Raw genomic sequence first — 113848 nt, 5'->3', positions numbered from 1 at the left:
GCCGGAACAAGCCGAGCGCCTGCGCCGCATGCTGATGGCGATGGTCGACGACGTGCGCGCCGTGCTGATCAAACTGGCGTTCCGCGTGCAGCACCTGCGCCTGCTGGTACGCGAGCCGGATGACAGCGCCCGAGCCCTCGCGCAGGAGACCCTGGACGTCATCGCGCCCCTGGCCAACCGCCTGGGCGTCGGCCAGCTCAAGTGGGAGATGGAAGACCTCGCCCTGCGCATCCTGGAACCAGATACCTATCGCGAGATCGCCAGAGGTCTGGAAGAAAACCGCACGGAAAGAGAGACCTATGTAGAGGCGTTTGCGCAGACTCTTAAGGACCGCCTGCGCGCCGAGGGCATCGAGGCACGGGTCTTCGGGCGGCCCAAGCACATCTACAGCATCTGGAAGAAGATGCAGCGCAAGCGCACCTCGCTGTCCGAGTTGTACGATCTGCGCGCCACCCGCGTGATCGTCGACCAGCTGGCCACCTGCTACACCGTACTTGGCATCGTGCACAACGACTGGCGCCACCTGCCCAGCGAATTCGACGACTACATCGCCAACCCCAAGGACAACGGCTACCAGTCACTGCACACGGCCGTGGTCGGGCCGGAGGGCAAGGTCGTGGAGGTGCAGATCCGCACCCGCGAGATGGACGACTTCGCCGAGCTGGGGGTCGCCGCCCACTGGCGCTACAAGGAGGGCGGGCGCGAAGACCAGGCCCTCAACCGCGCCATCAACAGCCTGCGCCAGCTGCTGGAGGCCGCCGACAACAACGACCAGAACCTGCTCGACGAGATCCAGAGCGAGCCCCTGCACCAGCGCGTGTTCGTGCTTACCCCTCAGGGTGAGGTACTGGACCTGTCCCTGGGCGCAACCCCGCTGGACTTCGCCTACGCCGTCCATACCGAGGTCGGCCACCGCTGCCGGGGCGCCAAGGTGGACGGGCACATCGTCCCGCTCACCTACAGGCTGAAGTCCGGCGAGCGCGTCGAAGTCCTGACCACTCGCGAGGGCGGCCCCAGCCGCGACTGGCTCAACCCCAATCTCGGCTACCTGAACACCGCCCGCGCCCGCTCCAAGGTCCGCACCTGGTTCCGCCAGCAGCACCAGGACGAACACCTGGCCACCGGCAAGCACCTGTTCGATCGCGAATGCCAGCGTCTCGGCTGCGGACAGGACCTCGACCGCGGCGCCCTCGCCGAGGCCATGAAGTACCAGACCTTCGACGAGCTGCTGGTCGCGCTGGGTGCCGGCGACATCACCACGGCCCAGATCGCCGGGCGCATCTCCCAGCAGATGCGCGAGACGCGGGGTCGAGAAAAGCCCGCCGCGCCGCCAGCGCCCCAGCGCCCGCGGCGCCATGACGGCGAGGCAAAAGAGGACGACATCAAGATCCGCGGCGTCGGCGGCCTGCTGACCACCCGGGCGGGCTGCTGCAACCCGCAGCCCGGAGACCCCATCATCGGCTTCATCACCCGCGGTGCCGGCGTCTCCGTCCACCGCAGCGACTGCGTGAACATCCTGCACCTGCCGGAGGAAAAGCGCGGCCGCCTGATCCCCGTCTCCTGGGGCGAAGAACCGGAACGCGAGGCCATCACCCTGGAGGTGGACGCCCATGACCGCCCCGGCCTGCTTGGCGAGGTCGGCAACGCCTTCTCCGAATGCGGCATCAACCTCCTGCGCGTGAACACCCAGACCAACCGCGAGGACCGCAGCGTGCGCATGGAACTGGAAGCCGAATACAGCGACCTCGGCGAACTCAGCAACCTCTTCGACCGCCTCCAGGCCCTCGGCAGCATCCAGACCGTCCGCCGCCTCCCACCCGCGGCCTCCACGTAGACATGTAGGAGCCCAGCCCTCTGGGCGATCCGGGCCTGTCCAGTGCCGCATCGCCGAGAGGGCTCGGCTCCTACAGGAGATACGGAACAGGCTTCTGCCCTAACCCTCGGAACGCCCCCGACCGGTGCGCATGGAATGTCGGCGGGTCGTCTCGTAGGCGCTGGTGCCCTTGCGACCGGATTTCAGTTCGCGGATCTGCTGCGCGACCTCGGTGCGGCGCTGGTCCAGCTCCTGCACCGAGCTTTCGTAGAAGCGGCCAAGCTCCTCGAGCGCGGCGCGCAGTGCCGCCCCGGAGTCATCGCGGAGTGGCACCGGTTCCGGGCCGAAGGCCCGTTCAACCAGGCTGCGCGCCTGCCGATCCAGCTCCTGGAGCTCTTCCCAGTCCTCTTCAGCCACCGCGCGCGCCATATGGGCGCGGATCGCCTCGACGGCATCCTCGAGCGTGGCTTCCGAACCGGCCCCACTGTTCGAAGTGGCGGGACCGCTCATGGGCAAAGGCCGGACTCAAAAACCGCGCAAAGAGCCATGCAAGGCCTTCCGCTAGCCTGCCCGGCGCTGTTCGGCCGGGATCTCGTCCCAGCCCGCCTTGATCTCGCGCAGCAGCTTGGCCACCTCGTCCAGCGCCGCCGGGTCGTTCTGCGCGTTGCCTTCCAGCAGCCGGCGGCTCATGTACTCGTACAAGGCATCCAGATTGCCGGACAGCTCGGGGTTGTGTTTGTGGTCCAGCACCGCCCGCAGGGACTCGACAATGTCGATCGCCTTGCCGATCTTCTCGCCCTTCAGGCCTACATTCCCCTGCTGCATCGCCCCCTTCGCCACCGCGATCCGCTCCAGCGCGCCCTCGAAGAGCATCTGGATCAGGCGGTACGGGTCCGCCACCTGGGCCTCGGCCAGCGCGCCCGACTGACGGTACTGGTTCACTCCGCGATTCATGCCCGGTCCGTACATGCGTTGGTCTCCGTTATCCGTTCGCCCAAGCGGGGCGACTATCGACGAGAATTGTTCTGGGCCAGCGGCATGTTCGCCAACTGCCCCATCAGAAAATCGCCCGTGCTCTGCATCTGCGCCACGGCGCTGTCCATGCGCGAGAACTGACCGACCAGCCGTTCTTCCATCCGCTCCAAACGTACTTCCAGATTCTCGCGCTGCTGGCCGATGCGTTCCAGATCGTTGCGCAGACCATCAGTACGCGCGTTGATCAGCCCCTCCGGCCCGATAAAGCCATCGGTGACTTCCTCCATGCGCCCGCCGATCTCGCGAACGACCTCGGTGACACGGTCAAAACCGTCTGTCTCCATCGCACGGTCGAAGCGCGCCCCGTCAAAGGACAGCGTGCCGTCGCGGTTGGACACAATCCCAAGCTCCGCGAGCGTCTGGGCGTTCGCGTCCGGCACCTGGGCAGGCTGGATCAGCGCGTTGCCCAGGCGGCTGCGAATGCCACGCACCGTGCTGTCGCCCGTCAGTACGGAGCCTTCCTCTGAATCCGGGTTGAAGGAGGTCAACTCGCGCGTCTGTCCCACCAGCGAGTTGTAAGACTCCACAAACCCCTGCAGGGCCTCGCGCAACTGGTCCTGGTCTTCGCTGACCGACACGGTCACCGGCGACTCGGAGGTCCCCCGCAGCTCGATGCTCAGCCCTTCGATCGTGTCATCCAGCGTATTCGTCGAATTGGTGACCGTAAGCCCGTTGATGACCGCTTCGGCATCCTGGGCGGCGCGCGTCTCCACCAGGTTCGTGCCGTCCAGGCGGGCAAGCCCACTGCCCGCCGGATCCTCGGTCGCGGTCACGCTGATGGTGTTGGCGGCACCCGTCTCGTTCGCGCTCAGCACCAGGCGCGCCCCGTTCCCGTCGTTGACGATCGAGGCCGTCACGCCCGCCTCGGAATCGTTGATGGCGTTGCGCAGGTCGCGGAGGGTATCGCCCTCTTCCACGTTGATGGTCACGGCATTGCCGCCACCGACCTGGATCTCGAGCTGCCCGGCCCCGACTTCCGCGTCGGCATCGGCAAAATCACCCGGCGCCGACGCCAGCGTCTGCGCCTGAGCCAGCTGGTTAACCTCCAGGCTGAAGTCACCATTTGCCGCCGTGCCATCGGAGGTCACACTGGCCACGCTGGAATCCGACACCGTCGCCGATTGCGAGAGTTCGAAGCCCGCCAGTTGGGAGAGGCTTCCACTAACCTGTTCCACACCATTGGTCAGCTTGCCAAACGCGGAGATCTGCGCCTCGATTCGACCTTCCCGGCGATCGAAACGCTGCTCCTTTGGGACTCGTTCAGCGTTGATCAGGTCCCCAACGATCTGATTCAGATCCAGCCCCGATCCAACACCCAATGAACTGATGGCCATGGTCTTTCTGCTCCTCGGTGTCCGACGTCTCGGACCCTTTGCACGTGCTATATGTCTCTTTACGACAGACTAGCCCAAAACTTGAGCCCGCCGCAGGAAAACCGCCTCAAAAAGGGCATGCCCCCCCAGACCTGCCGCCCCAAAGAAACCCCGTAATTGCGAGCAAAGCGAAGCAATCTCCAGAACCTGGCACCCACCCGCCACTCGAGCCGGCTACCAGCATACCCGAGCCCCCTCGATCATCCCGGAAACGGCAGAGCCGTTATCCGGGAGCTCCACCGCTCAGCGATAGCACGGCGGCCGGGGAATCCGATGCGTGGGAGCTCCCGGCTCTTCGCTGCGCTTCGGCCGGTATTACGACGAAGGGTTGGCCGGGATGGGGTCCGTAGCAGCTTCGATGGGCCATACAACGAAAAAAGCCGGACCCGCTGCCGGGCCCGGCTTAACTCAACATCACGCTTGCAGGTCTACGAAGCCCTCAGGCCTTGTCCGCCAGCCCCGTACCACCGAGCTCCTGCTCGGTCTGGAACTGTTCCACCAGGGCCAGTACAGCCTCCGGCGGAATCTGACGGATCACCTCTTCGCGTTCTCCGTCCATCACGGTAATCACCGTTCGGCCACTGCTTTCGTCCACACTGAACTCCAGCGCCCGCTTGGTGGATTGCAGGTAGGAATTGATCGACTCGACCACCTGATTGACCTCAGCCATGTCCATGGCCTCAATCGCCGGTCCGGCGGAACCGGGAGCCGTTGATTCCGAACGATTGTCCGCTCGAGCCACGGCCTCCGGTCGCACCTCGCCACGAACAAGACCCGCACCGGGACCCGGGACCTTGGCTCCCTCGCCCCCGCGCGGGTTCACTGCCACCAGCGGTGATGTGATATTGCCGATTCCATCACTCATATCGCTGTCCTCTTCAGAAGGGGAGGATGGCGCCCTCGCCATCCTCCCTCAACCAGAAGCCCGAGTGATCGAGCTTACTGCAGCAGGGCCAGCACGTTCTGCGGAACCGCGTTAGCCTGCGAGAGCACCGAGGTACCCGCCTGCTGCAGAACCTGGGCTCGGGTCAACTCGGCCGTCTCGGCCGCGAAGTCCGCATCCTGGATCCGCGAACGGGCGGCGGACAGGTTCTCCGAGGAAATTTCCAGGTTGTTGATGGTGTTCTCGAAGCGGATCTGAACCGCACCCAGCTCGGCTCGGAGACCGTTCACCTGCTGCAGGGCAAAGTCGAGAGTTTGAAGCGCACTCTGAGCATTGTCGAACGTCAGGACGTTCACCTCGCCCAGGACGCTGTTTTCCGGATCGATATCATCCAGACCCAAGTCGCCGTCTGCACCACCCTGCACGTTGATCGCACCATCAACCTCAGTGGACAGCTCAATGCCAGCCAGAAAGGTCTCATCAATTCCACCCAGGACGTCTGCGTCACCAGCCTCGGAAATCTCGATGGAAGACGAAGAACTCGTAAGCACTAGGCCGCCATCGTCAGCAGCTGTAACTCCTGTCTGTGCCGACACATCGTTGATTTTGGCAATGGTAGACGCAAGGTCATCACTGTCGTCCAGCGTTATATTGACGTTGTTAATCGTCAGAGTCGCAGTCTGGCCACCCGCAAGCTCATTATTGAACGTGAAGTCATCTGCAACTGTTTGCGAGGCAACGGAAGCAAACACTTCGCTATCGGCCGACACCGCATTGATGGCGTTGACGATATCCTGGGTCGTGCTGTTTTCGTCGATGTTACTGAGGTCGACTTCAGCGCCATTGATACTGAGGTCAGCCAGTGTTTCCAGATCCGAAGCAGCAATCGCACTCCCGACATCCGTCGCAGCCCCCAATTGCGAGGTGCGGGCATCAACGCCATCAACCGAGATCGTTTGTCCCTGGTTGGCGCCCACCTGGAAAGTCAAATCCGACAGCGTACCGTCCAGGATCTTCTGGCCGTTAAATTCCGTAGCATCCGCCACGCGACCAACTTCGGCGATCAGCTGCTGCACTTCGTTGTTCAGCGCCTGACGATCTTGGGCCGAGTTGGTGTCGTTGGAGGACTGCACGGCCAGCTCCCGGATACGCTGCAGCGCGTCGCCGATGGTGCCCAGCGCGCCTTCCGCGGTCTGCGAGAAGGAGATGCCGTCGTTGGCGTTACGCACGGCCTGATTCAGGCCGCGGATCTGGGTAGTAAAGCGCTCGGCAATCGCCAGACCGGCTGCGTCATCCTTGGCGCTGTTGATACGCAGGCCCGAGGACAGACGCTCCAGGCTCTGAGCCAACGCGCCCTGGGAATTGTTCAGGTTGCGCTGCGCGTTCAGGGAAAGAACGTTGGTGTTAATTACTTGGGACATGATCGCTCTCCTGTAGAGTCGTTCGTCACCGCCTCGGGCGGTTCTGGTGAACGGGCCGATCCCCGCTCTCAGATGCCTTAACGACCTTTCCCACAGAACCTTTAGCCCATCTTTGAAATTTTTTTCGCCGCGGGCGGCAAATCCTTGCCGCCCGCGGCGCATGCGCCCTCCAACCCGCCACACCACGCGCCACAGCCACGCCATCATCGGCACCCCATGCGCCGCCGTCACCCCCACCGGAGCGCACCCTTCATCGTCATCCCGGCCGGAGCGCAGCGGAGAGCCGGGATCTCCCCACGCCGGACCAGCCCCAACGTACGGCTAGCCCGTACCGTGGAGATTCCGGACAACCGCTGCGCGGTTTCCGGAATGATAATGCTGTGGCGTAGGAAGCGAGCCCTCTCGCCGATCGGGCCTGGCCACCGCTCGGCGTTTCAGAGGCTTTGTACACAGGCCCCGGAATTCAACCTTGGCTCCACACCACCCACGCAACGCGATAGCCCACCGCCGGTCCCGCTACTGTAGGAGCCCAGCCCCCTGGGCGATCGGGCCGGGCATCTGGCATTGATGAAGGGAAATCGCCCAGAGGGCTGGGCTCCTACAAGTGTTACCCCGACAACGGGGGCTCAGATCAGCCAGGTGGTACCGATGCGGTGCTCAGGCGTGGCGCCGGGGATCAGGTCCATCAGGAGCCAGCCGAAGATCAGGGTGATGAAGGCGCCGCTGAAGATGGTGGCCACGAACAGGCCGATGCGGTTGCCGCGGCGCAGGCCGACGATCTCGCGCAGGGACCAGTAGAGCAGCCACAGCGAGTACATGATCAGCAGCAGGCCGATGCCGTTGCCCCAGGGCCAGGGGAATGCGGCGACGACCTTGCCCACCCAGCCGGGCAGCAACCCGACCGTTACGGCCAGCATGGCCCGGTCCGGGTGCGAGTAGCCCTGGAACAGTTCGGTCAGGTAGTGCGCGGACCAGGCCATCCCCAGGACCCCGATGCTCATCGCCAGCGCGCTGTAGACGCCAAAGCCCCACGCCCCGGGCATTGCCTCGGGTGGCAGCCCGGTCGGCATGATCTGGTACAGCCACTGACTGGCGATCACGCTGACCAGCAGCACCGGCAACGCCAGGCCCAGGAACGTCTGCCACCAGGGCGGTGCCAGCTCGATCGCCCGCGCATCACGCACAACCGCCAGCGGGTTCACGAGCGCGCGCAGCGTCATGCGGGCCGGATTCAGTCTCACGGGAACGGTCATCACCAGAGTATGTGGCAATTACGTGACCGTTCGATGACAGGTTTTGCTAACTTCCGACATGCACCATCTGGTTCTGGACCGGGAGACGCATCATTGGCTCGCTTGACGATCCGTTTGCCTGACGAAAAGTACGAACGTCTGAAGGTTCTGGCGCGCGAACGCGGGACCAGCGTGAATCGCCTTGTGGACGGGATGGCCACGCTGATGATTGCCGAGCACGACGCGGAAACCCGTTTCCGGGCTCGTGCCTTGCGCGGGCAGGGTCGGGAGCAGGAAGGTCTGGCCCTGCTGGACAAGGCGATGGGAGGGCCCTCGCCGGATTAAGTTCTAATGGAGCCCGAGCGTCAGTACGAGGATGACCAGCACGGAGGTCTCCACCAGCTCCAGCGTGGCTCCGACGGTGTCGCCGGTGAAGCCGCCGAGCCAGCCCTTGAGGAGGTGGATGGCGCCCCACAGCAACAGGCCGACGGCGACCAGGGCCGGTATTACGCCCCAGAGACCGGAGACCAGCCCCAGTATCAGGCTCAGCAGGACCGTGGCACCCACCACGCCGATCGCGGCCCTGCGCGGCAGGTGTTGCGCCATCTCGGCTCCCAGCCCCACCGGGTTCACGTAGGGCGTGGTCAGAAACAGCACCGGAGGCACCACCCGCCCCAGCACGATTGCGAGCAGCAGGGCGATCCACGCGCCGGACTCCAGCACGGCCACCAGCGCCGTGCCTTTCAGCAGCAGCACCAGGATCAGCGCCGCGACCGCCATGGGCCCACAGGCGGGATCCTTCATGATCCCGCGCGCCCGCTCCGGATGGCGCTGACCCCCAACCCAGGCGTCCACGGTATCCGCCAGCCCGTCCAGGTGCAGCGCGCCGGTGAGCGCCACCCAGAACGTCAGCACCAATGCCGCGACCAGAAGCGTCGGGGCGCCGGGAATGGCGGACAGCGCGATGCCGACGATCACCACGATCAGACCCAGGATGAGCCCGACCAGTGGGTAGGTCAGTACGGAACGCCCCAGATCCTCGGGGCGCGGCTCCAGCGCGGGAGTCGGCAGACGGGTGAGGAACTGGATGGCCAGCCAGAGGGGCGTCATCACGGGGTTCATGCGACCCCTCCGTCATTCCTGCCGGTAGGAGGCCAGCCCCCTGGCCGATGGGGCGCTGGCATTTTCCCGATCGGCCAGAAGCGAGCCAATACCGAGTTCATACGGCCCCCTCCGTCACCCCTGCCTGTAGGAGGCCAGCCCCTGGCCGATGGGGCGCTGGCACGTTCCCGATCGGCCAGGGGGCTGGCCTCCTACATGTTTCGTACCCGATCACGCGGGCAGCGAAACGTCCGTCAGAGGCAGGCGCGGGCAGGGGCTTCGCGTGCAAGCACGCTCCCGCAGAACCGCACGCAAGTGCCCGGGCGCGGGTTGGCTCGGGGTCCTGTTGCAGTGCGGGATGGGTAATCATCAGTAGGCCTGCCATGGCTCGATAATATGCAGGGACGCGAGCGGGACGTCGATGCTCAGGAGTTTTTCCAGCGGCCAGCCCTCGTGCAGGGCACGGATCAGGCGGATGACCCCGCCGTGGGCGATCACGAGCACGCGCTCCCCTTCGTTGGGCGCCAGTTCATTCCAGCCGGCGACCACACGCTCGCGAAACGCTCGAAGCGACTCGCCATTGGGCGGCGCATGATTCAGTGGATCTTCCCAGAAGCGACCCAGGGCGTCGGCCTGCGTCTCCATCAGCGCTGCCGCCGTTCGGCCTTCCCAGTCGCCGAAGTCGAGTTCGGCCAGGCGTTCGTCCACGGCGAGTGGCACGCCTGCCTGCTCGGCGAACGCCTCGGCAGGCCCGAGGCATCGCATCAACGGCGAGCAGACGACGCGATCCCAGTCGGCGTCACGCGCGAGTGTCTCGCGCATTGCGTGCCAGCCTGCTGCCGTCAGCGGGACATCGCTGCCACGCCCACAAAACCCCTGGCCCGTCGTCTCGCCGTGCCGCAGCAGGCCGATACGTGTCGCGTCCGTGCTCAACTGCCCTCCCCGCTCACACCCGCCTCGGCGAAAGTCGCCATCCCCGAATGCAGCTCGCAGGCCAGGCGCAGCAGGGGCACGGCGGTGGCCGCCCCGCTCCCCTCGCCCAGGCGCATGCCGAGATCGAGCAGTGGCTCGGCCGCCAGCGCCTGCAGCAGTCGCTGGTGGCCCGGCTCCGCCGAACTGTGGGCGTAAAAGAACCACTCCGCGGTGCCCGGGCACAGGCGTTCCGCCACCAGCGCCGCCGAGGTGCTGATGAAGCCGTCCACCAGTACCGGCAACCCGATCTGTGCCGCGGCGATATAGGCGCCGGCCAGGCCCGCGATCTCGAAGCCACCCAGACAACGCAGGCTGCCCAGCGCATCGCCGCGCACATCGACGTGAGTGCTCAATGCCTGCTCGATCACCTCGGCCTTGTGGCGCACGCCATTGGCATCCAGACCCGTGCCGGGCCCGGCCAGATCGGCCGGCGGCAGGTCCAGCAATGAACAGGCAAGTGCGGCGGCCGCCGTGGTATTGCCGATGCCCATCTCGCCACCGATGAACAGTTGCGCCCCGCCCCTTCGGGCGCGCTCGGCGCACTGGCGGCCGGCGTTCAGCGCGCGCTCCAGCTGCGCCGGCATCATCGCCGGTTCGCGGGCCAGGTTGGCGGTGCCGGGACCCAGATTGAGTTGCTGCACGCCGCTGACGGCCGGTGGCTGAGCCACGGTACCCAGATTGATCACCTCGATGGACGCGCCCAGGTGCCGTGCCAGCACCGAGATTGCCGCGCCGCCGTTCGCGAAGTTCGCGACCATCTGCGCGGTCACCGCCTGGGGGAATCGCGAGATCCCTTCGGCGACCACGCCGTGGTCACCGGCGAACACCGCGATGTGCACCTGCTCCAGCGTCGGTTGGCCCACGCCCTGCATGGCGGCCAGGCGCTCGGCGATCGCCTCCAGCCGCCCGAGCGAACCCGGCGGCTTGGTCAGTTGGGCCTGCCGCTCGGCCGCTGCCTGGCGCGCCTCGGCGCTCAGGGGCGCCGGCGGCACCTGCAGCCAGTCACAGTCTTCGGTCACATGTTCTCCCTATTCGATCCGTCTTCGCGGGCAAGCCCGCTCCCACAAACAAACTCGCTCCCACAAAGGCATGTGCGGCAGCCCTGTGGGAGCGGGCTTGCCCGCGAATCCCCGCCATCCTGGCCACAGCAAAGCCCGCCCTGGATCACAGACGGTCACCCTTGAGCACATGCGGGAGACCGGCGACGGTGAGGACCACGCGGTCCATCTCGGGGGCCAGGCGCTGGTGCAGCCAGCCGGCCTCGTCGGCGAAGCGGCGGGACAGTTCATCCATGGGGGTAATGCCCATCCCCGTCTCGTTGGAGACGAAGACCAGCGTGCCCGGCAAGCACGGGATCGTCTCGATCAGGGCCTCGCGCTCGCGTTCGATCCAGGCCTCGTCCTCGGTGCACAGGAGCTGGGTCAGCCAAAGTGTCAGGCAATCGACCAGCAGGCACTGGCCCGGACCAGCGGCCTGTTCCAGTGCCCGGGCCAGTCCCGTGTCCGCCTCGACCAGGCCCCAGTCACCGGGGCGGTCGGCGCGATGACGCTCGATCCGGCGCGCCATCTCGGCATCGTCGGCCCGTGCCGTGGCGACATAGGTGACCCGCAGGCCGGATTCCGCCGCCAGGCGTTCGGCCAGCCGGCTCTTCCCGGAACGCACGCCGCCCAGGACCAGGGTCTTCATGCCACCGGCTCTCCCGATTCCGCCCGCAGCAGGGTCAGTACACGCTTCATGTCCAGGTGTTCCTCCAGGGTATCCGCCAGGCGTGCAAGACCGCGTTCGCGCGCCGCAGCCAGGTCTTCTCCCTGTCCCAAACCGGCCCGCATACCCGCCCAGTGCAGCAAGGCATCGGCGGCCTCCGAACGGTCGAATACGCCATGCACGTAGGTACCGGCCACCGTACCGTCCTCGCTGCACGCGCCATCCGGCCCGTGCGCCAGATGCAGCAGCGGCTGCTCCAGTCCGGGCCCGGTCGTGATGCCCGCATGAATCTCGTAGCCTTCCACGCCTGCCTCCCGGCCCAGCACACGATCCCCGTGAACACGCTCCAGACGCTTCTCGGGGGCCAGGCGGGTCTCGATATCGAGCCAGCCAAGCCCCGGCGTGGAACCGGTCCGGCCCTCGACGCCGTCGGGGTCGTGCACGGCGCGCCCCAGCATCTGAAAGCCCCCACAGATGCCCAGCACCTTGCCACCGTAGCGCACATGCCGTTGCAGCGCGGCCTCCCAGCCCTGATCGCGCAGCCAGACGAGGTCGTCGGGCACCGACTTGGAGCCCGGCAGGATCACCAGATCCGCCGGCTGCAAGGACTCGCCGGGGCCGACAAAACGCAGATCCACCGCCGGGTGCAGGCGCAGCGGGTCGAAATCGGTGTGGTTGGAGATGCGCGGCAGGGCCGGTACGACCACCTTCAGCGCATCCGTAGCCTTTTCCGGCACCGCCTCCCGCGGAAGGGCGTCCTCGGCATCGAGATACAACCCGTGCAGGTACGGAATCACGCCGAGCACCGGCTTGCCGGCCTCCTGTTCCAGCCAGTCCAGCCCCGGCTGCAGCAGGCTGATATCGCCGCGAAAGCGGTTAATGACGAAGCCCTGAACCCGCGCACGCTCGGTCTCGCTCAGAAGCGCCAGCGTGCCCACCAGATGCGCGAACACCCCGCCCCGGTCGATATCCGCGACCAGGATCACCGGACAGTCCACGGCCTCGGCGAAGCCCATGTTGGCGATATCGCCCGCGCGCAGGTTGATCTCCGCCGGCGAGCCCGCGCCTTCCACCAGCACGTGGTCGTACTGATCCGTCAGGCGCCCGTGCGACGCCAGCACTGCCTCGCGGGCCACGGGCTTGTAGTCGTGATAGGCCCGCGCATCCAGTTCCGCCGCGGGCCGCCCGTGGATGATCACCTGCGCGCCCTGGTCCGAGCTGGGCTTGAGCAGTACCGGATTCATGTCCGTATGCGGTTCCAGGCCGCAGGCGGCGGCCTGCAGGGCCTGGGCCCGGCCAATCTCGCCGCCATCGGCGGTCACGGCGCTGTTCAGCGCCATGTTCTGCGGCTTGAACGGCACCACCGACAGTCCACGGCGGTGCAGCACCCGCGCGAGCCCCGCGACCAGCACGCTCTTGCCGGCATCCGAGGTCGTCCCCTGCACCATCAGCGTCGTGCCCGTCATGCCCGCTGCAGCCCCGCTTCCAGACGCTGCCACTCGGCCGCGTCACCCGGCAGGCCAAACCGAAGACTCCCGGGCGCATCGAATCGACGCACCAGGATGCCCCGCCGGCCCAGATGGTCCTGCCAACCCGCGGGATCATCCACCCGGCACCACTGGAACAGCGCGGTGCCGCCGGTGGGCGCCAGCCCGTGCGCACGCAGCCGTTCCGCCAGGCGCTGGCCACGCGCCTGCAGCTGGCTCCGGGTCTCGGCCTGCCAGGCGCGGTCGGTCAGCGCCCGGGTAGCAACCCAGCGCGAAGGTCCGGCGAGGCCCCATGGACCCAGTCGGGCGGCCAGCTGCGCGCGCATCGCGTCGTCGGCGATCACGAACCCGACCCGTGCGCCCGCCAGTCCGAAGAACTTGCCGAGAGAACGCAGCACCACCAGGCCTTCGCGCGGTGCGTCCTGCGCGAGACTGGCCCCCGGCGTCACATCCATGAAGGCCTCGTCCACGACCAGCCAGCCACCACGCGCGGCCAGTTCCGCATGCCACGCCAGCAGTTCCGCACGTTCGAAGCACTGACCCGTCGGGTTATTCGGGTTGACCAGCACCAGCACGTCCAGATCGGGCAGCGCGGCGGCGATCGCCTCGCCACTCAGCGGGCGTACCGTGTGCCCGGCCTCGCGCCAGGCCCGGGCGTGCTCGTTGTAGCTGGGTTCGAGGATGCCGACGCGCGCCGTACCCGAGCGCAGCGCCGGCAACAACTGGATCGCCGCCTGCGAGCCCGCGACGGGCAAAGGCGCCGCGGTGCCGTAATAGTCAGCGGCCGCGGCCTCGAGCCCGTCCTCCGGTTCCGGCAGCCGCGCCCAGACCCACTGCGGGACCTCGCCCACGGGATAGCCATGCGGGTTGATGCCGGTGGAAAGATCCAGCCACTCGGTTGCCGGAATGCCGTAGCGCGCAGCCGCTTGGCGCACACCACCCCCATGCACCTGCACGAGCGCCTGGGGTTCGGGCATGGGAGCCGTTTTCGGATCAGAACAGGACAACGACAATCACCCCCACCACGATGAATGCCATCCAGATCGCCAGCGCCCGGTCCACCAGCGCCACCGCCTGGCGAATGCCCGCGGCATCGGCCAGGCGGCCCATGCCCAGGCGCGGGCGCCACTCGCGCTGGCCGCCATAGGGCGCCGGGCCGCCCAGCACCACGCCCAGCGCACCGGCCCCAGCGGCCATCACCGGCCCGGCATTCGGGCTCTTCCATCCGGCGGCCTGTTCACGCCAGCACTGCAATGCGTCCCGCCCGCGCCCCGCCAGGGCATAGGCCAGGGCCGTCAGACGCGCCGGGATCAGGTTCATGGCGTCATCCAGCCGCGCGGCCGCCCAGCCGAACGTGGCATACCGCTCGTTACGGTACCCCCACATCGCATCCAGGGTGTTGACCAGCCGGTAGGCCACCACGCCCGGTGCCCCGGCGACCAGGAACCAGAAGATCGTGGCAAACAGCGCATCGTTGCCGTTCTCCAGGACCGACTCGATGGTCGCCCCGCTCACCCCGCGCACGTCCAGGGCCTCCGTGTCCCGACTGACCAGCATCCCCACGCCCGTGCGGGCACCGTGCAAATCATCCGTCTCCAGGGCCCGCGCGACCACCTCGGCGTGTTCGTCCAGGCTGCGCCAGCCAATCGCCAGGGTCAGGATCGCCAGCGACAGCAACCAGCCCCAGGCCAGCGACGCCCCCAGAGCGGCCAGCGCCACCCATGGCAGGACCAACGCCGCGAGCAGCAACGCCCCGCGCAGGCGACTGGGCGCATGCCAGCGGGACTCGGCCCAGGCCGCCAGCCGACCAAACCCGGCCAGCGGATGGAATCGCCGCGGATCGCCGAACAAGCGATCCAGGATCAGGGCGCCCATCAGGATCAGGAAGGCGCTCATGCGCTGTCGGATCCGGTCCGATCGTCCGCCCCGTTTCCGGCGCCTGCCGCATCCGGGTCGGCTGCCAGCTCGCCGGGCACGCCCCAGCGATCCTGAAAGACCAGTTCTTCCAGGGGCCGCCGACGATCCCAGCCCGCGGTCTCCAGCATTGGCCGGTCGTAGAAACGCTCCACATGACCGAGGCACAGCACCGCGATCGGATAGCCGCCCTCCGGCATGTCCAGCTGCCGCGCCAGCCAGTCCGGATCGAACAGCGAGACCCAGCCCATGCCCAGCCCCTCCGCGCGGGCCGCCAGCCACAGGTTCTGAATCGCGCAGGCCGCCGAGCACAGGTCCATCTCCGGTAGCGTACGGCGCCCCAGCACATAGCGTTCGCGGCCGTCGGTCAGGGCCACCACCAGCAACTCCCCCGCCTCGCGGATCCCTTCCAGCTTCAGGCGGTGCACCTCCGCCGCGCGCTCCCCGCAGGCCTCGGCGGTGCGGGCCTGCTCGTCCGCGGCGTGGGCATGCAGGGCCTCGCGCAGGGCCGGGTCGGTTACCCGCAGGAAGCGCCAGGGCTGCATGTACCCGACGCTGGGCGCGCGGTGGGCGGCCTCCAGCAGCCGGCGCAGCGTAGCGCCATCCACCGGATCCGGGCGGAAATGGCGCATGTCGCGGCGTTCCCCGATCACGCGATAAACCGCCTCGCGCTCGGCCGAGGCGAACGCGTTCGGATGCTCTGCTGTCGATTTGGGGTCTGGGTTCGTCATGCGTTTCCGTCGGGGCGACGGCACGGCGAACCCACGAAGGAACGGGCACCGCAGATGGTGCCCGTGCCCTCGATCGTTGCCCGCCGCACGATCGCAGGATGCGTCATCACCAGGCCGGTCTCCGGGCTTGTGAGCGTCGGCGGCTGCCGATGCCACAGACGCCTTCCCGTGACCCGTGGGGGCACAGTGGCCAAGCCTGCGGTGTGGTTCGCCGCTCACTTACCGTTGCGGGGGCAGCGCCGGATTTGCACCGGCTTCCCGTTTCACCTGCGCATTGCAGGCACCTGATTCAAGCCGCGGTATGATACGCGTTCGGCGCGCCCCCGACCAATTTGGGCACCAAACCATCTTGCCCATGCTGCTATGATGAAACGCTTTTGCGGCTTGCGCGCACTACCGCAGACGTCCTCCATTCGACCTCGCAACAGCGCCACAACCACCGGATTTTTATGAATTTCAAGACCCTCGGACGCTCCTCCGCCCTGCTCGTCGCGACGTTGCTTTGCACCGCGCCGGCACTGGCCGACCCGGTCTCGGTGACCGACGATGACGGTCACGAGATCCGGCTGGAACAACCCGCCGAGCGTATCGTCAGCCTCGCCCCGCATATCACGGAGGTCCTGTTCGCCGTCGGGGCCGGCGACAAGCTGGTGGGCGCGACCCAGCACAGCGACTTCCCGCCGGAGGCGGAGATGCTTCCCCGGGTGGGCGGCTACAGCCGCATCGATATGGAGCGCGTCGTGCAGCTCGATCCGGACCTGGTCGTTGCCTGGCGCAGCGGAAACTCGCAATCCCAGATCGAACACCTGCGCGAGCTCGGCTTCCACGTCTACGTGTCGGAGCCCCGCAGCTTCGACGGTGTGTCCGCCAGCATGCGCCGCATGGCACAGCTCGCCGGCACCGAGACGCAGGGCGACGAGGCGGTGCGAAGCTTCGAGGAGGCGATCGACACCCTGCGCCAGGACTACGCCGAGCGCGACCCGGTACGCCTGTTCTATCAGGTGTGGGAACAGCCCCTGATGACGGTGAACGACGACCACCTGATCAGCGAGGCGATCCGCCTGTGCGGCGGGGTAAACGTATTCGGCCACCTGGATCGCCTGGTCCCGCGCATGGATCGCGAGGCGGTCATCGAGGCCGATCCGGAGGTCATCATTGGCGGCGGCATGGGCGAGGATCGCCCCGACTGGGTCATCGCCTGGACGCAATGGGAGGACATGACCGCGGTCCAGCGCGACAACCTGTTCTTCATCCCGCCGTCCCTTCTGCAGCGCCATACCCCGCGCATCGCCGAGGGCACCCGCCTGATGTGCGAGGAGCTCGAGCGGGCGCGCCTGCGCCGGGCGGACTGACCCCTCGTGACCCGCGCCTTCCTCCTTGCCGCCGCGGTCCTGCTGCCGGCGTCGCTGCTGGCGGTGCTGATCGCGCTGGCCTTCGGCAGTGTCGCGATCGCGCCCGGCGACCTGCTGGCGGTGATGCTCGGCGAGGGCAGCCGCCTGCACGACACGCTGGTGCTGGAGCTGCGCCTGCCGCGCGCCCTGGCGGCCTTTGCCGCAGGCGGGTTGCTGGGTCTGGCCGGCGCGCTGATGCAGGTGCTGCTGCGCAACCCGCTGGCCGATCCCTACGTGCTGGGCCTCTCCGGCGGCGCCTCCGTCGGCGCCCTGCTGGCGATGCTCGCCGGCCTGTCGATGTTTTCCGTCTCCCTGGCCGCGTTCGCCGGTGCCCTGCTGTCCACGGTGATCGTGTTCGGCCTGGCACACGGTACCGGCAGCTGGACCCCCACGCGCCTGCTTCTGACGGGCGTGGTGGTCGCGGCGGGCTGGGGCGCCATGATCAGTTTCCTGCTCGCAGTCAGCCCGACGGCCGAGCTACCGGGCATGCTGTACTGGCTGATGGGCGATGTGTCCCACGCGCGCAACCCCTATCCCGCCTGGATCCTGCTGGTGCTGGTCGTGTTCCTCGCCCTGCCGCTGGGCCGCACGCTGAACGTGCTCGCGCGCGGCCCGATGCAGGCCGCCGCACTCGGGGTGGCGGTGCGCCCGGTGGAATGGAGCATCTATGTCGCCGCCGCGCTGATCACCGCGACCGCGGTCATGCAGGTCGGCGCGGTCGGCTTTGTCGGGCTGATCGTGCCGCACATGCTGCGCCTGGTCTTCGGCAACGACCAGCGCGTGATCCTGCCGGCCTCCGCGCTGGGCGGCGGCATCCTGCTGACGCTGGCCGACACCCTCGCCCGCACCATGATCGCCCCGGAGCAGTTGCCGGTCGGCGTAATCACCGCGATGCTGGGGGTCCCCGTGTTCCTGTTCCTGCTGTACCGGAGCCGCTGATGGCACCCCGTCCACCCATCGCCCCCGCCCACAGCCGGCCGCATGAAGCCCCGGGCCTGGGCGCGCGCAGCGTCCACCAGAAGCCGGGCCCGGATACGCTGCTTGCCACCCACGACCTGGTGATCGACATCCCGGGGCGCGCACCCGGCGCCCCGCTGGAACTGACCGTCGACCCCGGCCAGTGCTGGGGCATCCTCGGCCCCAACGGCGCGGGCAAGAGCACGCTGCTGCAAACGCTCGCCGGCCTGCGGACCAAACGCGCCGGCACCATCGAGGTCCGGGGCCAGGCCATCAACCACCTGCCCCGCGCGGAACTGGCGCGGCGCATCGGCCTGGTCTTCCAGACCCACCACGACGGCTTCCCCGCGACGGTGCTGGAGACCGCGCTGATCGGTCGGCACCCCTACCTGCGCCCCTGGGACATCGAGACCTCCGAGGATTACGCCCGCGCCCGGGCCGCCCTGGCGGAGATGGACCTCTCCGGCCTGGAGCACCGCATGGTGGACACGCTCTCCGGGGGCGAGCGGCAGCGCCTGGCCATCGCCACCGTGCTGACCCAGGACCCCAGCCTGCTCCTGCTGGACGAGCCCACCAGTCAGCTGGACCTGCATCACCAGGTCGCCGTGCTGAACCGCGTGCAGGGCATCGTTGCCCAGGCGCACCGGGCCGCCGTACTGGTCCTGCACGACGTTAACCTGGCCGCGCGCTACTGCGACCATCTGCTCCTGCTGTTCCCCGACGGTCAGGCATGCTGGGGCCCGACCGCCACCATGCTGGTCCCCAGTGCCCTGGAACGCCTCTACAACCAGCGTCTGAGCGTGGGCGAGGTCGACGGCCTGCCCGTGTTCCTGCCGCGCAACGAGTGACCGCCATGGAATTCTTCCGCAATCTGCCCGCGACCCTGAATGCCGAAACCTTGCAGCGGCGGCTGAACGTCCCCGCCCTGCCCGCTCACAGTGATGCCATCGACACCCTGATCCTGGACGACGGTCCCGATGCCGGCGTGGTCTACTGCCTGTGGGGCGAATTCCGGGTACACCGCGAGGTCATCAACGGTGGCGTGCGCCTGTCCCTGCCCGACTGCCCCAACGGCCTGGCCTGGACGCTGACCACCGGCCACCCGCCCGACCCGCAGGCCGTCGTCCTGCACCTGACGATCAACCGTCAGGAACACGATCCCGATTTCATCGAGAGCCTGGAGGCGTTTGCCGATTCCTGGGATCTGTCCACCGTCTGACAGAAGGCCCCATGACGGGAAACGATGCAATTTTCTTTTCGTTTCATGGTCGGTATGGTGCAGACCTGTTGCGAAGGAGAACGCCATGAACCCGACACCGCCGGACAGCGTGAAGACCTCCCATCCCACCCAGGACGGGGCCGGGGTGAAGATTCGGCGCATCCATGATTTTGGTGGCGGGCTGGACCCCTTCCTGATGCTGGACGAGCTCAAGGCGAGCGCGCGCGAGGACTACATCGGCGGCTTTCCCGCCCACCCGCATCGCGGCTTCGAGACCCTGACCTACCTGGTCCATGGCGGCCTGACGCACGAGGACTCCATGGGCAATCAGGGCCGCGTGGAGGCCGGCGAGGCCCAGTGGATGAGCGCCGGCCGCGGCGTGATCCACTCCGAGATGCCCCTGCTCGACAGCGAAGGCCTGCACGGCTTCCAGCTGTGGGTAAACCTGCCCGCCCGGCGCAAGATGGACCCGCCGCGTTATCGCGACGTGCACGCCGACGCAATGCGCCACCTGCCGGAAGACGACGACCCGCTGCGCTTCAAGGCCATTGCCGGATCCTGGCAGACCAGTGCCGGGGATACCGAGGGCCCGCTGGCGCAGATTGGCGAAGGCGCCGCGATGGCCGACCTGACGCTGCCCGCCGGCTATCGCCTGTCGCTCGCCGTGCAGCTCGAGGACCGCGTGCTGGCCTACGTGTTCGACGGCGAGCTCATCGGCCTGCAGACCGGCCAGATGGGTGTGTGGAGCGGCCAGACCCAGATCCACTTGATCGCCCAGCAGGATGCCCGCGTGCTGCTGTTCAAGGGGCGGCCGCTGGGCGAACCGATCGCGCATTACGGCCCCTTCGTGATGAACACCTCCGACGAGATCGAACAGGCCATCAGCGACTACCAGTCCGGCCAGCTCGCCGCCGAACCGGCCAGCATGGACTGAGCCCCGGGCCCAATCCGGGCCTGGCAGGGGCTTCGCGGACAAGCCCGCTCCCACAGTGATCTGGGCCGCGCCGCCTGTCGAAGCCATCGCTCTACCTGCAACCCCCTGTGGGAGCCGCCTTGGCGGCGAAGCCCCCGCCCGCGTCGGCGAGGCCCCAGACCATCACCCGCTACGGCGTCGAGTCGCTGTCGTCCTCGCGCGCCCAGCCCATCGTGCGCTTCACGGCCTTCTTCCAGCCGCGGTAGTACTGTTCCCGCGTGGCCGCGTCCATCTGCGGCTCGAACACCCGGTCCAGCCCACCCTTCTGCGCCAACTCGTCACGGGTCCAGAAGCCGACCGCCAGTCCCGCGAGCCAGGCGGCCCCCAAGGCGGTGGACTCGGTCACCGCCGGGCGCTCGACCTGCACCCCGAGCATGTCGGCCTGAAACTGCATCATCACGTTGTTGGCCACGGCCCCGCCGTCGACCCGCAGGGCCTTCAGCCCGATCCCGGCGTCCCGCGCCATGGCATCGATCACATCGCGTGTCTGATAGGCCAGCGCATCCAGCGTGGCGCGGGTGATGTGCTCCTTGCGCGTTCCACGGGTCAGGCCGAAGATGGCGCCGCGCGCGTACATGTCCCAGTACGGCGCACCCAGCCCGGCGAAGGCGGGCACCACGTAGACCCCGTCGGCGTCCGCCACCTTGCCCGCGTAGTACTCGGAATCCTCGGCCGCGTCGATCAGGTGAAGCTCGTCGCGCAGCCACTGGATCGCGGCCCCGGCAATAAAGATCGAGCCCTCCAGCGCGTATTCCACCCGGCCGTCCAGCGACCACGCGAGGGTGGTGAGCAAGCCGGATCGGGACTCCACCGGCGTGCCACCCGTGTTCATCAGCAGAAAACAGCCGGTCCCGTAGGTGTTCTTGGCCATGCCGGGCTCGAAACAGCCCTGACCGAACAGGGCCGCATGCTGGTCCCCCGCCACGCCGGCGATCGGGACCTCCGCGCCACCGAACATCTCGGCGCCGGTGACGCCCAGCACGCCACTGGAGTCCACCACCTCGGGCAGCATCGCGGGAGGGACCCCGAATCGCTCCAGCAGATCGGAATCCCATTCCAGGGTGTGAATGTTGAACAGCTGGGTGCGCGCGGCGTTCGTCACATCGGTCACGTGACGTTCCCCGCGGGTGAGGTTCCAGATCAGCCAGCTGTCCACGGTGCCAAAGGCGAGTTCGCCCCGTTCCGCGCGCTCGCGCGCCCCGTCCACGTGATCCAGGAGCCAGCGCAGCTTGCTGGCCGAGAAATAGGCATCCACGACCAGACCGGTACGCTCGCGCAGCAGGCCCTCGAGGCCCTGCGCCTTCAGTTCGTCGCAGAACGCGGCGGTACGCCGGTCCTGCCACACGATCGCCTTGGCGATCGGCTCCCCCGTGGCGCGGTCCCATACCACCGTGGTCTCGCGCTGATTGGTGATGCCGATCGCCGCCAGTCGGGAGGGCTTGATGCCGCGCGTCTCCAGTACTTCGCGCGCCACGCCGATCTGGGTACCCCAGATCTCCATCGGGTCGTGTTCCACCCAGCCGGGCTGCGGATAGATCTGGGCGAAATCCTTCTGCGCCACGCCGACGATCGCGCCCGCGCGATCGAACAGGATGGCCCGGCAACTGGTGGTGCCCTGGTCCAGGGCGAGGATGTAGCGCGCGTCGCTCATGAGGGGACTCTCTCTGGCCGATTCAGGCACCGTCCTCGATCAGCTCGATGGCGTTGCCGTCGGGATCCCGCACGAATGCCGCGGGGCGGCCGGAGCGGCTGCGTTCCACCGCAAACCCCGCGGCCTCCAGCCGCGCGGCGAAGGTCTCCAGCTCATCCACGCGCAGCGCCAGGTGGCGGTCCTGCCCACACCGTACCGCACGCTCGGTCGGGTCCGGGTTCGGCACCCGCAGCAGGTGCAGGGCCTGGCCGTTGCCGAGGTCGTACCACAGCCCCGGAAACCCGAGTTCGGGCCGCTCCAGCGGCGCCAGCCCAAGGTGGTGCCCGTAGAACTCGCGCGCGGCCTGAAAGTCCGCAATAACCAGGCTGGCGTGATGCAGGCCCAGGACTCCCGCAGTTCCGCGCCCGGCCCCGGTCATACCCGTAGCATCCCCGAGGCCGGTTCCAGCAGCACGATTGCCTGCGCCGCCACGCCCTCCTTGCGCCCGGTGAACCCGAGATGTTCGGTCGTCGTGGCCTTCACGCTGACGGCCTCGGGCACCAGGCCGGTATCCGCGGCGATATGATCGCGCATGGCAGGGACATGCGGCGCCAGCTTCGGCGCCTGCGCGATCACGGTGGAGTCGATGTTGACCGGGCGCCAGCCGGCCGCCGCGACGCGCTGGAGGACCTCCCGCAGCAGGACGCGGCTGTCCGCGCCGCGAAATGCCGGATCGGTATCCGGGAAGTGCTGCCCGATATCGCCCAGGGCGGCGGCGCCGAGCAGGGCGTCGCAGACCGCATGCAGCAGCACGTCGCCGTCCGAATGCGCGACGAAGCCACGCTCGAACGGGATATGCACGCCGCCGAGGACCAGGTGATCCCCTTCGCCGAAGGCGTGCACGTCGAAGCCCTGGCCGATGCGCAACCCGCTCATGCGCTGAACCGTCCTTCCAGCCGGCCCTGCTGCATCAGGTAGAGACGGGCCAGCTCCAGGTCCTCCGCCCGGGTGATCTTGATATTCATCGCCGAACCCTCGATCAGCCGCGGGGCCTGCCCCAGAAACTCGATCGCGCTGGCCTCGTCAGTCACCGCATGACCCGCATCGCGTGCGCGCGCATTCGCTTCTCGCAGCATCCCCAACCGGAACATCTGTGGGGTCAGGGCGCGCCAGACCCGCTCCCGGTCCAGCGTCCGCTCCACGCGGCCGCCGCCATCGCTCCACTTGATGGTGTCGGTACTGGGGCTGGCCAGCAACCCGCCCACCGCGTCATCCCGCAACTCACGCAGCAGGCGGTCCACATCCGCCTGCGGCAGACAGGGACGGGCCGCATCATGGACCAGTACCCAGTCGTCCGCGTGCGCCCGTTCGGCCAGGAAGTCCAGGCCATTCTGCACGGAATCCACCCGCTCCGCTCCGCCGGCGGCACGGAACAGCCGCCCCCCGGCCAACGGCAGATCCAGGGCATCGGGATCCACGTCGGGGCCCAGTACCAGTACCACGCCGCGAATGCGCGGATGCTCGAGGAAGATCGAGAGGGTATGCGACAGGATCGTCCGCGAACCCAGCGTCAGGTACTGCTTGGGACGGTCGGACCCCATGCGCCGGCCAATGCCGGCCGCCGGGATCAGTGCCCAGAAGGCCGGTTCGCGCGCCGCTGCGCCCGCGGTGTCAGCCATCAAAGGGATCCTCCGGTGGCAGGGTGTCGGTGGCCGGCTCGGCCTCCTCGGGCACCCGTGAGTCGGGACCGGGCTCGGTCTGCCCGGCCGATCCGGGGAGCGGCTCGATGTCCAGCGTGGCGGGTTCGTCCTCGCCCACCACGAAGAAGAAGACCTCGTCCTCGCGGATCATCCCCAGGTCGCGCCGGGCCCGTTCTTCCACCGCCTCGGTTCCGCCGCGCAGGTCCCGCACCTCCGCCTCCAGGGCCTGATTGCGCTGCTCGAGTTCGGCATTCGAGGCCCGCTGGCGCTCGACCTGCTCGCGCAGGTCGCGCACGTCGCGCCAGCTCCCCTCGCCCAGCCACAGGGGCCATTGCAGTGCCAGCAGCACAAGCGCCAGCCCGATCAGCAGGCCGCGCATCACCCGCACTCCATCGACTTGAACCCAAAGAAAAGCCCTCGCCCGCGCACCGCGCCGAGCGCGGGTACAACGGAACGAGGGCTTTTACGAGTGGCCGGCATGCCCGGCATTCTACGAGGCCCGGACGCCCCGGGACAGGAACCGCGCCGCAGGCTGCGGACTGCATCCTCGACACGGCCGCCCCGCAACCGCCTCAGCGCCCGAAGGTGAACGCCGACATACCCGGGTAGCTGGCCCGGCTCCCCAGGTGTTCCTCGATCCGGATCAGCTGGTTGTACTTGGCCACCCGGTCGGAACGCGACAGTGAACCGGTTTTGATCTGGCCGGCTCGCGTGGCAACCGCCAGGTCCGCGATGGTGACGTCCTCGGTCTCGCCCGAGCGGTGCGAGATCACCGCTGTGTAGTTGGCCTTGCGCGCCAGTTCGATCGCTTCCAGCGTCTCGGTGACGGTGCCGATCTGGTTGAGCTTGATCAGGATGGAGTTCGCGATGTCCTTGTCGATGCCTTCCTGCAGGATGCGCGTATTGGTGACGAACAGGTCGTCGCCCACCAGCTGCACGCGCTTGCCCAGGCGCTCGGTCAGGGTCTTCCAGCCATCCCAGTCATCCTCGGCCATCCCGTCCTCGATGGTCAGGATCGGGTACTGGTCCACCCAGTGCGCGAGATAGTCGGAGAATTCGTCCGCCGAGAAGGCCTTGCCCTCGGAGTCCAGGTGGTAGCGGCCGTCGCGGTAGAACTCGGAGCTCGCGCAGTCGAGGCCGATCCAGATGTCCTCGCCCGCCTTGAAGCCGGCATTGTGGATGGCCTCCAGGATCACCTCGATCGCCGCGGAATTGGACGGCAGATCGGGGGCGAAGCCACCCTCGTCGCCCACCGCCGTGGCCAGGCCGCGCTTGGCCAGGACCTTCTTCAGCGCATGGAAGACTTCGGCGCCGTAGCGCACCGCCTCGCGCACCGAGTCCGCGCCCACCGGCAGGATCATGAACTCCTGCATATCCACGCTGTTGTCCGCGTGGGCCCCGCCATTGATGATGTTCATCATCGGCACCGGCAGCAGCGTGGCGTCTTCCCCACCCAGCGTCTCGAACAGGGGCTGCTCGCGATCGGCCGCGAGGGCATGCGAGGTCGCCATGGAGACGGCCAGCAGGGCGTTCGCCCCCAGGCGCGACTTGTTCTCGGTGCCGTCCAGTTCCAGCATGCGGCGATCCACCGCGGTCTGGTCGAGCTCCATGCCGCGCAGCGCGTCGCGGATCTCGCCGTTCACGTGGCTCACCGCCTTCAGTACGCCCTTGCCCCCGTAGCGCTTCTCGTCATCGCGCAGCTCCAGGGCCTCGCGGGCCCCCGTGGAGGCACCGGACGGGACCGCCGCGCGCCCCATGGCGCCGGAATCCAGGACAACATCGGCCTCGACCGTCGGGTTGCCCCGGGAGTCGATGATCTCGCGGGCGTGAATCTCCGCAATCTGGGACATGCTCTCTCCTTGAAAAGTACCCGCCCGGACGGAGCCGCCCGGGACGCATTATCGAAAAATCGGGGGTCAGCCGAGGCCGTATTCCGCCTCCGCGAACGGCTGCGCCTTGGTCGCGGCGTCCAGCGCCTTCAGCGTCTGCAGCAGTTCGGCCATCTTTGGCAGCGGCCACGCATTGGGGCCATCCGACAGGGCCTTCTCGGGATCCGGGTGGGTCTCCATGAACAGTCCGGAGACCCCGGCCGCCACCGCGGCGCGCGCGAGCACCGGTACGAACTCGCGCTGGCCACCGGAGGACGCGCCCTGCCCACCCGGCTGCTGCACCGAATGGGTCGCGTCGAAGACTACCGGGCACCCGGTCTGGCGCATCTGGGCCAGGCCGCGCATGTCGGAGATCAGGGTGTTGTAGCCGAACGAGACCCCGCGCTCGCAGACCATGATCTGGTCATTGCCCGCCTCGCGCGCCTTGTCGACGACATTGCCCATGTCCCAGGGTGCGAGGAACTGGCCCTTCTTGATATTCACCGGACGCCCCTGGCGCGCGACATTCTGGATGAAGTTGGTCTGACGGCAGAGGAACGCCGGCGTTTGCAACACATCCACTACGCTGGCGACCTCGTCCAGCGCCGTGTCCTCGTGCACGTCAGTCAGTACCGGCACGCCGATCTCCGATTTCACCTTGTCGAGGATGCGCAGACCCTCGGCCATGCCCAGGCCGCGGAAGCTCCGGGTGGACGACCGGTTGGCCTTGTCGAACGACGACTTGTAGATGAACGGGATGCCCAGGTCATCCGCCATCGCCTTCAGGGCCCCGGCCGTCTCCAGCGCCATGGCCTCGGACTCGATGACGCAGGGTCCGGCAATCAGAAAAAAGGGCCGGTCGAGGCCGACTTCAAAACCACAAAGCTGCATGTCCTGTCCTGTACGGCGGCCGCCACCCTCCGGGCACGGCCGCGAAAAATCGTGTATCGGCGCCCTATTCCGTCAGCGCCGTGGTGGTTTCGGGTTCGCGCGCTTCCTGGTAGTCCCGGGCGGCACGCACAAAACCGGTGAACAGCGGGTGGCCATCGCGCGGCGTGGAGGTGAACTCCGGGTGGAACTGGCAGCCGACAAACCACGGATGCCCCGGGAGTTCCACGGCCTCCACCAGTTCGCCGGATTCCGACACGCCCGAGATGCGCAGCCCGGCCGCCTCCAGCCGTTCGCGGTAGGCGTTGTTGAACTCGAAGCGATGGCGGTGGCGTTCTTCCACCTTTTCGCGACCATAGGCCTCGGCAATGCGCGAACCGGACGACAACCGGGCACTCTGGGCCCCCAGGCGCATGGTGCCGCCCAGGTCGCTGTCGGCATCGCGCCGCTCGATACGGCCTTCCTGATCCTGCCACTCGGTAATGAGCGCGATCACCGGATGCGGGGTATCGGGCGCGAATTCGGTGCTGTGCGCGCCTTCCAGGCCCGCGACATCGCGCGCGAACTCGATCACCGCGACCTGCATGCCGAGGCAGATCCCGAGATAGGGCACGTCGTGTTCGCGTGCGTAGCGCACCGCGGCGATCTTGCCCTCCACGCCGCGCTCGCCGAAGCCGCCCGGAACCAGGATGGCATCCAGGCCCTCGAGTTCCCGTTCGGCCTCGTTCTCGGCGCCTTCCAGTTTCTCCGAGTCGAGATAGCGGATCCGGACCCGCGTGCCGACCTGCACCCCGGCATGGGTCAAGGCCTCGTTCACGGACTTGTAGGATTCGGTCAGGTCTACGTACTTCCCGATCATGCCGACGGTGATCTCCGACTCCGGGAACTCCATGGCATTGACTACGTGTTTCCAGTCCGAGAGGTCCGCCTGCGGCGCCTCGATATGCAGCTTGCGCAGCACGATCTCGTCGAGCTTCTGCGAATGCAGCCAGAGCGGGATCTTGTAGATGTTGTCCACGTCCACCGCCGAGATGACCGCCTTCTCCTCGACGTTGGTGAACAGCGCGATCTTGCGCCGCTCGCCGTCCGGGATTGCCTGGGTCGAGCGGCACAGCAGGATATCCGGCTGGATCCCGATGGAACGCAGTTCCTTGACCGAGTGCTGGGTCGGCTTGGTCTTGATCTCGCCCGCGGCCTCGATATACGGGACCAGCGTCAGGTGCATGAACAGGGCGTTCTCGTGGCCGAGTTCCACGCCCATCTGGCGGATCGCCTCGAGAAACGGCAGGGACTCGATGTCGCCCACGGTACCGCCGATCTCGATCAGCGCGATGTCGGCATCGCCCGCCCCTTCGTGGATGGAGCGCTTGATCTCGTCGGTGATATGCGGGATCACCTGTACGGTGCCGCCGAGGTAGTCCCCGCGGCGTTCCTTGCGGATCACGTTCTCGTAGATCTGGCCGGTGGTGAAGTTGTTGCGCCGCGAGGTACGGATGCGCACGAAGCGCTCGTAATGCCCCAGGTCCAGGTCGGTCTCGGCGCCGTCGTCGGTGACGAATACCTCGCCGTGCTGAAACGGGCTCATGGTGCCCGGATCGACGTTGATATACGGATCCAGCTTGAGCAGGGTCACCTTGAGCCCGCGGGCCTCGAGGATCGCCCCCAGCGAGGCGGATGCAATACCTTTGCCCAGAGACGAGACCACGCCTCCGGTGATGAAAACAAAACGCGTCATGCGGGAAACCTGGCTGGGAGCTGACAAGCGCCCCGTCCCGACGCGAACCTGGCACGCGGGGTGGGCGGAAAACGCCTGAAAGAGTACCAGAGCACCCGCCCCTGCTCAATCGGAAGGCGGGGGCAACACCTCGTTTCGGGAACCCCGTGCCAGCGGGCGGAAGGCCACCAGGGTCATGTCGTCGCGCCGGGGTTCTCCATCGCGATAATCCTCCAGCACGCGCACGACAGCGTCGATCTTGGCGGACAGATCGCGGCCACTCTTCTCGGCCAGGACCTGGCGCAGCCGACGGCGCCCGAACAAGCGTGGCGGCTCACCCCCGACATGATCATGCGCACCGTCCGTGATCAGGAAGAATTCGGTTCCCGGCTCCACCGGCACCTCGTGGTCGACCGGCTGCGCGGGCTCCAGGCTGCGGTAGCCGAGCCCCCCGCGCACGCCGCGGATCTCCTCGATCTCGCCGCCGCGTTCGATCATCAGGGGCAGCCCGACCCCGGCGAAGGCCAGCATCCGGTCTTCCGGCCGATAGACGCATACCGCGGCCTCCAGCCCGTCATCCGAATCCGAATCCTGACCGTCCTGACGCAGCCGCGAACGCACCAGCCGGTCCATCTCGCGCAGGATCGCGGAGGGTTCCAGCAGACGGTGTTCGTGCAGGATGCGGTCCAGCGCCGACGCCACCACCAGCGTGATGAACGCCCCCGGGACGCCATGCCCGGTGCAGTCCGCCACCACCAGGATGCTGTGGCCGTCGATGGCCTCGACCCAGAAATAGTCCCCGCCGACCAGGTGCAGCGGCTCCCAGTAGATCTGCACCTCGTCCAGATGTCCGTCCAGGGCGTGCTTGTCCGGCAGCATCGCGGTCTGGATGCGCCGGGCATAGCGAATGCTCTCCACCACCAGGCGGTTACTGCGTTCCAGTTCCCGGTTGGCCTCGTCCACCTGGGCCATCGCCCGTTCGGTCTCGGCCTTTTCGTCTTCCAGCTGTCGGGTGCGCTCCTCCACACGGCGCTCCAGATCGGCGTTCAGCGCCTTCAGCTCTCCGCGGGCCCCGTCGCGCGCATCCAGCCCCTCCTGGAAGGCGCGCAGCAAGCGGTCCAGCGAGCGCCCCAGGGCCCCCAGCTCGTCATTCTCGTGATGCCCCAGGCGGGGCATGGGCCAATGGGCTGGCTGGTCCGGATCAGTATCCGCCACGGCGCGGGAGATCTTCAGCATCGGACGCAGCATGAGGAAGTAGAACAGCACCACGACGACCAGCGAGACGATCACGGCCTGGGTCACGCTGGTCACGACCCCGGTCTGCAGGCGCGCCACGAAGATCCGCCCCAGGACACCGGGGTCCAGCTCCATGCGCAGCTGCCCCACGCCCTGAACGTTGCCCCGGGTTCCCGGATGCGTTAGTTCAAGCTCGTGTGCCCGCAGGTCGCCAAAAAGCCACTGCGCCCAGTCTCCGGACGCGGCCTCCGCCGCCCGTTCGTCCTCGGCCAGGGTATTGCCAAAATCGTCGAGGATCTCCACCCGCCGGATCTCGTCGAAGACGAGCAGGCCCTGGACCAGCGAGTCGGCCTGATCGGCGCTCAACTGAAAGGCGGCCTCCGCCGCGGGCGGCTCGACCAGACGCTGCAGACGATCGACCTGGGCCTGGGTCTCGGCCCGGAAGGCATTCCAGTCGGAGGCGATGACGTAGGCACTACTGAGGAGGCTGAGCGCAAGCGCGGCCAGCAGCGTGGCGACCGCCAGCTTGGCAACGAGGCTCCGGTTGCGGCGCCGGGTCTCCGGCATCATCCGTGGTCGCCGTGCGTCTGCACGATGACACGGTTGCGCCCCTCGTTCTTGGCGCGATAAAGCAGGTCGTCGGCGAGCGCGACCAGTTCGCCGGCATCCGGCCAGGGGTTCGTGGTCACCACCAGCCCGATCGATACCGCCAGGGACAGCGGCTCGTCCTTCCAGTGCAGGCGGGCGTTCTCCACCGCCGAGCGGATCCGTTCCGCCAGGGCCAGGGCGGCCTCGACGTCCAGATCCGCGGCCACGACGAGGAATTCCTCCCCGCCCATGCGCCCCGCGTATTGTTCCGCCCCCAGTTCGCCGCGCAGGATCTCGGCGAAGCTTTCCAGCGCGAAGTCCCCGGCGGCATGGCCATGGGTATCGTTGAGGGTCTTGAAGTCGTCGAGATCCAGCATCATCACCGCGAGCGAGTGCGACGCGTCTCCCACGCTGTCGGCCATGCCCTCGACACAGTCGATCACACGGCGGCGCGAAAACAGACCGGTCAGGGCGTCCTCCAGCGCCAGGCGCTCCAGCTCGGCCGTCAGGCGCTCGCGTTCGCGGACCTCGTCAGACAGGGCGTTGTTGAGCTGGGCCAGGTGTTCGGCCTGTTCGCGCAGCTGCCGGTTGGCATCCTGGAGATCCGCCTGCATGCGATCACTCATACGCATCATGCGCCGCTGCGCGCGGTAGCTCTCGGAATAGGCCTTGGCGAGCACCTTCACCCCGTCGGCCACTGCGTCCAGCGCCTCCAGCATCTGCTCGGAGCGCTGCATGATGGCCTTTTCCTGCTCGAACAGGGAAAAGTCGGCCAGGCCCTCGTCCAGCTCCTGCCCGTCGCGGGGCCGGCTAGAGGGGTTCATGGAGTCGTCACGAGAGGGGGCGGTCATGTCAGCGGACACATGCGGTAGTCGGCGTGCTGGAAGTCCTCGGAGAAATCCTCGCCGAACTCCTCCATGGTTTCGTCATCCTCGTGATAGCACCAGTTGATACGGACCTTCAGCCCGGCCTCCGCCCCGTCTTCCAGGATCTGGAACATGTTCATCAGGGCCTTCGCAGTGGACGAATTGAAATAGATCATTTCCACCGTGAATTCCACCTCGTCGCTGGCGCGGTCCTCGATTGCCTGGCGCAGACCCTGGGTCAGGGGGCCATAGAAGTTCGCCGCATCCTCCGGATACGACTCCCCCGACAGTCGGTACTGCCCGGCCGCGAAATCGAACTGCACCGCGGGGGTCCGGTCGGTTGCCTCGTGTTCAATGGTCTCGACGACTGCCATCAGATGTAGGCCTTCAGGACAAAGTAGGATTGGGCATCGGAAATATGCTGAAAATCGAACTGGATCGGTTCGCTCGCCCGCCGTGCGATCTCGATCAGGCCGATACTGCCGCCCTTGCTGCCCTCGTCCGGCGGCTCGCGCAGTTTTTCCTTGTAGAAGCGACGCAGCTCGTCGCTGTCCATCGCGGCCAGTTCGCGCAGGCGCGCCGCCAGGGTGTCGGCGTCCTTGCGCCCGATGACATTGCCGCAGATGACGAAGAAGCGGCCGTTCTCCGAACCGACCGTGATCATCCCGGAACTCAGCTCGACGGGGGGCTCGTCATCGTGCTCGATGCGTTCGGCCGAATACCGGATGATGTTCTGCACCTGCTCGACAAAGACCGAAAAGACCCGGTTCACGGTCTTCGTGTCGGTGGATTCGAGCCGGATCTTCTGGCGCAGCGCATCGCCCAGGGCCTTCAGGATGCCCTCGGAGATGTAACCGGTGAACGAAAAGATGATGCCGCGCCGGGTCATGTTGCGCTGAAACCCCAGCACCTCTTCGGCAATCAGGGTCGATGACGCCGCCTGCGCCTCGGCTGCCTCACTCATCTCGCTCTCCATTGCTGTTCAGTACGGCCTCGACGATCGCCGCGTAGCGTCCGTCGGTGCGCATCGCATCCAGTTCTTCCTGCATGCGGTCCAGCGGTCCGCGCTCGGTCTCCGGGTGGCAGGCGAGCGACATCACCGTATCGTTGAACGCGAACAGGGATTCGAGTTCCCCGATCCCTTCCAGGCGCGCATACCAGGGCGCGAGGTGCTCACCGCTCACCCAGACATCGATCCGGTTGGCCGCCAGCTTGCGCGCGTTCAGCCGATCATTGGGGGCGGTATCCACCGGAATCCCCTGACGTTCGACATGCAGGGCCACGGCATCGTCGCGATAGCCGCCCACGCGGTAACGCTCCAGTTCGGCCAGGGACGATGCATTTACGTCCGACCCCTCCAGCACGAATGCATGCCACTGGTTCTCGACCAGGGGGCCGACCCAGGTAAACAGATCCTCGCGCTCCTGCGTGCGAGTCGTTGAAAAGACGCAGGTACCGGGGACCGACTGGGCCTCGGCATAGGCGCGGCTCCAGGGCAGGAGCCGGATCTCCGCGTCCACTCCCGCGGCCTCCAGGAGCTGATCCATCACGCGGACGGAGATCCCGTCCAGCTCCCCGGATTCGGTCTCGAAATTGAAGGGGGGGTAGCTCTCGGTGGTCAGCGTTAACGTATCCGCTGCCAGCGGCGCCGCCAGAAGCGCCGCGGCCGCCAGCAAGGCCGTGCCCGTACGTCGCCCGCACTGTGCCGCGAAACCTGTCACGTGCCGCTCACCCGAAACCCATGAAGACGGCCCAAGAATTGTCCGATTCGGACGGCTCCGTCAACTCCGCGCGTTAGCTCGGTCCGGCCAGAGGACTGCGACAATCACGCCATCCGCCTGACGCAACAACGGAATCCGCTGACGCGCCCAGGGCGGGATCCCGCGCTCCTGCATCAGCTTCTTCAGCGGCCGGTGGCCGGCCGGCGTCGCGACCCGCTCGCCCCCACGGCGATAGCTAACGGTCAGGGGGGCATCGGGCGCGACACCGAGTTCCCGCAGGTCCGAACGCGTCAGGCGCCGCCCGTCCGCGAGCCGCAGTTCCGGCTGGTCCGCGGGCCACTCCTGATCGGGCGGCGGCATCTGCCCTTCGCGCCCCTCCTGCCGCGGCCCGGCCCATAGCTGATCGCGGTAGCGGCGCATCCAGCCGTCTTCCCATTCCACCCGCGGGCTGGCGTCGGGGTTGTCCGCCACCACCTGGCGCAGGAATTCCCCCAGGCGTGCGTGACCCGGCGGCCGCAGCCCCTGTGCCTGCAGCCAGTGCCGCACCAGCCCGCGGGCGGACCCGTTATCCAGCCTGCGCACGTGAGCAAGGTCCAGCCCACCGGACTCCGGGTCCCGTGCCGCCTCCATATGCTCGTCGAAATGCGTCCGCAGCTGACCGGCGACCTCCCGCTGCCAGCCGGCGGCCCGCGCCAGGCCGGTCACACTCCCGAAGCGTTCGCGCAACAGCGGCAGGACCGACTGGCGCAGGAAATTGCGATCAAAGCGCGCATCGCGATTGCTCGGATCGTCGTACCAGTCGAGACCCTCGCGCCGGGCATAGTCGACCAGCGCCTCCCGGGGAAGGTCCAGCAGCGGCCGGCCCAGCCAGGTGGCCCCTTCCCGTCGCAGTGGGCGCATCCCCCGCAACCCGTCGGGTCCACTGCCGCGCAGGGCCGCTAGCAGGAAGGTCTCGGCCTGATCGTCCGCATGCTGCGCGGCGAGGAGGATATCCGTTTCCTCGAGCCCGCCGCGCAATGCCACGTAGCGCGCCTCGCGCGCGGCGGCCTCCAGCCCCGACGGGCGCGGATCAAGGGGTTCCAGCCTGCAGGTCCGGAACGGGCAGTTCAGCGCCCTGGCCACCGCACGGCAATGCTCGGCCTGGCGCCCGGAGTCGGCCCGCAGACCGTGGTCCACGTGCATGGCCTCGAGACCGGGAATGCCCAGACGCACCGCCGCGTGCAGCAGGACGGTGGAGTCCAGGCCGCCACTGAAGGCAATGCGCACCCGCCGGCGGGCAGGAGGGGGTTCGAGAAATGCCCGCAGCGCGGTGGCTACGGGATCGGGCGCCGGGGCGCCCCGCTCAGGAAGCGGCTTCTTGGAAGGCACCGTAGTCCATCAGGCGACGATAGCGCCGCTCGAGACGCTTGCCCGGATCCAGTCCCTCGAGGCCGTCCAGGGTCTCCAGGAGCGCGGTACGCAGGCGCGTCGACATCGCCTCCGGGTCGCGATGGGCACCGCCCAGAGGTTCCGGCACGATCCGGTCCACCAGCCCCAGCTCCTTCAGGCGCTCGGAGGTGATTCCCAGCGCCTCGGCCGCTTCCGAGGCCTTCTCCGCGCTCTTCCAGAGGATGGAGGCACAGCCCTCGGGCGAGATGACCGAATACGTCGAATACTGCAGCATCAGCGTGGCGTCCCCGACGCCGATGGCCAGCGCCCCGCCGGATCCACCCTCGCCGATCACCGTGGCGATGATGGGTGTATCCAGGCGCGCCATCACCCGCAGGTTGCGCGCGATGGCCTCGCTCTGCCCGCGCTCTTCCGCACCGACGCCCGGATAGGCGCCGGGGGTATCGATGAAGGTCAGCACCGGCATGCGGAAGCGCTCCGCCATCTCCATCAGACGCAGGGCCTTGCGATACCCCTCCGGCCGCGGCATGCCGAAGTTGCGGTACACCTTGTCCCGCGTCTGGCGCCCCTTCTGATGTCCGATGAGCATCACCGGGCGGCCATCCAGACGCGCCACCCCGCCCACGATCGCCGGGTCGTCGCCAAATGCGCGGTCCCCGTGCAGCTCCTCGAACTCGTCGAACAGATCGGGGATGTAGTCCAGCGTGTAGGGACGCCGCGGATGCCGCGACATCTGCGCGACCTGCCACGGCGTGAGCTTGGCGAAGATGCTCTCGGTCAGCGACCGGCACTTGTCCTCCAGGCGCTGGATCTCTTCCTGGATGTTGACCTCGGCGTCGTCGCCGACATAGCGCAGATCGCCGATCTTCGCCTCCAGTTCGGCAATGGGCTGTTCGAAGTCGAGAAAGTCCGGATTCATGCAGAGTCCCGAAGGCTTGTTGGTGGAGGCCAGCGAAAGACGCGAATTGTAACCAATCGCGGCGCGCGCCGCTCCCCGTGCCGATGCGCAGCGGTCTATCGACCGTACAGCACCTGCGCCTCGCAGTCCGGCCCCAGCGACTGCTGGATGCCGCGCAACAGGCGTTCGTCCGGCCGGATCGTCCAGCCCTCCGGCAGGCTGATATCGGCCTCCAGCCCATCCCGGCGGTAGCACATGTGCACACGGCAGGGCCCCTCGCGATGCGCCTCCATCAGCCCTCGCAGGTGGGCGACCTGTTCCGGCACCACGCCCTCCAGGCACAGGTGCAGCGCCCGCGCCCACTGCGCGCGCGCCTCGTCCAGGCTGTAGACGGCCCGCGCCCGCATGCGGGTACCCCCGGCATAGTCGTCCAGCGTGACGGTGCCTTCCGCGACCAGCAGCGCGTCCGGTTCCAGGCGGTCCTTGTACTGGGTGAAGTCGTCGTTGAACAGCACCACCTCGGCCCGCCCGCTGCGGTCATCCAGGGTAACGATCCCCATGCGCCCGCTCTGCGTGTTGCGCACGCGCACGCCGACAATCAGGCCCGCTATGCACACGGTCTCCTGCTTGCCGCGCCATTTCTGGCCCTGCGTCTCGTCGGGGCGATCCTCCAGTTTGGCCTCCAGGGCCTGCAGGGTGGTCCCGGTCAGGCGCAGCAGCTCCGCCCGATAGCGCTCCACCGGGTGACCGGTCAGATAGAGCCCCAGGGTGTCCTTCTCGCCCCGCAGGCGTTCGTCATCCTCCATCTCCTCGAGGGTCGCGCTCTCCGGGATGACGGCCGCGGCCGGGTCGCCGAACAGGTCGACTACCCCCAGGCTGGCGTTGCGCTCCGTTTGCTCCGCGGCCGCCACGGCCATGGGGATATCGTTCAGCAGCGTCGCGCGATTCGCGCCCAGACCGTCCATGGCCCCGGCACGCACCAGCGTCTCCAGCACGCGCTTGTTCAGCTTGCCCAGATCCACCCGCTGACACAGGTCCACCAGCCCGTGGAAGTCGCCGCCCTGCCCGCGCGCCTTCAGTAGCGTATCGATCGCGGACTCGCCCACACCCTTGATCGCCCCCAGGCCGTAGACGACGGTCTGCGCGTCGCGGCAGGTAAAGCGGTAATCGGACTGGTTCACGTCCGGCGGCAGGACTTCCAGCCCCATGTTGCGGCATTCCTCGATCAGCCCGACGACCTTGTCGGTGTTGTCCATGTCCGCGGACAGCACCGCCGCCATGAAGGGCGCCGGATAATGCGCCTTGAGCCACGCCGTCTGGTAGGCGACCAGGGCATACGCCGCCGAGTGCGACTTGTTGAAGCCGTAGCCCGCGAACTTCTCCATCAGATCGAAGATGTAGGTCGCGACCCCTTCGTCGACCCCGCGTCCGAGTGCGCCCTCGAGGAAGATCTCGCGCTGCTTGGCCATCTCCTCGGGCTTTTTCTTGCCCATCGCGCGCCGCAGCAGGTCCGCGCCGCCCAGGGTGTAGTTGCCCAGCACCTGGGCAATCTGCATCACCTGCTCCTGGTACAGGATGACGCCGTAGGTCGGCTTCAGGATCGGTTCCAGATCCGGATGCGGGTACTCGACCTGGGCACGACCGTGCTTGCGGTCGATGAAGTCGTCCACCATGCCCGACTGCAATGGCCCCGGCCGGTAGAGCGCCACCAGCGCGATGATCTCCTCGAAGCTGTCGGGCTGCAGACGCTTGATCAGATCCTTCATCCCGCCGGATTCCAGCTGGAACACCGCGGTGGTCTGGTAATCCTTCAACAGGCGGAAGGTGTCCGGATCATCCAGCGGGATCGCGTCCAGGTCGACCCGCTCCTCGGCATCCATCTTGCGGACGTTCTCGACCGCCCAGTCGATGATGGTGAGCGTGCGCAGGCCTAGGAAGTCGAACTTGACCAGGCCGACCGCCTCGACATCGTCCTTGTCGAAGTGGGTCACCAGCGATCCGCCATCGTCTTCGCAGTACAGCGGCGAGAAATCGGTGAGCGCGGAGGGTGCGATCACCACCCCGCCCGCATGCTTGCCGGCGTTGCGGGTCAGGCCCTCGAGCTTCTGCGCGAGGTCGATGATCGCGCGGACCTCCTCGTCCTCGTCGTACAGCGCCTTCAGGTCCTCGCTCTCGGTCAGGGCCTTTTGCAGGGTCATGCCCAGTTCGAACGGGATCAGCTTGGCGATCCGGTCGACGAAGCCATAGCCATGGCCCAGCACGCGCCCGACATCGCGCACCACGGCCTTCGCGGCCATGGTCCCGTGGGTGATGATCTGCGACACCTTGTCGCGACCGTAGCGTTCGGCGACGTAGTCGATCACGTCGTCGCGCTTCTCCATGCAGAAATCGACATCGAAGTCGGGCATGGAGACGCGTTCGGGATTCAGAAACCGCTCGAAGAGAAGCTCGTAACGCAATGGATCCAGGTCGGTAATACCCAGCGCATACGCCACCAGCGAGCCGGCGCCCGAGCCACGCCCCGGGCCCACGGGGATGCCGTTGTCCTTGGCCCACTGGATGAAATCCGCCACGATCAGGAAGTACCCGGGGAACCCCATCTGGCAGATCACGTCCAGTTCCCGCTGCAGCCGCGCCTCGTAGTCCTCCTGCGGCGCGAAGCAGAAGCGCTCCAGGCGGGCGGCCAGTCCCTTCGCCGAGGTCTCGCGCAGGTGATCCTCCACCGTGTACCCCTCGGGCACCGGGAAGTCCGGCAGCACCGATTCGCCCAGGGTCAGACTGACCGAACAGCGCCGCGCGATCGCGACGCTGTTGGCCAGGGCCTCGGGAATATCCGCGAACCGCTCCGCCATCTCCTCCGGCGAACGCAGGTACTGCGCCTCCGAATAGCGCCGCGGCCGCCGCGGATCATCGAGGGTCACGCCGTCGTGAATGCAGACCCGGGCCTCGTGGGCCTCGAAATCTTCCGGACGCAGGAAGCGGACATCGTTGGTCGCCACCACCGGCAGGTCGAAGGCCTCGGCCGCGGCCAGGGCCTGCTCGATCCAGGCCTCCTCGCCCGGCCGGTCCGAGCGCACCAGCTCGAAATAGAATCGCCCCGGGAAGCGCCGCATCCAGGGTTCCAGATCCTCGGCCAGCAGGGCGCGGGCGGTCCCTGAACCGTTCACGAACAACCCGTCGATGCCCCCCGACAGCGCGATCAGGCCCTCGGCCGCCGCGTCCAGCCAGGCACAGTCCACCCGCGGGATCCCCTTCTCCTGGCCTTCCTGCCAGGCCCGCGAGATCAGCCGCGTCAGGTTGCGGTAGCCGGGATCGTTCTGCGCCAGCAGCGTCATCCGTGCCAGGCTGCCGTCGGCGCGCGCATCGCGTACCAGCACGTCCGCCCCGATAATCGGCTGCACGCCCTGTGCGATCGCGGCGCGGTAGAACTTCACCAGCCCGAACAGGTTGCAATGATCGGTGACCGCGACGGCCGGCATGCCGCCATCGACGACGGCCTTCACCAGCGGCTTCAGCCGCACCAGGCCGTCGACCAGAGAGTACTCCGAATGCACCCGCAGGTGCACGAAGCCGGGATGGGCTTCGCTCATGCCCCGGCCTCCTGCTCCCGCGCGGCGATGGCACGCGCTACGGGCCCGAAGCTGCGCCGGTGCTGGGGACACGGACCCAGGCGCTCCAGGGCCTCGCGATGGGCCACCGTCGGATAGCCCGAGTGCCGGTCAAAGCCGTACTCGGGGTAGTCGCCGTGGAGTTCACGCAACCAGCCGTCGCGGGCCACCTTCGCGATGATCGAGGCTGCACTGATGGCCGCCACCGAACCGTCCCCGCCGACGATGGCCTCGGCCGTCCAGGGCCCCTCGGGGGTAAAGCGCCCGTCGACCAGCAGGTGCGCGGGTGCCAGGGCCAGACCGGCCACGGCTCGCTGCATCGCCAGCAGAGTGGCGCGGTGGATATTCAGTGTGTCGATCTCCGCGGCCTCGGCCCGCCCCAGCGACCACGCCAGCGCGTCCGCGCGGATCTGTACGTCCAGCGCCTCCCGGCGCCGGGCACTCAGCTTTTTGGAGTCGGTCAGGCCGGGACAGGCGTAGTCCTGCGGCAGAATCACGGCCGCCGCGACCACCGGCCCGGCCAGCGGCCCGCGCCCGACCTCGTCCACGCCGGCGACGTGGCGCTGCGCTGCCTCTGTCATGGAGTCTCCACCACGGTGAACTGCGGGCAATCATCCGAACACGACCATGCGCCGCGCCGGGGATCCGTTACAATAGCGCCGAAAATCCTAGCACACCCCCTCCGGATCCGAGCCTACCCATGTCCCAATCCCCGTTACGCTGCGCCGCCATCGGCGTGGGCCACCTCGGCAGATGGCATGCCGCCAAGTACGCTGCGCTGCCGGATACCGAGCTGGTGGCCGTGGTCGACGCCGACCCCGAAACCGCCCAACGCGTGGCGGCCGACAACGACTGCCGCGCGGAGACCGATCATCGCGCCCTGATCGGGCAGGTCGATGCGGTCTCCATCGCCGCCCCCACCACCCTTCACTACGACATCGCCCGCGATTTCCTCGAGGCCGGCTGCCACGTGCTCGTGGAGAAGCCCATCACCGCGACCCTGGAGCAGGCCGAGGCCCTGAACCGGATCGCCGAGAAGCAGGGCGTGGTACTCCAGGTCGGGCATCTGGAACGCTTCAATGCCGCCCTGCGCCGACTGACCGAGAGCCCGCTGCATCCCCGATTCATCGAGTCCCATCGCCTGGCGCCCTACAAGCCTCGCGCCACCGATGTCTCGGTCGTCCTGGACCTGATGATCCACGACATCGACATCATCCTGTCGCTGGTGGACGCGCCGCTGACCGAGATCCGCGCCTCCGGTGCCCGGGTGCTGACCGGCGACATCGACATCGCCAACGCCCGCCTGGAGTTCGCGAACGGCTGCGTCGCCAATGTCACCTCCAGCCGCATCAGCACCAAGTCCGAGCGCCGCATGCGCATCTTCCAGTCGCATGCCTACGCATCCGTCGACTTCCAGAATCGCATCCTGTCGCTGAACCATATCGGTGACCCCGATCCGGAGACCGGCGCCCCGGCCATCCATCGCGAGGAGAGTGTGTTCGACGAGGCCGATGCCCTGCTCGCCGAGATCCAGGCTTTCGTGGCCGCGGTCCGCGGCCAGGGTCCGGTCGTCGTCAGCGGCCGCGACGGCCAGCGCGCGCTGGAGACGGCCAGCCGCATCACCGACCTGGTCTATGAAAACCTGAACATCATGAGCCGGGCCGACGGCCCGCACAGCCACCTCGATGCGAACCCCACAGGAGTCAAGCCGTGATCCCGATGGTCGACCTGCAGCGCCAGTACCAGAGCCTGCGCCCCGAAATCGATGCCGCCCTTCAGGACGTGCTGGCCGGCGCCCGTTTCATCCTGGGCCCCAATGTGCAGACCCTGGAACAGGAACTGGCCGACTACCTCGGCGTCGAGCACGCGATCACCTGCGCGTCGGGCACCGATGCCCTGCATCTGGCCCTGGCCGCGGCCGGGATCGGCCCGGGTGACGAGGTCATCACCACCCCGTTCACCTTCATCGCCACGGCCGAGGCCATCCGCTACGTCGGGGCCGACCCGATCTTCGTGGACATCGACCCGCGCACCTTCAACATCGATCCGGATCAGGTAGAGGCTGCGATCACCGAACGCACCCGGGCGATCCTGCCGGTGCACCTGTTCGGCCAGCCAGCCGACATGCCACGCCTGCAGGCCATCGCCGAGAAGCACAAGGTGATGATCGTGGAGGACTGTGCGCAGTCCTTTGGCGCGACGGTCGACGGCGTGCAGACCGGTGCGGGCAATGCCTTCGGCTGCTTCTCGTTCTTCCCCAGCAAGAACCTCGGGGCCTTCGGCGACGGCGGCCTGGTCACCACCAGCTGCCCGTCGTCCGCCGAGGCCCTGCGCCGTCTGCGCAATCACGGTTCCAGCGAGCGCTACTACCACGACGAGATCGGCTACAACAGCCGGCTGGACGAGATGCAGGCCGCGATCCTTCGGGTGAAGCTGCCGCACATCGATACCTACAACGCGGAGCGCCGCCGGGTCGCCGCGCGCTACCGCGACGGCCTGGCCGGCCTGCCCGTGGAGGTGCCCTTCGAGGACGGTATCGGGACCCACGTCTACCATCAGTACACGCTGCTGACCGATCACCGCGATACCATCATGGAGGCCCTCAAGGCCGCCGAGGTCGCCTGCGCGATCTACTACCCAGTGCCCCTGCACCAGCAGAAGGCCTTCGCCGACCTGAAGAATCGCCCGGAATCGCTGCCCGTCACCGAAGACATCGCCGCGCGCTGCCTGTCGCTGCCCGTGTTCCCGGAACTCGAGGACGCGCCCATCGACATGATCTGCGGGAAGATCCGCGAAGCCCTCGCATGACGCCACCCCGCCCCGCGCCGACTGGAGCCCCGCTCCGGCAATGACGCAGCATGTGGTGATCTGCGCCGGCGAAAGCTCGGGAGACGCCCTCGGGGCGGGGCTGGTCCACGAGCTCTCCGCGCTCGAGCCCGGACTGCGCTACTCGGGCATGGGCGGGACACAGATGCGGGCCGCCGGCGTCGACACGCTGATCGACGTCTCCGAGCTCGCGGTGGTCGGCCTGGTCGATGTGCTGGTGAACTACCCGCGCCTGCGCCGGCTGTTCCGGCGCATGAGCCGCCATCTCGAAACCGAGCGTCCGGACCTGCTGGTCCTGGTCGACTACGTGGAGTTCAACCTGCGCCTCGCGGCACATGCCCGCCGCCTCGGGATTCGTGTGCTGTTCTACGTCAGCCCGCAGCTTTGGGCCTGGCGCTCCGGGCGCATCAAGCGCATTCGCCGCTGCGTCGACGCCATGGCGGTCCTGTTCCCGTTCGAGACCGAGGTCTACGAGACCGCCGGCGTACCGGTGCGCTATGTCGGCAACCCGTTGGTGGACCGGGTGCAACCGCCGCAAACACCGATTCGGGAAACGCTGGACCTGCTGCCCGAGACGCGACTGGTTGGCCTGTTGCCCGGCAGCCGGAGCGGCGAACTGAAGCGCCACTGGCCCATGCTCGTAGACACGGTCCGGCGCATCCATGCCGCGCATCCGGATGTACGGTTCGTGGTTTCGATGGCACCCGGGGTAACGACCGATCGCTTGACCGAGCTCGCGGCCTGGGACGACCTGCCCCTGCAGTTCGTGGGAGGTGATACGCAAACCCATTCCCTGATGGCCGGGGCGGATCTCCTGCTGATTGCCTCCGGCACAGCCACGCTCGAGGCCGGACTGCTCCAGGCCCCGATGCTGGTCTTCTACCGGATGGGGGCCGTGAGCCATGCTGTGTTCTCGCGCCTCGTTCGCCTCGAGAACATCGCCCTGGTCAATATCGTCGGGGGCGAGCGCCTGGTACCCGAGTACCTGCAAGAAGATGCCAGCCCCGAGCGCCTCGCGCGGGATGCCATGAGCCTGCTCACACACCCCGAGGAACGGTTGGCCATGCGTGAACGGCTGGCCCGCGTGCGAGAACGCCTGGGGGATGGTGGGGCCGACCGCCGCGTCGCCGAAATGGCGCAGGAACTCCTCCAGCACGGCCATCTGTTGACCAGCCGCCACCCAGGCACCACTTAACGCTGTCCTGATTGCACCACAGAGGACACAGAGTGCACGGAGAAGGTCAAAGGCGCTTCACAGGAAGATGGGAAGGCAGGAAGGGGTAACAGGGGCGAGTCGCCGGCTGGCTCGGGGGCACCTGGAAGCTTCTGAGGGGGCGTGGCTGCGAATGTAGCGCGACTATGTTCCGTGAGACAGGGCGCCCTCGCCGTTCGCCACATCGCTTTGCGACCCGCGATGGCGAATTGGTCGATCCCCCGGATTACATACCGGTAGTGGCCAATTCACTTTGCGGTTGGAACATCCGCCCACCTGAAGGGCCGGTTTCCTGAAAGCATCCAACCCTGAATTTCTTCGCCCCTTCCAATCTTCCTGTGAACCGCCCTTGACCTTGCCATTCTCCGTGCACTCTGTGTCCTCTGTGGTTCAATGACCGAGGGAGTTGGAGCGCAAAGATCAGTGGGGGCGGCCGCCGCGCAGGATGCCGCGCCGGCTGCCACGGACAAACCCGATCAGGTTGCGCACCTCGGGGACGTCGGTCTCCTCGAACATCGTGTCGAGGTGGCTCTCGCGGCCGGCCCGGCCGCGCATGCCCTGAATGAATACCCGATGGAGCGCCTGGATGGCCTCGTTGGAAAAGCCATTGCGCTTGAGCCCCACCTTGTTGATCCCGATCAGACGCGCGTAGTTTCCGCTCGCCAGGCAGTACGGCGGCAGGTCGCGGTTCAGGGCGGCCCCCATGCTGGTAAAGGCATAGGTCCCCACCCGGCAGAACTGATGCACCAGGGTGAACCCCCCCAGTGTTGCGTGATCCTGGATCTCCACATGCCCGGCCAGCGAAGTGGCGTTGGAGAAGATGATGCTGTTGCCAATGGTGCAGTCGTGGGCGATGTGCACGTACGCCATGATCAGGTTGTCGTGCCCGATCACCGTTTCGCCCAGCCCCTTCTCGGTGCCCCGGTGCAGCGTCACCGATTCGCGGATCACGTTGCGGTCACCGATCACCAGCCGGGTCGGCTCGCCGCGATAGCTGGTGTCCTGCGGCTCCTCCCCGAGCGAGGAGAACTGGAAGATCCGGTTGTCGCGCCCGATCTCCGTGGGCCCGTTAATCACCACGTGCGGCCCGACCCGGGTCCCGGCGCCGATCTTCACGTTGGCACCGATCACCGAGAACGGTCCGATCTCCACCGAGGAGTCGATCTCGGCACTGGGGTGGACGTCGGCCCGCGGATCAATCACGCCGGAATTTCCTGGCCGGAACACATCAGTTGTGCGGTGGCGCAGACATCCTCGCCGACCTTCGCTACTGCATCGAAGCGCCAGATCCCGCGCACCGTCCGCTTGAGATCGACCCGCAGGTGAAGCTGATCGCCGGGCACCACCTGACGTCGAAAACGCGCCTCGTCGATGCCGACGAACAGGTAGAGCTGCTGCTTGTCCTGATTCTCGTTGCGCGCCTCTTCCGTCTTGAATGCAAGGAGCCCGGTCGCCTGGGCCAGGGCCTCGAGGATCAGGACCCCCGGCATCACCGGCTTGATCGGGAAATGGCCCTGAAAATACGGCTCGTTGATGCTGACATTCTTGATCCCCGTGAGATAGCTGCCCGCCTCCCACTCCAGCACCCGATCCACCATGAGGAACGGGTAGCGATGCGGCAGGTAGCGCATGATCTCCTGGACGTTAAAGTCATCCACGCCGGTGTCCTTTTTCTGATTCTTGAGATGCCGCATACGGACCGCTGCGCGGACGTGCGATACGACGTTCGATCGGTTCTTCGCCCGTACATGGGCCAGAACCGGCTGTTCCCGGGACGGGATCGTCCCCCCTAACGTGCCAGGCGTCGCAGCCGTGCCAGCATGCGATTCCACAGCCGCGCCTCCTGATGCGGCACCCCGGACGCGTAGTGACCCGCCCGGTCGATGGAGCGCGTAACCAGCGTCATCGCGTGGATCGTCACGTGATCCGCAATGGAAAGATGCCCCAGGATCCCGGCGCCGCCCCCGATCGCGCAATGGGCCCCGATACGGGCACTCCCCGCAATGCCCACACAGCCGGCAATGGCAGTATGGTCGCCAATCTCGACGTTATGGGCAACATGAACGAGGTTGTCGATCTTCACACCGGTGCCGATGCGCGTCGCCTGCAGCGCCCCGCGATCAATGGTGGTATTACCCCCGATTTCCACATTCGAGCCGATCACGACGCGGCCCAGCTGCTCGATCTTCTCCCAGCCGTTGCCGCCGGCCGATGCGAAGCCGAAGCCGTCGGCGCCGATCACGCAGCCGCTGTGCAGGATGCACCGTTCCCCGACCTCCACCCCATCGAGCAGCGTCACGCGCGGGTGCAGGAAGGTGCCGGCCCCGATGGTGACGCCCTCACCGACCACACAATGCGCGGACACCACGGCCCCCGCGCCGATCACCGTCCCGGCACCAATCACGGCGCCAACCGCGACGCTTGCATCGGCCGCCACCGAAGCACCGGGATCGACAAACGCACCCGGATGTACGCCCGCGGGCCGCAAGCGGCGGCGAGCGCCGAGGCACTGACTCGCACGCGCATAGCCCAGGTAGACATCCTGCAGCACAATCAGGGACCGCCCGGGAAACACAGGCAGGTCCGCGGTTGCGGGCACCAGGATCACGCCCGCGGCACAGTTCTCGATTTCTTCGGCATGCCGGTCGGGGTCGGTGACGAAACTCAGATCCCCGGGTCCGGCTGCGGCCAACGGGGCCAGCCCCGCAACCCGCCGCTCACCCTCGCCGACAAGCCGCCCGCCCAGGGTTTCCGCCAGCTCCCGGGCGGTATACCCGCCGTCAGTCGCGCTGCATTGCGGCAAGGATGTCGTCCGTGATGTCGATGCGATCACTGGCGTAGAGCACGTTACGCTCGGTGAGGATCAGGTCGATGTCGCGTTCGCGGGCGAGGTCGACGATGGCATCGTTGATACGCCGCTGGAGCTTGGCCAGCTCCTCGTTGCGACGCACGTTCAGGTCCTCGCTGAAGCTTTCCTGGGCCCGCCGGAACTCGCGCGAGCGCTGCGAGAACTCGCGCTCCAGATCTGCCCGTTCCGACGGATTCATCAGGTCCCCGTCGCGCTCCAGCCGGTCCCGCAGGCGCTGCAGCTCCTCGCGCTCCGCCACCAGCTCGGAATCGCGCGGCGAGAATTCGCGCTCCAGTTCGCGCATCGCCTCCTCGGCCTGCGGCGAATCCTCGAGGATCCGGTTCATGGTGACGAAAGCCACGTTCTGCGCGCCCGCCGCCGCCGGCAGCACCAGCCACCCGCTGACGACCATCATCACGATCACCCACCAGGCGAGCCCGGATCTCATACCGCCTCCCGATGCCCTGGCATCGTTTGCATCGACCATCTTCAGAAACTGGCCCCCAGCAGGAACTGGAAGCGCTGCAGATCATCACCCGGCTGGTCGTTGAACGGCTCGGCCACACTGAAGCTCAACGGCCCCACCGGGGAGAACCAGGTGACCGCGACCCCGGCCGACGCGCGCAACTCGCTACTATCGAAATCCGACACCTGATCGAACACGTTCCCGGCATCCACGAAAGTACTCATGCGCACCGCGTCGTTGTCGGCGGCAAACGGCATCGGGAAGAACAGCTCCGCGGACAGCGTGGTCCGGAAGCGACCCCCGTAGGGGTCGTCGTTCGAATCACGCGTCGCGGGCTGGCCATCCCGCAGCGGGCGCAGGTCGCCCAGGCGGTTGTCCTCATACCCGCGCACGGAGCGAATGCCGCCGGCGAACAGCCGTTCGTAGAACGGCACCTCGTCGCCCCCGTAGCCATCCGCATAGGCCAGCCCGGCCGACAGACTGAAGGAATAGCGATCGGACAGCCGGAAGATCTCCTGGCCCGAGTACGTCAGCTTGTAGAACTCGCGGTCACTGCCCGGAATCGCCACTTCCAGTCCGACCCGGTGCCGCCGACCTTCCGAGGCGAAGGTCGTGCTGTCCCGCGTGTCATGGACGTAGCTGGTCTCCAGCTTGTAGAGATTCGCCGAGTCACCGAACTCGTCCAGCTCGTCAATGATCTCGTCCGGCGTCCCGATGCGCGTCTCCGACGCCTCGACCGTCTCGATTTCGATGTTCTCGAAACCGGGCCGGACCTGGATGCGGTCGAATTCCGACAGCGGGATGCCGTAGGTCACGTCGAAGCCAAAGCGATTCGACGAGTACCGCGAGATGTTCGCCTCCTCGGCATCGATCTTCCGGTAGAACACGGAGAATCCGCGGCTCGCGCCGGACGGCGTGAAGTGCGGATTGGTCACGCTCATCCGGAACAGCTGGTTGACCTTGCTGGTACTGACCTCGGTCGAGAAGCGGTTCCCGGTCCCGAGAAAGTTGTCCTGGGTCAGACTGGCGGTCAGCAACAGGCCCTGGTTCTGCGAGAACCCGGCCCCCAGGGACAGGGCCCCGGACTGCTGCTCGGTCACGGTGATGTTCAGGTCCACCTCGTCATCCGTACCGGCGACCCGCTCGGTCTCCACGTTCACGCTCTGCACGAACGGCAAGCGCTGGATGCGCACCCGCGAGCGCTCGATCAGCGCGCCGTTGTACCAGGCGCTCTCCATCTGGCGCAGCTCGCGGCGATAGACCCGCTCCTCGGTGTTCTGGTTGCCGGTAATGCGGATGTTACGCACATACACGCGCGGCCCCGGGTCAACGAAGAAGGTAATCGCGACCTCACGGTTGTCCTCGTCCACATCGGGGACCGGGTTCACGTTGGCGAAGGCATAGCCCTCGCGTGTCAGCCGCTCGCTGATGCGCTCCGCCGACTCGGTGATCTGGCTGCGCGAGAACGGCGCGTCGATATCCACCTCGATCAGGTCTTCCAGCTCCTCGCGCGGGATGACGAATTCGCCGGCCAGATCCACGCCAGTCACCGTGTAGCGCTCGCCCTCGTCCACGTTGATGGTGATGAACAGGTCCTTGCGATCGGGCGTCAGGGTGACCTGCGTGGAGTCGATGTCGAACTCCAGGAACCCCTGGTCGAGGTAATGCGAACGCAACTGCTCCAGGTCTCCGGAGAGCTTTTCGCGGGAGTAATTGTCGCGGCGACTGAAGAATGCCCACCAGCGGGGCACCCCGGATTCAAAACCGCGGGTCAGCTCGCGCGTGCTGTAGCTCTCGTTGCCGACCACGTTGACCTGGCGGATCTTCGCCACCGGCCCCTCCGCGATGTCGATCTCCACGTCCACGCGGTTGCGCGGCAGCTCGACGATCTCGACGTCGATCTGGACGTTGTAGCGGCCACGGGCGAAGTACTGCTGGCGCAGTTCGCTCTCGATACGGTCCAGCATGGTCCGGTTGAACACTCGCCCCGAGCGCAGGCCCGCGGAGTTCAGGGCCTCGCGCAGCCCGTCGTCCGGGATGTCGCGGTTGCCGGAGAAGTTGATCTCGTTGATGGCGGGGCGTTCCGAGACGATCACCACCAGCACGTCACCGCGTCGCGCGATCTCGACGTCGTCAAAGAAACCGGTCTGGAACAGCTCGCGGATCACCTCCGGACTGCGACTGTCGTCGAAGGTATCGCCCACCTGCACGGGCAGATAGCTGAGCGCGGTGCCGGCGGTGATCCGCTCGAGCCCCTCGATCTCGATGTCCTCGATCTCGTACGCCTGCCCCCAGGCCGTCCCCGCCAGGCCCAGCAAGCCGATCAGGGCCATTCCTCTCAAGCTGTTTCGCGCCATGCTCTCCGCCAGAAAAAGGCCGCTCGGCAGACCCGTCGAAGACCCCCGATCCGGAGGGGCCCGTCGCCACGCCTAGCCGAACAGTCGTGTCAAATCATTGTACAGGGCCAGTGTCATCAGGCCCGCGATCGCCAGGAGCCCCACCTGCTGTCCGATGATCTGGGTACGCTCCGACACCGGGCTGCCCTTGACCGCCTCGGCGGCGTAATACAGCAGATGTCCGCCATCCAGCATCGGGATCGGCAGCAGGTTGATGATCCCGAGGGAAACACTGACCAGCCCCAGGAAACCCAGGAACGCCGAGACCCCGATCAGCGCCGAGACCCCCGCGAACTCGGCTATGGTAACCGGTCCGCTGATATTTTTAACCGACGCATCCCCGGTGATCATTCGCCACAGGATGCCGAGCGTCAGGACCGAGACATCCCACGTGCGCTGGACACCGGAAACAAAGGCCGACACCGGGCCCTGACGCACCAGGACCGCCATCTCCCGCGCCGCCGGCTGATCCGGGTCCACCCCGGCACCGATCCGGCCGATGCGCGTGCCCTCATGATCCACAGCCTCCGGCGTCATGCGCAGCTCCAGGGTTCGGCCATCCCGCTCGACCGTCACCTGCAAGTCCGTCTCCGGACGGGCACGCACGCGCTCGACCCAGTCGTTCCAGTCGGTCACCGCGTCGCCATCCACGGCCAGCACGCGATCACCCGGCTCCAGCCCCGCCGCCGCGGCGGGGCTCCCGGCCTCGACCGCGCCGATACGCGGTTCCAGCGCGGGGCGATACGGCCGCAAGCCCAGCTTGTCGAGGAACTGCCCCTCGCCCAGCAGCGCCTGGCGATCGCGCAGATCCACCTCGCGCTCGAACTCGCGACCCTCCACATCCCGCACCAGCAGGGTCACGGCCTCGCCGCGCACGGCATGATCCAGCAGCCGCAGGTTGGCCTGCTCCCAGTCCACGACCGCGCGATCCCCCACCCGCAGGATCTCCTGCCCGCGCTCGAGCCCGGCCTCGGCGGCCGGCGTCTCCGGCGCCACCTCGCCCAGAATCGGCTTGACCCCTCCCACGCCCACCATGAACATCACGGCGTACACCACGATGGCCAGGAGGAAATTCGCCGCGGGTCCCGCCGACACCACAAAGGTACGGGCCCCGAGACCCTTCTGGTTGAAGGCGCTCGGGACCTCCTCCGGCGCGACGGCCCCCTCGCGCTCATCCAGCATCTTCACGTAGCCGCCCAGGGGCAGCGCGGCGATCACGAACTCCGTCCGATCCCGTCCGAAGTAGCGCTTGTACAACGGGCGCCCGAAACCGACCGAAAACCGCAGCACCTTGACACCCATCAGGCGCGCGGCCAGGTAATGTCCATACTCGTGCACGGTCACGAGCACGCCGATCGCCACCGCAAATGCCAGCAGGCTCGTCAGAAAGGTCATGACACCACTTGCCGTGCGTTCGCCACCTGCTCCCCGGCGATCGCGCGTGCCTTCCGGTCAGCGCTCAACACCCGCTCCAGCGAGTCCACCGGCTCGGCCTCGATGGCATCGAGAGTGGCGGCGATCACCACTGGGATCTCGCTGAACGCCAGGCGTTCGGCGAGAAACGCCTCCACCGCCACCTCATTCGCCGCGTTCAGCACCGCCGTCGCCGTCCCCCCGCGCTCCAGGGCCTGATAGGCCAGCCCCAGCGCAGGGAAGCGCGCCGCTTCCGGTTCGGAGAACTCCAGCCGGCCCATGGTCAGAAGGTCCAGGGGCTCGACCCCGGATTCCATGCGCTCGGGCCAGGCCAGGGCATGGGCAATCGGTGTTCGCATATCGGGATTCCCGAGTTGCGCGAGCACAGAGCCGTCGTCATAGGCCACCATCGAGTGCACGATACTCTGCGGATGCAGCACGACCTGGATCGTCGACGGCGGTACCGCAAACAGCCAGCAGGCCTCGATCACCTCCAGGCCCTTGTTCATCATCGTCGCGGAGTCCACCGAGATCTTGCGCCCCATCTCCCAGTTGGGATGAGCACAGGCCTCGTCCGGGGTGATGCCGGCAAAGCTGTCCAGCGGACGATCGCGAAACGGCCCGCCCGACGCGGTCAGCCAGATCCGGCGGGCGCCGTGCGGTGTCACCGGCTCCGCACAGACATACCCGTTCGGCAGGCACTGGAAGATCGCGTTGTGCTCGGAATCGATGGGCAGCAGGCACGCCCCGGAGCGCCGCACGGCATCCATCAGCAAGGCGCCGGACATCACCAGCGCCTCCTTGTTCGCCAGCAACACCCGCTTGCCCGCCTCCGCCGCGGCCAGCGTGGGCAACAGTCCGGCGCCCCCCACGATCGCGGCCATTACCGCATCCACCTGCGGCGCGCGAGCCACCTCGGCCAGGGCCTCCGCGCCCGCGCGCACCTGCGTGCGCGAACCGGACGCCGCCAGGGCCGTGCGCAGGGCATCCGCAGCATCCGCATCGACCATCACCGCGATTTCCGGCGCGTGCCGGAGGCACTGCTCGCGCATGCGTTCCACATTGCGATGAGCCGTCAGGGCATGGACGCGGAACCGTGCCGGCTGACGCGCCACCACGTCCAGCGTGCTCAGCCCGATACTGCCGGTCGATCCGAGAATGGTGAGCTGCGTCGTCTTCATGAGTACCTGCGCCTGCGCGCGCTATCCCGTCACCGGCGAGGCCGGTATCAGCGCCAGCCACAACAGCCCGGCCAGGAACACCGGGGCGGCTGCAACCATACTGTCGAACCGGTCCAGAATACCCCCGTGACCCGGCAGCAAGGAACCACTGTCCTTGGACCCGGCCTCGCGCTTCAGGATGCTCTCGAACAGGTCCCCGACCACCGACACCAGACCGATCAGTACCGACAGCAGAAGGAAGACCAGCGCGTCCATCGGGGCAAGCCCCCACCCGATCGCCACCACGGTCGCGAAGGCCAGTACCGTGAGCAGGCCGCCGAATAACCCCTCGCGGGTCTTTCCGGGGCTGATATGGGGCGCCAGCGGGTTGCGGCCGAAGGCCTTGCCGGCGAAGTAGGCGCCCGTATCCGCGAGCCCCACCAGCACCACCAGATACACCACCAGCAACGGGGCCAGTGCGTGCAACCAGACGAGGCCCATTCCGGCCGGCACCAGGGTGAGGATCGCCGCAACCGCAAACAGCGGTCCATGTCGGCCGCGCGCGCCCTCCTCGTGTTCCCGGTAGAACGGCAGCACCAGCAGGATCACCAGCCACCACAGCAGGGCCAGGCCCAGAATCAGGTAGTGCAGCGCCCCTGCGGGGGCAGTTCCAAGCGCCAGCACGGGGGCGCCCACGGCCGCGACCAGCGCGGCGCGGGCACCGTGGCCCACCAGTCCCGCCAGGCCGCCCCATTCCCAGGTGGCCAGCCCGAGCACCAGCACCACCAGGAGCAGCACGGCCCAGTTGGGGCCCCAGGCCACCAGGGCCAGGGCCGGCAGGCCCAGGGCCGACGCCGTCAGGATCCGTTGCCTAAGCACCGGTCGCCTCCCCCGGCGCGGCCGCGTCGCCCGCGGCCGGCACGCGCCCGAAGCGGCGCTGGCGGCTTGCGTACCAGGTCAGCCCTTCCTCCAGCTCCGTATTCGTCACATCCGGCCAGAAGGTCTCGATGAACAGCAGTTCGGCGTAGGCCGCCTGCCACAAGAGGAAATTGCTGACCCGGTGTTCACCCCCGGTGCGGATCAGCAGATCCACGTCCGGCAGGCCGGCCGTACTCAGATATCCGGAGAAGGCGGCCTCGGGGTCCGCTCCGCGGTCGCTGTCGGCCACCCAGCGCCGGGCCGCCTGCAGGATGTCCCAGCGCCCGCCATAGCCCAGCGCCACCACCAGGCACATGCGGTCGTTCCCGGCGGTGGCCTCCTCGGCCTCGGTCATGCGTGCCTGAAGATCGGACGGGAACGTGGCGCGATCCCCGATAAAGCGCAGCACGATACCCCGCTCGACGAGCTCCGGAAGCTCCGCCTCGATGGCGGAGACAAACAGGTCGAACAGGGCCTCGACCTCTTCCCGGGGGCGGGCCCAGTTCTCGCTGCTAAAGGCAAACAGGGTGAGGGTGCCAACGCCCTGTTCGGCAAAGAAGCGCACGGCGTTGCGCGTCGCCTCCAGCCCGGCGCGGTGGCCTTCGGATCGGCTCAGACCGCGCGCCTCGGCCCAACGGCCGTTGCCATCCATGATGATGGCGACATGCGCGGGAAGCCCATCGCGGGGTTTGGCGATAACCGGCATCGTGCGCGCCGGTCAGACTTCCATCAACTCGGCTTCCTTGTCCGCCAGCATCGCGTCGACCTTCGCGATGTGGTCGTCGGTCAGCTTCTGGACCTGCTCCTGGGCCTTGTGCTCGTCGTCCTCGGACATCTCCTTGTCCTTGACCAGCTGCTTGAAGGCATTGTTAGCGTCACGCCGGATATTGCGCACGGCCACCCGTGCGTGCTCGGCCTCCGCCTTCACCACCTTCACCAACTCGCGGCGGCGCTCTTCCGTCAGCGCCGGCAGCGGCACCCGGATCACGGTCCCCATGCTCGCCGGGTTCAGGCCCAGGTCGGAGGTCATGATGGCCTTCTCGACCTTCCCGACCATGTCCTTCTCGTACGGCACCACGGCCAGCGTGCGCGCATCCTCGGCCGTGATGTTCGCGACCTGGTTGATCGGCACTTCCATGCCGTAGTACTCCACGTGCACGTGCTCGAGCAGCGTGGGGTGCGCCCGCCCCGTGCGGATCTTCGACAGTTCGTTGCGCAGCGCTTCCAGGCTCTTGTCCATGCGCTCGCGCGCGTCCTTGATGGTGGCGTCACTCATTGCGGGATCCCTCGACCAGGGTACCCACCGCCTCGCCCATCACGAGCCGCTGCAGGTCGCCCCTGGCAAACATGTTCATTACACGAATCGGCAGGCCGTTGTCGCGGCACATCACCAGGGCCGTGGTATCCATCACGCCCAGGCGCCTTTCCAGCGCATCATCGAACGTCAGGCGTTCAAAGCGTCGGGCATCCTTGCTCTTGACCGGGTCGGCATCGTAGACACCGTCGACCTTGGTCGCCTTGATCATGATATCGGCGTTGATCTCGATCGCCCGCAGACTGGCCGCAGAGTCCGTCGTAAAGAACGGATTACCGGTCCCGGCCGCGAACACCACGATCCGCCCCTTCTCGAGATGGCGCACCGCACGGCGCCGGATGTAGTCCTCGCAGACCTGGTTGATCCGGATCGCCGACATTACGCGGGAGAAACGCCCGGCCCGCTCGATCGCATCCTGCAGCGCCAGCGCGTTGATCACCGTCGCCAGCATGCCCATGTGATCACCGGTCACCCGGTCCATGCCGCCCTGCGCCAGACCCGCACCGCGGAAGATATTACCGCCACCGATCACGATGCCGACCTCTACCCCCATGCGGGAGAGCTCCGAGACCTCTTCGGCCACCTGCGCCAGGACATCCGGGTCCACCCCGTAGGATTGCTGGCCCATCAGGGCCTCCCCGCTCAACTTCAGAAGGATGCGCCGGTACGCGGGCTGGCTGTCCTGACTCATGGAGTTCCTTATCTCGGGCTCGTTATTCTCGCTTGCCAGTTTTTTCTGGCCCTCTTATCCGGAAACGGCCGCTTCAAGCGGCCGCCCCGGGATCCTGCTGGATCAGGCGCCGCGCGCCTGAGCCATGACCTCTTCGGCGAAGTTCTCGGTCTTCTTCTCGATCCCCTCGCCCACTTCATAGCGGATGAATCCGGACACCGACGCACCCTTGCTCTCCAGCAACTGGCCGACAGTCTGATCGGGGTCCTTCACGAATGGCTGGCCGACCAGGGTAATCTCGCCCAGGTACTTGCGGATCCGGCCCTCGATCATCTTCTCGATGATGTTCTCGGGCTTGCCGGACTCCTCGGCCTGCGCCTTGAAGATCGCGCGCTCCTTGTCGAGCATCTCGGTCGGCACCTGGCTTTCGTCCACGCACACCGGGTGGCTGGCCGCGATATGCATGGCAATGTCCTTAGCCAGCGCCTCGTCTCCGCCGTTCAGGCCGACCAGCACACCGATGCGGGCGCCATGCTGGTAGAAGCCCAGGGCCCCTTCCGCGCTCATTCGTTCGAAGCGACGCACCTGGACGTTCTCGCCCACCTTGGCGATCAGCTGGGTGCGCTGCTCTTCCAGGGTCTGGCCATCCACGGTCTCGGCCATCAGACCCTCGACGGAATCGGCTGCGGTGTTCAGCGCCACCTTGGCGCAGGTGCCGGTGAAGGCACGGAAGTTGTCGTCATTGCCAACGAAGTCGGTTTCGCAGTTGATCTCGACGATCACGGCCTGCGAACCCTCGCAGGCGATCTCGACCCGGCCCTCGGCCGCAACCCGATCCGCCTTCTTGTCGGCCTTGGCCATGCCGGACTTGCGCATGGCTTCCACGGCCGCTTCCAGGTCTCCCCCGGTCTCGGTCAGGGCCTTCTTGCATTCCATCATGCCGGCGCCAGTGCGCTCGCGCAGTTCTTTCACTTGTGCAGCAGTAATCTGCATCGTTGGTGCTCCTGAATCATGCTCGGACCGGCCGCCTCGGGCGGCCGGTCCCGGTTATCAAGCGGGGTTGGCGGGCGACGCGGTGTCGTCGGAACCTTCGGCCGCGGCCGGCTCGGCGAACTCTTCTTCGCTCACGCCACCGGTGCTCACGGCGCCCTTGGCCTCGATGATCGTGTCGGCGATCGCGGCCACGTAGAGCTGGATGGCACGCATCGCGTCATCATTGCCCGGGATCACGTAGTCCACGCCTTCCGGGGAATGGTTGGAATCGACCACTGCCACCACCGGGATGCCGCGCTTCTTCGCCTCGGCCACGGCAATCTTTTCGTAGCCCACGTCGATCACGAACATGGCGTCGGGCATGCGGTTCATGTCCTTGATACCGCCCAGGCTGCGATCCAGCTTTTCCTTCTCGCGGCGACGGCTCAGGGCCTCGCGCTTGTTCAGGACCTGGAAGCTGCCGTCGGCGTCCATCGTCTCGAGATCCTTCAGGCGCTTGATCGACTGCTTGACCGTGTTGAAGTTGGTCAGCATCCCGCCCAGCCAGCGGTGGCTCACGTGCGGCATGCCGCAGCGACGTGCCTCTTCCGCCACCACGTCGCGCGCCGAGCGCTTGGTGCCGACAAACAGGATCTGGCCGCCGTCGGCGGCGAGCTTGCCGAGGAAGTTCAACGCGTCGTTGAACATCGGCAGGGACTTCTCGAGGTTGATGATATGAATCTTGTTGCGTTCCCCGAAGATGTACGGGGCCATCTTGGGATGCCAGTAACGCGTCTGGTGGCCGAAGTGCACGCCGGCCTCCAGCATCTGTCGCATAGTCACGAGGGACATGAGGTTTCTCCTGTAACGGGTTGAGCCTCCACGTATCCCGATCTGAAACCCGAACCGAATCTTCTTTCGCGAGCGGGCACCCGACAGACCGTGCCGATACGTGTGTGGATTTAGGTTTCGAACACCGGCCCCGCAAAGGGCGGCATCCGGCCCCGCCGAATTGCCAGCGAGGCGCGCGCTTTATAGCATAGGACGCTTACCCGAACCAAACGCCGAGCCCCTCCGGGCGCCGCGGCGGGAGCCCCCATGTCCGTTTCCATCAAGACCCCCGAAGAGATCGAACACATGCGCGTCGCCGGCCGCCTGGCCGCCGAAGTCCTCGAGATGATCGAGCCCCATGTGCAGGCCGGCGTGACCACCGGGGAGCTGGACCGGATCTGCCACGACTACATCGTGAACACCCAGGACGCGATCCCGGCCCCGCTCAACTACCGGGGCTTTCCCAAGTCGATCTGCACCTCGGTGAACCACCAGGTCTGCCACGGCATCCCGGGCGACCGGAAGCTGAAGAACGGCGACATCCTCAACATTGACATCACCGTCATCAAGAACGGCTTTCACGGCGATACCAGCCGCATGTTCGTGATCGGCAAGGCCGGCATCCAGGCCCAGCGGGTGATCGACGTGGCGCGCACCAGCATGTACCTCGGCATCCAGCAGGTCCGCCCCGGGGCCACGCTGGGCGACATCGGACACGCCATCCAGGAATACGCCGAGGCCCGGCGCTGCTCCGTGGTGCGGGAATTCTGCGGTCACGGGATCGGGCGCGGCTTTCACGAGGACCCACAGGTCCTGCACTACGGCAAGCCCGGCACCGGCATGACGCTGGAGGAAGGCATGTGCTTCACCATCGAACCCATGATCAATGCCGGACGCCGGCATACGCGCATCCTCGCCGACGGCTGGACCGCCGTGACCAAGGATCACAGCCCCTCGGCCCAGTGGGAGCACACCATCCTGGTGACCGCGGATGGCTACGAGATCCTGACCCTGCGCAAGGACGAAACCCCGCCCCAGGAGATCGCGGCCTGATCCGGGCTTTTCGCCTCCCTTACCCGCCGATTCGCACCAACAACGCCACGGAGTTGCAATGAATCCTGCGGGCAGCACCCCCGGCGAACTCGATACCCCGGCCTTCACCGCCGACTGGGGCGAGGACTACCAGCGCCTGAGCCGCAACCCGGGGAACATCGCCCTGTTCCGGGACCGCCGCCGCGCCATCCTGGAGCAGCAGTACCAGGGCTTTCGCGACGGCATGCCCATCGCCGAACTGATCCATGGCCATGCCCGGCGCATCGACGAGCTGCTCAAGCTGATCTGGGCGCAGAAGGGCCTGGCCGACGACGACCGGCTGTGCCTGATCGCGGTCGGGGGCTACGGGCGCGGCGAACTGCATCCCGCCTCCGACATCGATATCCAGATCATCCTCGAGGGCGAGCACGACCGTGCCCGCTTCGACCGCATCAGCGATTTCGTCACCTTCCTGTGGGATATCGGCATCGAAGTCGGGCACAGCGTGCGCAGTATCGAAGACTGCACCCGCGAGGCGCGCGACGACATCACCGTTGCGACCAACCTGATCGAGGCCCGCTACCTGGCCGGCCATCTGGGTCTGTTCAACGACTTCCGCCAGGCCATCGAACCCGATCGCATCTGGGACTCGCGCAGTTTCTACGCCGCCAAGCTGGCGGAACAACAGGCCCGGCATCGCCGCTTCGGCGAGACCGCCTACCGCCTGGAGCCGAACGTAAAGGAAGGCCCTGGCGGGCTGCGCGACATCCAGATGATCGGCTGGGTCACCAAGCGCCACTACGGCGCCGAGCGCATCGAGGAACTGGTCTCGCTGGGCTTCCTGCGCGAGGGCGAGTTCCGCGAGATGATGGAGGGCCAGAACTTCCTCTGGCGCGTGCGCTTCGCCCTCCACATGCTGGCCGGCCGCCGCGAGGACCGCCTGCTGTTCGACCTGCAGCGCCAGCTGGCCAACACCTTCGGCTTCGTCGACCAGAACCACAACCGGGCGGTCGAGCAGTTCATGCAGCGCTACTTCCGCACCATCAACGACCTCGAGCGCCTGAACGAGCTGCTCCTGCAGCACTTCAACGAGGCCATCCTGGACGACCCCGAAAACCTGCAGGAACCGGTGCGCATCCATCAGCGCTTCCAGCTCCGGGGCGGCTATCTCGAGGCCGCGCACGACCAGGTCTTCATGATCTACCCGCCGGCCCTGCTGGAGGTCTTCCGCCTGTTGCAGGAACACCCCGAGATCCAGGGCATACGGGCCTCCACCATCCGCCTGATCCGGGCCCACCGCCACCTGATCGACGGTCACTTCCGACGCAACCCGGTCTGCCGCGAGCTGTTCATGGACATCCTGCGCGCGCCGCGCGGCATCACCAGCCAGCTCCGCCGGATGAACCGCTATGGCGTGCTGGGCAACTATCTGCCGGCCTTCGGCCGCATCATCGGGCGCATGCAGTATGACCTCTTCCACGCCTACACCGTGGACGAACACACCCTGAACGTGGTGCGCAACGCGCGCCGGCTCGCGCTGCCCGAGTTCGCCCACGAACAACCCCTGGCGCACCGCATCCACGCGAGCCTGGAACGGCCGGAACGCCTGGTCCTGGCCGCGCTGTTTCACGACATCGCCAAGGGTCGCGGCGGCGACCACTCCGAGCTGGGCGCCCACGACGCCCTGCACTTCTGCCAGCAACACGGGCTCTCGGACGCCGATGCCGGGCTGGTCGCCTGGCTGGTGCGCTCGCACCTGCTGATGTCCCTCACGGCCCAGCGCAAGGACATCTCGGACCCCGAGGTGGTCCTCGGCTTCGCACGGGAGGTCGCCACCGGCGAACGCCTGGACTTTCTCTATCTGCTCACGATTGCCGATATCCGCGGCACCAACCCGGAGCTATGGAACAGCTGGAAGGATGCCCTGCTCCAGACCCTCTACCACGCCACGCGCAACGTCCTCGATCGTGGCCTGGACACCCCGCCGGACATGGACGAGCAGATCCGGCAGACGCGCGTCGAGGCGCTCGAGCGGCTACAGCAACAGGGCTTCGATCCGGAACAGGCGCGTCGGCTGTGGGATGAACTCGACGACGAGTATTTCCTCCGCCATTCCGCCGACGAGATCGCCTGGCATGCCCAGGCCCTGCTCCCGCTGGAACCGGACGCGCTCCCGCTGATCCTGGTACGCCCCAAGACCTCGCGCGGCAGCACCGAGATCTTCGTCTATGCCGAGGATCACCCGCAGATCTTCGCCCGCATCACCAGCGCATTGACCCAGCTCGGGCTCGACATCGTGGACGCCCGCATCATCACCACGGCGGGTGGCCGCACCCTGGATACCTTCCTGGTCCTGGAGAGCGGCGGCGGCCAGACCGTCGATGCCGGCTATCGCGCCGACGAGATCCGCCACGCTCTGGAGCACGAACTCGCCCGCCAGGGCCGCACCCCCAACCCCGCCACGCGTCAGCTACCGCGACGCCTCAAGCACTTCGACGTGGACACCCGCATCGAATTCGAGCCGGCGCCCGGGGGCCACGCCACGCGCATGCGCCTGCGGGCCCTGGATCGACCGGGCCTGCTGTCCACCATCGGGCATATCCTTGGCGAGCAGGGTATCGACGTCCGCACCGCCCGCATCGCCACGGCCGGCGAACAGGTCGAAGACAGCTTCCTGCTGAGCCGACCCGGGCGCACCCCGCTGGACGCCGAGGCACAGACCCGACTGCGCGAGGCCCTGCTTCAGGCCCTCTGACGCCGAGGGCAACACTGATTACGTGTTCCCCTTACGATCAGCGCCCGCGCGCCTCCAGCGGCAAGGGGTCCGGCGCCGCCGGCGAGGCCTCGCCCAGCAGGCGCGTTTCAAAGTCCGTCAGCACGCTGAATTCGACCCGTCGGGAGGCGCGGCGGTCCTCCTCGCCCTGTGCATCCAGCACCCGCCGCGAAGATGACAGGCCCACGGCGGCGACCCGCGAGCGAAACCAGTCCGCCTCCTGCAGGGGTTCCAGCTGGTAGGCATATTCCAGCACCGCCCGCGTGCGCCGCTGGCTGAGGTCCATGTTGCCGAAATAAGCCTCCAGGGGATCGTCGCTCCCGGCCCACTCACTCGACGTGTGGCCTTCGATCCGCACCTCCCGGATCACCTCGGCGAACGGGCGCAGCTGTTCGGCATAGCGCGGCATGAAATCCGCCAGAATCGCCTCGAATCGCGGCCGGATGGAGGCTGAACTGCGCTCGAACAGGACCTCCGGCTCACGGAAACGCAGCGTCAGGCTGTCGCGATCCAGCTCCGCGTTCCAGCGCGGCAGATCCTCCCGGAACTCCTCCTCGAGCACCGAATAGATCGCCGCGCGCAGCGCGGCCGCCTCGTTGCGCACCTCCGTGTGCGCGGCACTCTCGCGCTCCACCTGCACCATATGCAGCAGGGCGAGGAACAGGAAGATCATCATCAACGCCGCCATCAGATCCGCCACCGCGAGCCAGTGCGAGCCCTGGTCCGCCTCGCTGCCGGGGCCCTCGGCCCGGCGTCCGCGCCGCGCCATCCACGCAAACATCAGTTACGCCCGCCCGCTGATGCCACCGGCCGGCTCCAGCGCTGCTCGGCCGCGTGTCCGGCCTGAACGGCGTTCTCGATGCTCTCGAGCATCGCCTCCAGGCGGGCATCCATGGCGGGGAAAGCCTCGGTTGCGCGATCGCGCAGGGCGGCGATGCTGCCCAGCAGCGCCTCCAGTTCGACCGTCTCGCGGCGCAGGCTGGAGAGCGTCGACTCCTGATCCTCCACGTGACGCGTGATCTGCAGGGCCTGGCCCGTCATGCGCTCCAGCGTCTGCTCGGTCTGCTCGACCCCGCTGCGCGCCTGATCAAAGGCACGCTGCAGGGTTTCCATCTGCTGACGGTACTGATCCTGCCACTCCAGCAGTCTCGCGACCGAGTTATCCAGGCGGCGGAAGTTCTCCCCGAACTGCTCGCCAAGACGATGGTTGAAATCGTGGATCACCCGCTCCAGCGCCTCGACGAGATGCGTGCTGCTCATTTCGGTGATGCGCTCGGCCATGCCGTCCAGCGCCCCGGTCAGTTCCCGGTGCTGCCGCTCCAGCCGGGCATCGAGGCGCTGGTCCAGAGTCCGCACGGCCTCGACCATCGCCAGTGCGGCATCGCGCTGCTGTGCGGCCAGTTGCGCCGGATCTTTGGTGCCGTTTGTCGCCTCGGCGGGAACCTCGCGCTCCGCGAGAGCCGCGGTGGGCGTCAACACCTGCACCATGCGCAGCACCGCCGACAGGAGGATGCCCACGATACTGGTCACAAAGGCCAGCTTGAGCCCCTCCAGCAACGCGGGGATGCTCGCCTCCACACGTCCCGCATCGAAGTCCAGCAGGCCAATCGCCACCCCCAGGAACGTCCCGAGGATCCCGAGCGTGGTCAGCAACGCGGGCGCGGCCCCCTGCAGGGCCCTCGCGCGCCGCAGCGCCGTCGCGCCCAGGGCCACCAGGAACAACGCGAACAACACCAGCGCGAACAGGCCAATCACCGTCAGCGGGCTGAGCCCCTGTAGTGTCGCCAGCAAGGCCTCTGCGATCCTGTCCAATACTCCCATCCTGAATTCTCCTGCCGCACCCCGGGCACGCTTGTCTACTGCCGGTTCAAACAAGCAAGAAAAGCGCCAGTTTCGCCGAAGGCGCGGCAAGGCCCCTTGGATACCTACCAGAACCGACAAGTTATTGACGATTCCATAGCGGGCCACACAACTCTGCGCTCAAATCGTCAGCTTGCCGGCACCGCCATCCCTAACAGTTTCACGACCGGTCGTTCCGGTCGCGTTGGGCTTTACTCAATATTCGGAATGCCGTATGAACGAGAGAGGGGCGCAATGACATGACCAGAACACGCACAATCCCCGCACGTGTTCCTGCCGCGCACTGGATCACGCGGCCGGCCAGTACGGTGCTCATCCCGGTTCTGCTGATGCTCGGCGGTTTGCCAGCACTGGCAAACGATGCCCAGACCCGGTCCCTGGGCATCCAGCCCTTTCTCAGCCCCCCAGCCCTCTTCGAGCGATACGCACCGTTGCGCGACTGGCTGAGCGAGCAACTCGAGGTTCCGGTTCGAATCGAATCTGCGCGAACCCGTGACGTCTTCCACCAAAGGCTCGCTGCCGAACGCTACGACCTGGTGTTCACCTCGCCGCATGTGGTGCCGTTCCTTGAAACGGAGACGCGCTACCAGGCGATAGCGGCCACCCGGGACCGGCTGGCGATCCTGATTGCGGTGCTCCCCGAGTCGCCATTCGACCGTGTCGAGGATCTGGCGAATGCACGCATTGCCGCACCCTTCGAGGAAAGTCTGGCAGCGGCCTATCTGAATCACGCGCTCTCCAGGCAGTCATGGACAGACGAAGAGTCCCGGCCGATCGTCCGGCACCACCACCATCACAGCGCCGCCGTCACTACCTTCCTGCGCGGGGAAACCGAGGCCCTGGTTCTGGTCACGGATGGTGACCTGGTGGAATCTCTCACCCGTCTGGGTGCTACAACCATGCTGATGTCACTCGGGGATGGGACTCTCGTGCGTGTCATCGAGGCATCACCCACTTTCCCCGGCATGACGCTTCTGGCACGCGACACTGTCGTGGCGAACGCCGGCGATTTGACCCGCTCGCTCATCAGGCTTGAAGACTCCGCCCAGGGGCAGCACCTCCTGCGTGCGATACGCCACCGAGGTTTCGTTGCCGTTCAGGACACCGATTTCCTGCCTTTTCGCCAGGACGCGTTCAAGAATGCTTTTGATTCGTTCGAACCCAAGGCGAAATGAAGTGGGCTCCAGAAACCTGTGGGGCGACATTGCCACGATGGGCATCTACGGAACAGTCCCGTAGAATATGCGCGACAATTTCGGCTTTTGACCAATCATCCCTACTGGCAAGCCCCCGACTCGGAACCCTTCCATGAACCGCTCCGGCCTGGCTCCAACCAGCTTCGGCCCCAGCCTTCTGGTGGCGCCGCGAACACGCGAGCCAAGCCCCGCATGCGCCTGAATTTCGCCTGGCAGATCATCATTGGCACCGTCGCGATCCAGGTCGCGATGGTCGCAGTACTGATGTTCAGTGGCATCTCCCAGGTGCAGCAGAACCAGTCGCAGATGCTGGAGCGCTTTGCCGAGCAGCAGGGGCGCCTCCTGTCCAGCGCGCTGACTCCGGGGCTGGCCTACGCCGATCCGGCGATGCTGCAGGACCTGCTGGACCTGGTCGCGGACGACTCCCACGTGCTCTACGCGGTAGTGCTCGATGCCCAGGACCAGCCCATGGCCTCCGTGGGCATCTCGCCGGAGGCAATCCCCGAATCCGGCGACCGCATTCGCACTGCCCCCGGACAGATCGAGATCCTCCGGGACATCGAACTGGCCGGACAACCCCTGGGCACCCTCGCGGTCGGGTACTCGACGGACGCCATCGATGCCCTGTCCGCCGACCTCCTGCAGCGCAACGTCCTGCTGGCCATGGGGGTTCTGGTACTGTCGATGGTCGCCGCGATTGTGTTCAGTCTGGTGATCACCCGCCGGCTGCGCCTTTTGAATCAGGGCGCGAAGGCCCTGCAGGTCGGCCGCCTGGACCATCGCATCCCGATGCGCTCGAACGACGAATTCGGCGACCTCGCGCGCACCTTCAACGACGTCGCCGCCAATCTCGGCACAACCCAGACCACGCTGGAACAGCAAAACCAGCAACTCAACCGCTCGGTCGCGCGCCTGGAATCCATGCTGGGCGGGGCCAATGCCATCCTGTGGGAGGCCAACCCCGCCACTCACGAATGGGAGTTCGTCGCCGGCGACACCCGCCACCTGCTCGGCTTTCCCGCGCGCAATCTGGGCCGCGGCGAACTGCGGGCCCGCCACATCCATCCAAGCGACCTGCCACGGGTCCAGAACGCCGCCCGCGAGAGCCGCAACCAGTCGCGCACCGTGGACTACCGCTTTGCCCACCGCGACGGCCAGTGGATCTGGCTGCGCGACATCCTGTCCTGGGCCACGGACGGTGACGGCCGCGAGAGCCTGCGCGGACTGACCCTGGACATCACCGCCCACCGGCGCGCCACCGATGCCCTGGCCGAAAGCGAGAATCGCTACCGCGATGTCGTGGACCACATCTCCGAGGTCATCTTCCGCACCGATGCGGACGGACGCTGGACCCTCCTGAATCCCGCCTGGGAACACCTCACCGGCTTCAGCGTGGAAGAGACCCTGGGCCGCCCGATGTGCGACTTCGTGGCCCCGGAGGACACCGAGGACGCCCGCAGCTTCTGTGCCACCCTGCTGGAGGGCGGGTCCCATGCCCAGTCCGAGGAGATCCGCCTGCGCACCCGCGAAGGCGACATCCGCTGGGTCAGCGTCTATGCCAGTGCCCGGTTCAATGAACGCGGCGAGGTCACGGCGACCTTCGGCACGATGACCGACATCTCCGACCGCAAGCAGGCCGAGGACGAGATCCGCCGTCTCGCCTTCTTCGACGGCCTGACCCATCTGCCCAACCGTACCCTGCTGCACGATCGACTGAGCCAGACGCTCGGGAACACCGAGCGCAGCCATTTGCACGGCGCGCTCCTGTTCATCGACCTCGACAACTTCAAGGACATCAACGACACCCTGGGGCATGCCGTGGGCGACGACCTGCTGCGGCAGGTCGCCGAGCGCATGCAGGACTCGGTCCGCGAGGCGGATACCCTGGCGCGCCTTGGGGGCGACGAGTTCGTGGTTATCCTCAACGACCTCCACCCCGACCCGGCGCGGGCCGCGACCCAGGCGGAAGCCGTGGGACGCAAACTGATCGACCTCCTGCGCGACCCCTTCGAGCTCGCCGGACAGAAACGCCATGTCACCCCGAGCATCGGCGCCACGCTGTTCAGCGGCCGCAGCCTGGGCGTGGAGGAGATCCTGAAACAGGCGGACCTGGCGATGTATCGGGCCAAGAACGCCGGGCGCAACACCGTCCGCTTCTATGACCCCGACCTGCACCGCGCGGTCGAGGCCCGCTTCGAACTCGAGAGCGAGCTGCGCCATGCGCTCGATCAGGACCATTTCAGCGTGCACTACCAGCCGCAGGTGGATGCCTCCGGCGCGGTCATGGGCGCCGAAATCCTGCTGCGCTGGATGCACGAAACCCGTGGCGCGATCTCCCCCGCCGAGTTCATTCCCGTAGCCGAGCAGACCGGCCTGATCGTCCCCATCGGCCGCAAGGTCATGCGCGCGGCCTGCGAGCAACTGGCCGCCTGGCAGCACCAGCCGGCCTTCCGTGACCTGACGCTGTCGGTCAACGTCAGCGCCCGCCAGTTCCGCCACCGCCACTTCGTCCGCGACCTGGCGGCGATCCTGGACGAAACCGGCGCCCCCGGGGAACGCCTGAAACTGGAACTGACCGAAAGCATGTTGCTGGAGAACGTGGAAACGGTCATTGCCCACATCGAGGAACTGCGCACGCTCGGGATCGAATTCTCCCTGGACGACTTCGGCACCGGTTACTCGTCGCTGGCCTACCTCAAGCGCCTGCCGCTGGCCCAACTAAAGATCGATCAATCCTTCGTGCGCGATGTGCTGGATGACCCGAACGATGCCGCGATTGCCCAGATGGTGGTCAATCTGGCCCACACCCTGGACCTCGACGTGATCGCCGAAGGGGTGGAGAACGACGATCAGCGCGCCTTCCTGTTCGGCCTGGGCTGCCGTCATTTCCAGGGCTACCTGTACGGTCACCCCGACACCCTGGCCGTCCTGGAGGCACAGGTCCTCCGCCAGGCGGGAAACCGCCACCCGGCCGCCCACCGATAACCGTTCAATTTAAACGAACGTTAAGGGGCTTTTTTCGGCATTTTCTTTCGTATAAATCGGATCTAGGCTGACGGATATTCGATTCCCGACAAACGGAGGCCCGTCGACCATGAGCACCAAGATCCTGATCCTGTACTACTCCACCTGGGGCCACATCGAGCAGATGGCCGAGGCCGTGGCCCGGGGGGCCCGCGAAGTCCCGGATACCGAGGTTACGATCAAGCGTGTCCCGGAACTGATGCCGGACGAGGTGGCCCGCAACGCCGGCGCCAAGCTTGACCAGGCCGCACCCATCGCGAAGCCGGAGGAACTGGCGGACTACGACGCCATCATCATCGGCACCCCGACCCGCTTCGGCCGCATGGCCGCCCAGATGGCCAACTTCCTCGACCAGACCGGCGCCCTGTGGTTCGGCGACAAGCTGGTCGGCAAGGTCGGCAGCGTGTTCGGCTCCACGGCATCGCAGCATGGCGGCCAGGAGACGACCCTGGTCTCCACCATCGTCAATCTGCTTCACTACGGCATGACCGTGGTTGGTCTACCCTACACCGAGAAGCGCATGCTCGACGTCAGCGAGGTCTGCGGCGGCACGCCCTACGGTGCCACCACGCTGGCCGCCGGCGACGGCTCGCGCCAGCCGAGCGAGAGCGAACTGGGCATGGCCGCCTCCCAGGGCCGGCACGTTGCGGAGGTCGCCCGCGCCCAGCGCCTTGGGCGCGAGGCCGGCTGACCGAACCGGTCCATTTTCCAGGGCCCCCTCGTTCTGGCGGGGGCCCAGCCGAATCGGGCCCGGCGGCATCGCCCCGGGCCCCAACGCGGGCCACTGCCCGCCCTGCTACAAGGAGAGTATCGACATGGACCACACCCTCGACGACAGCGGCAAGCTGATCCTGCGACTGGCCCTCGGCATCATGATCCTGCTGCACGGCATCGCGAAGATCACAGGTGGCATCAGTGGCATCGAAGGCATGCTGGCCGACGCCGGACTCCCGACCATCCTGGCCTACGGGGTGTATATCGGCGAGATCCTGGCGCCGATCCTGGTCATCCTCGGACTCTATGCACGCATCGGCGCCGTACTCATCGCGATCAACATGGTCTTTGCCATCGCTCTGGCGCATGCCCACGAGGTCTTCCAGCTCACCGGCCACGGCGGCTGGGCCCTGGAACTGCAGGGTATGTTCCTGTTCGCGGCCATCGCGCTGGCCCTGACCGGCCCCGGCCGTTTCGCGATCAACCGCCAGTAGTCCTAAAGGAGACGCTGATTGAATCGCGCGTCCGCGTTGGTGCCCCCTGTTTTCCGAGACAAGGCGCGTCGTGCAGCGGGTAGTGGTTCTACCCGCAAGTGGCGCAACGCTGGCTCGGGGAACAGGGGGCACCAACCCGACAAGTGATTGAAAGAGCGGGCTCGGCCGCCCGTTGTTGATCGAAAACGGGCGCGCACACGGCGTTGCGGCTCCCTTGTGCAGAATGACTGCACGGCGGTCACCGCGCCTTGTTCGCACGCAAAAGCGACTCGAGCGCGGACGCGCGATTCAATCAGCGTCTCCTTACCGCCCCGGGGCGGCGCAACGCCGCCCCTTTCGGGTACCATGCGCGACCCTGTATCCCGCGCAGACCGTGTCCCATGAACCAGACCCAGACGCTGATCCTCGGCGCCCCCCAGATTCTCCCGGTCATCCCCCGCGACACCATCTTGCGGGATCACGCCCTCATCATCCGCGACGGCGTCATCCAGGCGATCGAGCCCACGGAGACCGCCCGCGCCCGATACCCCGATGCGGAGTACCGCGACCATCCCGGGCACGCCCTGATTCCCGGCCTGGTCAATGCCCATACCCACTCGGGGATGAGCCTGCTGCGGGGCATCGGCAGCGACCACACCCTGATGGACTGGCTCAAGCGCTACATCTGGCCGGCCGAAGGCAAGCTGCTCTCGCCCGAGTTCGTGCGCGCCGGCACCCGGCTCTCGGTCGCGGAGATGCTGCGTGGCGGCACCACCTGTTTCAGCGACATGTACCTGTTCGTGGAGGACGCGGCGCGAGTGGTCGACGAGACCGGTATCCGCGCCTCCCTGGGCCTGACCGTGTTCGATTTCCCCACCCCCTGGGCGAGCACGGCCGACGAGTACTTCCAGCGCGGCGCCGACGTGGTGACCGCCTGGGGCCGACACGAACGGATCGCCTTCAATGTGGCCCCGCACGCGCCCTATACCGTTGGCGATGCGAGCCTGGAGCGCGTGGCCGATCGCGCGCGCGAACTCGACGCCCCGATTCACATGCATGTCCACGAGACGGCCAGCGAGGTCGCCGACGCCGTCCGTGACCACGGCGAACGGCCCCTGGCGCGCCTCGCCCGACTCGGCATGCTGGACCAGCCCTTCATCGCTGTGCACATGACCCAGGTGGACGAATCCGATCTGGACCAGCTGCGCGACCGGCCGGTGTCCGTCGCCCACTGCCCGGAATCCAACCTGAAGCTGGCGTCCGGGTTCTGCCCCGTCGCGCGTCTGCAGGAAGCCGGGATCACCGTCGGCCTGGGCACCGATGGCACCGCCTCCAACAACGATCTGGACATGATCGGCGAGATGCGCACCGCCGCCCTGCTGGCCAAGGCCGTCAGCGGCGACGCCGCGGCGCTGCCCGCCGCCTCGGCCCTGGAGATGGCCACCCTCGGCAGCGCCCGCGCCCTGGGGCTGGACGACCGCATCGGTTCGCTGGAGCCCGGCAAGCAAGCGGACGTGGTCGCGGTGGACCTGCAGGCCCTGGAGCTGCAGCCGGCGCACGACCCCAGCGCGCAAATCGTGTATGCCGCCACGCGGGATGCCGTACGCGACGTCTACGTGGCCGGACGCCCGTTGCTGCGCGACCGGGAACTGCTTACGCTGAACGTGCAGGACCTCCGCGCCGAAGCCGATGACTGGCGCATCCGGGTGCTGGAAACCCAGCAGCCCATTGCCTGAGGGAAACATTGATTAATGTACACGCTCGCGTTGGTACCCCAGGTTTTCCGAGACAAGGCGCGGTGCGCAGCCGGTAGTGGTTCTACCGGCAAGGGCCGCAACGCAGGATCGGGAGACCTGGGGTACCAACCCCACAAACGATTGAAAGCGGGGGCTCGGCCGCCCGTTGTTATCGAAAACGGGCGCGAGAACGGCGTTGCGGCTCCCTTGTGCAGAATGACTGCACGGCGGTCACCGCGCCTTGTTCGCACGCAAAAGCGACTCGAGCGCGAACGTGTACATTAACCAGTGTTTCCCTGAGCGAGACCGATCCCATGAGCCCGCAGACTCAATCCCGTTCGCAGACGCACGCCAACGTCGATAGCGCCGAGATCCACAAGTTCACGCACCGCGCCCGCGAGTGGTGGGACCCCAGCGGCCCCTTCGCCACCCTGCATGCGATCAACCCGCTGCGTCTGGAGTGGATCGACGCCCAGGCCGACCTGACCGGCAAGAAGGTGCTGGACGTCGGCTGCGGTGCCGGCATCCTGTCCGAGGCGATGGCGGTGCGCGGCGCGCACGTCACCGCCCTGGACGCCGGTGCCGAACACCTGGAAGTTGCCCGCGAGCACGCCCACGAAGCGGGGTTAGAGATCCACTACCTGCATACCACCGCCGAGGCCCATGCCGAACACCACGCCGGCGACTACGACGTGGTCACCTGCCTGGAGATGCTGGAACACGTGCCCGACCCCGAAGCGGTCATTGATGCGCTCGTGAAGCTTGTGCGTCCCGGCGGCTGGCTGTTTCTGTCCACGATCAACCGCACGCCGCGGGCCTTCGCCGAGGCAATCGTCGGGGCCGAATACCTGCTGAACATGCTGCCCGCCGGCACCCACGAGTACGGCCGCTTCATCCGGCCCTCGGAACTGGGCGCCGCGCTGCGCCGCCATGGGTTCGAGGTCACCGCGATGACCGGGCTGACCTATTCGCCGCTCAGCGGTCGCTACCGCCTGGTGGGGCGCACCGACGTGAACTACCTCATGGCCGCCCGCCGGGGCGACGACACCACCGCATGACGCGCGATCTGGGTTCGCTCCTGTTCGACCTCGACGGGACGCTGCTGGATACCGCGCCGGACATGCATGCGGCGCTGGTCACCCTGATGGCCGAATACGACCGCGCGCCACTCCCTTTCCAGGCGGTGCGCAACCATGTCTCCCACGGCTCGCAGGCCCTCGTCGCGCTCGCCTTCCCCGACGCCGATGCCGCCTTCACGGAGCACCTGAAGAAGCGCTACCTGGAGATCTACGCCCGCGACCTGTGCCAGGCCACCGCCCTGTTCCCCGGGCTCGCCGAGCTCCTGGACCGCTGCAAGGCCCGGGGCTGGTCCGTCGGCGTGGTCACCAACAAGCCGGGCTGGCTCACCGATCCACTGCTGGAGGCGCTCGGCCTGCGGGCACGCATGGCGGCCGTTGTCAGCGGCGATACCCTGCCCCAGCGCAAGCCTGACCCCGAACCCATGTGGCTGGCGGCGCGGCAAACCGGCCTGCCCCCGGAGCGCCACTGCTACTGGGGCGATGCCGAGCGCGACATCGCGGCCGGACGCGCCGCCGGCATGCCCACCCTGATCGCCAACTGGGGCTACATCGACGCGGACCAGCAGCCGGATCAATGGGGCGCCGACGGCGCCCTGGAGCAACCCGACGATTTCTGGGCCTGGTACAACGGCGCCCCCGCCCCGGAGCGCAGCCTTGCCGGCTGATCACGCCCGCCACCCCGCGGGGGCTGATGGTTGATGGAACCCCGGATCCGCCAGGCCTATCGCCACTGCCGTCAGCGTGCCACGGCGCACTACGAGAACTTCCCTGTGGCCTCCTGGTTGCTGCCCGGCCGCCTGCGCGACCCGGTGGCGGCAATCTACTGCTTTGCCCGCGACGCCGACGACCTGGCCGACGAGGACCCGCGCCCGGTCGAAGAACGCCGCCAGGCACTGCTGGCCATGCAGGAACGCGTGCAGGTCCTGGAGGACCCGGCCGCGGAACACGATCCCGAATGGATCGCCCTGGCGGATGCCCGCGCCCGTTTCCACCTGCCGGCGGCACCGTTCTCCGACCTGATCGATGCCTTCCTGCAGGACCTCGACCAGACGCGCTACGCGACCTTTGGCGAGGTGATGGACTACTGCCGGCGTTCGGCCAACCCGGTAGGGCGGCTCATGCTGCATCTTGACGGGAACCCGACCGAGGAAATGCTGGGCCATTCCGACGCCATCTGCTCGGCCCTGCAACTGATCAACTTCTACCAGGACCTGCAGCAGGACCTGGAGGAGAACAACCGCATCTACCTGCCGCAGGAGGAGATGGACCAGTACGGCGTCACCGAGGCCATGCTCGCGGCCGGAAAGACCACCTTCCAGCTGCGCAACCTGATGCAGTTCCAGTACGCCCGCGCCGACCGCCTGCTGCGGGCCGGCGCACCCCTGGGCGGGATGCTGCGCGGGCGCCTGGGGCTGGAGATCCGCGCCATCATCAATGGCGGCGCCCGCATCCTCTGGCGCCTGCGCCAGCAGGAGGACGTCTTCGCCCGCCCGCGCCTCCGCACCCGCGACGCCTGGATCATCCTGAGCCACAGCCTGCGCCCGCGTCGGCGCCCCCGAGCCCGCTAAACCACCTTGCTGTACCGCGGCTGGCCTTCGGTCGCCAGATAGGCGTCGAATGCCATGGCCACATTGCGCAGGAGCAGGCGACCGCGCGGCAGCACATCCAGCCGGCCCTGTTCGATCCGCACCAAGCCGTCGTCCTGCATACCCTCGAGGCGCCCCAGCGCATCCGCGAAGACCTCGCCGAACACGATCCCGTGGCGCGCCTCGATCGCGGCAAAGTCGATCCGCGAGTGGCACATCAGCTCGCTGATCACGTCGCGCCGCAGGCGGTCGTCGGCACTCAGCTCCAGCCCCCGAAAGACCGGGAGGCGGCCCGCATCCAGGCGGGCGTAGTAGGCATCCAGCTCGCGCAGGTTCTGGCTGTAGGTCGCGCCGACCTTCCCGATGGCCGTGGGACCCAGCGCCACGAGGTCGTACTCCGCGCGGGTGGAATAGCCCTGGAAGTTGCGCTGTAGCGTCCCGGCTCGCTGCGCCTCGGCCAGCTCGTCGTCCGGCAAGGCAAAGTGATCCATCTCGATGTAGACGTAGCCCGCCGCGGTCAGCCGCTCGATGGTCGTCTCCAGGATCGCGAGCTTTTCCGCCGCATCAGGCAGGTCCGCCTCGCGGATCTGGCGCTGCGTCTTGAACATCTGTGGCAGATGGGCGTAGTTGTAGATCGCCAGGCGTTCGGGGCGCAGTTCGAGGGCACGTTCCAGGGTGCGGGTGTAGGTCTCCACCGTCTGCAGCGGAAGCCCGTAGATCAGGTCGAAGTTGGTGGACTCGAACCCATGGGCCCGGGCCTGCTCGACGGCGCGCGCGGTGACCTCGAAGGGCTGGATGCGGTTGACCGCCCGCTGCACATCCGGATCGAAGTCCTGCACCCCGAGGCTGATGCGGTTGAACCCCAGTTCGCCCAGCAGCGGTATCGTCCCGGGTCGCACCGCGCGCGGGTCGATCTCAATGGAGAATTCGCGCGCGGCACTGGCATCGAGACGGAAGTGGCGCCCGAGCAATGCCATCACCAGGCGCAGATCCTCGTCCCCGAGATAGGTCGGCGTGCCCCCGCCGAAGTGCAACTGCCCCACCGTGCGCTCCGCGTCAAACAGCTCGCCCTGCAGCGCGGCCTCGCGTTCCAGATACGCGAGATAGCGCTGCGCCCGCTGGTAGTTGCCGGTAATGACCTTGTTGCAGGCGCAATAGAAACAGACCGTGTCGCAGAACGGGACATGCACGTAAAGCGACAGCGGACGCGCCGGGTCCGCCCCGTTCGTGGCCTGCGCCGCGTCGGCATACGCGCGGTCGTCGAAACCCTCGTGGAACTGGGGTGCCGTGGGATACGACGTGTAGCGAGGTCCGCTCACGTCATAGCGACGCAGGATCTCCGGATCAAATACCAGGCGCTGCTCCATCGGGTCCCCCTCGAGCGTGTACCGCCCATTTTCGGCATCGGATCGCCACAGGCTACGACCACGACCCGGTAGCGGGCTTGATACAGGTCAACAATCCGCCTTCGGGGGCAATCTCCCGCCTCGCGCACTGCCTGTGCTAGCCTTCCCGTCCCTGTTCGACACCCGCCACGCGAGAGCGCATGTCCCCCGACGAGTATTGCGAGGAGAAGGCCGCACAGAGCGGCTCCAGCTTCTACTACGCCTTTCGCTTTCTGGAGCCCGACCGGCGCCGCGCCATCACAGCGCTGTACGCCTTCTGCCGGGAAGTGGACGACATCGTCGACGAGGTCCGCGAGGAGAGCGTCGCCCGGACCAAGCTGGACTGGTGGCGCCAGGAGATCGAACGCCTGTTCGCGGGCGAACCCCGTCACCCCATCTCCCAGGCACTGCAGCCCCACATCGCCGCCTTCGACCTGGGCCGCGAATATTTCGACGAGATCATCGACGGCATGCAGATGGATCTCGACTACGACAGCTACCCGGATTTCACCACCCTGTCGCTGTACTGCTATCGCGCCGCCAGCGTGGTCGGCATCCTCTCCGCCCACATCTTCGGCTACAGCGACCGGCGCACGCTGAAGTACGCCCACGACCTCGGCATGGCCCTGCAGCTCACCAACATCCTGCGCGACGTCCACGAGGACGCCATGCGCGGCCGCGTCTATATCCCGCTCGACGAGCTGCGCAAGCACGAGGTCAAACCCGAGGAGTTCCAAGTCAACATCACCGATGACCGTCATCGCGCCCTGTTCGCGGAACAGGCCGAACGGGCGCGGCGCTACTACGACAGTGCCGAGGAACACCTCCCCGCTGCCGACCGCTATCCCCAGCGCCCGGGCCTGATCATGGCGGCGATCTACCGCACTCTGCTGGACGAGATCGAGGACGACGGCTTCCGTGTTCTGGAACACCGCGTACGCCTGACCCCGATCCGCAAGCTGTGGATCGCCTGGCGCACCGCCCGACGCCTGAAGCGCGAGCATCGCCGCCGCGCGGCCTGACGCCATGGCCTCCAGCCCTCCCGCGCACCCTGTCGCCGTGGTCGGCGCGGGCTGGGCCGGCCTGACCGCAGCCCTCGCCCTGGCGCGCGCCGGACACCCCGTACACCTGATCGAGGCCGGCAGGATCCCCGGCGGGCGCGCCCGCAGCCTGGAGCTGGACCACACCCCACTGGACAACGGCCAGCACATCCTCGTGGGGGCCTGCCAGCAGACCCTGGAACAGATCCGCGCGGTCGGTATCGACCCCGACTCGGCCTTTCACGCCGTCCCGTTCGGGCTGCGGATGTTCGACCCCGACCGCCGGCCAGCATCCCCGGCCTTCGCGCTCGAACCCCGCTCGCCCCGGCTGCCGGCTCTGGCCACGGCCCTCTATCGTTCCCTCCCCGGCCACGCCACTGGTATCCGGCTGCGCGCCCTGCTCGGCGCGGCGGCCCTGCTGCACCGTCCCCTGCGACACGACCTCCCGGTGCTCGACTGGCTGCGGCGCCGCCACCAGCCGGAAACCCTGATCCAGCGGCTGTGGGACCCCCTGTGCCTGGCGGTGATGAACACCCCGACTCGCCTGGCCTCCGCGCGGATCTTCCAGAACGTGCTGCGACGGGCCCTGAATCACGGGCCGGAGGCGGCCCGACTGCTGATCCCTGCACGGCCCCTGGGCGAGGTGTTCCCCGACGCCGCCATCCGCGAGCTGCGGGCCCGGGGTGCGCGCGTGGACCTTGGCCGCCGCATCACGATGATCCAGCGCGACGCGACACGCCCGGATGCCCCTTATCGACTGCACGATCGCCAGGGCGACACCAGCAACGCCCGCGCGCTGATCCTGGCCACCACGCCCACCGCCACCGCCAGCCTGTTGCCAGCGGACGCTCGATGGGGCGCCACGCATCAGGGGCTCAAGGCCATGGGCGCACGCAGCATCTGCACCGTCTACCTGCGCTACCCGCGGCGGTTGACAGACCGGCCCCCTCTCCAGGGGCTGCTCGGCCAGCATGGCCAGTGGCTGATCCCCCGGCACGTCGCGGGCGCCCCGCACTGGCTGGCTGTCGTGATCTCGGCCGCCGACGACCTCGAACCGTTGACGGCGGATGCCCGATGGCGCACCGTCGCCCGCTCGCTGGCACGGACCTTTCCCGAGCTGGGGGAGCCCGCAGCCGGTCACTGCGTCTGCGAGCGCCGCGCGACGGTGGACGCCAGGGTCGATCTGGATGGGCACCGTCCACCGCCCCGCACGCCCTGGCCCGACTGCTACCTGTCAGGGGATTACCTGACCCACGCACTGCCGTCGACGCTCGAAGCGGCCATACAATCTGGACTAGAATCGGCGCACCTGTTCCTGGAGGACCATCCTTGACCGACCTCGATATCCCTCGCCTCCTCGCCTACCGTCCCGAACCGGGCGCCTTTGACCAGCGCGTGATCCTCGTCACCGGCGCCGCCGACGGCATCGGCCGGGCAGTCGCCGAGGCCTGCGCCGCCGCCGGCGCCACGGTGGTCCTGCTGGACAAGGACCTGAAGGGCCTGGAGGCGGTCTACGACCGGATCGAACAGGCCGGCCAGCCCCAGCCCGCGATCTACCCGCTGAATCTCGAGGGGGCTACGGTCAAGGATTACGGCGACCTGGCGGAGAACATCCGTGACTCGCTGGGTCGCCTCGACGGCCTGGTGCTGAACGCCGGCTGGGCCGGGGCCCTGATGCCGATGAAGAACTACGACCCGGAGCTGTGGTTCAAGGTCATCAACAGCAACCTGCACGGCCCGTTTTTCCTGACCCAGGCTGTGCTGCCCCTGCTGGAGGCCAGCCCGACCGGAAGCCTGGTGGTCTCCACCCAGAACGCGCGCAAAGCCTTCTGGGGGGCCTTCGGGATGGCCAAGGCAGCGCAGGACGCCCTGATCGACATCCTGTCCCATGAGCATCGCAACGAGCCGCGCTTCATCCACGTCAATGGCGTGGACACCGGTCCCGTGCGCACCCGTTTCCGGGCCGGCCACTATCCGGGTGAGAACGCGGAACTGCTGCCCGAACCCGAGGCGGTGGTGGGCCCCTACCTGTACTTCCTGGACCCCGGCGACCGCACCACCACTGGCCTGAACCTCAGCCTGGAAGGCCAGGTACCGACGCCCGACGCGTCGGCCTGAGCCACTGCGCCGTCAGGCGCGCGGCCGCTTGCCGGCCGGGCGCCCCTTCTTGCGGAGCTTCCCGGCACCAGCCCGCGGCTTGCCACCGTGGGGCGCCGGCGAACGGCCGCCCGCCTTGCCCGCCGACGCGGCCCCGGCCTTTGGTTTCGCCCCCGGACGGGCCGCGGCCTCCACCCCGTTGTGCTGGGTCTGGAAGGTCTGGCCACGCTTTTTCAGAGCCTTCCCGCCGCGGGTCATCCGCCCGCCCGTGGATGGGCGCGCCGCGCCCTGCCCCGTCCCGGCCGGCTGCCAGGTCGGCACCAGATGGTGCTTCCCGTTCCCGATCAGATCGGCCCTCCCCATGCGCTGCAGGGCATCGCGCAGCAGCGGCCAGTTGTTCGGGTCGTGGTAGCGCAGAAAGGCCTTGTGCAGGCGGCGGGCGCGGAAGCCCCGGGCGACCGGCACGCGTTCGCTCGCCTTGCGGCGGATGCCACGCAACGGATCCCGGCCCGAGTGCCACATGGCCGTGGCGAGAGCCATCGGGCTGGGCAGGAACGCCTGCACCTGGTCGGCGCGAAAATCATTGCGCTTGAGCCAGAGCGCCAGTTGCAGCATGTCCTGATCGGTGGTCCCCGGGTGCGCGGCAATGAAATACGGGATCAGGTACTGCTCCTTCCCTGCCGCTTTCGAGTATTTCTCGAACATGGCCTTGAACCGGTCATAGGTGCCCATGCCCGGCTTCATCATCCGGGATAATGGGCCCTTTTCCGTATGTTCCGGCGCAATCTTCAGGTAACCACCCACATGGTGGGTGACCAGCTCCTTCACGTACTCCGGGGACTCGATCGCCAGGTCATAGCGCAGCCCCGAGGCGATCAGGATCTTCTTGATCCCCGGTAGCGCGCGCGCCTTGCGGTAGAGACGGATGAGCGGGGCGTGATCGGTATCCAGGTTACTGCAGATCCCCGGGTACACACAGGACAGCCGCCGGCAGCTCTGCTCGATCTTCGGGTCCTTGCAGGCCAGGCGGTACATGTTGGCCGTCGGCCCGCCCAGGTCCGAGATCACACCCGTGAACCCGTCCACCTTGTCGCGGATCTCCTCGATCTCGCGCAGCACGCTGTCCTCCGAGCGGCTCTGGATGATCCGCCCCTCGTGTTCGGTGATCGAACAGAAGGTACAGCCACCAAAGCACCCGCGCATGATGTTCACCGAGAAGCGGATCATCTCCCAGGCCGGGATGCGGGCATCACCGTATGCCGGGTGCGGGGCGCGGGCATAGGGCAGGTCGAACACCGCGTCCATCTCGGGGGTGGAAAGCGGGATCGGCGGCGGGTTGAGCCAGACCTCCTTGTCGCCATGGCGCTGCACGATCGCCCGCGCGTTGCCCGGATTAGTCTCCAGATGCAGTACCCGCGAGGCATGGGCATACAGCACCGCATCCCCCTTCACCTGCTCAAACGCAGGGATGCGGATCACCGTCTGGTCGCGCGGCGTGCCCCGCGGGATCTGCCGCTGAAAGCGCACGACCTTTGTGCCCGGCTCGCCCTGTACCGCCGAGCTGTCCTGCCCTTCGGCATCGGCACAGGTTGCCGTCGAGACCATCGCGTAGGGGTCGGGGTTGGCATCCACCGGCCCCGGCGTATCGACCTCGCTGGAGTCCAGTTCGACAAAGCCGGCGGGGACCGCATCCCGCAGGAAGGCCGTGCCCCGCAGATCCGTGATCTCGCGCGGGTGCTCGCCCGCGGCCACGCGATGCGCCAGCTCCACCAGGGCCCGCTCGGCATTGCCGAACAGCAGGATGTCCGCGCGCGAATCCAGCAGCACGGAGCGGCGCACCTTGTCCTGCCAGTAGTCGTAATGCGCGATCCGGCGCAGGCTGGCCTCGATACCGCCGGCCACCACCGGCACATCCTTGTACGCCTCGCGGACCCGCTGGGCGTAGACGATCACCGCCCGGTCGGGGCGCTTGCCGTGCACGTCCCCCGGGGTGTAGGCGTCATTGGAGCGGACCTTCCGCTCCGCGGTGTAGTGATTGACCATCGAGTCCATGTTCCCGGCGGTCACGCCAAAGAACAGGTTGGGCCGCCCCAGGGCGCGGAAGGGCTCGGCCGACGTCCAGTCCGGCTGCGCGAGAATGCCGACCCGGAACCCCTGCGCCTCCAGCAGCCGCCCGATGATCGCCATACCGAAGCTCGGGTGATCGACATAGGCGTCGCCGGTGACCAGCACGATGTCACAGCTGTCCCAACCGAGCGCGTCCATCTCCTCGCGCGTGGTCGGCAAGAACGGTGCCGTGCCAAAGCGCTTGGCCCAGTAGGGCTTGCGGGCAAACAGGGTCTCGGGGGCTGCGGACATCACCAGGCTTCTTCCGGCGGGCACCGGCAACGGGAAAACCCCGCATTACACGCCCGGGAGGCACCGAGATCAACAGGGCATGCCCACGGGCGGGGCTTCGTCCTTCAGTCCCCGCCGGGTACGCGCCTGGCGTCAGTAGCGTTCAATGAACAGGTCAATGGCCGGGCTCAGCGCCCCGCGCCAGCGCTGCGCGAGGGATTCGTCCCAGCGCGGGTCCACCTCGCGGGCCGTCTCCACCATGCAGTCCAGCCACACCCCGTACAGCTCCGGCGCGACCGGCACCCGGCCATGGCGGCTGTGCACCTCGGCCATCTTTTCCATGGTCGGTGCCACGAAGCTCTCGCCCTCCGCGTAGCTGATCGCGGTGGAGACCGCCTGCCCCAGGGCCCGCTTCTGCTGCGACCAGTTCGTGGTCGTAAAGGCCTGCGCCACCCGCTCGTCCGCCGCGAGAAAGCGTTCATAGAAGCGGTCCACGAAGTTGCCGGCCCGCCGGCAACGCCCGTAGCTCTGGTGCACATCGGAGTAGCTCATCCAGATCCCCCAGTCCCGAAAATGCGCGAGTGTAACGGGATTGCTCCGGCGGTTGCTGATCCAGATCAAGCTCCGGGCAGTACCATCTGCTATCAACTGCCTTCGAGCACACCCGCGTACTGGATACCGGCCAGCCGCGCCAGGTCGCGATCGAACGTGGTCAGGTCATTGGGCCCGAAGTCCTCCAGGCTGGCATGCCCGCAGGCCCGCGCCAGCACCTTCATCAACTCCGTGGAGCCCTCCAGAAACCGACCCAGACGTTCCGCTCCTTCCTGCGGATCCAGCCGGGCGCGCAGGGCGGGATCCTGCGTGGCCACGCCGCTGGGGCACTGATTGGTGTGGCACATCCGCGCGCCCACGCAGCCCACCGCCTGAATCGCCGAATTGGCCAGGGCGATACCGTCGGCCCCCAGCGCGAGGGCCTTCACGAAGTCCGCCGGGGTGCGCAAGCCGCCCGTCACCAGCAGTGTCACGCGACCGGAGACCCCGTTCGCGTCCAGGAATCGACGCGCGCGGGCCAGCGCCGGGATGGTCGGAACGCTAATGTGGTCGCGCAGCAGGGCCGGTGCCGCGCCCGTGCCACCTCCGCGGCCGTCGAGGATCAGGTAATCGGCCCCGGCCTCCAGGGCAAACGCCAGGTCCGCCTCGATGTGGTTCGCCGAGAGCTTGAAGCCCACCGGCACGCCGCCGGTCTTCTCGCGCACCGCATCGGCAAACCGACGGAAATCGGCCGGGGTCTGCAGATCCGCGTTCGCCGCGGGCGAATGGGCATCCTGGCCGGCCTCGATCCCGCGCACCCGCGCGATCTCGTCGCTCACCTTGCTCCCCGGCAGGACACCCCCAACACCGGTCTTCGCCGCCTGGCCGGCCTTGAAGTGAAACGCCTGGACCTTGTCCAATACCGCGTCGGAGTAGCCAAACCCGGCGGGACCCAGCTCGAACAGGTAGCGGGAATTCTCCGCCTGCTCCGCATCCAGCATGCCGCCCTCGCCAGAGCAGATGCCCGTCCCTGCGCGCTCGGCCCCGCGCGCCAGGGCGATCTTCGCCTCCCGCGACAACGCGCCAAAGCTCATGTCGGACACCAGCAACGGGATCTTCAGCTCCAGCGGCCGCTTCGCCTCCGGCCCGATCACCAGCGATGTCCCGATCTCGGCCCCCTCGTCCAGCGGCCGCGTGGCCAGTTGTGCCGCCAGCAACTGCATCCCGTCCCAGCTCGGCAGCCGGTCCCGCGGGACCCCCATGGCGACCGTGGTCCCGTGTCGTCCCACACCCTCCAGTCCATCCCGCGCCAGCGCGTGGATCCACTCGACATGCGGCTCCGTCTCACTGTTGCGCGGGCTCGGCGCCCGATCCCCGGGCTCGGCGTCACGTGCTTCGCCCTCGGTGTCAGCATCCGCGGCACTCGCCGGCCCGCCGACTGCATCGGCCTCGAACTGCGCATGGGTCCCGTCACAGTACGGCAGGTTCCCGGACTGCTTGCACTGACACAGGTAGGCCTCGCCATCCTCTTGTGCGGTGAATACCAGAGGCTCGATGCCCGTCCCCTGGTGCGAACCGTCGCAGAACGGCTGATCCTGCGAACGCCCGCAGCGGCAGAAGGCGTACTCCTCGCCCTTTTTCAGCTCCACACCCCGGGGTTCCACTGCGGCGATAATCGGCTCGGCCATCGTATGCTCCTTGCGTTCTGTGATCGTCCCCCAGTGTGACAGCGAAACCGCGACAAATTTCCGAATCCGGCGCGCCGCCGTATGATGGGCGCCTCTCGCTCAAGCACGAGGCCCCTCATGACGACCGCCGACCACCGCCACACCCGCCGCGACTACACCCGCGCGGAACTGCGTCGCAGCGACCTTCAGGCCAACCCGCTCGGCCTGCTCAACGACTGGCTGGAGGCCGCGCGCGAGGCCGGCAACCCCGACCCGACCGCCATGATCCTCGCCACCGCCGATGCCGATGGCCAGCCGTCCGCACGCACGGTGCTCCTGAAGCATGTGGATGCCGACGGGCTTGCCTGGTACACCGACTCGCGCAGCCGCAAGGGCCAGGACCTCAACGAGAACCCGCGCGCCGCGCTCCTGTTCTACTGGCCGGAAACGGAGCGCCAGATCCGCATCGAGGGACCCGTCGCCGCCCTGCCCGCCGATCTCGCCGACGAGTATTTTCATCAGCGTCCACGCGGCAGCCAGCTCGCCGCCGCCGCCTCCACCCAGAGCCACCCGGTCGCGAACCGCGACGAACTGGAGCAGCGCGTACGCGCGCTGGAACAGCAGTATCCGGATGGCGACATCCCGCGCGACCCCGCCTGGATCGGCTATCGCCTGCAACCGGAGCTGTTCGAGTTCTGGCAGGGGCGCGCCAACCGCCTGCACGACCGGTTCCAGTACCACCGCGTCGGGAGCGACTGGGAAATCACCCGCCTGATGCCATAGGCATCCCCGGCGGCCGCTACCGCTCGCCCGGCCGAATCTGCTAGGATTCGCTCCGCCGTGGCGGCTCGACCCCGCCCGGTTCAGCAAATACGGAGAGGTGCCGGAGCGGTCGAACGGGGCGGTCTCGAAAACCGTTGTACTCTCGCGAGTACCGAGGGTTCGAATCCCTCCCTCTCCGCCAGATTCAAGCACAGGGGGCCCGAGTGGCCCCTTTTGCATGTATAGCCCCAACGTTCTGGGATTCGAACCCGAGGAATTAGAGAAGATGGTTCGACCGGTGGCGCGCAGCGACACCGGAACGCCGCAGCGCAGCGAAGGCGGCCCGGAGGGCGGCGACCACGTCGCCGTAATCCCTCCCTCTCCGCCAGATCAAAGCAAAGGGGCCCAAGTGGCCCCTTTCGCATGTCTGGCCCCTGAGGTTTCAGGATTCGAACCCGAGGAATCGAAAACGATGGTTCGACTGGCAGCGCGAAGCGATGCCAGAACGTCACCGCAGGTGACGACCCGAAGGGCGAGGCGCACCGCGCCGAGTAATCCCTCCCTCTCCGCCAGATTCAAGCAAGGGGGCCCCAAGTGGCCCCTTTCGCGCGTCTGAATACCCCCAATTACGGCGAGAATCGAAACCGACCATCCGACTGGCAGGCCACGGAAATGCCGGAACGTCGCCCCGGGGAGACACGGCGCACCGGAGTCACGGCAGGCGCCTGTGCCAGCCCCGGACGATCCGGCCTCGGGCCCTCCACGCGCACAAAAAAAGCGGCCCGGTTTCCCGAGGCCGCTTTCCTTTGATCCGAATCTGGTGGGCGGTACTAGGTTCGAACTAGTGACCCCTGCCGTGTGAAGGCAGTGCTCTACCGCTGAGCTAACCGCCCGGAGCGCGGACAAGATTAGGGTTCGCGCGAGCGAACGTCAAGCATTGTGTGCCGCATTTCCCCGTGATCCTCGGCTCCATCGAGCGGCGCAGCCGCCGCAGGACGTTGCCGTCAGGCAACGCCCGAAGGGTGAGGCCCACAGGGCCGAATCCATCCCTCCCTCTCGTGGCCGCCAGGCCACGCAGCCCGCCCACCGGTTGCCAGCCCGAGCCCCGTACCAGACAATGCCCAGCCTCGGAGAGGTGGCAGAGCGGTTGATTGCACCGGTCTTGAAAACCGGCAGGGGTGAAAGCCCCTCGAGGGTTCGAATCCCTCCCTCTCCGCCAGATTCCAGCAAGAAATCCAAATGCTATCTAACGCATGGGCCAACCCCGCCAATCCGGGATTCGAACCCTCGAGATCCAACGCTCGGGTTCGACCGGCGACGCACAGCGACGCCGGAACGCCGCCGCGAGGTGGCGGCCCGAAGGGCGGCGCCCGCGGCACCGTAATCCCTCCCTCTCCGCCATTCCCCCACCCCACTCGCCGCACCCTCCCCGCACCCCACACATAGCCCATCTAACATGTTTCACATAGAACAAGTTAGATAGAAGAAAATGACTGAAGGCACTATAATCGGCGCCGTTTTCCCGCTTGCGCCCGCGAACCTCCAGCGGGCCCAGCTCCGGCTGCCAGTTCTGTGACGACGGCCCTGGCACGCCCTGGCCCGGAATGCCTTCCGGCGCCCCAGCCCTGGTTTCGGCCGTCGTCGTTTCTCACGAACTGGCCAAGCGAGTGACCCGATGAATCCGATCCTGCTGCGAGTGTTTCCCTTTCTCGGCTGGCGCCCGACCAAGCAAACCCTCAACGCGGATCTCATCGCCGGGATCTCGGTCGCCCTGGTCCTGATCCCGCAATCCATGGCCTATGCCCAACTGGCGGGGCTCCCGCCGGTCTACGGGCTGTACGCTTCTCTGCTTCCTGTCATGGTGGCGGCCCTGTGGGGCTCTTCGAATCAGCTGGCGACCGGCCCGGTGGCGGTAGTTTCCCTGCTGACAGCCTCGGCACTGATACCGCTGGCGGCCGAAGGCTCTTCCGAATTCATCATGCTCGCCATCGCCCTGGCGTTCATCGTTGGCGTGATCCAGTTGATGCTGGGGCTGTTCAAGCTGGGTGCGCTGGTCAGCTTCATCTCGCACCCGGTGATCGTCGGATTCACGAATGCGGCCGCGATCATCATCGCCCTGTCCCAGGTAAACAAGATTCTGGGCGTGCCGATCGATACCAGCGGCCATTTCATGCTCGGTCTCTGGGGCGTGCTCATGGAACTGGGCAGCGTGCACTGGCCAACCCTTGCGTTCGGGATAGGCGCGATCGCCCTGATGGTCGCGATGAAGCGTTTCACGCCCAAGATCCCCGGCGTGCTGGTCGCGGTGGTCGTGGCGATCGTCGCCAGCTGGGCGATCGGCTACGAACAAAAGGCCGAGACCTCCATCGAGCAGATCGCCCCGGCCGAGGTCCTGACCCTTGCCCAGAACATCGAGCGCGAAAGCGCCCGCCTGGCCGAACTCGACGACCAGATCCGACGCCTGGAGGCCGAACTGCAACAACAGGAAGGCGCCGAGGCCGTCCGCCTGCGCCACGAGGCCGACCAGCTGCGCCTGGAGCGCGAGGAACTGCGCCCAGAACTGGCGACCATGCGCGACGAGATCCGCGACCTCACCCTGCGACGGGTGCCCGGCACCGATGACGAACCCGCCCGCTTCATTGCCGACGAACACCTGACCGACGCTGAGCGCGAGCGCGCCGACCGGGCTGCCTGGCGCATCGAGCGGGTGGGCGACGACACCGTGCACCTGAACGGGGGCGGAGCCGTAGTCGGGAATGTGCCTCAGGGCCTTCCCGGCTTCTCGATTCCGGAGATCAGCTTCGGCACGTTCACGACACTCCTGACCACCGCCTTCGTCATTGCCCTGGTGGGCTTTACCGAGGCCATCGCGATTGCCAAGGCCATGGCGGCCCGGACCGGCCAGCGGCTGGACCCCAGCAAGGAACTGATGGGCCAGGGCCTGGCGAATATCGCGGGTGGCTTCACCCAGGGGTACCCGGTCAGCGGCTCGTTCTCCCGCTCGGCCGTGAACCTTAATTCCGGCGCGAAGACCGGACTCTCGTCGGTCTTCACCGCCGTGATCATTGGCCTGGCGCTGCTATTCCTGACTCCGTTGATCTATCACCTGCCGCAGGCGGTCCTCGCAGCCATCATCATGATGGCGGTGGCCGGCCTGGTGAACTTCAAGGCGATCAAGCACGCGTGGGTGGCCAACAAGCACGACGGCGCCGCCGCGATCGTGACCTTCATCGCCACGCTCGCCATGGCCCCGAATCTGGACTACGGCATCCTGACCGGTGCCGGCCTGGCCATCGTGCTCTACCTGTACCGCACCATGCAGCCGCGTGTATCGGAGCTGGCCCGTTACGAGGACGGCACCCTGCGCGAGGCCCAGCGCTATGGTCTGGAGACCAATGAGAAGGTCGGCATGATGCGCTTCGACGGCTCGCTCTACTTCGCCAACGTGCCGTACTTTGAAGACGCAGTGCTCGACCTGGTCGCACGGCACCCGCAGGCCAAGTACCTGATCGTGGTCGGCAAGGGCATCAACGAGATCGATGCCTCCGGCGAAGAGGTCATCCATCAGCTGGTGCATCGCCTCAAGGCGCGCGGGATCACGCTGGTGTTCGCCGGGGTGAAGGCGCAGGTCATGGAGGTGATGCAGCGCACCGGGCTGGACGAGATCATCGGCGAGGACAACATCTTCAAGTCCACCGATCACGCCGTGAAGACGATCTCCGAAAAGGTCGGCGAACCCATCAAGTAGGGGACGCCAGCGCCCGTTGCCCCACGGCCGGCCGGATCTCCCGGACCGGCTGTGGAAACACTGCAACCGGGCGCGCTTATCGCTACACTGTGGCTTATTCGAATGCATTGAGGAGTTGACCCGTGTCCCGAGACCAGATCGTCCGCTCGAGTCGCAACCCGTCCAGCACTGGCTCCATCAGCGAGACCATCTCCACCAACAAGGTGATCCGGCAGACCTACATGCTGCTGTCGCTCACCCTGGCGTTCAGCGCGGTTACCGCGTTCATCGCCATGGCGGTCAATGCGCCGCCGGTACACTGGATCATCATGCTGGGCGTGCTGATCGGCGGCCCGTTCGCCATCCACGCCGCGCGCAATTCGGCACTGGGCATCGTCCTGACCTTCGCCTTCACCGGCGTGCTGGGCTTCTTCCTCGGCCCGATCCTGAGCATGTATCTGGGCCTGCCCAACGGCCCGCAGATCGTCGGCAACGCCTTCGCCGCCACGGCCATCGCGTTTGTCACGCTCTCCGGCTACGCCCTCGCCACCAAGAAGGACTTCAGCTTCCTCGGCGGCTTCCTCGTCGTCGGCCTGATCGTGGCCCTGCTGGCCATCGTCGCCAATCTGTTCCTGGCGATCCCGGCGCTCTCGCTGGCCATCTCGGCCGCGGTCGTCCTGCTGCTGTCCGCGGCCATCCTGTTCGACACCAGTCGGATGATTCACGACCCCGAGGCCAACTACATCGTGATGACCGTCTCGCTGTACGCGAACCTCTACGTGATGTTCCTGCACCTGCTGAACCTGTTCCACGCCTTTATGGGTGACAACTAAGGGTCCAGCGCCAACCGCAGGAACTCGTTCAAGGGCCCCGCCGCGCGGGGCCCTTTTCGTTGGACACCGCTTACGCAGACTCCCGGGGACTTCGGCCCATGACCCAGCTCCAGCGCGGCGTCTTTCTCGACCTGAACACGGTTGACCGGGACGACCTCGACCTCACCGGGCTACGCGCCTGCCTGCCCGAGTGGACCTTCCACGACCGCACGCGACCCAACCAGTGCGCCGAACGGATCGCGGACGCCGATGTCGTGATCACGAACAAGGTCGAACTGGATGCCGATCTGCTGGCCGCCGCGCCCCGCCTGCGACTGATCTGCGCCGCCGCGACCGGCTTCAACAATATCGACGTGGCCGCCGCCCGCCGACAAGGCATCGTCGTCAGCAACGCGCGCGACTACGCCACAGACTCCGTGGTGCAGCATGTCTTCGCCCTGCTCCTGACGCTGGTCACGCGGCTGGATGACTACCGAGCCGACATCCGCGCCGGACGCTGGAGCGCCTCGGATCAGTTCTGCCTCCTCGACCACCCGATCGGCACCCTGGCCGGGATGCGCATCGGGATCATCGGGTGGGGGGTGCTGGGCCGGGCCACCGCCCGTCTTGCCGAGGCCTTCGGCATGGAGGTACGGGTTGCGCAGAGTCACGATCCCGCGCAGCAGACGCACGCGGATCGCCTGCCGCTGGAGCGCCTGCTCGCGGAGTGCGATGTGATCAGCCTGCATTGCCCGCTCACGCCCGCAACGCGCCACCTCATCGACGACGACGCACTGCGCCGAATGCGGCCGGGAAGCATTCTGCTGAACACGGCCCGCGGCGGTCTCGTTGACCCTGAGGCCCTGGCGCGTCACCTGCGCAGCGGTCATCTCGGCGGCGCGGGCATCGACGTCCTGGAACCGGAACCCCCGCCACCGGGTCATCCGCTGCTGGCAGACGACATCCCGCGCCTCGTGCTGACCCCGCATACCGCCTGGGCGGCGCGCAGCGCCCGTCAGGGGGTGATCGACGAAGTCACGCACAACATCCGCAGCTTCGCATGCGGTTCACCGCGCAACGTGGTGGAATGACGCACATGGACACCGACCCCCTGCAACAGCGAATCGAGGACCTGGAGATCCGCCTGGCCCACCAGGAATACACCCAGGAGGAGCAGGCCCGCATCCAGATGGAACTGCAGCAGGCCAATGCCGACCTGCGCCAGCAGGTCCAGTGGCTGCGCGACCGCCTGCGTGAGCTTGAGGAACGCGGGGGCGGGCGCGAAGACGCCGAACCACCCCCGCCGCACTACTGACCCCATGGCGCTGACCGTACGCGCGGCTCCGGGCTACGACAGCGCTGCCGACGCACTGCGCAAGGCCCTCGAGGCGCGCGGCTACCGGCACGGCGGCGCGGCTCGGCTGGTCCTGGAAACGGGCGATCACGGCCTGCAGCTCATCCGCGAGGACGTCCACCCGGCGCTGCGACTGCACCTCGACTTCCCGGCCGGACGCCAGGGCTATCGACTGGCCCATGCCGGCCATCAGCGCGAAGGGCTGATCCGCGCCTTCGGCAAACTCCCGCGCGACGGCCACGTACTGGATGCCTCCGCCGGTCTCGGGCGCGACACCCTGCTGCTGGCCGCGCACGGCTTTCGCGTGACCGCCTGGGAACGTCACCCCGTGGTGTATCGCCTGCTGGCCGATGCCCTGGCGCGCGCTGCAACCCACCCGGAACTGGCCCCCGTCATCCAGCGCATCACCCTGCTCGAGGGCGTCGCCGAGCCCACGGCCGTGAGCCCGCCCGCGATGGCCGCGGTCTTCGACCCCATGTTCCCGGAGCGCGCCAAACGCGCCGCGGTCAAGAAGGACATGCAACTGATCCAGGCGCTGATGGCGGATACGGCCGACGCCGACGCCGACGCCGAACAGACCCTGGCCACCCTGCGCGGCCACGTGGAACGCCGGGTGATCGTAAAACGCCCGCTGCACGCCCCGGCTCTCGGACCGGACGCCCCGCAGGCCAGCGTCAAGGGCAAGAGCGTGCGCTTCGACCTCTATTCGGCCACGGGGCCCGCCGAAGCGACCGCGGCGTCCGGCTGATATCGCTCCTCGCCCGTTTCAGGGGCTGCCCAGGATCAGCCGGTCCTCCCCCGCGAACCGGTAGTCCGGGATGGGCAGGTTACGGCGGGCGTTCTGATCCGCGTAGACCCGCCCCGCCCCGTCATAGCGTCCGCCCCGGCAACGATCGACGAACCCGCCACTCCAGCCATCGGCTTCGTCCGGGTGCACCAGATCCAGCTCGCAGCCCAGGTCCGTCCCCTCACCGATCACCACCAGCCATTCGGGGCGAAAGCTGCGCAGCGGCAGGTCCAGCCCGTCCGGCTGCTGACCGCGGCGCGCAGCGGGATCGACCAGTTCCTCGTCGCTCGCCAGCGCACCCTGCCAGGCCGCATCCCGGTGGACCACCAGGACATGCCGGTTCCCGTGGACAAAGCGTCCCGCCTCGCCCGGCGCGATCTCCGCAAGGTCCACCCGAAGGGTGTCGCCACGGGTGTCCACCGATCCGGAAAATGCGTACCGCAGCATAACCCCCACCAGCAGCAATGCGGCCCCCAGCACCATCAGCTTCATGAGCGCGCGGATCCGCACCCGCGTCAGTGAATCGTTCCCGGTTTGCACCCTGATCTCCGTTTTTCTCGCCCACCGGCGAAAACGCTTTGCCTGAGCCCTAGTCGCCCCTACACTATGCGGCATGAAAGGACCCAACCGTTCCAACCGCACCTACGTCGGCCTGTACAACGACATGTACGGCGGCATGACCCCCATCGGCAATTTCATCCGTGATGCCTGGGTATTCGGCATCCTCCCGGAGACCGAAACCTGCGACGGCTGGGATGTCTCGCGCATCCAGATGCTGCACGACCAGGTCAATGCCGAATGGGACAAGTACGACCTGCGTATCAGCAATCTCCCGCCAGAACTTCGTGAACGTCATGAACGCATCCATCAGGAAGCGATCGAGCGCGCCCGGGAACACGGCTGGGTCGCCGGACAGGACATCGATAGCGAGATGGGCGACGACGCCTGATGGTCGCCGGCGAGCCCCTGATTCGCCCCCTGATCGTCATCGCCAGTCTGCTGGGCGGGATCGCGGTCGTGCTCGGCGCCTTCGGCGCCCACGCCCTCCAGGAACGCCTTTCGGAACACGCCCTGACGACCTGGCACACCGGCGTTCAGTACCACTTCATCCACGCCCTGGCCCTGCTGCTGGTCGCCGCCCTGTGGGCGCAGCTGGCCAACGGCTGGGCCGCCGCCAGCGCGGTGGCCTTCGTGATCGGCATCCTCCTGTTCTCGGGCAGCCTGTACGCCCTCGCGCTCGGGGCACCCCGCATCCTCGGGGCGATCGCGCCACTCGGCGGGACGGCCTTTATCCTCGGCTGGGCGGGGTTGGCCATTGCCGCCTGGCGCGGCTGACCTAGGGAGACGCTGATTGAATCGCACGTCCGCGTTGGTGCCCCCTGTTTTCCGAGACAAGGCGCGTCGTGCAGCGGGTAGTGGTTCTACCCGCAAGCGGCGCAACGCAGGATCGGGGAACAGGGGGCTCCAACCCCACAAGCTATTGAAAGCAGGGGCTCGGCCGCTTTTGCGTGGGAACGGCGTTGCGGTTCCCTTGTGCAGAGTGACTGCACGGCAGTCACCGCGCCTTGTTCGCACGCAAAAGCGACTCGAGCGCGGACGTGCGATTCAATCAGCGTCTCCCTATAATCGCGCCCTGCCTGACCCCAACCTTCACCACCGGACCGAGCGCCCCATGAGCCAGACCTCCTTCGCCGTATTCGCCGAGAAAGCCCTGGACGACATCCAGACCCGCCTGAGCGACCAGAGCGCGCTGGACGACCTGGATATCGACCTGATCGACGGCGTGATGACCATCGAGTTCGACGATGGCGCCCAGCTCATCCTGAACCGTCAGGAGGCCGCCGAACAGATCTGGCTGTCCTCCCCCGAGGGTCCGGCCCACTTCGGCTATTCCGAGGAGGAAGGTGCCTGGATCGATGACCGCAACGGCGAAGACCTGCACGCGACCCTGGTGCGCGTGATCGAGCAGAAGCTGGGCGTGCCGGTCGAACTCTGAGGCGCCGCCGCCGGGCGCCCGAACTCAACAGCTCCTAGTCGCCCTTGCCAGACCCCTTGTCGGCATCGTCCTGCCCGGATGCGGCGCGATCCGTGGTCCGATCGGCGGCGGCGGGCGGCTCGTCTTCCAGCGCGCGCAGATGCGCCTCGACCTCGGCCAGCACCGGGTGCGGCTTATCCTGTTCCAGCGCCACGTCGATCGCCCGCAGCGCCTCCACCGCCTGCGGGTCGCCCCGCAGCGGCATGCGTGCCACCCCCAGCGCCAGCATCCGGAACTGGCGGAATACCAGATAGCTGACGGTCGCCACTACCAGGGCACCCCACATGTTGTCCTGGAACCAGAGCCACACTGCTACACCGTAGCCCCCGAAGGTCAGCACGAAGATCCCCAGCGCAACACGGTGGGAACGGGCCACGATGCCTTCCAGCACCTCGCGGTTGCGGATCACGAAATCACGTTCGAAATGCAAGGGGCAGTTTCCTCGGTTCGGGGTGTCGTCAGGGACGCGCCGGCTGCTGCGCCCGCCAGCGTTCGAAGGTCGCGTATTCCTCGTAGCCCCGCGTCAGCACGTAGTCCATCACGTTGCGCAGTCGATTCAGGTGCACCACGGAGTCGATGCGGATGATCTCCTCACCCTGTTCGTCGAAGAAGATCAGGGTCGGCGCCCAGTGTATATCCAGCGCCGCTGCCCACTCCTTCGGGTTCGTGCGTTCCCCGCCGGGGGTCAGCACCGGGGTATCGGCATCGTCGGCATCCAGCTGCACCGCATCCATCAGCGCGATGCGTTCCAGCACCTCATCCTGTTGCAGTGGCTCGGAATGCAGGATATCGCAGGCATGGCAAGCCTCGCGCTCGAAGAACACCACCAGCGGCCGATCCGCAGGGATCCGGCTGCGATCCAGCGCATACGGCGGGTTCGCGAAAAAGTCGCGCTGGTTCATGTCGTCCAGGTCAAATTTCGGCGGCGGGTCGGCCCGGTCCAGGTAGTCACGGAAGCTCCCCTCCCGGTCGTGGCGGTCAATCACGTACTCCAGCAGCGCGCGAAAACGATACGGCGGGTAGTAGCCACGCATCTGGTGGATGCGCTCGCCCTCCTCGTCGTAGAAGGCAATCGAAGGGGTGAAGTTGAGCCGCTGTTCGGCCGCGTAGCGCCGCTCGATCCAGGTCTCGCCATCGAGATCGGTAACTTCCCGCGTCCCCAGGGCATCAATCGCGACGACATTGAAATGCGCCGACAGATACTCGCGGATGTCGTCCTGCGCGAAATTCTTGTCGAACAGCGCCTCGCAGTAGGGACAGTCGTCCATGCCGAAGTAGACCGCCAGCCCCATCTTGCCCTGCTCGACCGCATCGTCCAGGTCCTCGCGCAGGTCCAGGAAACTCAGTTCGAACCAGTCCGGCGTATGCAGGCCAATCGGCCGCGGCGTGTCGTCGAAGACCAGTCCTTCATCCGCCCCGGCCCCCTCGTCCGCCGGCACGGGCGACGCCACAAGCATCCACGCCAGCATCATCAGCGCGAGACCGGCCAGCAGGCCGGGATGGCAAATTCGGCAAGACGGGCGTTTCACGTGGGCGGTTTTCCAAAAGGGCCTGCTACTCGGACGGCGGCTCCAGCACCGAGGTTCCCCCGAGATACGGACGCAGCTTTTCCGGGATCCGGATGGAGCCATCCGCCTGCTGATGATTCTCCAGCAACGCGACCAGTGCGCGCCCCACCGCCACCCCCGAGCCATTGATGGTGTGAACCAGCTCGGGCCGCTCGCCGGCCTTCGGCCGGAAGCGCGCCTGCATACGCCGGGCCTGGAAGGCCTCGAAGTTCGAGCACGACGAGATCTCGCGGTACGCATCCTGCGCCGGCAACCAGACCTCGAGGTCATAGGTGCGCGCCGCGGCGAAGCCCATGTCACCAGCGCTCAGGAGCATGACGCGATAGGGCAGTTCCAGTGCCTGCAGCACGGCCTCGGCGTGCCCCAGCAGGCTCTCGAGCGCCACATCGGAGTCTTCGGGCCGAACAATCTGCACCAGCTCCACCTTCTCGAACTGGTGCTGCCGGATCAGGCCGCGTACGTCCCGGCCGTAGCTGCCCGCCTCGGAGCGGAAGCACGGGGTATGGGCCACCATCCGCAACGGCAGCTCGTCGGCCTCCAGGATCTGGTCCCGCACCAGGTTGGTCAGCGTGACCTCGGCCGTGGGGATCAGGCGGTAGCGCTGATCACAGTCCACCGAGAACAGATCCGCATCGAATTTCGGCAACTGGCCGGTGCCCTCCAGCGACTCGGGATTCGCCAGGTAGGGCACATAGGTCTCCTGGTAGCCGTGCGTACCGGTGTGCAGGTCCAGCATGAACTGGGTCAGCGCCCGGTGCAGCCGGGCCATCTCCCCGCGCATGACCACAAACCGCGACCCGGCAACACGAACGGCCGCCTCGAAATCCAGCCAGCCGCCCGGCAGACCCAGATCCACGTGATCCCGCGGCGTGAAGTCGAAATCCGCCGGCGTACCCTCGCGCCGGATTTCCACGTTGGACTTCTCGTCCAGGCCGTCCGGCACATCCGCCTGTGGCAGGTTGGGGATCCCCATCAACAGCGCGTCCAGTTCCTCCTGCACCCCGTGCAGGTCGGTCTCGCACTGCTTGAGCTCGTCGCCCAGGCGCCCGACCTCGGCCTTCAGCGGTTCGATGTCCTCGCCCCGGGCCTTGGCCTGGCCAATGCCCTTGGAGCGGGTATTGCGCTCGGCCTGCAGCTCCTGGGTGCGCACCTGCAAGGCCTTGCGCCGCGCCTCCAGGGCCTCGAAACGTTCGCGGTCCAGGGTGTACCCACGACGCTCGAGCGCGGTGGCGGTCGCATCCAGATCCTGACGCAGGCTGCGGATATCAAGCATGACGGCTTTCCAGTACGGGGTTGCGGGAACGACGGGGAAGTCTACGGTCGCGGCCCCGTGGCGTCCACGGGCACCGAGCCCGGAGACGCCCACCCCGCACAGCCCGGCGGCCGCGGCCAGACCGGAAACCCGACCTGTCCACACCACATGCCCGGTTCGCGGAAAAGGCCTACAGTTTATGCGATCACATCGCGTGTACCCAGCAGGTCCCTACCATCGAAGCCATGAGTGCACATCCGTCCATCGACCCGACCGAGACCGCCACGCAGGCACTGGCCACGGTCATCGAGACCCTGGCGAACGCGTTGCCCGCCGACGCCCTGGTCACCGAGACCGCGGAACGCCGCGCCTACGAGTGCGACGGTCTCTCTGCCTACCGCCAGATCCCCGGGGCGGTCGCCCTCCCGCGCACGCGGGAAGAACTCCTGACCTGCCTGCGGGTCTGCCGCGAACACGGGGTGCCGATCATCCCGCGCGGCGCGGGCACGGGGCTGTCCGGCGGCGCACTCCCGAGGGAGACCGGACTGCTGCTCTCCATGGCCCGCTTCAACCGCATTCTCGAGATCGACGCGGACAATCGCTGTGCCGTGGTGCAGCCGGGGGTGCGCAACCTGGCGATCTCCGAAGCCGCCGCACCCCAGGGCCTATACTACGCCCCCGACCCTTCCTCGCAGATCGCCTGCTCCATCGGCGGCAACGTAGCCGAGAACGCGGGGGGCGTGCATTGCCTCAAGTACGGGCTGACCGTGCACAATGTCATCGGGCTGGAGATCGTCACCCTCGACGGCGAGACCATCCGGCTAGGCGGCAAGACCCTGGATACCGCCGGCCTGGACCTCCTCGCCTTCATGGTCGGTTCCGAGGGCATGCTGGGCGTTGTCACCGAGGTCACCGTCCGCCTGCTGCCACGCCCGGAACGCACCCAGGTCCTGCTCGCCAGCTTTGCCGACGTGGAATCGGCCGGGCGTGCCGTGGCCGGGATCATTGCTGCCGGGCTGGTCCCGGCCGGGCTCGAGATGATGGACAACGCCGCCATCCGCGCGGCGGAGGACTTCGTCCATGCCGACTATCCGACCGACGCGGCGGCCATCCTGCTGTGCGAACTCGACGGGACCAATGCCGAGGTCTCGGAGGACATCATGGTCGTGCGCAAGAAACTGCTGGACCTGGGCGCCACCGAGGTGCGCACCGCCCGCGACGATGCCGAGCGTGCCCGCTTCTGGGCCGGGCGCAAGGCGGCGTTCCCCGCCGCCGGCCGCATCTCGCCGGACTACTACTGCATGGACGGCACCATCCCGCGCCACCAGCTCGGTACCGTGCTGGAACGCATCAACGGGCTGTCACAAGAGCACGGCCTGGGGGTGTGCAACGTGTTCCACGCCGGCGACGGCAACCTGCACCCGCTGATCCTGTACGACGCCAATCAGCCCGGACAACTGGAGACCGCGGAGACCTTCGGTCAGCAGATCCTCGAGCTGTGCGTGGAGGTCGGCGGCACCGTCACCGGGGAACACGGCGTCGGTGTGGAAAAGCTGGACGGGATGTGCGTGCAGTTCGCCGCCCCGGAGCTCGAACAGTTTCACCACCTGCGCCGTGCGTTCGACCCGCTGGGCCTGCTCAATCCCGGCAAGGCCGTCCCCACCCTGGCACGCTGTGCCGAATTCGGGCGCCAGCATGTACACGGCGGCCAGGTGTCGCATCCCGATCTGCCGCGTCTGTAGGATGCCAGCCTCAACCCCACCGCACGCGACCGCTACCATGTCCGCCACGACGCTGGCCACCCCGCTGGCCGACGAGTTCTCCGGTGCCGTCGATGCCACCCTGAACGCGCTGCAGGCCCTGGTCCCACTGGACATCTGGATGCTGACGCGAGTCGAGGCCGACGACTGGATCGTCCTGCACACACGCGGGCGGGCTCCACGCTTCCGCCCGGGTGCCGCCTTCAGCTGGCAGCACTCCTACTGCGTCCACATGCACGCCGGCGAGGGGCCGAACGTGGCCGCCGACGCGCGCAGCGTGCCCGCCTACGCCAGTGCCCCGATCAATGACATCGCGGCCATCGGCTGCTACGTGGGATTCCCCCTGCACGACGCCGAAGGCCAGCTGTTCGGCACCCTGTGCGGTCTGCACCCCGAGCCCGTGGATCCCGCCATCGAACGCCACGAACCGGTCATCCGCGCCCTGGCCGAATCCCTGAGCCACGTGCTGCGCCTGAGCCAGCGCGCCGAGGTCCTGGACCGCCTGCGCCAGCACACGGCCCTGTCCGTGCACAGCGACCCGCTGACCGGGGTCCTCAATCGCCACGGCTGGGAGCTCGCGCTGGAGGCCGAAGAGACCCGATGCCAGCGGCTCGGGCAACCCGCCGGGATCATCGCGCTGGATTTCTTCCCGCGGGGCTTGTCCTCCGAAGGCGCCGAGGGCCACGACGACACCGAACTGGTGCGGGCGATCCTCGCCCTGCAGGAGCGGGCACACCCCACTGACCGGATCGGACGCCTGGGTGGCGGCCGCTTCGCCCTGCTCGCGAGCGAGATGAAGAACCCATCGCTCGCGGAACGCGCCCGATCACTGCAACAATACCTGGCGGATCAGGGCATCCCGGCCAGTGTCGGGTACGCATCACGCGAACCGGGCACCGGCAGCCTCGCAAGCGCCCTGCAAAACGCCGCACGCGGAAAACGCAACGCGCCACAACCCACGGCTAGCTGAACCACCCGTCCCGCCCCAGCGCTCGCTCGACAGGACACATCATGGCCCGGACCTTCGACCCAGCCGACCCTTCGCACACGCCGTTCAATCTCGGGGTCGATCACACCCTGAAGCTGCTCCACCGCCTCGCGCCGCTGGATGTCTGGATGCTGACCCGCATCGAGGACAACGAGCAGATCGTGGTACGCGCCGACGATCACGGCTACGGGATCGAACCGGGCACCGCCTTTGACTGGGGCAACTCCTTCTGCATCCGCATGCTGGCCGAGCGCGGCCCGCGAATCGCTCCGGACGTGACACAGGTGCCCGCCTACCAGGAAGCACTCGCCGCGCAGACGGATCCACCCGCCATTGGCAGCTATATCGGCTTTCCGGTACACGACCGCGAATACGGCATGTATGGCGTACTGTGTGCAATGCATCCCGAGCCCGTCTCCCAGGCGATCGAATCGCACGCGGGGGAGATCGACTCCGCGGTCCAGGTGATCGAGGCACTGCTGCGGTAACGCCGCCAGATCGATGAACTCGAACGCGAGCGCGAGGCGCTGATCCTGAAGGCCTACAACGACAGCCTGACCGGTACCCGCAACCGCCGCGGCTGGCAGATCGCGCTCGATGCCGAGGAACAGCGCTGCCAGGACCACAGCCTTCCGGCGGGCATCATCGCCCTGGATCTCGACCACCTTAAGGCGGTCAACGACCGCGAGGGCCACGACGCCGGTGACCGGATGATCCAGACGGCGGGCCAGGCCCTGCGGGACGCCAGCCGCGAGATCGACGTGGTCGCGCGCCTGGGCGGCGACGAGTTCGGCGTGCTCCTGCCGGAAACCCCTGCCGACTACCTGCCCGAGATCGCCGAGCGGCTGCGCGCGGCGCTCCTGGCGGCGGGTGTCGAGGCCTCCATTGGCTACGCCTGCCGCACCGTAAGCGGCTCGCTGGCCACCGCCCAGACCAACGCCGACGCCGCCATGTACGCCGACAAGCGCCAGCGCCGCGGCCCATCCGCCCGCTGATCGCCGCAGACCTGGGAAACACTGATCCATCGGCGGCACCCGCGGTGCACACCGCCTACACCCCGCAGTCGCGCAAGCGCCGCGCGACGGGTGTCGAGAACCGGCTGCCCGTCCCGCTCCACCCCGCCCGAAACCCGCTGCCGCAGGGCCGCCTTTGGTTTACCATTGGGGTCTTCGCATCCGGGCGACCCCAATTCCACGAGGCCGTTTCATGAGCAAAACCGTCACGCTGACCGACAACACCACCGGCAAGAGCATCGAGCTGCCGATCCAGGAGGGCTCGCACGGGCCCAACTGCCTCGATATCCGCGCCCTGTACAAGGAGCTTGGCTACTTCACCTACGACCCGGGCTTCATGTCCACGGCCAGCTGTCGTTCGGACGTCACCTTCATCGACGGCGACGAAGGCACCCTGCTCTATCGCGGCTACCCCATCGAGCAACTCGCCTCCGAGAGCACCTACCTCGAGGTCTGCTACCTGCTGCTGAACGGCGAACTGCCCTCCTCCGACGATCTCCACGACTTCTCGCGCATCATCAAGGAACACTCGATGCTGCACGAGGCGGTGCGCCGCTTCTTCGACGGCTTCCGCCACGATGCGCATCCGATGGCGATCATGGTCGGCGTAGTCGGCGCCCTGTCGGCCTTCTATCACGACAACGTCGACGTGCATAACCCGGAGCACCGCCGCATCGCCGCGCACCGGCTGATCTCCAAGATGCCGACCATCGCCGCCTGGTCGTACAAATACGCCCACGGCCAGCCATTCATGTACCCGGATAACAACCTGTCCTACACGGCCAACTTCCTGTCGATGATGTTCGGGGTCCCCAGCGAGCCCTACCAGCCGAACCCGGTGTTCGTGCGCGCGCTGGACCTGATCCTGATCCTGCATGCCGACCACGAGCAGAACGCCTCGACCTCCACCGTGCGCCTGTCCGGCTCCTCGGAGGCCAACCCGTTCGCGGCCATCTCCGCCGGCATCGCCTCGCTGTGGGGCCCGCTCCACGGCGGCGCGAACGAGAAGGTCATCCGCATGCTCGAGGAGATCGTGAACTCCGACAAGAGCGTCGAGGACTTCGTCGCCCGGGCCAAGGACAAGAACGACCCCTTCCGCCTGATGGGCTTTGGCCATCGCGTCTACAAGAACTACGACCCGCGCGCCAAGATCATCCGCAAGATGTGCCACGAGCTACTGGAAGAGATGGGCGACATGGGCGCCGATAACCAGCCACTGTTCGACGTGGCCATGGAGCTCGAACGCATCGCGATGGAGGACGACTACTTCATCGAGCGCAAGCTCTACCCGAATGTCGACTTCTACTCCGGCATCATCCTGCGCGCGATGGGCATCCCGCTGAACATGTTCACCGTGATCTTTGCGCTGGCGCGCACGGTCGGCTGGATCTCGCACTGGAACGAGATGATGATGGACCCCGAATCCCGCATCGGCCGTCCGCGCCAGCTCTACACCGGCTACCCCTCCCGCGAATACGTCGCCATCGAGCAGCGCTGACCGGGACAGCAAAAAGGCTGGCCCGGCCCGCACGGCCGTACCGACCAAAGACCAGCCGACAGGCTCCTAGCGTCGGGCGCGAAAGAAGCGGCGCAGCTGCTCGGCGGCTTCCTCCCCGAGAATCCCGCCGGTCACCTCGAGCCGATGGTTGTGCGCCGGATGCTCGATCAGATCCAGCGCACTCCCTGCGGCGCCGGTTCGCGGATCGGGCGCGCCGTATACCAGGTGGGCTACCCGGGCGTGGATCATGGCACCGGCACACATGCTGCATGGCTCCAGGGTCACGTAGAGGGTGGTGCCGGGCAGCCGATAGTTCTGCAAGCGCTCGCCGGCTTCGCGCAGCGCCCGGATCTCGGCATGCGCCGTCGGGTCGTGGAGCGCGATCGGTGCATTGTGGCAGGCGGCCAGACAGGTGCCATCGGCGTCCACCAGGACCGCGCCGACCGGGACCTCGCCGACTGCGGCCGCCCGATCCGCCAGGGACAGGGCGCGCTCCATCCAGTAGTCCGCCGCTCCCGGCGCGTCGGGCGCCGGGCCGGTCTCGCCCGGCGCCACGCTACGCGGCACTGGGGGGCCTCGGGGGCGGCTCGTCCAGCGCCGCCTCGATCGCCTGGACCAGCTCCGACGGCTTCTTCTGCGGGGCAAACCGCCGGATCACCCGGCCGTCGCGACCGACCAGGAACTTGGTGAAGTTCCACTTGATGCCCTGCGTACCCAGGGCCCCCGGTGCCTGTTCCTTGAGGTGTCGAAACAGCGGATGGGCCTCGGTACCGTTCACCTCGACCTTGGCGAACACCGGGAACGACACCCCGAATCGCGTGCCGCAGGCGCGGATCTGCCCGGCATCCCCCGGCTCCTGACCTCCGAACTGGTTGCACGGAAAGCCCAGCACGCGGAACCCCCGTTCGCCATAGCGTTCGGCCAGGGCCTGCAGACCCTCGTACTGCGGCGTGAAACCGCACTCGCTGGCCACGTTCACGATCAGCAGGACATCCCCACGCCAGGCGGCCAGCGGCTGCTCGTCGCCGTCGAGCAGCGGGGCGGAAAAATCGAACACATCGGTCATTCGTCCATCCCGTGCCCGGTCTCGCGCAGCGCTTCGTCTTCCAGTTCCGCCAGCACGTCGGCGGCGGCTTGCGACAGTGCGGCCACCAGGCGTGAGGCCGATCGCCGGTCGAGCGTGTGGGCCGCCTCCAGGTGTACCAGGCGCGCCTGCGTGTCCGTGCGGAGTTGGGCCCGCAGTCCGACGCGACCCGTGCCCTGTACGGCCTCACCGGTGTCCACAGCGCTCAGTGCCTCCAGATTGGCGGCATCCAGATCGCCGTACAACGCCGTAACGAGGATGTGCAACTGCACCGCCGGTCGCCCTTCGGCCCAGGCGTCCGCCGCGTTATCCACCAGCTCGATGGCGGTACCGTTGCGGGTCCAGCGTTCGCGCAGCAGCTGCTCGAACTGCTCGGCCGGCCGCAGGAACCACTCGTTGTAGTAGTCCGACTCGTAGCGATGGTCCCCCAGGCGGTAGACCAGTCCCTTGCCCGAATAGGCCGGCGCCACGCGCACAGATCCCAGTTCGACCGCCAGGGGCTCGGCGTCTCCGGCCATGCGCGGCGCCGGCTCGGCGGGCAACTCCAGCAGGAACCACGAGCGGTCAACGGCCTCGCGTTCGGGGATCAGCGTGCAGCCGCCCAGTGTCCAGGCGATCAGCAACAGTGCGGCAACGCTCCATCGGGTCATCCGTCTACTCCTTGTCCATGGTGCTGCGGGGCGGCGGGGCACCGAACAGCGCGCCCCCCGGGTTGCGGCGTACGTCATCGGACAGGCTGCGCAGTCCGGCAATCGCGGCCTGCAATTCGTCCAGGGTTTCCAGCAGCTTGGCCTCGCTCACATCCATGCCCCGATCGAGGCGTTCGACCATCGAATCCATCCGGTCGACCAGCCGTCCGACATCCGCCGCTTCGGCCGTCTCGCGCAGTTCCCGCAGCACGGCCCGCGTCTCGCTGGGCAATGCCTGGGTATCCGGGTGCTCGATCAGGCGCTCGACCGACTCCATCACCCGGGTGGCCGTGCGGGTCGTCGTCTGGAGCTCCTCGATCATTTGATCCGCCTGGTCCGCCAGGCGGGCCGTATCGAGTTCCGCGATCGTGGTCTCCACCGTGACCAGCAGGCTCGTCAGGTTGTCCACCACACCCTCGATGTCCAGCTCGTCGATACGCTTGAGGAGGTTCTCGGCATACTCCAGGAACTGCATGGCGGTGCTGGGCGAGGACGGGATGTAGATCCCCGCCGGGTCCCAGTCATGCGCCAGTGGCGGGTGGGCCTCGGGGTCCGCGAAGTCCGCTTCCAGATAGTTCATACCAGTGATCCCCTGAGCGGCCATGCGGACCCGAAGCCCGGCATCGATCAGGTTTTCGAAGACCTCCACGCGGAACTCGCCCTCCTGGGCGCTCGCCGCGAAGCGATCCGGGTACAGCCGCGCCCGCACCATCACGTAGCGTTTGCGATCACGCGGCGGGATATCCGCCTCGTACACCACCGAGGTAAACGTCATCTCGGTTACCTCGCCGATGGTCACCCCGCGAAACTTCACCGGCGCCCCGACCTCCAGGCCCTGGACCGACGCGTCCATATAGGTCTCGATCTGGATCGACGGGCGCAGGAGATTGCCCGCCGTCAGGATCAGCAGCGCCGCGACCAGCGCGGCCAGGCCCCCGAGGATGAACAGCCCCAGCCGGAAATGATGTCGGGCACTCATGCGGGCCTCTCCTCGTCGGAATCCGTCCGCCGCAGGAAACGCTGTACCCACGGGTGGTTCGATGTATCGCGCAGGGTGGCCGGGTCGCCCTCGGCCGCAATCCCCTGACTCTCCTTGTCGAGCATAATCACCCGGTCGGCGATCGCAAAAATGCTGGCCAGTTCGTGACTGACGATCACGATCGTCATGTCCAGGGTGCGGGCCAGACGCTGGATCAGGCGGTCCAGATCGGCCGAGGTAATCGGGTCGAGTCCTGCCGAGGGCTCGTCCAGGAACAGCACCTCCGGGTCCAGCACCATGGCCCGCGCGATCGCCGCCCGCTTCTGCATCCCCCCGCTGATCTCGGAGGGCATGAAATCGGCAAACGCCCCCAGCCCCACCAGTTGCAGACGCGCCCGCGCGATCGCGTCCATCGCCTCGCGCGGCAGATCCGTATGGACCTCCAGGGGCAGGCGCACATTCTCCAGCAAGGTCATCGAGCCGAACAGCGCGCCCATCTGGTACATCACCCCCACGCGCCGCAGGATCGCCTCCCGCTGCGCCTCGTCGGCCTCGGCGATATCCGCGCCGGCCACCCAGATATGCCCGGCCAGCGGCTGGTAGAGCCCGATCATGTGCTTGAGCAGCGTGCTCTTGCCACTGCCGGAGCCGCCCAGGATCACGAAGATCTCGCCCCGACGCACGTCGAAGTTCAGATCACGCATCAGCACCAGATCGTCAAAGCCCATGGTCAGTCCACGGACGCGGATCACCACGTCGCGGTCGTCGTCAGGGTCCGTCGTGTTCGTGTGCGTCTGGTTCATGTGTCAGACCCCGAGATGGTAGAACAGCACGGCAAACACGCCGTCCAGCACCACGATCAGGATGATCGACGTCACCACCGCGCTGGTGGTGGACAGCCCCACCGAGGCCGCCCCGCTCCCGGTCTGCAGCCCGCGCAGGCACCCCACGCCGGCCACCACTAGGCCGAATACCACGGCCTTGACCAGCCCGGAAAACAGATCCGACGGGCTCAATGCGGATGTCACCTGGTTGAAGTACGCCACCCAGGGGATGCCGAAGCCCTGCATCACCACCGCGCCACCAATCAGCCCGATCATGTTGGCGTACAGCGCCAGCAGTGGCGCCACCAGCAAACCGGCCAGCACCTTCGGCAAAACGAGAAAGTGCACCGGATCCAGCCCCATCGTCTTCAGGGCATTGACCTCCTCGTTCACCTTCATGGTCCCGATCTCGGCCGCGAATGCCGCCCCGGAACGGCCGGCGAGCAGGATGGCCATCATCAACGGCCCCAGTTCGCGGAACAGCGAAACCGCCACCAGGTTCGCCACAAAGATCTCGCCGCCGAACTGGCGCATGGCGATCGCCGACTGAAACGCCAGGATCACCCCCAGCAGGAATGCAATCAGCGAGACAATGGGCAATGCCTGAAAGCCCGCGGCCTCCGCCACGCGCAGGGTGTCGCCCCAGCGCACCTGGCGCGGGCGCCGCAGAGAGCTGCCGATGGCCCGGGCCAGCTCGCCCACGAAGGTGAACTGCGAGTGGGCGGCGCGCCCCACGCGGTCGATCCCGTCCAGCAACCCCGGCCACCAGCCACGGCCCCGGGCGGCCCGCGCCGGCTCGACCGTCTCCAGCTCGCGGTATGGCGCCAGCTGGTCCCGGACCATCGACCCCATCCCTTCGAACCGGACCTCGGCCCCTGCCCTCCCGAGGTCCTGCTCCAGCGCATGCAGCAGTGCGGCCCCCGCGCCATCGCAGTACTCGACGCCCTCCATGTCGACGACCACACCCTGCGCCCCCGCCTGCTGCGCCAGATCGCGCACACGCCGCCGCAGTGTGCCCCAGTGACGTTCCACCGCATGCACATCCAGCCGCCCGGTCAGGCGCAGGCGGGGCGCCGGGTCGGCTGTGGCATCATATTCAAACGACTGTCGCCCACCGGCGGCCGTGGAATCCATCGCGCAACTCGCGTAGAACGTGCGGCCATGGTAGCCGCAACACGGCCCCGGGAACCATTCGCCCACCCGGAACATTCCAAGGCCTGTCCGCCATCACCAATCACGAGGCTCGCATGCCATCGGCTCAGGAAGCCCTGCAACAGATTGAACACGCACTCAACGAAGTGCTCCTCGGCAAACCCGAGCCGGTGCGACTGGCCCTGGCCTGTCTGCTGGCCAACGGGCACCTGCTGATCGAGGATCAGCCCGGTGTCGGCAAGACCACTCTGGCCCACGCCCTTGCCCGGGCGATGGCCCTCGACTACCAGCGGGTACAGTTCACCAGCGACCTGCTGCCCGGCGACGTACTGGGCGTCTCCATCTTCGAGCAGGGGAGCGGCGAGTTTCGCTTCCATCCCGGCCCCGTCTTCACCCAGGTGCTCCTGGCGGACGAGATCAACCGTGCGCCCCCCAAGACGCAAAGCGCATTGCTGGAGGCCATGGAGGAGCGCCAGGCCAGTGTCGAGGGCGCGACCCGCGCCTTGCCGGTACCGTTCTTCGTGATCGCCACCCAGAACCCGGAGGAGCAGGTTGGCACGCACCCGCTGCCGGAGTCCCAGCTCGACCGCTTTCTGATGCGCATCCAGCTGGGCTACCCGGATGCCGGAGCCGAACGCGCCCTGCTCGAGCGCAGCGGCCCGGCCCCAACGGCCGCGCCGGTCGCGGAGACCCACCCGACACCCCCGAGCCTGGCGGCCCCGCACCAGCTGCGCGAATGGCAGGACCAGGTGGCCGGCGTCCACGCGGATGCCGCAGTCCTCGATTACCTGCAGGGCCTGTTGAGTGCGAGCCGCGACCGGGCGCGCTTCGCCCACGGACTGTCGCCCCGCGCCGGGCTGGGCCTCCTGCGCGCGGCCCGGGCCCATGCCTTTCTCGACGGCCGCAACTACACCACGCCCGACGACGTCGCCCGTGTACTGCCCTCGGTCGCCGGCCACCGCCTGCGGTCACGCGAGCCGGAGAGCCCCGAACGCACGGTCGCACGCCTGATGGAATGCGTCCCGACTCCATGACCCGTTCCCCCCGCGCGCGAGGCCGCATGGCGCGACTGCGGGACGACGCGATCCGCTGGATCACCCGCCGCCACGCGCACGACGGTCAGGCGGCCCGCCTGGGCCGAGACCGCATCTACATCCTGCCCACGCGGGCCGGCTACACCCTGCTCGGGATCCTCCTGGTGATGCTCCTGGGTTCGATCAACTACTCCAACAACATGGCGTTCCTGCTGACCTTCCTGCTGGTCGGCATCGGCCACAACGCCATGTGGTACACCCACCGCAACCTGCTCGGCCTGCAGGTGGCCACCCTGCCCGTGCCGCCGGTCTTTGCCGGCCAGCCACTCGGTATCCCGCTGCGCCTGAGCGAGACAGACGGGCGCGCCCGCGAGGCCCTGGTGCTGCGTGTCGGCCACCGGGCGACGGGCCCGTTTCCGGTACCGGGCCGGGGCGCCGAAACCGCCCGCCTGGAACTGTCCGGTCAGCCGCGAGGGCTCTACCGTCTGCCGCGCCAGCGGCTCGACACCCGCTACCCGCTGGGCATCCTCGAGGCCTGGACCTGGCTGACGCTGACCCCGGAGATCGTGGTCTATCCGGCCCCCATCGACCCGGGCGCCACACTCGGCGGGACCGGAGAAGACGAGGCGCCCGCCTCCACCGGCCACGCGGGGGATGCCCCGGACCAGATTCGCCCCTACCGACCCGGGGACCCGCCCGGACGCATTATCTGGAAGGCCTTTGCCCGCAGCGGAAAACTCCACGTGCGCGAGGCCGCCAGTGGTCAGGGCGATCGCCTGTGGCTGGAGTGGGACGCGATGCCCGCCCCGGATACCGAGACACGCCTGTCCATGCTGTGCCATCAGGTGCTGGCGGCCCATGCCGAGGGTCGTTTCTTCGGCCTGCGCCTGCCCGACCAGACCCTGGAACCGGGCCAGGGTGTCAGCCACCGGGATTCCTGCCTCCGGGCGCTTGCCGGGTTTCGGACCGAGCCCATCGAACTCGACCCGGAGCCCCGCTCATGACACCCGCGCCCACCCCGGCGGACCCGCGGGCCGAGCTGCGCGGCCTGGACCTGGCCCTGGTCGCGTTGCCGGTGGCCGCCCTGCCGCACGTCTGGCATCAGCCCCCGTGGATCACCGCGCTGGTGGTGCTCGCGATCGCCACCCGGGCGTGGCTGCTGGCCACCGGACGCGCTGCCCCCTCGCTGGCCGTCATGAGCGTGCTGGCCGTGATCGCCGGCGGACTGACCTTTGCCCAGTTCGGCACCGTGTTCGGCCAGGAGGCCGGCACCGCCCTGCTGCTCGTCATGATCGCCTTCAAGCTGCTGGAGACCCGCAACCGACGCGACATCGTGATCGCCCTGTTCCTCGGCTATTTTGTGGTCGTCACCACCTATTTCTTCGATCAGTCCATCCTGATCGCCGGCTACTCGCTCCTGGCGACCGCCCTGCTCACCGCCGCGCTGATCCAGGTCCACGCCGGGCGTCCGCTCCCGCGCCAGCAACTGGCGCGACAGGCCGGGACCATGCTGCTGCATGCCCTGCCCTTCATGCTGATCCTGTTCTTCGTCTTCCCGCGCGTGGAAGGTCCGCTGTGGGGAGACCCGCAGCGCGAGGAGAGCGCCCGCACCGGGTTGTCCGGCGAGCTCAATCCCGGTGACATCGCCAGTCTGCTGCAGGACGACTCCACCGCCCTGCGGGTCGAATTCGCCGACGCGGTGCCCCCTCCGCGCGCGCAGTACTGGCGCGCCCTGGTGATGACGGATTTCGACGGTCGGCGCTGGTCCGCCGACGAAAACCGGTCCGTGATCGAGGTCCCCGCACCGGATGACGACGACCGTGTCACCCGCTATACCGCCACCCTCGAGCCGACCCGCGCCCGCTATCTCCCGGTGCTGGACTACCCCGTCGCCCTGCCGGAGGACGCCGAACTGCGCGCGAACCACCAGGTCCTGCGCGATCGCCGCATCACCAGCCGCATCCAGTACAGCGCCGGGGCGGATCTTGTCACCCCGCCCGGCGCCGGCGAGCCATCACTGGACCCACAGGAACGTGCCCGCGCCCTGCACCTGCCCCCCACCGCCGCGCCCCGCTCGCGTACCGAAGTCGCGTTGTGGCGCGCGACCCACGGCGACGACGACCGCGCGATCATCCAGGAGGCGCTACGCCGTTTCGCCGGCGAACCCTATCGGTACACCCTCCAGCCCCCGCGCCTGCAGGACGACACCACCGACCAGTTCCTGTTCGAGACCCAGGCCGGCTACTGCGAGCACTACGCCTCCGCATTCGCCGTGCTGATGCGGGCGGCCGGCATCCCCACCCGCGTCGTCACGGGGTATCAGGGGGGTGCCTGGCAAACGCGCGGGGAATACCTGCGCCTGCGCAATGCCGACGCCCATGCCTGGAACGAGGTGTGGCTGGATGGCGAGGGCTGGGTGCGTGTGGACCCCACCGCCGCCATCGCGCCCGAGCGGATCGAGCAGGGGCTCACCGGCCTCGCCCGCGACACCGGGGAGGACATACCGGGCTTTCTCCTGCGCGGAGAGGGACTGTCGTGGCTGCAGCGGGCGCGCTTCGGTCTCGAGGACTGGGGCGATTTCGTGCGCTTTCGCTGGGAGAGCTGGGTGCTGGCGTTCGACCCCGAGCGCCAGCGCGAGCTCTTCGCCCGCCTCGGGCTGGATCCACGGGACTGGCGCTCGGTCCTGATGGCACTGGGCGTCAGCTTTGGCAGCCTGGCGCTGATCGCCATCATCTGGGTCTGGCTGCGCCGTCCGCGCCAGCGGCGCTCCCCGGCCGATCGCCTGCTGCAAAGGCTATCCGAGCGTATCGCACGGCATGACCGCAGCCTGGCGCGCCAGGCTCACGAGCCGGTGGATGCGTGGACCCGGCGCGTCGGCCGGGCGCGCCCGGACCTCGCGCAACCACTGACAACCTTCGCCCGCGTCTACAACCGCCAGCGCTTCGCGCCGCTGACCCCGGAGCAGCGCAAGGACCAACTTGATCACCTGCGCGACCTGCTGCGACAGGTTCCACGCGGAAAGCCCGCCGCGCCGCCAGCCCGGGAGCACGCATAACCGTCGCGCTCACTCCCAAGGGGGGCGCCAAAAAAACGGGGCCGACCGGTGCAGTTGGACCGGTCAGCCCCGTTGGCCGTTCGCGACCCGTTTCACCGGGTCGCTCCGCGTGGCGCGTTATGCCGCGTCGTTGCGGAAGATGAAGTGGTGCCGGGCACCGCGGCGCTCGTCCTGGCGACGTGCCACCTTCTGCACCTCCGGACGATTGGCGAACTGCGCCAGGGTAATCCCGTCCAGGAAATCGTACAGCTGCTGGCTCAGATCATCCCACAGCTCGTGGGTCAGGCAGCGGTCGCCGTCCTGGCAGTCCTTGTGACCCTTGCAGCGGGTGACATCCACTGATTCGTCCACCGCGGTAATGATATTCGCGATGCTGATCTGGTCGGCACGCTTGGCCAGGCGATACCCACCGCCCGGGCCACGCACACCTTCCACCAGGTCGGCCTTGCGCAGCTTGGCGAACAGCTGTTCCAGATAGGACAGCGAAATGCCCTGGCACTGCGAGATGTCGGCAAGCGTCACGGGCCCGATCCGGTCGTGAATCGCCAGATCCATCATGGCCGTCACCGCGTAGCGGCCCTTGGTTGAGAGTTTCATGATTTCTGCCTCCGAATAACCTTGAGTATGTGTCCTGCTCGACATCCGTTCGCAGGCTTGCATCCGTTCTTAATTCCTGACCGTGTTCGTCAAGAATAATTCCCGTCTTACCTGACAGCAACAGTCGGGAATAATTCCCTTATTCTAGCAGGCGAATGAACAAAGATCACGGAATGCTAACGTAGGTATTCAGAACCCCCCGGGGCGCGGGAGTTCCCGGGGAGGATGCCGGGGACGAACGTACACGGGTTTACCCGACGCGGCGGGGTTGCGCAGAGGGGTGCCGCAGGCCAGTACAGGACAGACCTGCATGGGGACGAACCGACGCGCCGCGAAGGTTCTACCCGAGGCGAGGAACCTCGGGGCCGTCCAGGATCATGACCAGCGTCCCCGTGGGCAGACGAGGGAACAATTCGATCACTTCGTCGTTGCGCATGCGCACACAGCCTTCCGAGGCCGGCTCGCCAATGCGCCCCTCCTCGTCGGTGCCATGGATGTAGATGTATCGGCGCAGCGAATCGACGTTGCCGCCCCGGTTGATCCCCGGCTCCAGGCCCTCCAGCCACAGGATGCGCGAAGTGATGTTGTCGCGCGGGCTGCGGGCACCAGGCTCGGTCAGGATATCGGCGATCTGGCCGGTGTTGCCCCGGGCCCGGAAGATGGTCCCGCGCGGCGCGCCCTCGCCAAACCGCTCGGCGATCCGATGCAGCCCCAGCGGTGTGGTGTAGGTTCCCTCCTCGAACCCCACCCCGCGCGCGGACGTGGACACGTCGAAGATGTCGGTGACCCGGTCGTCCTCCCAGACGTAAAGGCGTTGCTGGTCCACCCGCACCACCACGACGGGCACATCGCCGGCATCCGGGGCCCGTTCCCGGGCATCCCGTACCACGGGTTCGATCCAGCGGAGACTCGGCACAAGCACCTCGCGTCTACTTCTTGTTGGCGAGATCCAGTACCTCGCCCGCCACCGGCGTGTTCACCAGCCCGTCGCCGCGCAGGGCCGCCAGGTGCTCCAGATAGTCCGGGGGCAACCCGGTCACGTACTCCCCGGTAAACACCGAGCAATCGAACGCCTCGATATTCCGGTTGCCCCGGCGCACGGCCTTTTGCAGATCTTCCAGATCCTGGTAGATCAGGCGGTCGGCCGCGATCGCCTCGCACACCTGCTCTTCGTCGCGGCCATGGGCGATCAGTTCCTCGGCCGCCGGCATGTCGATCCCGTACACATTGGGATAGCGCACCGGTGGCGCGGCCGAGGCGAAATAGACCTTCTTCGCACCCGCCTCGCGGGCCATCATCACGATCTCGCGCGACGTGGTGCCACGCACGATCGAGTCGTCCACCAGCATCACGTTCTTGCCCCGGAACTCCAGCGAGATCGCGTTCAGCTTCTGGCGCACGGATTTCCGCCGCTTGGTCTGGCCCGGCATGATGAACGTGCGTCCGATATAGCGATTCTTGATGAAGCCCTCGCGGTACTTGATGTTCAGCTCGTGCGCCATCTCCAGTGCCACGGTGCGGCCCGTGTCCGGAATCGGCACGATCACGTCGATGTCATGGTCCGGCCAGATGCGCCGGATCTTCTCGCCGAGAGCGGTGCCCATGCGCATGCGCGCGCGGTGCACGAACACATTGTCGATCACAGAGTCCGGGCGGGCGAAGTACACGTGCTCGAAGATGCAGGGATTCAGGCGGGTCTCGGCGGCACATACCCGCGTGCTGACCTCGCCCTCCGGCGTAATGAACACAGCCTCGCCCGGCGCCAGGTCGCGCTCCAGATCGAAGCCCTGGGACTCCAGTGCCGCGCTTTCCGAGGCGACCATCCATTCGCGTCCGCCCTCCTCGGACTCGCGAGAGCCGTAGACAATGGGCCGGATGCCGTGCGGATCGCGAAACGCCAGCAGGCCACGCCCGGCGATCATCGCGACCACCGCATAGGCCCCCTCCGCGCGCTGGTGCACCCGCTCCACCGCATCGAACACCGCATCCGGGGTCAGCCCGTTGTCCAGGAAGCGCAGCAGTTCCTGGGCAAAGACATTCAGCAGGATCTCGGAGTCCGAATCCGTATTGATGTGCCGACGATCGGTCGCGAACAGTGCCTGTTTCAACTCGCGCGCGTTGGTCAGGTTGCCGTTGTGCCCCAGCGTGATCCCGAACGGCGAGTTCACATAAAACGGCTGCGCCTCGGCCGAACTGGACGAGCCCGCGGTCGGATACCGCACATGCCCGATGCCCATGTTCCCCGTCAGGCTCTGCATGTGCTGGTTGTTGAAGACGTCGCGGACCAGCCCGTTGTCCTTGCGCAGGTGCAGGCGGCCGTCATCATCACAGGTCACGATGCCTGCGGCGTCCTGCCCGCGGTGCTGCAGCACCAAAAGGGCATCATAAAGGGGCTGGTTCACCGGGCTGCGCCCGACGATTCCGACAACTCCACACATACGGCTACAGGCTCCAGGTCTACGGCGATTCGTCGCCGTCGGGGATCACTTCTTCGACAGGTTCGTCGCTCGCCAGCAGGTCATGGATCTGCTCCTGCCAGCCTTCCGGCAACTGGGCGATCAGCCAGTCCACCACGCGTTCGAACTCGGGGATCAGGCGGCTGTTCTCCCACCAGGGTTCGTCCGGCATCAGCGTCAACGAGGCCAGGAAGACGAGAACCGCCACCAGCAGCACCCCGCGCAGCAGGCCAAAGATCACGCCCAGCGAGCGGTCGGTACCGGTCAGGCCGCTTCCCTTGACCAGCCGATTCGCCAGCACACCGAGGATGCCGCCCACGATCAGGACGGCGATAAAGATCAGTGCGAAACCAATGCCCAGGCGCAGCGTCGCGTCGGAGACCGCCTGCGGCAATTGCTCCGCGACCTCCGCCGCATAGCGGATGCCCAGCCACACCCCGATGATCCACGTGGCGAGTGAGAACGACTCGCGCACGAAGCCGCGAAAAAGGCTGATCAGCCCGGATACGACGATCAGGGCGATGATGACGAGGTCGATCCAGTTCACGGGGCCGGCGTCACGTGCTGAAAGGGCGCGTAGTTTACCGCAGCCATCCGTTCCTCGCAGGGGCGTCCTGGACTGGCCATCAGGGGTGGGCCACCACGATGCCGGAGAGCTCCAGCTCGTCCTGCAGGCGTTCCCCCAGGGTGACCGCATCCTCGCGCTGCGCCAGCGGCCCAACCTTCACGCGGTAAATCGGACGCCCATCCGCGGTGGAGTCATCGATAAACGCCGGCCAGCCGGCCTCGCGCAGGCGGGCGGACTGTTCGCGTGCGTTGTCCTCGTCGCGGAAACTCCCGACCTGGACCGCCCAGCCCGCCTGCACCGGCTCGTCCGCTTCCGCCAGGCGGCGCGCGTCTGACGATTGTGGCTCCGCAACATCCTCGCGGGCTTCTCCGCCGTTCTCCAGGCTGTGCAGTTCCGCCACCGGTCCCTCGCGTTCCCCCGTCGGCGCGGCCGGGGCCACCTCCCGACGCGGCGTCGGCCGCTCCGACGGCAGGGCGATATCCGGTTCGGCAAACGTCGGGGCCGGCGGCACCGGGTCCTCGATCCCGCTCATGTACTCGTAACCGGCCCCGTCGAAAAGCCAGGGCAGAAAGATCACCGCCAGCACGATCAGGATGACCGCGCCCACCAGGCGAAAACGAATGGGATTGTCGCGGGTCATGCGCTCATCCGACGGCGGGGGCTGGAAGACACGGGGATCCGGGAAGCATCACGTTGCAATGACAGTACGCCCGCTGGCGCTGCCGTCGCAAGCCGATGCCAGATGGCGACATGGCCTTCAGACCGCATGCACGGCCTCGCCATCCGGCCAGTCAGGCTCCACCCGACCGGACAACGCCGCCGGGGCCAGCGCCGGCGCGTGTTCCAGGACGGCCGCAACGGTGTGGAAGGATCCGAACACCACCACCCTGCCCCGTGGCCCGGCGCGGCGCGCGGCCTCGCTGAGGGCACCATCGACGCCGTCCACGCGACATACCGGCCCCTGCCCGGCCGCTTCCAGCTCGTCGGCCAGTGACCCGGCCGGCAATGCTCGCGCCAAATCCAGCGGGACCGGGATCCAGGCATCGACAAGGCCTTCCAGCAGGGGCCACATGGCCGTCCGCTCCTTGTCCGCCATCACCGCCACGAGCGCGACCACCGGGCCATCGACCGGGTGTGCCTCCAGCCAACGCGCCAGTTCCCCAACCGCATGGAGGTTGTGGGCCACGTCCAGCAGCCATTCCGGCGTGCCCCGTAGCCGTTGCAGGCGGCCCGGCGCCGAGATCTCCAGCGCCTGGCGGACCACGGCTTCGGTCAGGCCCGCGCCTCGCCCCAGGCTCTCGACCACCGCCAGCGCGGTGGCCGTGTTCAGCAATGCCGCCCCGTCGATCCGGGCGCCCACGCCCGCGAGCCGCCATTCGCGAGACTGCCCCTGCCAGACCCACTGCAGCGCCGCCCCGGACCGCGTCAGGGTGAAGTCACGCCCGCTGCGAACGGCCCGCGCCTCCAGGTGGTCGGCATGCGCCAGCACGCTGGCGGGCGGCTCCGGTTCGCCCAGCACCACCGGCCGTCCGGCGCGCATCACGCCGGCCTTCTCGCGCCCGATCGCCTCGCGGCTGTCACCCAGCCAGGTCTGATGATCCAGGTCCACCGCAGTGATCGCGGCGACATCGGCATCCCAGATATTGACCGCATCCAGGCGCCCGCCCAGTCCGACCTCCAGTACCTGCACGGCGACCCCGGCATCACGGAACAGCCAGGCCGCCGCCAGCGCGCCAAACTCGAAATAGGTCAGGGAATCATCGCCACGGGCCTGGTCGACGGCCTCGAACGCCCGGCACAGGGCGCTGTCGGAGAGGGGGTCACCGTCGATGCGGATGCGTTCGTTGTAGCGCAGCAGGTGCGGAGAGGTGAACAGGCCGACCTTCAGGCCCTGGGCCTGCAGCAGGGCCGCGGTACGCGTGGCGACCGTGCCCTTGCCATTGGTGCCGGCCACGATCACCGTGCGCGGCCCATCGGTATCCCGCAGGCCGAGGCGGTCAGCCACCAGCGCAATGCGCTCGAGTGTCAGGTCCATACCCACGGGGTGGAGCTGTTCCTGGAAGGAGAGCCACTCCGCCAGGGTCGCGAAACGCATCGGCCGCCTCAGGAGGAACGCGGCGGGTCGACGCGTTCCACATCCGCCCCGTTCTCGGGGCTGATCACCTCGACGGCCCCCTCGGCATCCTCCTCACCCGCATCGGACCCGGGCGCCGGCCCGTGCGTCAGCATGCCCAGCACCGTCGCCAGACGGCTGCGCATGTCGCGGCGGTCCACGATCATGTCGATCGCACCGTGCTCCAGCAGGAACTCCGATCGCTGAAAACCTTCCGGCAGGGTCTCGCGCACGGTCTGCTGGATCACGCGCGGTCCGGCAAAGCCGATCAGCGCGTTCGGCTCGGCCACGTTGAGATCGCCCAGCATCGCCAGGCTGGCCGAGACGCCGCCCATGGTCGGATCCGTCATCACCGAGATGAACGGGATGCGCTCTTCCTGCAGGCGCGCCAGCACCGCACTGGTCTTGGCCATCTGCAGCAACGAGAACAGCGCCTCCTGCATACGCGCCCCACCAGAGGCGCTGAAGCACACCAGCGGGATGCCCTGCTCCAGGGAGCGATTGGCCCCGCGCACGAAGCGCTCGCCCACCGCGGAGCCCATGGAGCCCCCCATGAAGCGGAAATCGAAGGCGGAGGCCACCAGCGGGCGGCCCAGCAACTGCCCCTGCATGACCACCAGGGCGTCACGCTCGCCGGTGGCCTTCTGGGCGGCCACCAGGCGATCCTTGTACTTCTTGGAATCGCGGAATTTCAGCACATCCGAGGATTCGATATCGGCCGCGATCTCCTCGCGGCCCTCGGCATCCAGGAAGGTCTCGAGCCGCCGACGGGCGCTCATCCGGCGGTGATGGCCGCACTTCGGGCAGACGTCGAGATTGCGCTCCACCTCGGGGCGGTACAGCGTCGCGTCACAGCCCTCGCAGCGGACCCACAGGCCCTCCGGGACCCCGCGCTTGGTCGCGTTGTCGGTGCGGATGCGCGAAGGCATCAACTTCTCGAACCAGCTCATGCCGTCTCCCCGTCGTCCGAATCGGCGCCGCGCATTCTACACCGTGGCCGCCGCGCCCGGGGAGCGCGCCGCATCCATGGCACTGCGCATCTCCCGGACCACGGCCGCCGCGGCCCGGGCGAAACCGTCGCCGTCCCCGTCGTGCTCCTCGGCCAGGCGCACGATCGCGCTGCCCACCACCACGGCATCGGCGACCCGCGCCACCTGTGCAGCGGTCTCGGCATCGCGGATGCCGAAGCCCACCCCCAGCGGCAGCCCGGTGTGCCGTCGCAGACCGTCCAGACGCGCGGACAGGGCCGAGACATCCAGGCTCTGCGAGCCGGTCACGCCCTTCAGGGACACGTAGTACACGAAGCCGCGGGCGGCCCGCGCCACATGGTCGATACGCGTCTCCGAGGTGGTCGGCGCGATCAGGAAGATCGGATCGATCCCGGACTGTTCCAGCAACCCGACCACGTCCTCGCTTTCCTCCGGCGGCAGGTCCACCGTCAGAAGCCCGTCGAGCCCGGCCGCCTGTGCGGTCTCGGCAAAGGCGTCGTAACCCATGCGTTCCACCGGGTTCAGATAGCCCATCAGCACCACGGGCGTGGTGGTGTCGGACTTGCGAAACTCGGCCACCATCGCCAGCACGTCGCGCAAGCCGGTGCCGAAGCGCAGCGCGCGTTCGCAGGCCTTCTGGATCACCGGACCATCGGCCATCGGATCCGAGAACGGCACCCCCAGCTCGATCAGGTCGGCCCCGGCCTCCACCAGCGCGTGCATCAGGGGTACGGTCGCGCCCGGCTCCGGATCGCCGGCCGTCACATAGGGAATCAACGCGGCGCGATTCTGTTCGCGCAGTTCCGCAAAGCGCTGCTCGATTCGGCTCATAGCGTAATCCCCTCGCGTTCGGCCACGGTGTTCAGGTCCTTGTCGCCGCGC

At 67.4% G+C, this 113848-nt stretch carries 107 protein-coding genes, 3 tRNA genes, 1 other RNA gene, 1 pseudogene and 1 riboswitch (2 of these 113 only partly in view); of the genes and pseudogenes, 42 read left to right on the top strand and 70 right to left on the bottom strand.

The window, feature by feature from the left end; genetic code table 11:
* A protein-coding gene (locus tag D107_RS0101530) for a bifunctional (p)ppGpp synthetase/guanosine-3',5'-bis(diphosphate) 3'-pyrophosphohydrolase (RefSeq protein WP_018880603.1) crosses the window boundary here: on the top strand, nt 1-1834 show its 3' portion. Its footprint begins 365 nt before the window's first position; the window shows 1834 of its 2199 coding nt (coding positions 366-2199); its start codon lies off the left edge, out of view; its stop codon occupies nt 1832-1834.
* A 99-nt stretch (nt 1835-1933) separates the two neighbouring features.
* Here D107_RS0101530 and D107_RS0101525 read toward each other — a convergent pair whose 3' ends face one another.
* The 6 genes from D107_RS0101525 to D107_RS0101500 all read right to left on the bottom strand — a co-directional run bounded on the left by D107_RS0101525 (nt 1934) and on the right by D107_RS0101500 (nt 7778).
* Nucleotides 1934-2323, bottom strand: a complete 390-nt coding sequence (locus tag D107_RS0101525; protein WP_018877438.1) for a flagellar protein FliT — start codon at nt 2321-2323, stop codon at nt 1934-1936.
* Nucleotides 2324-2374: 51 nt separating this feature from the next.
* On the bottom strand, nt 2375-2782 hold the full coding sequence (fliS, locus tag D107_RS0101520; protein WP_018880602.1) for a flagellar export chaperone FliS: 408 nt from the start codon (nt 2780-2782) through the stop codon (nt 2375-2377).
* Between the two features lie 38 nt (nt 2783-2820).
* On the bottom strand, nt 2821-4182 hold the full coding sequence (gene fliD / locus D107_RS0101515; RefSeq protein WP_018880601.1) for a flagellar filament capping protein FliD: 1362 nt from the start codon (nt 4180-4182) through the stop codon (nt 2821-2823).
* A 478-nt stretch (nt 4183-4660) separates the two neighbouring features.
* Entirely contained in the window at nt 4661-5086 is a 426-nt protein-coding gene (locus D107_RS14225; RefSeq protein ID WP_255349383.1) for a flagellar protein FlaG, read from the bottom strand.
* A 74-nt stretch (nt 5087-5160) separates the two neighbouring features.
* The gene (locus D107_RS0101505) at nt 5161-6525 is read right to left on the bottom strand and encodes a flagellin (protein ID WP_018880599.1); all 1365 of its coding nucleotides are present in this window, start codon (nt 6523-6525) and stop codon (nt 5161-5163) included.
* A 626-nt stretch (nt 6526-7151) separates the two neighbouring features.
* Entirely contained in the window at nt 7152-7778 is a 627-nt protein-coding gene (locus tag D107_RS0101500) for a YIP1 family protein (protein WP_026280711.1), read from the bottom strand.
* Between the two features lie 114 nt (nt 7779-7892).
* On the opposite strand from D107_RS0101500, the gene D107_RS0101495 reads away from it, so the two are divergent.
* A complete protein-coding gene (locus D107_RS0101495) occupies nt 7893-8102 on the top strand; it encodes a hypothetical protein (RefSeq protein WP_018880597.1) in 210 nt (69 codons plus the stop codon).
* 3 nt (nt 8103-8105) lie between these two features.
* Here the strand turns inward: D107_RS0101495 and cobS are convergent, their stop codons facing one another.
* The 8 genes from cobS to bluB all read right to left on the bottom strand — a co-directional run bounded on the left by cobS (nt 8106) and on the right by bluB (nt 15666).
* Nucleotides 8106-8879 carry an adenosylcobinamide-GDP ribazoletransferase gene (gene cobS / locus D107_RS0101490; protein ID WP_018880596.1) on the bottom strand — a complete coding sequence of 258 codons (774 nt, stop codon included), beginning with the start codon at nt 8877-8879 and terminating at the stop codon, nt 8106-8108.
* Nucleotides 8880-9227: 348 nt separating this feature from the next.
* Nucleotides 9228-9791, bottom strand: coding sequence for a histidine phosphatase family protein (locus D107_RS0101485; RefSeq protein WP_026280710.1), 564 nt, complete (start codon nt 9789-9791; stop codon nt 9228-9230).
* Nucleotides 9788-10849 carry a nicotinate-nucleotide--dimethylbenzimidazole phosphoribosyltransferase gene (gene cobT / locus D107_RS0101480; protein ID WP_018880594.1) on the bottom strand — a complete coding sequence of 354 codons (1062 nt, stop codon included), beginning with the start codon at nt 10847-10849 and terminating at the stop codon, nt 9788-9790. Before cobT ends, D107_RS0101485 begins: the two co-directional genes overlap by 4 nt.
* A gap of 145 nt (nt 10850-10994) precedes the next feature.
* Nucleotides 10995-11516, bottom strand: a complete 522-nt coding sequence (gene cobU / locus D107_RS0101475) for a bifunctional adenosylcobinamide kinase/adenosylcobinamide-phosphate guanylyltransferase (protein ID WP_018880593.1) — start codon at nt 11514-11516, stop codon at nt 10995-10997.
* Nucleotides 11513-13000 carry a cobyric acid synthase gene (locus D107_RS0101470; RefSeq protein WP_018880592.1) on the bottom strand — a complete coding sequence of 496 codons (1488 nt, stop codon included), beginning with the start codon at nt 12998-13000 and terminating at the stop codon, nt 11513-11515. The genes cobU and D107_RS0101470 overlap by 4 nt, the downstream gene beginning before the upstream one ends.
* Nucleotides 12997-13998 (bottom strand): threonine-phosphate decarboxylase CobD, encoded by a 1002-nt coding sequence (cobD, locus tag D107_RS0101465; protein WP_018880591.1) that lies wholly within the window; start codon nt 13996-13998, stop codon nt 12997-12999. Before cobD ends, D107_RS0101470 begins: the two co-directional genes overlap by 4 nt.
* Nucleotides 13999-14014: 16 nt before the next feature.
* Nucleotides 14015-14917, bottom strand: a complete 903-nt coding sequence (gene cbiB, locus D107_RS0101460) for an adenosylcobinamide-phosphate synthase CbiB (RefSeq protein ID WP_018880590.1) — start codon at nt 14915-14917, stop codon at nt 14015-14017.
* On the bottom strand, nt 14914-15666 hold the full coding sequence (gene bluB, locus D107_RS0101455) for a 5,6-dimethylbenzimidazole synthase (RefSeq protein WP_018880589.1): 753 nt from the start codon (nt 15664-15666) through the stop codon (nt 14914-14916). Before bluB ends, cbiB begins: the two co-directional genes overlap by 4 nt.
* Before the next feature lie 94 nt (nt 15667-15760).
* Nucleotides 15761-15969: riboswitch (cobalamin riboswitch) on the bottom strand.
* A 146-nt stretch (nt 15970-16115) separates the two neighbouring features.
* On the opposite strand from bluB, the gene D107_RS0101450 reads away from it, so the two are divergent.
* The 5 genes from D107_RS0101450 (at nt 16116) to D107_RS0101430 (ending at nt 20167) form a co-directional block, all read left to right on the top strand.
* Nucleotides 16116-17018, top strand: coding sequence for a cobalamin-binding protein (locus tag D107_RS0101450; RefSeq protein ID WP_018880588.1), 903 nt, complete (start codon nt 16116-16118; stop codon nt 17016-17018).
* Between the two features lie 6 nt (nt 17019-17024).
* Nucleotides 17025-17996 carry an iron ABC transporter permease gene (locus D107_RS0101445; RefSeq protein WP_018866960.1) on the top strand — a complete coding sequence of 324 codons (972 nt, stop codon included), beginning with the start codon at nt 17025-17027 and terminating at the stop codon, nt 17994-17996.
* Nucleotides 17996-18862: an ABC transporter ATP-binding protein gene (locus tag D107_RS0101440; RefSeq protein WP_018880587.1), complete on the top strand. Its 867-nt coding sequence runs from the start codon at nt 17996-17998 to the stop codon at nt 18860-18862. Before D107_RS0101445 ends, D107_RS0101440 begins: the two co-directional genes overlap by 1 nt.
* A gap of 5 nt (nt 18863-18867) precedes the next feature.
* Entirely contained in the window at nt 18868-19233 is a 366-nt protein-coding gene (locus D107_RS0101435) for a hypothetical protein (RefSeq protein ID WP_018880586.1), read from the top strand.
* An 85-nt stretch (nt 19234-19318) separates the two neighbouring features.
* Complete coding sequence (locus tag D107_RS0101430; RefSeq protein ID WP_018880585.1) at nt 19319-20167, top strand: pirin family protein; 849 nt, start codon at nt 19319-19321, stop codon at nt 20165-20167.
* 169 nt (nt 20168-20336) lie between these two features.
* On the opposite strand, the gene glpK is transcribed toward D107_RS0101430, so the two are convergent.
* From glpK to rnhB, 17 genes are all read right to left on the bottom strand, one after another.
* Complete coding sequence (gene glpK / locus D107_RS0101425; RefSeq protein ID WP_018880584.1) at nt 20337-21857, bottom strand: glycerol kinase GlpK; 1521 nt, start codon at nt 21855-21857, stop codon at nt 20337-20339.
* Between the two features lie 22 nt (nt 21858-21879).
* Complete coding sequence (locus D107_RS0101420) at nt 21880-22275, bottom strand: VOC family protein (RefSeq protein WP_018880583.1); 396 nt, start codon at nt 22273-22275, stop codon at nt 21880-21882.
* Nucleotides 22272-22772 (bottom strand): 2-C-methyl-D-erythritol 2,4-cyclodiphosphate synthase, encoded by a 501-nt coding sequence (gene ispF, locus D107_RS0101415; protein WP_018880582.1) that lies wholly within the window; start codon nt 22770-22772, stop codon nt 22272-22274. Before ispF ends, D107_RS0101420 begins: the two co-directional genes overlap by 4 nt.
* Nucleotides 22769-23515, bottom strand: coding sequence for a 2-C-methyl-D-erythritol 4-phosphate cytidylyltransferase (gene ispD / locus D107_RS0101410; RefSeq protein ID WP_018880581.1), 747 nt, complete (start codon nt 23513-23515; stop codon nt 22769-22771). The genes ispF and ispD overlap by 4 nt, the downstream gene beginning before the upstream one ends.
* The gene (ftsB, locus tag D107_RS0101405) at nt 23508-23915 is read right to left on the bottom strand and encodes a cell division protein FtsB (RefSeq protein ID WP_018866968.1); all 408 of its coding nucleotides are present in this window, start codon (nt 23913-23915) and stop codon (nt 23508-23510) included. Before ftsB ends, ispD begins: the two co-directional genes overlap by 8 nt.
* Nucleotides 23916-24108: 193 nt before the next feature.
* Nucleotides 24109-25386 (bottom strand): phosphopyruvate hydratase, encoded by a 1278-nt coding sequence (gene eno / locus D107_RS0101400; RefSeq protein WP_018866969.1) that lies wholly within the window; start codon nt 25384-25386, stop codon nt 24109-24111.
* A gap of 66 nt (nt 25387-25452) precedes the next feature.
* Nucleotides 25453-26295, bottom strand: a complete 843-nt coding sequence (kdsA, locus tag D107_RS0101395) for a 3-deoxy-8-phosphooctulonate synthase (protein WP_018866970.1) — start codon at nt 26293-26295, stop codon at nt 25453-25455.
* Between the two features lie 64 nt (nt 26296-26359).
* A complete protein-coding gene (locus D107_RS0101390) occupies nt 26360-28027 on the bottom strand; it encodes a CTP synthase (RefSeq protein ID WP_018880580.1) in 1668 nt (555 codons plus the stop codon).
* 105 nt (nt 28028-28132) lie between these two features.
* Nucleotides 28133-29809, bottom strand: coding sequence for a SpoIIE family protein phosphatase (locus tag D107_RS0101385; protein WP_018877455.1), 1677 nt, complete (start codon nt 29807-29809; stop codon nt 28133-28135).
* A complete protein-coding gene (locus D107_RS0101380; RefSeq protein ID WP_018880579.1) occupies nt 29809-30654 on the bottom strand; it encodes a GGDEF domain-containing protein in 846 nt (281 codons plus the stop codon). Before D107_RS0101380 ends, D107_RS0101385 begins: the two co-directional genes overlap by 1 nt.
* A gap of 23 nt (nt 30655-30677) precedes the next feature.
* The gene (locus D107_RS0101375; protein WP_018866974.1) at nt 30678-31070 is read right to left on the bottom strand and encodes a DUF1987 domain-containing protein; all 393 of its coding nucleotides are present in this window, start codon (nt 31068-31070) and stop codon (nt 30678-30680) included.
* Complete coding sequence (locus tag D107_RS0101370; protein ID WP_019583900.1) at nt 31070-31660, bottom strand: SiaB family protein kinase; 591 nt, start codon at nt 31658-31660, stop codon at nt 31070-31072. Before D107_RS0101370 ends, D107_RS0101375 begins: the two co-directional genes overlap by 1 nt.
* The gene (locus D107_RS0101365; RefSeq protein ID WP_018880578.1) at nt 31653-32372 is read right to left on the bottom strand and encodes an ABC transporter substrate-binding protein; all 720 of its coding nucleotides are present in this window, start codon (nt 32370-32372) and stop codon (nt 31653-31655) included. The genes D107_RS0101370 and D107_RS0101365 overlap by 8 nt, the downstream gene beginning before the upstream one ends.
* A gap of 105 nt (nt 32373-32477) precedes the next feature.
* On the bottom strand, nt 32478-33683 hold the full coding sequence (gene tilS, locus D107_RS0101360; RefSeq protein WP_018880577.1) for a tRNA lysidine(34) synthetase TilS: 1206 nt from the start codon (nt 33681-33683) through the stop codon (nt 32478-32480).
* Nucleotides 33684-33759: 76 nt separating this feature from the next.
* Nucleotides 33760-34725 (bottom strand): acetyl-CoA carboxylase carboxyltransferase subunit alpha, encoded by a 966-nt coding sequence (locus D107_RS0101355; RefSeq protein ID WP_018866978.1) that lies wholly within the window; start codon nt 34723-34725, stop codon nt 33760-33762.
* 95 nt (nt 34726-34820) lie between these two features.
* Nucleotides 34821-38294 carry a DNA polymerase III subunit alpha gene (dnaE, locus tag D107_RS0101350; RefSeq protein ID WP_018880576.1) on the bottom strand — a complete coding sequence of 1158 codons (3474 nt, stop codon included), beginning with the start codon at nt 38292-38294 and terminating at the stop codon, nt 34821-34823.
* Nucleotides 38291-38893 (bottom strand): ribonuclease HII, encoded by a 603-nt coding sequence (gene rnhB, locus D107_RS0101345; RefSeq protein ID WP_018866980.1) that lies wholly within the window; start codon nt 38891-38893, stop codon nt 38291-38293. Before rnhB ends, dnaE begins: the two co-directional genes overlap by 4 nt.
* A gap of 119 nt (nt 38894-39012) precedes the next feature.
* On the opposite strand from rnhB, the gene D107_RS0101340 reads away from it, so the two are divergent.
* The 3 genes from D107_RS0101340 to lpxB are packed head-to-tail and all read left to right on the top strand — an operon-like array spanning nt 39013 to nt 42333.
* The gene (locus tag D107_RS0101340) at nt 39013-40026 is read left to right on the top strand and encodes a Gfo/Idh/MocA family protein (protein WP_018866981.1); all 1014 of its coding nucleotides are present in this window, start codon (nt 39013-39015) and stop codon (nt 40024-40026) included.
* Nucleotides 40023-41120 (top strand): DegT/DnrJ/EryC1/StrS aminotransferase family protein, encoded by a 1098-nt coding sequence (locus D107_RS0101335; RefSeq protein WP_018880575.1) that lies wholly within the window; start codon nt 40023-40025, stop codon nt 41118-41120. Before D107_RS0101340 ends, D107_RS0101335 begins: the two co-directional genes overlap by 4 nt.
* A gap of 40 nt (nt 41121-41160) precedes the next feature.
* The gene (gene lpxB / locus D107_RS0101330; protein WP_018880574.1) at nt 41161-42333 is read left to right on the top strand and encodes a lipid-A-disaccharide synthase; all 1173 of its coding nucleotides are present in this window, start codon (nt 41161-41163) and stop codon (nt 42331-42333) included.
* Nucleotides 42334-42771: 438 nt separating this feature from the next.
* Here lpxB and lpxA read toward each other — a convergent pair whose 3' ends face one another.
* From lpxA to rpsB, 13 genes are all read right to left on the bottom strand, one after another.
* Nucleotides 42772-43554: an acyl-ACP--UDP-N-acetylglucosamine O-acyltransferase gene (gene lpxA, locus D107_RS0101325; RefSeq protein WP_018866984.1), complete on the bottom strand. Its 783-nt coding sequence runs from the start codon at nt 43552-43554 to the stop codon at nt 42772-42774.
* The gene (fabZ, locus tag D107_RS0101320) at nt 43551-44045 is read right to left on the bottom strand and encodes a 3-hydroxyacyl-ACP dehydratase FabZ (protein WP_018866985.1); all 495 of its coding nucleotides are present in this window, start codon (nt 44043-44045) and stop codon (nt 43551-43553) included. Before fabZ ends, lpxA begins: the two co-directional genes overlap by 4 nt.
* A gap of 95 nt (nt 44046-44140) precedes the next feature.
* Nucleotides 44141-45154 (bottom strand): UDP-3-O-(3-hydroxymyristoyl)glucosamine N-acyltransferase, encoded by a 1014-nt coding sequence (lpxD, locus tag D107_RS0101315; RefSeq protein ID WP_018866986.1) that lies wholly within the window; start codon nt 45152-45154, stop codon nt 44141-44143.
* Nucleotides 45132-45647: an OmpH family outer membrane protein gene (locus D107_RS0101310; protein WP_018866987.1), complete on the bottom strand. Its 516-nt coding sequence runs from the start codon at nt 45645-45647 to the stop codon at nt 45132-45134. Before D107_RS0101310 ends, lpxD begins: the two co-directional genes overlap by 23 nt.
* A 41-nt stretch (nt 45648-45688) precedes the next feature.
* Nucleotides 45689-48022 carry an outer membrane protein assembly factor BamA gene (gene bamA, locus D107_RS0101305; protein ID WP_369772453.1) on the bottom strand — a complete coding sequence of 778 codons (2334 nt, stop codon included), beginning with the start codon at nt 48020-48022 and terminating at the stop codon, nt 45689-45691.
* 72 nt (nt 48023-48094) lie between these two features.
* On the bottom strand, nt 48095-49456 hold the full coding sequence (gene rseP, locus D107_RS0101300; protein ID WP_018880573.1) for an RIP metalloprotease RseP: 1362 nt from the start codon (nt 49454-49456) through the stop codon (nt 48095-48097).
* On the bottom strand, nt 49453-50655 hold the full coding sequence (gene ispC / locus D107_RS0101295) for a 1-deoxy-D-xylulose-5-phosphate reductoisomerase (protein WP_018866990.1): 1203 nt from the start codon (nt 50653-50655) through the stop codon (nt 49453-49455). Before ispC ends, rseP begins: the two co-directional genes overlap by 4 nt.
* Nucleotides 50656-50676: 21 nt before the next feature.
* Entirely contained in the window at nt 50677-51513 is an 837-nt protein-coding gene (locus tag D107_RS0101290; protein ID WP_018866991.1) for a phosphatidate cytidylyltransferase, read from the bottom strand.
* Entirely contained in the window at nt 51506-52258 is a 753-nt protein-coding gene (gene uppS / locus D107_RS0101285) for a polyprenyl diphosphate synthase (RefSeq protein ID WP_018880572.1), read from the bottom strand. Before uppS ends, D107_RS0101290 begins: the two co-directional genes overlap by 8 nt.
* Before the next feature lie 12 nt (nt 52259-52270).
* Nucleotides 52271-52828 carry a ribosome recycling factor gene (gene frr, locus D107_RS0101280; protein WP_018880571.1) on the bottom strand — a complete coding sequence of 186 codons (558 nt, stop codon included), beginning with the start codon at nt 52826-52828 and terminating at the stop codon, nt 52271-52273.
* Nucleotides 52821-53558: a UMP kinase gene (gene pyrH / locus D107_RS0101275; RefSeq protein WP_018866994.1), complete on the bottom strand. Its 738-nt coding sequence runs from the start codon at nt 53556-53558 to the stop codon at nt 52821-52823. Before pyrH ends, frr begins: the two co-directional genes overlap by 8 nt.
* A gap of 102 nt (nt 53559-53660) precedes the next feature.
* Nucleotides 53661-54530: a translation elongation factor Ts gene (gene tsf / locus D107_RS0101265; protein WP_018880223.1), complete on the bottom strand. Its 870-nt coding sequence runs from the start codon at nt 54528-54530 to the stop codon at nt 53661-53663.
* A 57-nt stretch (nt 54531-54587) separates the two neighbouring features.
* Entirely contained in the window at nt 54588-55361 is a 774-nt protein-coding gene (rpsB, locus tag D107_RS0101260) for a 30S ribosomal protein S2 (protein ID WP_018866996.1), read from the bottom strand.
* A gap of 246 nt (nt 55362-55607) precedes the next feature.
* On the opposite strand from rpsB, the gene map reads away from it, so the two are divergent.
* A complete protein-coding gene (gene map, locus D107_RS0101255) occupies nt 55608-56393 on the top strand; it encodes a type I methionyl aminopeptidase (protein WP_018866997.1) in 786 nt (261 codons plus the stop codon).
* Between the two features lie 58 nt (nt 56394-56451).
* A complete protein-coding gene (glnD, locus tag D107_RS0101250; protein WP_018877466.1) occupies nt 56452-59127 on the top strand; it encodes a [protein-PII] uridylyltransferase in 2676 nt (891 codons plus the stop codon).
* Between the two features lie 37 nt (nt 59128-59164).
* Here glnD and D107_RS0101245 read toward each other — a convergent pair whose 3' ends face one another.
* A complete protein-coding gene (locus D107_RS0101245; RefSeq protein WP_018880569.1) occupies nt 59165-59926 on the bottom strand; it encodes an OmpA family protein in 762 nt (253 codons plus the stop codon).
* Nucleotides 59926-60966 (bottom strand): hypothetical protein, encoded by a 1041-nt coding sequence (locus D107_RS0101240; RefSeq protein WP_038035061.1) that lies wholly within the window; start codon nt 60964-60966, stop codon nt 59926-59928. The genes D107_RS0101245 and D107_RS0101240 overlap by 1 nt, the downstream gene beginning before the upstream one ends.
* Nucleotides 60967-61313: 347 nt before the next feature.
* On the opposite strand from D107_RS0101240, the gene D107_RS0101235 reads away from it, so the two are divergent.
* The 8 genes from D107_RS0101235 (at nt 61314) to hpnC (ending at nt 70795) form a co-directional block, all read left to right on the top strand.
* On the top strand, nt 61314-62180 hold the full coding sequence (locus tag D107_RS0101235) for a PhnD/SsuA/transferrin family substrate-binding protein (RefSeq protein ID WP_018880567.1): 867 nt from the start codon (nt 61314-61316) through the stop codon (nt 62178-62180).
* 213 nt (nt 62181-62393) lie between these two features.
* Nucleotides 62394-65186, top strand: coding sequence for an EAL domain-containing protein (locus tag D107_RS0101230; RefSeq protein WP_018880566.1), 2793 nt, complete (start codon nt 62394-62396; stop codon nt 65184-65186).
* A gap of 109 nt (nt 65187-65295) precedes the next feature.
* Nucleotides 65296-65916 carry an NAD(P)H:quinone oxidoreductase gene (wrbA, locus tag D107_RS0101225; protein WP_018867003.1) on the top strand — a complete coding sequence of 207 codons (621 nt, stop codon included), beginning with the start codon at nt 65296-65298 and terminating at the stop codon, nt 65914-65916.
* Between the two features lie 124 nt (nt 65917-66040).
* A complete protein-coding gene (locus D107_RS0101220) occupies nt 66041-66433 on the top strand; it encodes a DoxX family protein (RefSeq protein WP_018877471.1) in 393 nt (130 codons plus the stop codon).
* 380 nt (nt 66434-66813) lie between these two features.
* A complete protein-coding gene (locus D107_RS0101215; RefSeq protein ID WP_018880565.1) occupies nt 66814-68148 on the top strand; it encodes a TRZ/ATZ family hydrolase in 1335 nt (444 codons plus the stop codon).
* Between the two features lie 314 nt (nt 68149-68462).
* Nucleotides 68463-69206: a bifunctional 2-polyprenyl-6-hydroxyphenol methylase/3-demethylubiquinol 3-O-methyltransferase UbiG gene (gene ubiG, locus D107_RS0101210; protein WP_018880229.1), complete on the top strand. Its 744-nt coding sequence runs from the start codon at nt 68463-68465 to the stop codon at nt 69204-69206.
* Nucleotides 69203-69892 carry a phosphoglycolate phosphatase gene (gene gph, locus D107_RS0101205; protein ID WP_018880564.1) on the top strand — a complete coding sequence of 230 codons (690 nt, stop codon included), beginning with the start codon at nt 69203-69205 and terminating at the stop codon, nt 69890-69892. The genes ubiG and gph overlap by 4 nt, the downstream gene beginning before the upstream one ends.
* Before the next feature lie 33 nt (nt 69893-69925).
* On the top strand, nt 69926-70795 hold the full coding sequence (gene hpnC, locus D107_RS0101200; RefSeq protein ID WP_018880563.1) for a squalene synthase HpnC: 870 nt from the start codon (nt 69926-69928) through the stop codon (nt 70793-70795).
* Here hpnC and hemN read toward each other — a convergent pair.
* Nucleotides 70792-72180: an oxygen-independent coproporphyrinogen III oxidase gene (gene hemN, locus D107_RS0101195; RefSeq protein WP_018880562.1), complete on the bottom strand. Its 1389-nt coding sequence runs from the start codon at nt 72178-72180 to the stop codon at nt 70792-70794. The two genes, hpnC and hemN, sit on opposite strands and share 4 nt — an antisense overlap.
* A 179-nt stretch (nt 72181-72359) precedes the next feature.
* Between hemN and hpnD the strand changes: the two genes are divergently transcribed.
* From hpnD to D107_RS0101180, 3 genes are read left to right on the top strand one after another with little or no spacing between them, the layout of a single operon-like run.
* A complete protein-coding gene (gene hpnD, locus D107_RS0101190) occupies nt 72360-73220 on the top strand; it encodes a presqualene diphosphate synthase HpnD (protein WP_018867010.1) in 861 nt (286 codons plus the stop codon).
* A 4-nt stretch (nt 73221-73224) separates the two neighbouring features.
* Nucleotides 73225-74571 carry a hydroxysqualene dehydroxylase HpnE gene (gene hpnE, locus D107_RS0101185; RefSeq protein ID WP_018880561.1) on the top strand — a complete coding sequence of 449 codons (1347 nt, stop codon included), beginning with the start codon at nt 73225-73227 and terminating at the stop codon, nt 74569-74571.
* Nucleotides 74568-75356: an SDR family NAD(P)-dependent oxidoreductase gene (locus tag D107_RS0101180; RefSeq protein WP_018880322.1), complete on the top strand. Its 789-nt coding sequence runs from the start codon at nt 74568-74570 to the stop codon at nt 75354-75356. The genes hpnE and D107_RS0101180 overlap by 4 nt, the downstream gene beginning before the upstream one ends.
* 12 nt (nt 75357-75368) lie before the next feature.
* On the opposite strand, the gene D107_RS0101175 is transcribed toward D107_RS0101180, so the two are convergent.
* From D107_RS0101175 to D107_RS0101165, 3 genes are all read right to left on the bottom strand, one after another.
* Nucleotides 75369-77693 (bottom strand): YgiQ family radical SAM protein, encoded by a 2325-nt coding sequence (locus D107_RS0101175; RefSeq protein ID WP_018880560.1) that lies wholly within the window; start codon nt 77691-77693, stop codon nt 75369-75371.
* A gap of 132 nt (nt 77694-77825) precedes the next feature.
* Nucleotides 77826-78224, bottom strand: a complete 399-nt coding sequence (locus D107_RS0101170) for a globin (RefSeq protein WP_018875608.1) — start codon at nt 78222-78224, stop codon at nt 77826-77828.
* Nucleotides 78225-78316: 92 nt separating this feature from the next.
* Nucleotides 78317-79891, bottom strand: a complete 1575-nt coding sequence (locus tag D107_RS0101165; RefSeq protein WP_018880559.1) for a glutamate synthase-related protein — start codon at nt 79889-79891, stop codon at nt 78317-78319.
* A 117-nt stretch (nt 79892-80008) separates the two neighbouring features.
* Here D107_RS0101165 and pdxH point away from each other — a divergent pair, with 117 nt between their 5' ends.
* The 3 genes from pdxH (at nt 80009) to D107_RS13505 (ending at nt 81204) form a co-directional block, all read left to right on the top strand.
* Nucleotides 80009-80653, top strand: a complete 645-nt coding sequence (gene pdxH / locus D107_RS0101160) for a pyridoxamine 5'-phosphate oxidase (RefSeq protein WP_018867016.1) — start codon at nt 80009-80011, stop codon at nt 80651-80653.
* A gap of 91 nt (nt 80654-80744) precedes the next feature.
* Nucleotides 80745-80834: transfer RNA gene (locus D107_RS0101155), tRNA-Ser, on the top strand.
* 239 nt (nt 80835-81073) lie between these two features.
* Nucleotides 81074-81204, top strand: a non-coding RNA gene (locus tag D107_RS13505) — RtT sRNA.
* Between the two features lie 246 nt (nt 81205-81450).
* On the opposite strand, the gene D107_RS0101150 is transcribed toward D107_RS13505, so the two are convergent.
* Nucleotides 81451-81525 (bottom strand) — tRNA-Val (locus tag D107_RS0101150).
* A 236-nt stretch (nt 81526-81761) separates the two neighbouring features.
* Here D107_RS0101150 and D107_RS0101145 point away from each other — a divergent pair.
* The 6 genes from D107_RS0101145 to D107_RS0101120 all read left to right on the top strand — a co-directional run bounded on the left by D107_RS0101145 (nt 81762) and on the right by D107_RS0101120 (nt 87273).
* A tRNA-Ser gene (locus tag D107_RS0101145) sits at nt 81762-81851 on the top strand.
* A 456-nt stretch (nt 81852-82307) separates the two neighbouring features.
* On the top strand, nt 82308-84380 hold the full coding sequence (locus D107_RS0101140; protein WP_018867017.1) for a SulP family inorganic anion transporter: 2073 nt from the start codon (nt 82308-82310) through the stop codon (nt 84378-84380).
* Nucleotides 84381-84502: 122 nt separating this feature from the next.
* Nucleotides 84503-85192 carry a Bax inhibitor-1/YccA family protein gene (locus tag D107_RS0101135; RefSeq protein WP_017941768.1) on the top strand — a complete coding sequence of 230 codons (690 nt, stop codon included), beginning with the start codon at nt 84503-84505 and terminating at the stop codon, nt 85190-85192.
* Between the two features lie 98 nt (nt 85193-85290).
* The gene (locus tag D107_RS0101130) at nt 85291-86262 is read left to right on the top strand and encodes a D-2-hydroxyacid dehydrogenase (RefSeq protein WP_018875611.1); all 972 of its coding nucleotides are present in this window, start codon (nt 85291-85293) and stop codon (nt 86260-86262) included.
* A gap of 5 nt (nt 86263-86267) precedes the next feature.
* Complete coding sequence (locus D107_RS0101125) at nt 86268-86486, top strand: SlyX family protein (protein ID WP_018867019.1); 219 nt, start codon at nt 86268-86270, stop codon at nt 86484-86486.
* 4 nt (nt 86487-86490) lie between these two features.
* Nucleotides 86491-87273, top strand: coding sequence for a class I SAM-dependent methyltransferase (locus D107_RS0101120; protein ID WP_018880558.1), 783 nt, complete (start codon nt 86491-86493; stop codon nt 87271-87273).
* An 18-nt stretch (nt 87274-87291) separates the two neighbouring features.
* On the opposite strand, the gene D107_RS0101115 is transcribed toward D107_RS0101120, so the two are convergent.
* Nucleotides 87292-87852, bottom strand: coding sequence for a hypothetical protein (locus D107_RS0101115; protein WP_018880310.1), 561 nt, complete (start codon nt 87850-87852; stop codon nt 87292-87294).
* 73 nt (nt 87853-87925) lie between these two features.
* Here D107_RS0101115 and D107_RS0101110 point away from each other — a divergent pair, with 73 nt between their 5' ends.
* The 3 genes from D107_RS0101110 (at nt 87926) to cyaY (ending at nt 89308) form a co-directional block, all read left to right on the top strand.
* Nucleotides 87926-88261, top strand: a complete 336-nt coding sequence (locus D107_RS0101110; protein ID WP_018875615.1) for a hypothetical protein — start codon at nt 87926-87928, stop codon at nt 88259-88261.
* Nucleotides 88261-88647: a DUF423 domain-containing protein gene (locus D107_RS0101105; RefSeq protein WP_018867023.1), complete on the top strand. Its 387-nt coding sequence runs from the start codon at nt 88261-88263 to the stop codon at nt 88645-88647. Before D107_RS0101110 ends, D107_RS0101105 begins: the two co-directional genes overlap by 1 nt.
* A 337-nt stretch (nt 88648-88984) precedes the next feature.
* Nucleotides 88985-89308 (top strand): iron donor protein CyaY, encoded by a 324-nt coding sequence (gene cyaY / locus D107_RS0101100; RefSeq protein WP_018867024.1) that lies wholly within the window; start codon nt 88985-88987, stop codon nt 89306-89308.
* Between the two features lie 34 nt (nt 89309-89342).
* Here the strand turns inward: cyaY and D107_RS0101095 are convergent, their stop codons facing one another.
* The 3 genes from D107_RS0101095 to serS all read right to left on the bottom strand — a co-directional run bounded on the left by D107_RS0101095 (nt 89343) and on the right by serS (nt 92188).
* Complete coding sequence (locus D107_RS0101095; protein WP_018867025.1) at nt 89343-89777, bottom strand: hypothetical protein; 435 nt, start codon at nt 89775-89777, stop codon at nt 89343-89345.
* Between the two features lie 28 nt (nt 89778-89805).
* A complete protein-coding gene (locus D107_RS0101090) occupies nt 89806-90819 on the bottom strand; it encodes a thioredoxin fold domain-containing protein (RefSeq protein WP_018880557.1) in 1014 nt (337 codons plus the stop codon).
* An 82-nt stretch (nt 90820-90901) separates the two neighbouring features.
* Nucleotides 90902-92188, bottom strand: coding sequence for a serine--tRNA ligase (gene serS / locus D107_RS0101085; protein ID WP_018875619.1), 1287 nt, complete (start codon nt 92186-92188; stop codon nt 90902-90904).
* Between the two features lie 224 nt (nt 92189-92412).
* Between serS and D107_RS0101080 the strand changes: the two genes are divergently transcribed.
* From D107_RS0101080 to D107_RS0101065, 4 genes and pseudogenes are all read left to right on the top strand, one after another.
* Nucleotides 92413-93909, top strand: coding sequence for an FAD-linked oxidase C-terminal domain-containing protein (locus D107_RS0101080; RefSeq protein WP_018880556.1), 1497 nt, complete (start codon nt 92413-92415; stop codon nt 93907-93909).
* Between the two features lie 37 nt (nt 93910-93946).
* Entirely contained in the window at nt 93947-94897 is a 951-nt protein-coding gene (locus tag D107_RS0101075) for a diguanylate cyclase domain-containing protein (protein WP_018867029.1), read from the top strand.
* Nucleotides 94898-94938: 41 nt separating this feature from the next.
* Nucleotides 94939-95910: pseudogene (locus tag D107_RS14245) on the top strand (diguanylate cyclase).
* A gap of 211 nt (nt 95911-96121) precedes the next feature.
* Nucleotides 96122-97426, top strand: a complete 1305-nt coding sequence (locus D107_RS0101065; RefSeq protein ID WP_018867031.1) for a citrate synthase — start codon at nt 96122-96124, stop codon at nt 97424-97426.
* A gap of 66 nt (nt 97427-97492) precedes the next feature.
* On the opposite strand, the gene tadA is transcribed toward D107_RS0101065, so the two are convergent.
* The 6 genes from tadA to D107_RS0101035 are packed head-to-tail and all read right to left on the bottom strand — an operon-like array spanning nt 97493 to nt 102136.
* A complete protein-coding gene (gene tadA / locus D107_RS0101060; RefSeq protein ID WP_018875623.1) occupies nt 97493-97993 on the bottom strand; it encodes a tRNA adenosine(34) deaminase TadA in 501 nt (166 codons plus the stop codon).
* Nucleotides 97983-98492: a glutathione peroxidase gene (locus tag D107_RS0101055; RefSeq protein ID WP_018880553.1), complete on the bottom strand. Its 510-nt coding sequence runs from the start codon at nt 98490-98492 to the stop codon at nt 97983-97985. The genes tadA and D107_RS0101055 overlap by 11 nt, the downstream gene beginning before the upstream one ends.
* Entirely contained in the window at nt 98489-99160 is a 672-nt protein-coding gene (locus tag D107_RS0101050) for a membrane integrity-associated transporter subunit PqiC (protein WP_018875625.1), read from the bottom strand. Before D107_RS0101050 ends, D107_RS0101055 begins: the two co-directional genes overlap by 4 nt.
* Nucleotides 99161-99164: 4 nt before the next feature.
* Nucleotides 99165-100178, bottom strand: coding sequence for an MlaD family protein (locus D107_RS0101045; protein WP_018880552.1), 1014 nt, complete (start codon nt 100176-100178; stop codon nt 99165-99167).
* Entirely contained in the window at nt 100175-100981 is an 807-nt protein-coding gene (locus D107_RS0101040) for an ABC transporter ATP-binding protein (protein ID WP_018877501.1), read from the bottom strand. Before D107_RS0101040 ends, D107_RS0101045 begins: the two co-directional genes overlap by 4 nt.
* 3 nt (nt 100982-100984) lie before the next feature.
* Nucleotides 100985-102136 (bottom strand): MlaE family lipid ABC transporter permease subunit, encoded by a 1152-nt coding sequence (locus D107_RS0101035; protein ID WP_018880551.1) that lies wholly within the window; start codon nt 102134-102136, stop codon nt 100985-100987.
* Between the two features lie 113 nt (nt 102137-102249).
* On the opposite strand from D107_RS0101035, the gene D107_RS0101030 reads away from it, so the two are divergent.
* From D107_RS0101030 to D107_RS0101020, 3 genes are read left to right on the top strand one after another with little or no spacing between them, the layout of a single operon-like run.
* Complete coding sequence (locus tag D107_RS0101030; RefSeq protein ID WP_018880550.1) at nt 102250-103188, top strand: MoxR family ATPase; 939 nt, start codon at nt 102250-102252, stop codon at nt 103186-103188.
* On the top strand, nt 103170-104192 hold the full coding sequence (locus D107_RS0101025) for a DUF58 domain-containing protein (protein ID WP_038035057.1): 1023 nt from the start codon (nt 103170-103172) through the stop codon (nt 104190-104192). The genes D107_RS0101030 and D107_RS0101025 overlap by 19 nt, the downstream gene beginning before the upstream one ends.
* A complete protein-coding gene (locus tag D107_RS0101020; RefSeq protein ID WP_018880548.1) occupies nt 104189-106243 on the top strand; it encodes a DUF3488 and transglutaminase-like domain-containing protein in 2055 nt (684 codons plus the stop codon). Before D107_RS0101025 ends, D107_RS0101020 begins: the two co-directional genes overlap by 4 nt.
* Nucleotides 106244-106360: 117 nt before the next feature.
* Here D107_RS0101020 and iscR read toward each other — a convergent pair whose 3' ends face one another.
* The 9 genes from iscR to trpB all read right to left on the bottom strand — a co-directional run.
* Nucleotides 106361-106840 (bottom strand): Fe-S cluster assembly transcriptional regulator IscR, encoded by a 480-nt coding sequence (iscR, locus tag D107_RS0101015; protein ID WP_018145846.1) that lies wholly within the window; start codon nt 106838-106840, stop codon nt 106361-106363.
* A 340-nt stretch (nt 106841-107180) separates the two neighbouring features.
* Complete coding sequence (locus D107_RS0101010) at nt 107181-107756, bottom strand: L,D-transpeptidase (protein ID WP_018880547.1); 576 nt, start codon at nt 107754-107756, stop codon at nt 107181-107183.
* 13 nt (nt 107757-107769) lie between these two features.
* Nucleotides 107770-109278 carry an amidophosphoribosyltransferase gene (gene purF, locus D107_RS0101005; protein ID WP_018867051.1) on the bottom strand — a complete coding sequence of 503 codons (1509 nt, stop codon included), beginning with the start codon at nt 109276-109278 and terminating at the stop codon, nt 107770-107772.
* A 19-nt stretch (nt 109279-109297) separates the two neighbouring features.
* Nucleotides 109298-109843 (bottom strand): CvpA family protein, encoded by a 546-nt coding sequence (locus D107_RS0101000; RefSeq protein WP_018880546.1) that lies wholly within the window; start codon nt 109841-109843, stop codon nt 109298-109300.
* 79 nt (nt 109844-109922) lie between these two features.
* A complete protein-coding gene (locus D107_RS0100995; RefSeq protein WP_018880545.1) occupies nt 109923-110504 on the bottom strand; it encodes an SPOR domain-containing protein in 582 nt (193 codons plus the stop codon).
* A 117-nt stretch (nt 110505-110621) separates the two neighbouring features.
* Nucleotides 110622-111959 carry a bifunctional tetrahydrofolate synthase/dihydrofolate synthase gene (folC, locus tag D107_RS0100990; RefSeq protein ID WP_018880290.1) on the bottom strand — a complete coding sequence of 446 codons (1338 nt, stop codon included), beginning with the start codon at nt 111957-111959 and terminating at the stop codon, nt 110622-110624.
* 8 nt (nt 111960-111967) lie between these two features.
* Entirely contained in the window at nt 111968-112927 is a 960-nt protein-coding gene (gene accD, locus D107_RS0100985; protein ID WP_018877510.1) for an acetyl-CoA carboxylase, carboxyltransferase subunit beta, read from the bottom strand.
* Nucleotides 112928-112963: 36 nt separating this feature from the next.
* A complete protein-coding gene (gene trpA / locus D107_RS0100980) occupies nt 112964-113797 on the bottom strand; it encodes a tryptophan synthase subunit alpha (protein WP_018880288.1) in 834 nt (277 codons plus the stop codon).
* Nucleotides 113794-113848 carry the final stretch of a tryptophan synthase subunit beta gene (gene trpB / locus D107_RS0100975; protein WP_018867057.1) on the bottom strand. The gene runs 1154 nt beyond the window's last position, so 55 of the gene's 1209 nt are visible here — the last part of the coding sequence; its start codon lies off the right edge, out of view; its stop codon occupies nt 113794-113796. The genes trpA and trpB overlap by 4 nt, the downstream gene beginning before the upstream one ends.

It is taken from the genome of Thioalkalivibrio sp. ALE30, from assembly GCF_000377465.1.
Classification (GTDB): Bacteria; Pseudomonadota; Gammaproteobacteria; order Ectothiorhodospirales; family Ectothiorhodospiraceae; genus Thioalkalivibrio.
The sequence above is the reverse complement of the archived record's forward strand: the minus strand, read 5'-3'. Positions and strand labels throughout refer to the sequence as shown.

Bases quoted from the DNA above. Each gene is read 5' to 3' on its own strand.
- D107_RS0101525 (WP_018877438.1), bottom strand. From the start codon at position 2,323: ATGAGCGGTCCCGCCACTTCGAACAGTGGGGCCGGTTCGGAAGCCACG.
- fliS (WP_018880602.1), bottom strand. From the start codon at position 2,782: ATGTACGGACCGGGCATGAATCGCGGAGTGAACCAGTACCGTCAGTCG.
- fliD (WP_018880601.1), bottom strand. From the start codon at position 4,182: ATGGCCATCAGTTCATTGGGTGTTGGATCGGGGCTGGATCTGAATCAG.
- D107_RS14225 (WP_255349383.1), bottom strand. From the start codon at position 5,086: ATGAGTGATGGAATCGGCAATATCACATCACCGCTGGTGGCAGTGAAC.
- D107_RS0101505 (WP_018880599.1), bottom strand. From the start codon at position 6,525: ATGTCCCAAGTAATTAACACCAACGTTCTTTCCCTGAACGCGCAGCGC.
- D107_RS0101500 (WP_026280711.1), bottom strand. From the start codon at position 7,778: ATGACCGTTCCCGTGAGACTGAATCCGGCCCGCATGACGCTGCGCGCG.
- cobS (WP_018880596.1), bottom strand. From the start codon at position 8,879: ATGAACCCCGTGATGACGCCCCTCTGGCTGGCCATCCAGTTCCTCACC.
- cobU (WP_018880593.1), bottom strand. From the start codon at position 11,516: ATGAAGACCCTGGTCCTGGGCGGCGTGCGTTCCGGGAAGAGCCGGCTG.
- D107_RS0101470 (WP_018880592.1), bottom strand. From the start codon at position 13,000: ATGACGGGCACGACGCTGATGGTGCAGGGGACGACCTCGGATGCCGGC.
- cobD (WP_018880591.1), bottom strand. From the start codon at position 13,998: ATGCCCGAACCCCAGGCGCTCGTGCAGGTGCATGGGGGTGGTGTGCGC.
- cbiB (WP_018880590.1), bottom strand. From the start codon at position 14,917: ATGAGCGCCTTCCTGATCCTGATGGGCGCCCTGATCCTGGATCGCTTG.
- bluB (WP_018880589.1), bottom strand. From the start codon at position 15,666: ATGACGAACCCAGACCCCAAATCGACAGCAGAGCATCCGAACGCGTTC.
- D107_RS0101450 (WP_018880588.1), top strand. From the start codon at position 16,116: ATGAATTTCAAGACCCTCGGACGCTCCTCCGCCCTGCTCGTCGCGACG.
- D107_RS0101440 (WP_018880587.1), top strand. From the start codon at position 17,996: ATGGCACCCCGTCCACCCATCGCCCCCGCCCACAGCCGGCCGCATGAA.
- D107_RS0101435 (WP_018880586.1), top strand. From the start codon at position 18,868: ATGGAATTCTTCCGCAATCTGCCCGCGACCCTGAATGCCGAAACCTTG.
- D107_RS0101430 (WP_018880585.1), top strand. From the start codon at position 19,319: ATGAACCCGACACCGCCGGACAGCGTGAAGACCTCCCATCCCACCCAG.
- glpK (WP_018880584.1), bottom strand. From the start codon at position 21,857: ATGAGCGACGCGCGCTACATCCTCGCCCTGGACCAGGGCACCACCAGT.
- D107_RS0101420 (WP_018880583.1), bottom strand. From the start codon at position 22,275: ATGACCGGGGCCGGGCGCGGAACTGCGGGAGTCCTGGGCCTGCATCAC.
- ispF (WP_018880582.1), bottom strand. From the start codon at position 22,772: ATGAGCGGGTTGCGCATCGGCCAGGGCTTCGACGTGCACGCCTTCGGC.
- ispD (WP_018880581.1), bottom strand. From the start codon at position 23,515: ATGGCTGACACCGCGGGCGCAGCGGCGCGCGAACCGGCCTTCTGGGCA.
- ftsB (WP_018866968.1), bottom strand. From the start codon at position 23,915: ATGCGCGGCCTGCTGATCGGGCTGGCGCTTGTGCTGCTGGCACTGCAA.
- eno (WP_018866969.1), bottom strand. From the start codon at position 25,386: ATGTCCCAGATTGCGGAGATTCACGCCCGCGAGATCATCGACTCCCGG.
- kdsA (WP_018866970.1), bottom strand. From the start codon at position 26,295: ATGCAGCTTTGTGGTTTTGAAGTCGGCCTCGACCGGCCCTTTTTTCTG.
- D107_RS0101390 (WP_018880580.1), bottom strand. From the start codon at position 28,027: ATGACGCGTTTTGTTTTCATCACCGGAGGCGTGGTCTCGTCTCTGGGC.
- D107_RS0101385 (WP_018877455.1), bottom strand. From the start codon at position 29,809: ATGCCGGAGACCCGGCGCCGCAACCGGAGCCTCGTTGCCAAGCTGGCG.
- D107_RS0101380 (WP_018880579.1), bottom strand. From the start codon at position 30,654: ATGAACCCCTCTAGCCGGCCCCGCGACGGGCAGGAGCTGGACGAGGGC.
- D107_RS0101375 (WP_018866974.1), bottom strand. From the start codon at position 31,070: ATGGCAGTCGTCGAGACCATTGAACACGAGGCAACCGACCGGACCCCC.
- D107_RS0101370 (WP_019583900.1), bottom strand. From the start codon at position 31,660: ATGAGTGAGGCAGCCGAGGCGCAGGCGGCGTCATCGACCCTGATTGCC.
- D107_RS0101355 (WP_018866978.1), bottom strand. From the start codon at position 34,725: ATGAATCCGGACTTTCTCGACTTCGAACAGCCCATTGCCGAACTGGAG.
- dnaE (WP_018880576.1), bottom strand. From the start codon at position 38,294: ATGAGCGAAGCCCATCCCGGCTTCGTGCACCTGCGGGTGCATTCGGAG.
- rnhB (WP_018866980.1), bottom strand. From the start codon at position 38,893: ATGACAGAGGCAGCGCAGCGCCACGTCGCCGGCGTGGACGAGGTCGGG.
- D107_RS0101340 (WP_018866981.1), top strand. From the start codon at position 39,013: ATGTCCCAATCCCCGTTACGCTGCGCCGCCATCGGCGTGGGCCACCTC.
- lpxB (WP_018880574.1), top strand. From the start codon at position 41,161: ATGACGCAGCATGTGGTGATCTGCGCCGGCGAAAGCTCGGGAGACGCC.
- fabZ (WP_018866985.1), bottom strand. From the start codon at position 44,045: ATGCGGCATCTCAAGAATCAGAAAAAGGACACCGGCGTGGATGACTTT.
- D107_RS0101310 (WP_018866987.1), bottom strand. From the start codon at position 45,647: ATGAGATCCGGGCTCGCCTGGTGGGTGATCGTGATGATGGTCGTCAGC.
- bamA (WP_369772453.1), bottom strand. From the start codon at position 48,022: ATGGCGCGAAACAGCTTGAGAGGAATGGCCCTGATCGGCTTGCTGGGC.
- rseP (WP_018880573.1), bottom strand. From the start codon at position 49,456: ATGACCTTTCTGACGAGCCTGCTGGCATTTGCGGTGGCGATCGGCGTG.
- ispC (WP_018866990.1), bottom strand. From the start codon at position 50,655: ATGAAGACGACGCAGCTCACCATTCTCGGATCGACCGGCAGTATCGGG.
- uppS (WP_018880572.1), bottom strand. From the start codon at position 52,258: ATGCCGGTTATCGCCAAACCCCGCGATGGGCTTCCCGCGCATGTCGCC.
- frr (WP_018880571.1), bottom strand. From the start codon at position 52,828: ATGAGTGACGCCACCATCAAGGACGCGCGCGAGCGCATGGACAAGAGC.
- pyrH (WP_018866994.1), bottom strand. From the start codon at position 53,558: ATGAGTCAGGACAGCCAGCCCGCGTACCGGCGCATCCTTCTGAAGTTG.
- tsf (WP_018880223.1), bottom strand. From the start codon at position 54,530: ATGCAGATTACTGCTGCACAAGTGAAAGAACTGCGCGAGCGCACTGGC.
- rpsB (WP_018866996.1), bottom strand. From the start codon at position 55,361: ATGTCCCTCGTGACTATGCGACAGATGCTGGAGGCCGGCGTGCACTTC.
- map (WP_018866997.1), top strand. From the start codon at position 55,608: ATGTCCGTTTCCATCAAGACCCCCGAAGAGATCGAACACATGCGCGTC.
- glnD (WP_018877466.1), top strand. From the start codon at position 56,452: ATGAATCCTGCGGGCAGCACCCCCGGCGAACTCGATACCCCGGCCTTC.
- D107_RS0101245 (WP_018880569.1), bottom strand. From the start codon at position 59,926: ATGTTTGCGTGGATGGCGCGGCGCGGACGCCGGGCCGAGGGCCCCGGC.
- D107_RS0101240 (WP_038035061.1), bottom strand. From the start codon at position 60,966: ATGGGAGTATTGGACAGGATCGCAGAGGCCTTGCTGGCGACACTACAG.
- D107_RS0101230 (WP_018880566.1), top strand. From the start codon at position 62,394: ATGCGCCTGAATTTCGCCTGGCAGATCATCATTGGCACCGTCGCGATC.
- wrbA (WP_018867003.1), top strand. From the start codon at position 65,296: ATGAGCACCAAGATCCTGATCCTGTACTACTCCACCTGGGGCCACATC.
- D107_RS0101220 (WP_018877471.1), top strand. From the start codon at position 66,041: ATGGACCACACCCTCGACGACAGCGGCAAGCTGATCCTGCGACTGGCC.
- D107_RS0101215 (WP_018880565.1), top strand. From the start codon at position 66,814: ATGAACCAGACCCAGACGCTGATCCTCGGCGCCCCCCAGATTCTCCCG.
- ubiG (WP_018880229.1), top strand. From the start codon at position 68,463: ATGAGCCCGCAGACTCAATCCCGTTCGCAGACGCACGCCAACGTCGAT.
- gph (WP_018880564.1), top strand. From the start codon at position 69,203: ATGACGCGCGATCTGGGTTCGCTCCTGTTCGACCTCGACGGGACGCTG.
- hpnC (WP_018880563.1), top strand. From the start codon at position 69,926: ATGGAACCCCGGATCCGCCAGGCCTATCGCCACTGCCGTCAGCGTGCC.
- hemN (WP_018880562.1), bottom strand. From the start codon at position 72,180: ATGGAGCAGCGCCTGGTATTTGATCCGGAGATCCTGCGTCGCTATGAC.
- hpnD (WP_018867010.1), top strand. From the start codon at position 72,360: ATGTCCCCCGACGAGTATTGCGAGGAGAAGGCCGCACAGAGCGGCTCC.
- hpnE (WP_018880561.1), top strand. From the start codon at position 73,225: ATGGCCTCCAGCCCTCCCGCGCACCCTGTCGCCGTGGTCGGCGCGGGC.
- D107_RS0101175 (WP_018880560.1), bottom strand. From the start codon at position 77,693: ATGTCCGCAGCCCCCGAGACCCTGTTTGCCCGCAAGCCCTACTGGGCC.
- D107_RS0101170 (WP_018875608.1), bottom strand. From the start codon at position 78,224: ATGAGCTACTCCGATGTGCACCAGAGCTACGGGCGTTGCCGGCGGGCC.
- D107_RS0101165 (WP_018880559.1), bottom strand. From the start codon at position 79,891: ATGGCCGAGCCGATTATCGCCGCAGTGGAACCCCGGGGTGTGGAGCTG.
- pdxH (WP_018867016.1), top strand. From the start codon at position 80,009: ATGACGACCGCCGACCACCGCCACACCCGCCGCGACTACACCCGCGCG.
- D107_RS0101140 (WP_018867017.1), top strand. From the start codon at position 82,308: ATGAATCCGATCCTGCTGCGAGTGTTTCCCTTTCTCGGCTGGCGCCCG.
- D107_RS0101130 (WP_018875611.1), top strand. From the start codon at position 85,291: ATGACCCAGCTCCAGCGCGGCGTCTTTCTCGACCTGAACACGGTTGAC.
- D107_RS0101125 (WP_018867019.1), top strand. From the start codon at position 86,268: ATGGACACCGACCCCCTGCAACAGCGAATCGAGGACCTGGAGATCCGC.
- D107_RS0101120 (WP_018880558.1), top strand. From the start codon at position 86,491: ATGGCGCTGACCGTACGCGCGGCTCCGGGCTACGACAGCGCTGCCGAC.
- D107_RS0101110 (WP_018875615.1), top strand. From the start codon at position 87,926: ATGAAAGGACCCAACCGTTCCAACCGCACCTACGTCGGCCTGTACAAC.
- D107_RS0101105 (WP_018867023.1), top strand. From the start codon at position 88,261: ATGGTCGCCGGCGAGCCCCTGATTCGCCCCCTGATCGTCATCGCCAGT.
- cyaY (WP_018867024.1), top strand. From the start codon at position 88,985: ATGAGCCAGACCTCCTTCGCCGTATTCGCCGAGAAAGCCCTGGACGAC.
- D107_RS0101090 (WP_018880557.1), bottom strand. From the start codon at position 90,819: ATGATGCTGGCGTGGATGCTTGTGGCGTCGCCCGTGCCGGCGGACGAG.
- serS (WP_018875619.1), bottom strand. From the start codon at position 92,188: ATGCTTGATATCCGCAGCCTGCGTCAGGATCTGGATGCGACCGCCACC.
- D107_RS0101080 (WP_018880556.1), top strand. From the start codon at position 92,413: ATGAGTGCACATCCGTCCATCGACCCGACCGAGACCGCCACGCAGGCA.
- D107_RS0101075 (WP_018867029.1), top strand. From the start codon at position 93,947: ATGTCCGCCACGACGCTGGCCACCCCGCTGGCCGACGAGTTCTCCGGT.
- D107_RS0101065 (WP_018867031.1), top strand. From the start codon at position 96,122: ATGAGCAAAACCGTCACGCTGACCGACAACACCACCGGCAAGAGCATC.
- D107_RS0101055 (WP_018880553.1), bottom strand. From the start codon at position 98,492: ATGACCGATGTGTTCGATTTTTCCGCCCCGCTGCTCGACGGCGACGAG.
- D107_RS0101050 (WP_018875625.1), bottom strand. From the start codon at position 99,160: ATGACCCGATGGAGCGTTGCCGCACTGTTGCTGATCGCCTGGACACTG.
- D107_RS0101045 (WP_018880552.1), bottom strand. From the start codon at position 100,178: ATGAGTGCCCGACATCATTTCCGGCTGGGGCTGTTCATCCTCGGGGGC.
- D107_RS0101040 (WP_018877501.1), bottom strand. From the start codon at position 100,981: ATGAACCAGACGCACACGAACACGACGGACCCTGACGACGACCGCGAC.
- D107_RS0101035 (WP_018880551.1), bottom strand. From the start codon at position 102,136: ATGGATTCCACGGCCGCCGGTGGGCGACAGTCGTTTGAATATGATGCC.
- D107_RS0101030 (WP_018880550.1), top strand. From the start codon at position 102,250: ATGCCATCGGCTCAGGAAGCCCTGCAACAGATTGAACACGCACTCAAC.
- D107_RS0101025 (WP_038035057.1), top strand. From the start codon at position 103,170: ATGCGTCCCGACTCCATGACCCGTTCCCCCCGCGCGCGAGGCCGCATG.
- D107_RS0101020 (WP_018880548.1), top strand. From the start codon at position 104,189: ATGACACCCGCGCCCACCCCGGCGGACCCGCGGGCCGAGCTGCGCGGC.
- iscR (WP_018145846.1), bottom strand. From the start codon at position 106,840: ATGAAACTCTCAACCAAGGGCCGCTACGCGGTGACGGCCATGATGGAT.
- purF (WP_018867051.1), bottom strand. From the start codon at position 109,278: ATGTGTGGAGTTGTCGGAATCGTCGGGCGCAGCCCGGTGAACCAGCCC.
- D107_RS0100995 (WP_018880545.1), bottom strand. From the start codon at position 110,504: ATGACCCGCGACAATCCCATTCGTTTTCGCCTGGTGGGCGCGGTCATC.
- folC (WP_018880290.1), bottom strand. From the start codon at position 111,959: ATGCGTTTCGCGACCCTGGCGGAGTGGCTCTCCTTCCAGGAACAGCTC.
- accD (WP_018877510.1), bottom strand. From the start codon at position 112,927: ATGAGCTGGTTCGAGAAGTTGATGCCTTCGCGCATCCGCACCGACAAC.
- trpA (WP_018880288.1), bottom strand. From the start codon at position 113,797: ATGAGCCGAATCGAGCAGCGCTTTGCGGAACTGCGCGAACAGAATCGC.